The following is a 93,193-nucleotide window of genomic DNA, read 5'->3' as shown; positions in this document are numbered from 1 at the left end:
GCGTGATCCGTGGCCGAGCCGGGGGGCGAGGGAGCGGTGGCCGACGGGTTCGCCACGCCACGTGTCGCCCGGGTGCGCTCATCAGCAGGGCGGACGGGCTCCCAGCCGTCACGGCCCTGCGCGACCCCGGCGACCGGTTGTCCTTCGACACGTCGGCCACCGCGACCCCGTTGTAGTGCATCGAGCGGGCCGCGGGCCAGGCGCGCGCGGTCCGCCGCGCGGTTCGTCAGGAGCTCGTCAGGCGGGGCGCGATCGCGATGCCCGCCTTGCCGCCCGACGCAGCTGGAGGATGCGCGCGCTTCCCGGGATCGCCACGAGCAGCACTCCCGCGACGGCGGCGAACAGCAGGGCGATGCCGGTCGGGAGCGTCCCCGACCAGCTCAGGAAGTCGATCCGGGTCGACTCGCGGTTCTGCAGGATGAAGACCAGCAGCAGGACCAGCACCACCGCGGCGAGGATCGACCCGACCCACACCGCGCCCACGGCCCGGCCTGGTGGCGGGCCGGCGCTGTCGCCCGCACCGGTGGTCGTGCTGGACGGCTCTTCGGTCATGCCCGTCGTCCCTCCTCGATCGCGACGTCGGGATGCCAGATCAGCCAGCCGAACAGGACGACGAACCCGGCGACGCGCATCGCGGCGACCCATCCGCTGACGACGACGAGCCCGACCAGCAGGGCCAGCGCTTCACCGACCCCCATCCGGATGTCCCCGGCCAGGGCGCGGTCCCCCCGCGCGTGCGCCCCGGGCGCGTCCGTCCTCGACCGCCCGCTCGCGGCGCCCTGGCCGCCCGTCCCGGTGTGATCCATCGCGGTCACCTCCCGCACCGGTCCTACCCCCGCGTGGCTGACCGGACGCCGTCTTCCCGCGACCGTCAGGAGACCGTCACGTCTCCTCGGCGGGGCTCCGCTGGGAGTCCGACCTGATCGGTGGATCAATTCCCGCGCGCGCCGGCGACGTCGCCGCAGCCTGCGCGGCCGCGGGTAGGGAGCCCTCCGCCGGATCGCTTCAACGCCGACCCTCCGGGGCTCATGACAGATCTGCGGGGCGTGCCGAAACCGTCACGATGGTCCCGTGTCCGGCGTCACAAATGCGCCGCTCGCCTTGCGATCGCCTGACGAGCTCGGGACATGCCGAAATTCGCTGTTAACTTCTCGGACCATGTCTGCACCTGATGAGCGTGACCTCGTCCGTGGACGGACCGCCGGCCCGATCGGCCGATGAACCGCGACCGCGAGGACGATGCGATGACGACCATCTTCGACGAGCTCGAATCCCAGGTCCGCAGCTACTGCCGGAACTGGCCGGTCACCTTCGGAACCGCATCCGGATCCCGGCTGCACGACGTCGACGGCCGGCAGTACCTGGACTTCTTCGCCGGCGCCGGCGCGCTCAACTACGGCCACAACCCACCGGCGTTGAAAGAACCGCTGTTGGAGTACCTCGCCGGCGACGGGATCGTGCATTCCCTGGACATGTTCACCGTGGCGAAAGCGGAATTCCTGCGCACGTTCCAGGAATTCGTACTGGGCCCGCGCGGCCTGGACTACCGGGTGCAATTCCCGGGGCCCACCGGGGCGAACTCCGTCGAGGCGGCGCTGAAGCTGGCCCGCAAGGTCACCGGCCGGGAGTCGGTGATCAACTTCACCAACGCGTTCCACGGCATGACCCTCGGTGCGCTCTCCGTGACGGGCAACTCGATGAAGCGCGGCGGAGCCGGCATCCCGCTGGTGCACGCCACCCCGATGCCGTTCGACAACTACTTCCGCGGCACCGTGCCCGACTTCCTCTGGCTGGAACGCCTGCTGGCCGACGCCGGCAGCGGTCTGAACGAACCGGCGGCGGTCATCGTCGAGACGGTGCAGGGCGAGGGGGGCATCAACCCCGCGCGCGTCGAGTGGCTGCAGGCCCTCGCCGACCTCTGCGACCGGCACGAGATCGTGCTGATCGTCGACGACGTGCAGATGGGTGCCGGGCGCACCGGCCCCTTCTTCTCCTTCGAGATCGCCGGCATCACCCCGGACATCGTCTGCCTGTCCAAGTCGATCAGCGGCTACGGCCTGCCGATGGCCCTGACGCTGATCCGGCCCGATCTCGACCAGTGGGCCCCCGGCGAGCACAACGGCACCTTCCGCGGCAACAACGCCGCGTTCGTCACGGCCACCGCGGCGCTGCGGGAGTACTGGGGCGATGACGCGCTGCACCGCTCCACGCTCGCCAAGGGGGAGCGCGTCCACCAGGTGCTCGGCGCGCTGGCCGAGGCGTCACCGGCCGTGGAGCTGGTACCGAGGGGGCGCGGGCTGGCCAGGGGACTGGCCTTCGCGCAACCCGACCTCGCCACCAAGGCGTGCGCCGCGGCGTTCGAGCGCGGGCTGCTGGTGGAGTCCGCCGGGCCGGCCGACGAGGTCCTGAAGATCATGCCGCCGCTCACCGTGACCGACGACGAGCTCGACGAGGGCCTGGCGGTCGTCGCCGACGCCGTCCGCGCCGTCACCGCGGGGGTGCCCGCATGATCGTGCGCACCCTGGGGGAGATCACCGGTACCGAGCGCGACGTGCGGACCGCGAACTGGCGGAGCAAGCGGATCCTGCTCGCCGCCGACGGCCTCGGCTTCTCCCTGCACGAGACCGTGCTCGAGCCCGGGACGGTCAACGACTTCTGGTACGCCCACCACGTCGAAGCGGTGTTCGTCGTGGAGGGCGACGGCGAGCTGCTGGACAAGGACGGCGACCGGACCCACGAGCTCGGTCCCGGGTCGGTGTACGCGCTCGACGGCAACGAGCGCCACCAGCTGCGCCCCCGCACGCGGATGCGGACGGTGTGCGTCTTCACGCCCCCGGTCACCGGCAGAGAGGTGCACGACGAGCAGGGCGCCTACCCGTTGCTGACCGGGCCCACTGACGAAGGGAGCGTGCGATGAACCGCGGTGCGACAGTGCTCGACGACCGGTACCCGACGCGGCTCTCCGACCTGCCCGCGCTCCTCGAGCGCGCCGACCCCACGGTCTGGGACGACGGCAGGGTGCCCGGCCCGCTCTCCGCCGACGAGCTGGCCGCGCACGAGCGCGACGGGTTCGTCACCGTGGGCGGGCTGCTGGACCCGGCCGAGGTGACGGCGTTCTCCGCCGAGCTCCACCGGCTGGCCACCGACCCCCTCGTGCGGGCGGACGAACGCACCGTCGTCGAGAAGACCTCCAGCGAGGTCCGCTCGATCTTCGAGGTGCACCGGCTGAGCCGCGCGGTCGCCGAGCTGGTCGGCGACGAGCGGGTCGCCGGGCGGGCGCGCCAGATCCTGGGCGGTGACGTCTACGTGCACCAGAGCCGGATCAACTACAAGCCCGGCTTCGGCGGGGGCGGGTTCTACTGGCACTCCGACTTCGAGACCTGGCACGCCGAGGACGGCATGCCGGCCCCGCGGGCGGTGAGCATCTCGATCGCGTTGACGGAGAACTTCGCCCACAACGGCTGCCTGATGATCATGCCAGGCTCGCACCGGACGTTCGTGTCCTGCGTGGGGGAGACCCCGGCCGAGCACTACAAGCAGTCGCTGCGCGAGCAGGAGATCGGCACCCCCGACCGCGACAGCCTGCGGATGCTCGCCGACCGCTACGGCATCGCGATGATGACCGGCCCGGCCGGATCGGCGACGGTGTTCGACGCCAACTGCATGCACGGCTCGGCCGACAACATCACCCCCTACCCGCGGTCGAACATCTTCGTGGTGTTCAACAGCGTCGACAACGCCCTGCAGGCGCCGTTCGCCGCCGACCGGCCGCGTCCCGAGCACGTGGCGGCCCGGGAGCGGACGCCCGTCGTCGGGGGGAGCGCGTGATGAGCGGTCGGTCGTGGAGCCGCCGGGACCTGCTCCGCCGCGGTGCCCTGGCCGGCGCCGTGGTGCTGGGCGGCCCGACCGCGCTGTCGGCGTGCACAGCGGTGCCCTCCGGTGGCGGGGGTGCCGAGGGCGGGGCGGGCACCCTGGAGCGGGCGCGGGAGGCGGGCACCATCACCGTCGGCATCGCCAACGAGGCGCCCTACGGCTTCACCGACGCGCAGGGCCGGGTGACCGGCGAGTCGGTGGAGGTCGCGCGCGCGGTGCTGGGGAAGCTCGGCATCGGCCGGGTCGACGCGATCACCGTGGAGTTCGGCGAGCTGATCCCGGGCCTGACGCTGTCGCGGCAGTTCGACATGGTGACGGCCGGGATGTTCATCACCCCGCAGCGCTGCGAGGCCGCGGCCTTCTCGGCCCCGGACTACACCGCCCCGACGGCGTTCCTGGTCCCGGCAGGCAACCCCGCCGGGATCACCTCCTTCGACCAGGTGCGCGACCAGGAGCTTCGGGTCGCGGTGCTGAACGGGGCGGTCGAGCAGGGCTACGCCACCGACAGCGGCGTCCCGGCCGACCGGGTCCAGGTGCTCGGCGACCAGAACGCGCTGCTGCAGGCGGTCGCTTCCGGGCGCGTGGACTGCGCCGCGCTGACCAACATCTCGCTCAACGATGTGGTGTCCAAGAACCCCGGGGCCCCGGTCGAGGTCACCGCGGGCTTCTTCCCCGTGATCGACGGCGAGGAGATCGTCTCGGCCGGCGGGTTCGTGTTCCGCCAGGGCGAGGACGACATCCTCGACGCCTTCAACACCGAGCTGACCGCGCTGCAGCAGTCCGGCGAGTGGCTGCGGATCGTCGCCCCGTTCGGCTTCACGCAGGACAACCTGCCGGGTCCGGACGTGACCACCGCCGCGCTCTGCGCGGCCTGACCCCGAAAGATGCTCGACAGCCTGCCGCTCATCCTGTCGTTCCTCATGGCGGGCGTGCCGCCGACCGTGCTCGCCACGGTCGGCGGCATCGCGCTGACCGTGGTCCTGTCGGCCGTCGCCGGCCTGGCGCTCGTCTCCCGGCACCGCGCGGTGCGCGCGGTCAGCCGCGTCTACGTCGAGTTCTTCCGCGGCACGTCCGAGGTGGTCCAGCTGTTCTGGATCTTCTTCGTGCTCCCTGCCCTGGTGGGCTACCAGATCATCCCGCTGGGGGCGGGGATCCTGGTGCTCGGGCTGAACCACGGCGCGTACGGGGCCGAGATCGTCCGCGGCGCCGTGCGGGCCGTGCCGCGCGCGCAGCACGAGGGCGCCGTGGCGCTCAGCCTGTCGCCGTGGGACCGCATGCGGCGGGTGGTCCTCCCGCAGGCCGTGGTGGAGATGCTGCCCCCGTTCACCAACCTGTTCATCCAGCTGCTCAAGAGCACCGCGCTGCTCTCGCTGGTCGTCGTGGACGAGGTGGTGCGCCGGGGGCAGCTGCTGGTGCCGAACCTGGGGGTCGGCGAGAAGCTGACCATCTACCTGGTCGAGCTGGTGATCTACCTGGTGCTGGCGCTGCTGATCACCGCGGGGATGCGGCTGCTGGAGCGGCGGGCCGCGGCCCGGGTGGGACGCGTCCCGGCGACCGGGGTGGCGACGTGACCGGCGGGTGGGACTGGGCCTACGCGGTCGAGATCCTGCCCGCGCTGTGGCGCGGCCTGCAGGTCACGCTGCTGGCCACCCTGCTCGGGTCGCTGCTGGCCTTCGGGCTGGGGTTGGTGTTCGCGGTCGTGCAGCGCAACCGGGTAGCGGTGCTGCACCGGGTGGTGTGGGCGTTCGTCCAGTTCTGGCGGAGCACGCCGTTGCTGGTCCAGGCCTACGTGATCTACCAGGTGCTGCCCGACGTCGGCATCACCCTCGGCTCGCTGGCGGCCGGCGTGCTCGCGCTGGGCCTGCACTACGCCTGCTACACCTCCGAGGTGTACCGGGCCGGGATCGAGGCGGTGCCGCCGGGGCAGTGGGAGGCGGCCGCCGCGTTGAGCCTGCCGCGCTCACGGGTGTGGCTCGCGGTCGTCCTCCCCCAGGCGGTGCCGCGGGTGCTGCCCGCGCTGGGCAACTACGTCATCTCCATGTTCAAGGAGGTGCCGCTGCTGCTGGCGATCGGGCTGGTCGAGGTGGTGACGGTGGCCCGGCAGCTCAGCGCCGAGAGCTTCCGGCCGGTCGAGCCGCTCACCCTGGCCGGCATCCTGTTCCTGCTGATCAGCTACCCCGCTTCGGTCGTCGTGCGGAGATTGGAGCGACGCACCGGTGCCCGCTGAGCCCATGATCGTTTTCGAGGGCGTGCACAAGCGCTTCGGCGACTCCGTCGTGCTCTCGGACCTCGACCTGGCCGTCGATCCCGGCGAGCACGTCACGCTGATCGGCCCCTCCGGGTCGGGCAAGACCACCATCCTGCGGCTGCTGATGTGCCTGGAACGGGTGGACGCCGGCACGATCCGGGTGGGCGGGCGCTACTTGTCGCACATGCACCGGCGCGGTGAGCTGGTGCCCGCCGACGAGAAGCACTCCCGCGACGTGCGTCGCCGGATCGGGATGGTGTTCCAGCAGTTCAACCTCTTCCCGAACATGTCCGTGCTGGGCAACCTCATCGAGGCCCCGACACGGGTCCTCGGCCTGTCCCGGGCCGAGGCGACCGAGCGGGCGGCCGAGCTGCTGGACATGGTCGGGCTCGCGGAGAAGATCGACGAGCACCCGGCCCGGCTGTCCGGCGGGCAGCAGCAGCGGGTGGCGATCGCCCGCGCGCTGGCCATGCGCCCGGACGTCCTGCTGCTCGACGAGATCACTTCCGCGCTCGACCCGGAGCTGGTAGCCGGCGTGCTGCGGCTGCTGCGGCGGATCGGCGACACGACCGACATCACCATCCTCTGCGTCACCCACGAGATCGGCTTCGCCCGCGACTTCTCCGACCGGGTGCTGATGTTGGACGGCGGCCGGGTGATCGAGGACGGCCCCCCGGACCAACTGCTGCGCGAGCCACGGCAACCGCGCACCAAGGAGTTCCTCGCGGCGGTGCTGGAGGGCCGATGAGCGCGACCGCGCCCCCGAACCGCGCGTTCGGTCGCCGCGGATGTCGCGCCGCTGCCACCCGCGACGGCGACGACCGCACGCGGGACCCGGCCGAGCGCGGCGACGGAGGCGGGTGGCGGTCCTGGTGATCCGGGCATAGCCTCAGCGCAGGGCGCGCCGGGAAGGCTGGTCGGCACCATCTGACGGCTGCACGAGAAACGGCGATCGCGATGCCCCTCCTCCCTGATCCTGACGACCGACCCGTCGGTGCGCACTGCTCCCTCGGCCGCTCGTCGGCCCACCCGCCACCCGCCCCGCGGGTACGCCGACGCGGTTCTGGGCGATGAGCGCAGCGTCGCCCGACATCGCGGCGATGGCCGGGCCGGGCACCGGCGAGGTGGTGCTCGCCGTCGTCGTGGTGCTCGTGTCGGGCGCGGGTTCGTGGGCAGCGCTGCGCCGTCGCGGCCGCGCTCGATCCGGAGGGCGGCCGCTGCAGTCCGAGGATCGCCGCGTCGAACCGCATGTGCTGGTCCCCGTCGCCGACCGGATCGTCCGGGTACCCATCCGGGCCCTGGTGGCGCACGTTCAGGTGCGCGGCGCCACCACCAAGGACGGTGCCGTCATCGATGTCGACGCGGTCGTGCACCTGCTCGTCACCGATCCGGCGAAGGTGCTGGCCACGGCGGCCGATTGCGCCGACGCGTCGTCGGGCGCACTGGGGACCTCGCTGCGAGAGGTCCTCGGTCGGACCGACCTGGACACGGTGGTCTCCGACCGCGACCACGTCGGGGCCGATGCCCGAGCGGTCGTCGATGCGCGGATCGGCGCGTCGGCGACGGAGTGGGGAGCCCGCGTCGATCGCGTGGAGATCCAGGACGTCGTCCTCGTCGCCGGCCCGCGCCGACGAGCCGCCGGGTGGCGCTCGCCTGCCCGGGTGCTCGCTCCGGGCGGCGGGAGTCCTGCCGCGGCTCGGCTGGCCGAGGTCGCGAAGGCGTTGGAGGAGAACCCCGACGCGCTGCGACTGCAGCCGCCCGGTGCGGCCGCGGACCAGGGCGACACCGTGGTCGTGCCGCTGCGGATCGAGTTGATCCGCTCACTCGTGCGGGACGACCGCGCCGGTCGGTCCGAGCAGCGGTTCGACGCCGATCGTCGGATCGACCCGGCCTCGGCGTCCGAGGAGGACCAGCCCGGTGGACGCCGCGCCCCGAGCTGACCGCGGACCGGTCACGACGGCGCTGCGGACCCTCACGGCGGGTCCTGCGCCGTGGGCCCCGTGCCCTCGATGCCCGCGGCCGGTTCCGTGTTCCGGACCCGGTCGAGCCGTTTCATGATCGGTGTCGCGGCCACGCCGTGCAGCAGGACCGACACCACGACGACGAGGCCCGCGGTGGCCCACACCAGTTCGACGCCGTCGAAGCCGGCTTCGGCGGTGGCGTAGGCCAGGTAGTAGAACGAGCCGACACCGCGGATCCCGAAGGCGGCGATGGTGGTGCGCTCGGCCCGCGACCCGGGCCCGCCGCGCAGCGACAGCCACGCCGACAGCGGCCGCACCACCAGCACGACGGCCAGCCCGAGCAGGACCATCTGCCAGGTCAGCGGGCCCAGCAGGCCGCGAACGACCGCCCCGCCGAACAACACCAGCAGCAGCACGGTCAGCAGCCGCTCGATCTGCTCGACGAAGTCGTGCAGCACCTGGTGGTAGTCGTGGTCGCGCTCGGACGCCCGGATGGACCGCGCGCAGAGGAACACGGCGAGGAAGCCGTAGCCGCCGGCGACCTCGGTCAGGCCGTAGGCCAGGAACGTGGCCGCCAGCGCCACGAAGCCCTCGGCGTGCGAGGCCAGGTGCAGCTTCTCCGAGCGGGCCCGGAAGAACAGCGCGCCGAGCAGCCGGCCCACCAGCACCCCGCCCAGGACGCCGACCCCGAGCTTGACGAGCACGTCGGTCAGGACCCACTCGCCGAGCCACCCCGCCGGGTCGGCCCCCGCGACGGCCATGTGGATGGCGGCGTAGACGAACGGGAAGGCCAGCGCGTCGTTGAGCCCGGCCTCCGAGGTCAGCGCGAAGCGCACCTCGTCCTCGCCGTCCTCCTGCCCCCCGGGCTCGCCGACCTGGACGTCCGAGGCGAGCACCGGGTCGGTGGGTGCCAGCGCCGAGCCCAGCAGCATCGCCGCGGCCGGGGCCAGGCCGATCCACCACCAGCCGAGCAGGGCGGTGGCCGCGATCGTCAGCGGCATCGCGACCGCCAGCAGCCGCCACGTCGACGACCACGACCGCCAGCCGAGGCGGCGGTCGAGCTTGAGCCCCGCGCCCATCAGCGCGACGATGACGCCGATCTCGGTGAGGCGCTCGGCCACCTCGGGGTACTGGATCGGGTCCGGGTCGGGCAGGTCACCGATCACCGAGAACAACGCCATGCCCAGGCCGAGGAAGACGATCGGCATGGACATGGGTCGGTCGGCGAGCAGGCGGGGGAGCAACCCGGCGAGCAGGGCGCCCACCCCGACGAGGGCGTAGGTCAGATCGAGGAGGTCCACACGCTTCCGTTCCACTACCGGCGTCCCGGAGCGGGGCCGTCGACACCTCTTCTGCCCGGCGGACGGTCACGTGAACCCTCCTGGTCCGCGCAAGTCGTCCGGGATCGACGGGATCACGATGGGCAGGCCGCACGCACCGCTCGGCTCCGGGACCGCCTTCGCCTCGTCCGGCAGCGGATGGGGGCGCCGCTGGACCGGACGTGGGTCGACTGGTCCGGCGCCACCGCCGACGACATGACCGCGGGGGAGGATCCACTTCCAGGGGTGCGCCGGCGGCTCGTCTCCCGGTGATCGGACTTCGCGTGGTCGGCGCTCATGGGCGCCGCGTCGGGCCCGCCCGGCGGGCGGTCGTGTTGGCCAGCGAGCGCAGGTTCTGCGAGAGGGAGTCCAGCCCGTGCAGTTGGGCGCGCAGTGACTCGATGCGGCTGTCGGTGGCGGCGCGGTACATCCCCAGCCGCTTGAGCATGTCCTCGGTGGCCGCGGCGTCCGGCGGGGGGTCCGCGGACAGCGCGGTGATCAGTTCGACGAGCTCGCGGATCTGGTCGAGCGGGAAGTCCAGCGGCTTCATCGACTTGACCAGCAGGAGCCGCTCGACGTCCGGCTCGGTGTAGAGGCGGAAGCCACCGGGGGAGCGCTCGGACGGCGTCACGAGGCCGATCTCGTCCCAGTGCCGGAGGGTGCGCAACGACAGGCCGACCCGCGTGGCGACCGCACCGATCTGCATCACGTCGTCCACGCTCCACCTTCGCGTCATATCCGGCCCCAACCTACCGCGACGTGAGGATGAGCCCCATCTCCGAAGCGCTGCGCGTCCTGCTCGGCTGTACCGATCATCACAAGGTGGCCGACCAACCCTCCCGTATCGGTAGGGTTTCCGGCGTCGAGCCCCGTCGCGTGCGGCTCACCTCCGCCGCTCTCCGCGTCGAGGGCCCATCCGGAAAGAGATGATGATCCGTCCTGCGCTGCGCCCGCTCCGCCCGTCCCGCCCGTCGTGGTCGTCCCCGCGCGTGCTGCGCACCGAGGCCCTCGCCGGCCTGGTCGTGGCGCTGGCGCTGATCCCGGAGGCGATCGCGTTCTCGATCATCGCCGGGGTGGACCCCCGGATCGGCCTGTTCGCCTCGTTCACGATGGCGGTGACCATCGCGTTCACCGGCGGGCGGCCGGCGATGATCAGTGCGGCGACGGGGGCGATCGCGCTGGTGGTCGCGCCGCTGGCGCGCGAGCACGGCTTGGAGTACCTGCTGGTCGCGGTGGTGCTGGGCGGGCTGCTGCAGGTGCTGCTCGCGGTGGTCGGGGTGGCCCGGTTGATGCGGTTCCTGCCGCGCAGCGTGATGGTCGGCTTCGTCAACGCCCTGGCCATCCTGATCTTCCTGTCGCAGCTGCCCTACCTGGTGGACGTGTCGTGGGCGGTGTACGGGCTGCTCACCGTCGGGCTGCTGGTGCTGGTCGGACTGCCCCGGTTCACCCGGGTGGTGCCCGCGCCGCTGGTGGCGATCGTCGCGCTCACCGGCTTCACCGTGGTGGCCGGGGTAGCGGTGCCGACGGTCGGCGACCAGGGTGCGTTGCCCGACAGCCTGCCGATGCTCGCCGTCCCCGTGGTGCCGTTCACGCTGGGGACGTTCATGATCGTCGCCCCCTACGCGATCGCGATCGCCGTCGTGGGGCTGCTGGAGTCGTTGATGACCGCCAAGCTGGTCGACGACATCACCGACACCCACTCGGACAAGACCCGCGAGTCGTGGGGCCAAGGCGTGGCCAACGTCGTCACCGGGTTCTTCGGCGGCATGGGCGGCTGCGCGATGATCGGCCAGACCATGATCAACGTGAAGCACGGGGGCGCGCGCACCCGGGCATCGACGTTCCTGGCCGGGGTGTTCCTGCTGGTCCTCGTGGTCGCCCTGGGCGATGTGGTGGCGTTGATCCCGATGGCGGCGCTGGTCGCGGTCATGATCATGGTGGCGGTCGGGACGTTCGACTGGCACAGCGTGCGCCCGGCGACGCTGCGGCGGATGCCCAAGAGCGAGACCACGGTGATGGTCTCCACCGTCGCGGTCACCGTGGCCACCCACAACCTCGCCTACGGCGTCGGGGTCGGGGTGCTCGTCGCCATGGTGCTGTTCGCCCGGCGGGTGGCGCACCTGGTGGAGGTCACCGGCGTGCTCGACCCCGAGAGCACCTCGAAGGTGTACCGGGTCAGCGGGCAGCTGTTCTTCGCCTCCAGCAACGACCTGGTGTTCGCCTTCGACTACGCCCACGACCCGGCCGACGTCGTGATCGACCTGTCCGCGGCGCACGTCTGGGACGCCTCCACCGTCGCCGCTCTGGACGCGATCACCACCAAGTACGCGGCACGCGGCAGCACGGTGCGCATCGTGGGCATGAACGAGAACAGCTTGACGCGGCACACCGCGCTGGCCGGGCTCGCCTCGGCCGGGCACTGACCGGACCGTCGAGCGGCCGCCACTCCGGCGGTGACCGCTGCGGGGAAGCCGGCAGGGAGGATGTCCGACAGCATCGCCAGGGCGAGGACCTCCTCCCGGGCCCGGTCCTCGTCGGAAGCGCAGCAGTCCGGTCGGCGTGGCCACGGTGGCGTACTCGGAGGTCGAGGGGCCTCGCGTCGGTGCCCCTCTCCACGATCTCGCCGAGGATCTCGTGGCCGAGCGCCGGGTTCGCCGATACCGGTCAGCGGTAGCGCAGCAGGGCTGCGACACCGTCCTGAGCTGTGGCCGGCGTGCCGCCCGGCACGACCCGTACCGCGGCCGCGGTGCTCGCGGCGGCCCGGACCACGACGTCGGAGAGCGGGGCCGGTCGCGGATCGAGGACGCCGGTGGCCTGCAGCGCGATGGCTGTCGACCCGACCTGCGACCCGCCGGGCCCGAACCACCCGGTGCGGTCAGCGGCACGGGTAGGGTCGAGCAGCACGGTGTGCACCTGCCCGGCCCGCAGCGCGGCCAGGGTGTCCTCGGCCCCGCAGACCGCCAGGCCCTCGCTGCTCCCGCGGTGGTGCTCGGCCAGGAGGGCGGCGGTGTCGTCGACGACCGCGGCGGCGACGAGGGGCCGGGCCCGGCGCAGCGCCTCGTCGGGGCTCCCGTAGTCACCCTGGACCTCGGTGACCGCGTCGGCGACCCGGACCGGGAGGTGCTCGCGCAGGAACTGCACGGCCCGCACGTCGCCGCTGAGCACGACCAGGCGCGGCGCGGTGCGGTCGAACAACGCGGTGACCGCTTCGGACACCTCGCGCGCGTTGGACTCCCACCGGTTCTCCGCGCGCTGCTGGAACCGGCGCTGCGACCAGCCCCCCGGGGCGGACCGGGTGACGTGCAGGTCCTCACCGTCGACCTCGACGTGCTGGTCGTGCTGGTCGGGGAGGACGGCGATGAGCTCCGCTCCGAGACGGTCGGTGACGACGACGAGGTGCGGGAGGCGCTCCTGGGTCGCGGCCAGCAGCGGTGCGAGGTGCGGCAGCGGGCTGACCCTGGCGTCGTCGGTCTCCGGAGGCTCCGGCAGGTGCGCCGCGTAGCGCAACCCGTCGGCGTCCGCGACGGCGAACAGGGCGGCGCCCGCGGTGTGCGCCACCTCGACGAGGGGGTCGATCGCGGTGAGCGCGGCCTCCGGCGCTCCCTCGGTGCTCAGCCGGGTGCGCAGGGCCTTCCACCGCAGCGCTGTCCGTCGGGCGGCTCCGGGCTGCGAGCCATCGGTGATCAGGTGGGCCGTGACCACCGGTCCCTCGGATGCGAAGGCGTCCTCGGGCAGGGGGACGACCGGAGCAGGGCGGTGGGATGCGGGGGTGTTCGTCACGAGGTCTCCTCAGGATGGGTCTCACGGGGCCTTCTCCTGCGCCGCCGAACCGGACTCCCGTCGGCCGCCGCTCGTGCAGGGGGCGGTGGACCAGTGCGTGCCTGCCGGCCGGGATGACCAACGACTCGTCGAGCGCACGGACGGTCCAGTCCTGACCGCTGGTGCGCACCAGCCCGGTCTGCCCGGTCACCTGGCGCAGCACGTGCCATTCCTCGGCCTTCCGGCCGATGCCGTCGGATCAGGTGATCTGCTGCCCGGCCCGTCGCCGGATCGCCGCGTAACCGGCCGTGCCGAGGAAGAGCACGACTCCGATCACCGCCAGCCAGAACAAGCCTTCGATCAGCACGCCCACGACGGTCAGCGCGAGCCATGCGACGAGAAGGAAGATCAGCAGGGTCATCATGATGGGCGTCCTCGTCTCGGTCTCGGGAAATGGGGGGAGTGCGGCGCGCGTCCGGCGACGCGCAGCACCTGGTGCGCGTGCGCCAGCCGGGGCGGGTCGATGAAGTCGATCAATCGGCGCAGGGCGGCCGGGTCGGCGGCGAGTTCCACCCCGTCCGGGGCCGGGGCGGGGTGGCGCGCCGCTGCGGCGTCGACGCCCCTCACCACCCAGTCCAGGATCTGCGGGGCGGTGGGGACCAGGCTGAGCGGGACGGCATCCGGGCCGGCGTAGTAGCGGACCGAAGCCGGGTCCGCGGGCACCTCGGTCGACCAGCCCGTCGCCGGACCCCACTGCAGCAGCCGGCCGCTCAGGTCGGCGCGGACGCCTCCGCGTGCGAAGACCAACCGGATGTCGACCGGGTCGAGGACGCGCGTCCCGGCCGCCGCCGTCCGGGTGGGCCCGGTCAGCGCGCTGCTGGTCAGGACGAGCCCGCGCCGCGCGGCATCGGTCACGACCGCGGTGCGGTACCCGCGCACCGCGGCGACCGCGTCCACGCCCAGCGCCGCGATCAGTGCATCGCTTTTCATCCGGTGCCTTCCCCCGAAGTGAGCTCGCTGTTCCCGGGCCTCTTCGCGGCCGTGCGGACGGCCGACACGGCAGCGTGCGGCGCGCGACTCGACAGGTTCCATCCCGTGCCGAGGAACTGTGAGGGCGGTTGAGGATCCCGCGACCAGCCTGACCGCCCGAGCCGCCGACGACCATCGGGTTCAACCCCCATGTTCGGGCCGCGCGATCGGCTGCTCCTTCGCGCATCGGTGTGGTCGGCGATCGGCGGCTCGGGTGGTGGCGCGCGGACGCGGAGCGCGTTCGTGACGGGCAGCCTGCCCGGCGTCCGGGGCGGGGCCTCGGGCTCAACCCTCATCTCCCGTGCAGCCGTGCCGGGATCGGGCCGGGAGGCGGTGAAGTGGGGCGTTGCCCTCATGGACAACCCACCTCGTGGGGGGCGACCCTGACCGCATGCCCGTCGCCGTTCGGTCCCCTCCTGCCGCGGGCGGGAGCACCCGCCCGGTCCGGACAGCGGTGAGCGCGCTGTTCTGGCGGCTGTTCGTGGTCAACGGCGTGGTGTTCTCGGCCGGGGCGGCGGTGCTGGTGCTGTCGCCGGCCACGGTGTCGGCTCCGGTGGTGGTGACCGAGATCAGCGTCCTGGCCGTGGGGCTGATCGTCCTGCTGGTGGTGAGCGGGTTCCTGCTCAGGGAGAGCCTGCGTCCGTTGGACGGGCTGACCGCCCTGATGCAACGGGTGGATCTGCTGCGACCCGGACAGCGGATCGCGGTGAGCAGCGGCGGGGACTTCGCGTACGTGGTGCGCACGTTCAACGAGATGCTCGACCGGCTGGAGGCCGAGCGCGGAGTGAGCACCGCGCGGGCGCTCGCCGCGCAGGAAGGCGAGCGGCAGCGGATCGCCCGCGAACTGCACGACGAGATCGGCCAGAGCATGACCGTCGTGCTGCTCGGCCTGAAGCGCAGCGTCGACCGCGCACCCGAGGGTCTGCGCGACGAGCTCTGCGCCGTCCAGGAGATGGTCCGGAGCAGCCTCGACGAGGTCCGGCAGATCGCCCGCAGGCTCCGCCCGGGCGTCCTGGACGATCTCGGCCTGCTCAGCGCGATGAACGCGCTGGCAGGCGAGTTCGTCGAGGCGAGCGGGGTGGCGCTGGCGACGCGGCTGGACGACCGGCTGCCGGTGCTCGACGGCGACGCCGAACTCGTGCTGTACCGGATCGCGCAGGAGGGTCTGACGAACATCGCGCGGCACGCGGGCGCCGCGCACGCGGAGCTGTCCCTGACCGGCGACGGCGACCGCGTCGAACTGCGCATCCGCGATGACGGTCGCGGCATCGACGACGAGGCCGAGGGCGCCGGGATCCGGGGGATGCGCGAACGCGCGCTCCTGGTCGGCGCCGACCTGACGGTCGACCCGGCACCGTCGGGCGGCACCGAGGTCCGTCTCGTGGTACCCACCGCACGAGCACGGGAGAGGGGTGGGGATGGGACCGCCTGAGGCGCGCATCCTGCTGGCCGACGACCACGCGCTGGTGCGCCGGGGGCTGCGGCTGATCCTCGACGGCGAGCCCGACTTCACAGTGGTGGCGGAGGTCGGCGACGGCGCCGAGGCGGTCGAGGCGTGCTCGCGCGGTCGCGTCGACCTCGCTGTGCTCGACATCGCGATGCCGCGGATGACCGGCCTGCAGGCCGCCCGCGAGATCGCCCGGACCGCCCCGGCGGTGCGGATGCTGATGCTGTCGATGTACGACAACGAGCAGTACTTCGTGGAGGCGCTGAAGGTCGGCGCGGTCGGCTACGTGCTGAAGTCGGTGGCCGACCGGGACCTGGTGGAGGCCTGCCGGGCCGCGATGCGCGGCGAGCCGTTCCACTACCCGGGCACCAGCACCGCCCTGGTGCGGGACTACATCCAACGCCGGCGGCAGGGCGAGCGCCTCCCGGACACCCTCCTCACCCCGCGCGAGGAGGAGGTGGTCAAGCTGATCGCCGAGGGCCACTCCACCAAGGACATCGCCGAGACGCTGTTCATCAGCGTGAAGACCGTGGACCGGCACCGGGCCAACGCCCTGCAGAAGCTGGGCATGCACGACCGCGTCGACCTCACCAGGTTCGCGATCCGCTCCGGCCTCGTCGAACCCTGACCGCGGTCGGCGATCACCCGACCTGGTCAGTGCCGCACTCCGCTGCCATCCTCGCCGCATGCACCGTCCGATCCTCACAGCCGTCGCGGCGACCACGACGGCGGCCGTGGCCGGGAACGCGTTGATCAGCAAGGACGATCTGGCCTGGCTGCAGGGGTTGCGGCGGCCGCGGATGCAGCTGCCGCTGGCGGGGTTCGCTGCTGTCGGCATCACCTACTACGTGCTGCTCGGGTGCGTGCTCTACCGGGCCACGGATCGCCGGGACCGCACCGCGACGCGGCTGGCGCTGGTGGTGCTGGCGCTCAACGAGGTGTGGAACCTCGTGCTCTTCGGTCGCCGCAGCGTGTGGGGTGGGTTCGTCGGGATCCTGGCCTTTCTCGTGCCGCTGGTCGCGCTGCAGGTCTCGGTGTCCAGGGACCGGACGTCGAGCCTGTTGCTGGCTCCGTACACGGCGTGGGTGATCGGCTACGACGTGCCGTGGACCCTGCAGCTCTGGCGGCTCAACCGCAGCCCCCGCTGACCCGGTGCTGCGGTGAGTTCGGCGTGATCCTGGGCTCGTCGGAGTAGCTCTCCCGGGCCGTGGTCGTGGATCATCTCGCTCCCCCCGCAGTGCGGGGGCCAGCGTGTCCGTGGTCCGGGGTCAGGACCCCTGGCGGCTGGTGGGGCGGCCAGAAAGGTCCACCGGCACCCTCGGCGGCCCAGCCGCCCGCTGGCTGCGTTGCCGGCCGACCCGGGTACGCCAGGTACGACGGGCCGACCGGCGCCTCGCCAGCGGACGCCTGGATCCACCGATCTACCGGCGGACCTTCCTGGCCACCCCCCACTAGAGGATCAGGCTCGCCACCAGGGCGAGGGCGAAGCCGACCAGGCCGATCAGGGTCTCCATGACCGTCCAGGTCTTCAGGGTGGTCTTCACGTCCATCTCCAGGAACCGTCCCACCAGCCAGAACCCCGAGTCGTTCACGTGGGACAGGACCGTCGCCCCGGCCGCGATCGCGATCACCACGCACGCCACGTCGAACCGCGACAACCCCTCCGCCGCGACGACGGGCGCGATGAGGCCCGCGGTGGTGGTCAGGGCCACCGTCGCGGAGCCCTGCGCGACGCGCAGCGCGGTCGCGATGATGAACGCCGCGACGATCACCGGGAGCCCGATGGAGCTCAGGCTCTCGGCGAGCGCGTCACCGATCCCGCTCGCCCGCAGCACGCCGCCGAACGCGCCACCGGCCCCGGTGATCAGGATGATCGCGCAGACCGGGCCGAGCGAGGAGTTGACGATCTCCTCCACCTCGGACCGGCTGAACCGCTCCCGGCCCAGCACCACCATGGCCACCAGCACCGTGATGAGCAGGGCCACCGGGGTCTGCCCGAACAGCCGCAGGGCGCCCACGGTCGCCGTGTCGCCGTCGACGACGCCTGCGGTGGCCAGGGTGTTGAGGCCGGTGTTGAGCAGGATGAGCACGAGCGGCAGGAGGAGGAGCAGCAGCACGGTGCTGAACCGCGGCGGGGCCGTGCGCACACCCGCCGGCGCGCGGGTACCGGTGCGCGCCCCGCCCGTCCCGCCGTCCTCCGGGTCGTCGTCGTCGATCTCGACGACGCGCTCCTCCCTGGCGTCCCCACCGGCGAGGACATCGGGCACCGGGACGAAGGTGCGCTTGCCCACCCAGCGACTGAACAGGTACGACGCGACGTACCAGGTGGGCAGGCCGAGCACCAGCCCGACCACGAGCACCAGGCCGATGTCGGCGCCGAGGATGCCGGCCGCGCCGACCGGACCCGGGTGCGGCGGTACGAAGGCGTGCATCACGGCGAAGGCGCCCGCCGCGGGCAGCGCGTAGAGCAGCACCGAGCCGCCGAAGCTGCGGGCGACGCTGAAGATGATCGGCAGGAACACCACGAATCCGGCGTCGAAGAAGATCGGGAACCCGAACAGCAGCGACGCGATGCCGAGCGCGAGCGGGGCGCGCTTCTCGCCGAACCGCCCCACCAGGGTGTCGGCGAGCACCTGTGCGCCGCCGGTGACCTCCAGCAGCTTGCCGATCATCGCGCCCAGCCCGACCAGCAGCGCGACGCTGGCCAAGGTGGTCCCGAAGCCCTCGAGGAGGGTGTCGACGGCGTCGCCGACCGGGATCCCGGCGACGAGCGCGGTGACCAGGCTGACCAGGATCAGCGCCACGAACGCGTGCAGGCGCAGCGCCATGATCAGCACCAGCAGGACCGCGACGGCGCCTACCGCGATGAGCAGCAATGGCACCGTTCCGTACGCGGGTACTACTTCCTCCACGACGCACCTCCTCCGACGACGACGGCCAGGCCCGCACCGCTGGCGGCCGTGATGATCGTGGCGTGTGGGCGCACAACGCGCTCGTCGGAGCGCGACGCACCCGCGACTGCGACCATCGGTGGGGGTGGTGGGCGGCCCGGTCGGTCAGGCCCCGGCTCGGCACCTCCCGCGTCCACACGTCAGATCCAGCCGTGGTCCTGGGCGATCCGGTACGCCTCGGCGCGCGACCCGGCCCCGAGCTTCTGCGTGATCGTCGCGAGGTGGTTGCGGACCGTGCCGGCGGAGAGGAACAGCGTCCGGGCGATCTCGGGCACCGGGCGGTCCGCACCGGCCGCGCTCAGCACCTCCGCCTCCCGGGGCGTCAGCGGTGACGGCGGCTCGGTGAGCGCGTCCGCGGCGAGTACCGGGTCGACGTAGCGCTGACCGGCGAAGACCCGCCGCACGACGTCGGCGAGCGCGGTGCCGGGTGCGCCCTTGGCGAGGAAGCCGCGCGCTCCGGAGGCCAACGCCGTGCGCAGCACCCGCGGTCGGCCGTGCCCGGTGAGGATCACGCACGCGCACTCGGGGAGCGCCCTGCCGAGCTCGACGACGACGCCGATGCCGTCGACGACCGGCATCTGCAGGTCGAGGACGGCGACGTCCGGGCGGTGGGCCAGCGCCTGCTGGATCGCCTGGCGCCCGTCGGCGGCCCGGGCCACGACCTCGATGCCCTGTTCGCGCTCCAGCAGCGCGATCAGCGCAACGCGGATCAGCTCGTCGTCCTCGGCGACGAGCACCCGGATCGTCGGGGCGTCGGTCATCGAGCTTCCCCACCTGGTCGAAGCGGTCGTGGCCGCACCGCGCCATCTGGTGCGACATCTGGTGCGACATCTGGTGACAGCGCTACCCGCACCTCGAACCGGCCGTCACCGGTCGGCCCGTGGCTGAGCCGAGCCCCCGCCTCGCGACACCGCACGGCCAGGGCCGCGAGACCGGACCCGGACGTCGGCGCGCCGGTGCCGGAGTCGGACCCCACCCCGTCGTTGGTGATCACCAGAGTGGCCGACGGGCTGTCGTAGGTGATCGACACCTCCCGCGCGTCGGCGTGCCGGAGGAGGTTCGTCACCGCCTCCCGCACGACCGTGGCCAGCAGCCGCGATGCGGCTGGTGGCAGTCGGGCGGGGTCGACGTCGACGGTCGTGGCGATGCCGGCGGAGCGGAGGACGAGCTCGGCGGAGGAGAGTTGGGACGCGAGGTCGGCGACGGTGTCGCCGTGCACGGCCCGACGCGCCTCGGCGAGCGTGGTCGAGGCGATCGACCGGATCTCGGCGCTCTCCGCCGCCGCGCGCTGCGGCTGGGTCGTGGCCAGGCCTTCGGCCAGTTCGGCCTTCAACGCGATGATGCCGAGCCGGTGCCCGAGGACGTCGTGCAGCTCGCGGCTCACCCGCAGCCGCTCCCGGGCGACCGCCAGTTCCGCTGCGGCGTCCCGGCCCGCCTCCACTGCGCGCACCACCCCGAGCAGCCACACCAGCGACAGCTCCGCGATCCACACGACGAGGGCGCAGCCGAGCGCGATGGCCACGCCCGCGACCGCGGAGCGGCCGAACGCCACGGCGCCGGCCGCGGCCGCGCCGCCCAGGACGAGGGCGGCGACCGCGCCGGCCCGCCGGTCCGCGAGCGCGCTCGCCCCGATGGCGAAGCCGGCCAGCCACGCCCACGGCTGCTGGCCCGGTTCCGCCCACGAGTACGTCGGCAGCCACACCCCGAGGCAGGCCAGCAGGAGGAGCCCCGGCCCGACGGTCGTCGCCCGCGGCCACCTCCCCGGGTGGACGGCCGAGCGCAGCACGACGAACAGCGCGGCGCCGACCGCCGTCAGCCCGGCCAGGTAAGCGCCCAGCAAGGGCGTGGACGGCGGGCGCGTCATCCGCAGCGGGAACACGAACGCCCAGGCGAAGCCGGCCACGAGCACACCGAGCACGACCACCTGCGGGCTGATCGGGGGCCGGCGCCGGGCTGGGCTCACCACGTCGCCACCCTCCCACGTCCGCCGCACGGTCAACTCGTGACAGGTGCACGTGTCGGCTGAGCCGACCGACGCGTTCGCTGAGGACCGTGAGAACGATTCAGGACCTGAACGCCGACCGACCGGTGGGCGAGGATGGACAGCGCGCTCCCCGCCCGGCGCGCCGATGGGTGCCGTGGCGGGGGCGGGCATCCCGGACCGACCGGGCACTGATCGCCACGATGCTGGTCGTGGTGGCCATCGGGTTCGTGCTGCGGCCGCTGAAGCCGTTCCTGATCGCGTCGCACCCGGTGCTGCTGGAGTTCCTCTCCGGTGACCTGATCGCGATCGGGGCCGCCGCGGCGTTCGCCCGCATCGGCGAGGTGCCGCTGTGGCTGGTCGTCGCCGCGGGCGCCCTCGGGATGATCAAGTTCGACTGGCTCGCCTGGTGGGCCGGCCGCCAGTGGGGTGCGGGCATCATCGGGCTGCTCACGGCGAGCCCGCGGGTGCAGCGATGGGCGCGGCGGGGCCGGGAGGCCGATCCGCGGGTCATCCGGGCGGCGGTCGTGCTGGCCATGCTGCCCGGCGTGCCGACGGCCGTGGTGTTCGCCCTGGCGGGGTGGGCCGGCCTGCGGTTGACCACGTTCCTGCTGCTGGACGCGATCGGCGCGCTCGCGGTGACCGGCCTCGTCGCCGGCCTCGGCTTCGGGCTGGGCCAGCACGCCGTCGACGTCGTCCTGCTGGTCGACCGGTACGCCTCCGCGGTGAGCCTGGCCCTGATCGGCGTGGCCCTCGCGCTGCCGCTGGTCAAGCGGCTCCTCCGCCGCAGCAGGCGGCCGGGTCGGGGCGGCTCGCAGTGATCGGTCATCCGCGGGGGGTCGCCCGGTCGTTGAGGAGGTCGAGGACCGGTGCGTACATGCGGGTCTTGATGGTGGCCACGGTGGCGCCGGCCTTGCCGGCCTGGGCGGCGGCGAGGTGCAGGGCGGTGGAGCGGACGGCGTCCTCGGGGACGGCGTGGTCGACGATGCCTGCGGTGCGGGCGTCGCCGCCGCCGTAGCGGCGGGCGGTGGCCATCGCCTCGTGGGCGGTCTGCGGGGTCAGCCGGGCCTGGATGAGCGCGGACATGGCGGGGGTGAACGGGATGGCGATGTCGGCCTCGGGCAGGCACCAGTAGCCGCGGTCGACGCGCATGACCCGCAGGTCGTGGGCGAGGGAGAGCATGGCGCCCGCGGCGAAGGCGTGCCCCTGCAGCGCGGCCACGGTGATCACCGGCAGGGCCAGCGTCCGGGCGAGCAGCGCGTGCACGTCGTCGACGTAGCCCTCGTGCCGGTCGGGGTGGGTGCCCAGCCACTCGAGGTCCAGGCCGTTGGAGAAGAACTTGCCGGTGGCGGTGGTGACCAGGGCGCGGGGCCCCTCGGTGCGCTCGACCTCGTCGAGGGCGGCGTCGACCGCGGCGAGCCAGTCGGGGTGGAAGCGGTTCTCGGCGTCGCCGAGGTCGAGGACGAAGACGTCGTCGGAACGGTCGAGCGTGGGCATGGGCGTCTCCTGCGTGGTGGGTGGCCGGGTGACGTGCTCAGGGCGGCGGGCCGCAGTCCAGGACGGCGCCGACGGCGGCGGCGAGTTGGGCGCGGGTGTGCGCGCGGACCCGCCCGGTGCGGATCTCGCCGAACAGCAGCGCCGCGGGGAGGCGGACCACGCAGAGGGTGATGGCGTCGACCGCGGCGGCGTCGCCGCGGTCCCAGACGGCGATGGCCAGCTCGCGCAGGGTGGTGACGAGGGTGGTGTCGAGTGCGCGCAGGTCGTCGGCGACCGCCGGAGCGACGGCCTCGGTGAGCAGGTCGTCGCGCTGCAGGGAGACCAGCAGCTGCGCGGCGCGCAGGTCGTGGTCGGCGAGGCGGGCCGGCGCGTCGGCCGCGGCCCGCACCGCTCCGCGCGCGTCGGCGGCGGCCAGTGCGTCGTCCACAGCGGTGCGTTGCAGGGTGAGGAAGAGCCGCGCGCGGCGCAGCCATGCGGCGCCGACGACGGTCTCCAGCGAGCCGAAGGCGTGGTAGATGCTGCCGTTGGCGGCACCGGACCGCTGGGCCAGCGCGCGGATGGTCAGCTGTGCGCGGCCGCGTTCGACGAGCAGTTCCTCGGCGGCGTCCAGGACGGCATCGGGGGAGCGGACGTGCGGCCGGGGCATCGGCGACCTCCTCTGCGGCCGGGGCGGTTCTCCGTACCGTAGTAGAGCATATGCTCCACAATGCTGGGGGCATGGCGTGCGGACCAGCGCAGGCCGCCGGCCGGCCACCCCGTCACCCGGTGTCCGGGGCCACCCGGCGGGAGACGGTGCCGGTCATGAGCAGCGCCGCGGCCGCGGCGATGCCGGCGAGCACGAGGAACACGGGGGGATAGCCGCCCAGCGCGGCCGCGAGGGCGGCTCCGGCCCACGGGGCGAGGGCGGTGGCGATCGTGCTGGGGGCCGACAGCAGGCCGTTGAGCCGGCCGTAGTGCGCCGCGCCCCACCGGTCGGGGATCGCGGTGGCCTGCAGCAGGGTGAACACGCCGCGGGCGGCGCCGGCGAGCATCGCGGCGGCGATCAGCAGTGCGGTGGGGCCGGTGAGCAGGGCCAGCAACGCCGTCGCGAGCGCGGACAGGCCGAGGATCACCACGCCGCGGGCCCGCGGGCCGAGCAGGGCGTGCAGCCTGCCGTAGCCCAGCCGGCCGAGGACCTGGCCGAGCCCGCCCAGGCCCAGGGCCCACGCGGCGGTCGAGGTGGGCAGCCCGCGCTCGATGAGCAGCGGCACCTGGTTGACCACGACCGCGAACGCGCTGAACGTCCCGAGCGTGACCGCGGCGACGAGCAGGAGGAACGGTCCGCTGCGGGCGATCCGGCCCGGGTCGCGGTCGACGTCCTCGGCCGCGGCGGGCTCGGTGCGATCGGGTTCGGGCCAGTGGCCGCGCAAGCCGAACAGGTGCGCGGGGATCGTGACGGCGGCCAGCACGGCGGCGAGGACGAGGTAGGTGCCGCGCCAGCCGGCCGGCTCCAGCAGCGCGGCGGTGAGCGGGGCGAAGACCGTGCTGGCCAGGCCGCCGAGCAGGGTGAGGGTGGTGAGCGCGGTGACCCGCCGCGGGCCCCACCAGCGGGTGAGCGCGGCGAACGCCGGCGGGTACAGGGTGCCGGCCATGGCCGCCCCGGCCAGCGCCCATGCGGCGAAGAACAGCGGCAGCGTCGGGGCGAGCGCGATGCCCAGCAGGGCCGGCACGGCCAGGACTGAGCCCGCGGTCATCAGCGGTCGCGGGCCGATCCGGTCCAGCCACCGCCCGGCGGGGATGCCGACCAGCGCCGAGACGACCAGGCCGAGGGAGAACGCGGCGGTGGTGGTGGAGACGGGCCACCCGGTGTCGGCGGCGATGGTGGGGGCGAGCACCGGGAAGGCGTAGTAGCGCACGCCCCTGGGGGTGATCTGGGTGACGCACAGGACGGTGAGGACCCGGCGGAGCCCGCCGGTCGACAGACCGGCGGGCTCCGCCCCGGCTTTCGCGCGCGGCACGGGCAGGGATCCTCCTGTCCGGATCGAGGACGGTCAGCGGGCCGCCCCGACACCGATGCTGATGTCGACCGATGCCGGGGCGGCGCAGCAGCCACTCTGCTCCGGCGGCGCCGAGGACGCCGACGCGCCCGCCGGGGTGTCGTCGAAGACACCGGCGCCACCGCAGACCCCGGTCTCGGGCAGCACCAGCTCGACCCGCCCGGCGGCGTCGTGATCACCGGCGATGGCCGCGACGACCGAGCGGACCTGCTCGTAGCCGGTCAGCGCCAGGAACGTCGGCGCCCGGCCGTAGCTCTTCATCCCGACCAGGTAGAAGCCCGCCTCGGGCTGGGCGAGCTCGGTGGCGCCGTGCGGGTACACCGTGCCGCACGAGTGCACGTTCGGGTCGATCAGCGGGGCCAGTGCGCGCGGGGCCTGCAGGGTGGGGTCGAGGTCGAGGCGGATCTCCGAGAGCCAGGACAGGTCCGGGCGGAAGCCGGTGAGTGTGACGACCTCGGCGACCGGGTCGAGCCGGCGGCCGTCCAGCGAGGTCAGGACCAGGCCCTCGGCCACCTGCTCGACCGCGGCGGTGCGGAACCCGGTGACCGTGCTGATGTGCCCGGCGCGCACGGCGGCCTCGGCGCGCGTGCCGAGCGCGCCGCGGGCGGGCAGCTGGTCGGCGTCGCCGCCGCCGAAGGTGGTGCCGATCCGGCCACGGCGCAGCAGCCAGACGACGTGCGTGCCGGGCTCCTGCTCGGCGAGTCCGGCGAAGGCGACGAGCGCGGTGAGCGCGGAGTGGCCGCTGCCGGCCACGGCGATCCGCTTGCCGGCGTACCGGGCTCGCACGGCCGGGTCGTCGAGGTCGGGGACCTGGTAGGTGATGCGGGCGGCGGCGGCCTTCTCGCCGATCGCGGGCAGGCCGTCCCCGCCGAGCGGGTTCGGGGTGCTCCAGGTGCCGGAGGCGTCGACGACGGCGCGGGCGATGATCCGCTCCTCGCCGCGCGGGGTCTCGACGTGCACGGTCAGCGGCTCGGTGTCGCGCCCGGCGTCGACCACCCGGTCGCGTCCCCGTCGGGCCACCCCGACCACGCGCGCGTCGAAGCGGACCCGGTCGCCGAGGGCGTCGGCCAGCGGCTGCAGGTAGTCCTGCGCCCACTCGGCCCCGGTCGGGTAGGCGTCCGCGGCCGGGGTCCGCCAGCCGGTCGGGGCGAGCAGCTTCTCCGCGGCCGGGTCGATCAGCTCGGCCCAGCGGGAGAACAGCCGCACCTGGTGCCACTGCCGCACGTTCGCCCCGGCCACCGACCCGGCCTCCAGCACCAGCGGCGTCACCCCGCGCTCCACCAGGTGCGCGGCCGCGGCCAGTCCGGCCGGACCGGCTCCGATCACGACGACCGGCGTCTCGTTCTCGCTCACCACAACCTCCATCGACAAGCATCGATCCAACGGGAGCGGACTGTATCGACCGACATCGATTGACGCAACCATCGACGTGGGTCGATACTCACCTCATGAGCACCTCCCTGCCGCTGACCGTCCGCGATCGGGCCCAGCCGGCGCAGCTCGCGCCGCAGGACGCGGCGACCTACGCCGAGTGGTTCGCCTGCCTCGCCGAGCCGACCCGGGTGCGGCTGCTGCACGCCGTGGCCGTGGCCGGTCGGGAGGTGACGGTGGGGGAGCTGACCGAGCAGCTGGGGATCAGCCAGTCCACCTGCTCGCACCACCTGCGCAAGCTCGCCGACGTCGGTTTCGTGCGGCTGCGCAAGGAGCGCACCGCGACCATGGTCGCGGTCAACCCGGCCTGCTGCACCGGTCTGCCGCACGCCGCCGACGCGGTGATGGGGATGCTCGCTCCACGGCCGTGCTGCCCGGAGGACCTGCCCGCCGACGTCGCCGTCCGCCGGCTGGAGCCGGGGGACTGGGCTGCCGTCCGCCGGATCTACGCCGAGGGCATCGCCACCGGTGACGCGACGTTCGAGAGCGAGGTGCCCGACCGGCGGACCCTCGACCACGCCTGGCTGCCCGAGCACCGCTGGGTCGCCGAGATCGACGGGCACGTCGTCGGCTGGGCCGCCGCGAAGCCCGTCTCGACCCGCCCGGTCTACGCCGGGGTCGCGGAGACCTCCGTCTACGTCGGCGACGGCTTCCGCGGCCGCGGGGTGGGCAAGGCGCTGGTCCACCGCCAGGTCACCGCGGCCGACGACGCCGGGTTGTGGACCCTGCAGACCTCGATCTTCCCGGAGAACCGGGCCGGCATCGCGCTGCACCAGTCCGCCGGGTTCCGCACCCTCGGTCTGCGCGAGCGCATCGGCCGCCACAACGGCGCCTGGCGCGACACGGTCTTCCTGGAGCGCCGCCGCACCGACGACCTCTGACTCAGCTGACTCAGCTGCCGCTCCACCGCCCATAGCCGTACTCGCCGTTCCTCCGTGCGGAGGACCGTCTCTTCGAGGTGCTCGTGAACAGCCCTGATGCCATCGTCGTCGGCGCCGGCCAGTCCGGCCTCGCCGCAGCGCACGCCCTGCTCGCCCGCGGCCTGCAGGCGGTCGTGCTCGAAGCCGGACCCGAACCCGTGGGGTCCTGGCCGCACTACTACGACAGCCTCACCCTGTTCTCGCCCGCCCGCTACAGCTCCCTGCCGGGCCTGCCGTTCCCGGGCGACCCGCAGCGCTACCCGCACCGCGACGAGGTCGTGGAGTACCTGCGCCGCTACGCCGCCACCCTCGACGCCGACATCCGGACCGACCAGCGCGTCACCGAGGTCCGTACCGACGGCGACGGCTTCATCGTCGCCACCCCGAGCCGGTCGCTGAGCACGCCGCTGCTGATCGCGGCCAGCGGCGGCTACGGCAACCCCCACCGGCCGGACCTGCCCGGCCTCGACGCCTTCACCGGCCAGGTGCTGCACGCCGCCGACTACACCTCACCCCAGCGCTTCGCCGACCAGCACGTCGTGGTCGTCGGCGCCGGGAACTCCGCCGCCCAGATCGCCGTCGAGCTCGCCCGCCACACCCGGGTCACCCTCGCCACCCGCGCACCGGTCCGGTACGCGCCGCAACGCCCCCTCGGCCGCGACGTCCACTCCTGGTCCACCACGCTCGGCCTCGACCACCTGCCCGTCGGCCACCTGCTGCGCAGCGAACCCCGCGTCCCCGTCCTCGACGACGGCACCTACCGCACCGCCATCGACCGCGGCCGCCCACCGCGGCGGCCGCTGTTCACCGGCGTCGACGGCAACACGATCGTCTGGCCCGACGGCGACCGCGAGCACGTCGACACGATCCTGCTCGCCACCGGCTACCGCCCCGACCTCGGCTACCTCGCGCCACTCGGCGCCCTGGACGACACCGGAGCACCCCGCCACGACCGCGGCACCTCCTGCACCCACCCCGGCCTGGGCTACGTCGGGCTGGAGTGGCAGCGCAGCCTCGCCTCCGCCACCCTGCGCGGCGTCGGCCGCGATGCCGACCACGTCGTCGCCCGCATCGCCCACCAGCGCTCGGGGGTCATCGGCACACGCTGCTGCGCCGCCGCGCGCACCTGAGGCCGCCGCACGGGTCACTCGGGGCTCCCCGGCGGCATCCGCAGGTGGATGCGTTCGCCCTGCGGTCCGAGGATGTTGAGCACCTCCACCGGCCCCTCCCCGGTGCTGCCGAACCAGTGCGGCAGCCGGGTGTCGAACTCGGCGGCCTCGCCCGCGTCGAGCACCAGGTCCTGGTCGGCGACCACGAGCCGCAGCCGGCCCGACAGCACGTAGAGCCATTCGTAGCCCTCGTGCGTGCACGGATCGGGGCTGGTGCGGGTGGCCGGGACGATCGTCTTGAAGCTCTGCTGCGGCCCGGGGCGGCGGGTCAGGGGCAGGACCACGCTGCCGTCCACGCGCCGGGGCGTCGGGCGGACCCGCGGGTCGACCGCCTCCGGGCCGCCGACCAGCTCGTCGAGCGGGATGCGGTAGGCCCGCATGATCGGCAGCAGCAGCTCCAGGCTCGGTCGGCGCTGCCCGGTCTCCAGCCGCGACAGCGTGCTCGTGGAGATCCCGGTCGCCTCGGCCAGGGCCGACAGGCTCCACCTGCGCTGGGTCCGGAGCTGCTTGAGCCGGCCCCCGACGTCGGCGAGGACCCGAGCGATGTCTGCGAGCTGCGCCATCCCGCCATCCCACCCGGCGCGTCCCGGAACCGGCAACGTTCGTTGCCGTTTCCGCGGCACGGGCCCGAGCATGGCCGCGGAGGTGATCGGCATGACGACCGATGTGGACGTGACCGTGGACGGGACCGCGGAGGTGACCGGCGGAGCCGCTGGTGGGGGTGCGGGGCGGTGAGCGTCCGGGCCGCACAGCAGGCGTCGACCTCGCGGAGGCTGCCGCTCGGGGTCTACCTGCTCGCGTTCGACCTGTTCGCGATGGGCAGCGCGGAGTTCCTGCTCGCCGGGGTGCTCCCGGCGGTCGCGGACGACCTGCGGATCCCGCTGTCCACCGCCGGGGCGCTGATCTCGGCCTTCGCCGTCGGGGTCGTGGTCGGCGGCCCGCCGCTGGCCGTGCTGACGTTGCGCTGGCCGCGCCGGACCACCCTGGTGGCCGCGCAGGTCGTCTTCGCCGTGTCGATCGCGGTCGGCCTGCTGACCGACAGCTACCCGGTGCTGCTGGCCAGCCGGCTGGTCGCCGGCCTCGCCTACGCCGGGTTCTGGGCGGTCGCCGCGGTGACCGCGATCAGCCTCGTCGCCCCCGACCGGACGGCGCGGGCCTCCGGTGTGGTGGTGAGCGGGCTGAGCCTCGCCATGGTGGGCGGCGGCCCGGCCGGCGCGCTGCTCAGCCACTTCGCCGGTTGGCGTGGCGGGTTCTGGGCGGTGGTCGCGCTGACCGCGGCCGGTGCGGTCCTGACCCTCGTCGCGCTGCCCGCCACCGGCGCGGCCGGGCGACCCGACGCGCGCCGGGAGCTGCGCACCATGCGGCGCCCGCAGCTGTGGGTCGTCTACGCCGCCACCCTGCTGACCACGGCCGCCTACATGATCTCCTACAACTACCTCGCGGCCCTGCTGACCGACGTCACCGACGTCCCCGCGGTCTGGGTGCCCGCGATCCTCACGCTGTTCGGGATCGGTGCCTTCATCGGTCTGTCCGTCGGTGGCCGCGTCGCCGACGGGCGGCCGCACCTCGCCCTCCTGGCCGGGACCACCGGTATCGCGGCGACCTCGGTCCTGCTCGCGACCCTCGCCGAGCACGCGTGGGCCGTCGTCCCCCTCGTCCTGCTCCTCGGGGTCGCGGGGTTCGTGCTGAACCCGGCCCTCTACGCGCGGGTCTTCACGATCGCCTCCGCGGCGCCGACCCTGGCCGGGGCGAGCACCGTGTCGATGTTCCAGCTCGGCATCAGCCTGGTGCCCGCACTCGCCGCCCCGGCTCTCGACCACGGCGCGGGCGTCGGCGTGGTCCCGTGGATCGGCGCCGCGCTGGCCGTGGTCGCCGTACCGGTCATCCTCCTCGGCCGGCGCCCGACCAGGACCCCGTCGTCGCGGTCGGGCGCAGCTCCTGCGCCGTGACGTCCGGCGCCGGGACCGAGGAGGTGTCGTTGCGCGCGGTGAAGCGCCGCAGGCGCAGGCTGTTGGTCACCACGAACAGCGAGCTCAGCGCCATCGCCGCCCCGGCGAGCATCGGGTTGAGCAGTCCGGCGGCGGCCAGCGGCAGGGCGGCGACGTTGTAGGCGAACGCCCAGAACAGGTTGCCCTTGATCGTGGCGAGGGTGCGGCGGGCGAGTCGGATCGCGTCGACGGCGGCCAGGAGGTCGCCGCGGACAAGGGTGAGGTCGCCGGCCTGGATGGCGGCGTCGGTGCCGGTGCCCATGGCCAGGCCGAGGTCGGCCTGCGCGAGCGCGGCGGCGTCGTTGACGCCGTCGCCGATCATCGCAACGACCTTGCCCCGGGACTGCAGCCGCGTGATCACGTCGACCTTGTCCGCGGGCAGCACCTCGGCGATGACCGTGTCGGGGCCGGCGTCGATGCCGACCTCGGCCGCCACGCTCCGGGCGACCGCGGCGTTGTCGCCGGTGAGCAGCACCGGGGTGAGGCCCAGGCCGCGCAGCTGTGCGATGGCCCGCGCCGACGTGGGCTTCACGGTGTCGGCGACAGCGAGCACCGCGCGCGCCGCGCCGTCCCACGCCACCGCGATCGCGGTCCGCCCCCGCTCCTCCTCGGCGGCCTTGGCCGCGACCAGCTCGGGCGGCAGGGGCTGGCTCCACTGCTCCAGCAGCGCCGCGCGCCCGACGAGGACGGCGTGGCCGTCGACGACGCCCTGCACGCCGAGCCCTTCGACGTTGGTGAAGTCCTCGACCGCGGGCAGGTCACCCGTGCGCTCCCGGGCCGCCCGGGCGACCGCGGCCGCGATCGGGTGCTCGGAGGCGTCCTCCACCGCACCGGCCAGCCGCAGCACCTGCGCCTCGTCGACCCCGTCGGCGAGGTGCACGGCGACCACGCTCATCCGCCCGGTGGTGACGGTGCCGGTCTTGTCCAGGACGACGGTGTCGACCCGGCGCGTGGACTCCAGCACCTCGGGGCCCTTGATGAGGATCCCGAGCTGCGCGCCGCGGCCCGTGCCGACCAGCAGCGCGGTGGGCGTGGCCAGGCCGAGCGCGCACGGGCAGGCGATGATCAGCACCGCGACGGCGGCGGTGAACGCCGCCGCGGCACCCGCGCCGGCGCCCAGCCAGAACGCCAGCGTGGCCGCGGCGAGGGCGATGACGATCGGGACGAACACCCCGGAGACCCGGTCGGCGAGGCGCTGGACCTCGGCCTTGCCGTTCTGGGCGTCCTCGACCAGGCGGGCCATCTGGGCGAGCTGGGTGTCGGCGCCGACGCGGGTGGCCCGCACGACCAGCCGGCCGCCCGCGTTGACGGTGGCCCCGACGACGGGGTCGCCGACGCGGACCTCGACCGGCACCGACTCCCCGGTGAGCATCGAGGCGTCGACCGCGGAGCGGCCGTCGGTGACCACGCCGTCGGTGGCGATCTTCTCGCCCGGTCGGACGACGAACCGGTCGCCGACGGCGAGCTGCCCGGTCGGGATCCGCACCTCGCGGTCGCCGCGCAGCACGGTGACGTCCTTGGCGCCGAGTTCGAGCAGCGCCCGCAGGGCGGCGCCGGAGCGGCGCTTGGCGCGGGCCTCGAAGTAGCGCCCGGCGAGGAGGAACGTGGTCACCCCGGCGGCGACCTCGAGGTAGATGTTCGCGGCGCCGTCGCTGGGGGCGATGGTCAGCTCGAACGGGTGGGTCATGCCGGGGACGCCTGCGGTGCCGAGCAGCAGCGCCCACAGCGACCACGCGAACGCGGCGAGCACGCCCATCGACACCAGGGTGTCCATGGTCGCCGCGCCGTGGCGCAGGTTGGTCCATGCGGCGCGGTGGAACGGCCACGCCCCCCACACCACGACCGGTGCGGCCAGGGCGAGGGAGATCCACTGCCAGTAGGTGAACTGCAGCGCCGGGACCATCGCCATGGCGACGACCGGCACCGCGAGGACCGCGCTGATGACCACCCGGTCGCGCAGCGGGCGGGCCGGGTCCGGGCCGCTCTCGGCGTCGGCGGCGGATCCGGTGGGTCCCGTCGCCGGCGGGGTCGGCAGCTGTGCGGTGTAGCCGGCCGCCTCGACCTGGGCGAGCAGCACCGAAGGGTCGACCCCGTCCGGGGCCCGGACCCGCGCCTTCTCGGTGGCGTAGTTGACGGTGGCGCTGACCCCGTCGAGCTTGTTGAGCTTGCGCTCGATGCGGTTCGCGCAGGACGCGCAGGTCATGCCGCTGATGGCCAGCTCGACCTCGGTGAGTGCTCCGGTGGCCGCGGCGTCCCGCGGGGCGTTGCCCGTGGTGGTGCTCATGGTTCGAGTCCCTTCCCCGTCAGTGTCCGTGGCTCGGTGAGCCGGGCTGGTCGACGTGCGCCGGCGTCGGCTCCGCGGCCGGTGCCGGTGCGGACCCGGCGGGGCCGGTCGGCACGGTGAACTCCGCGGTGCGCACCACCCCGGCGTGCTGGAAGTCCAGGAACAGCCGGTAGGTCCCGGCGCTGGGCACCTGGGCGGCGAACTCGATCTGCGGCCCGGCGGGGGTGGCACCGTCGCCGGGTGCGCCTTCGGGGTGGACGTGCAGGTAGGCCAGGTCGCCTTCGCGCAGCGCGACCAGGTGCCCGTACGCGCCCAGGTAGGGCTGCAGGTCGGTCACCGGGACCCCGTCGCGGCTCACGGTGAGCGTGACCGGGGACGACTGCCCCGCGGTGAGGTCCCCGGTGAGCTCGACGGTGTAGCCGTCGACCTGGGCGGTGCGGCTCGCGGTGTGCGCCACCGGCTCGAACGCGCCGGGCGCGGACAGGTCGACGCCCAGGGTGGTGGCGGGTCCGCCGGTCGGCGTGAAGTCGGCGAAGGCGCGGTAGGAGCCCGCGGTGTCCACGGTGAGCGGGACGCTCCAGGTGCCGTCGGCGGCCATCTCCGGGTGGACGTGCTGGAAGCCGGTGGTGTCGCGGCGCACGACGATGAGGTGCATCCGCTTGTCGTGCTCGACGTCGAACGCGGTGACGGGCGCGCCGTCGGGTCCGGTGATGCGGAAGGCGAAGGTGTCGGTGGTTCCGGTGGCGAGCGTCGGGTCGGTGGGCGTCAGGGTGTAGCCGCCCCTGCTCGAGGCCAGTCCGCCGGGCAGGTCCGATGCGGTCTCCGCGACGGTGCCGCTGTGGCTGTCCCCGTGGCCGGCGGCCCCGGCGCCCGCGGGCGCCGCACCGGACATCGCACCGTGACCGCCGTCCGCGCTCGTGGACGCGTCGGCGGTGGCGGTGGAGAGGGGACCGACAGCGGTGCCGATGGCGTACGCCCCGGTGATGAGCAGGGCGAGCGCCGCACCGTAGGCGGAGAGCTTCGTTGCAGTGTTCATGTCACTTCCCGTCTCGGTGACGCCGGCCGGTCGGGGACCGGTCGGCGTCGGATCAGCCGGCGAGCTGGTAGCCGGCCTCCTCGACCGCGGCGCGCACCCGCGCCTGGTCGATCGGCTGGTCGGCGGTCACGGTCACGGCGCCGGTGGGCAGGTCCACCGCGACGTCGGTGACGCCGTCGATCTCGGTGATCTCCTCGGTGACCGAGGCGACGCAGTGCCCGCAGGTCATGCCGGTGACGGTGTAGGTGCTGGTCTGGCTCATCGAACTACTGCCTTCCTCGCGGTGGTGATGCGGTGTTGGTGTTGTGCTGGGGTTCAGGACTTGACCAGGCGGGCGATGGCCGCGCCGGCCTCGGCGACCTTCCGGTCGGCGACGTCGCCGCCCTCGGCGACGGCTTCGGTGACGCAGTGGCGCAGGTGCTCGTCGAGCAGGCCGAGGGCCACCGCCTCCAGGGCCTTGTTGACCGCGGAGACCTGGGTGAGCACGTCGATGCAGTACTCGTCCTCGTCGATCATCCTGGCGATGCCCCGGACCTGGCCCTCGATGCGTCGCATGCGCTTGAGGTACGCGTCCTTGTCCTCGGTGTAGCCGTTCATCTGCGTCCTCCTTCCCGGCCAATATACCCTAGGGGGGTAGGGCACGGCAGGGGCGGGCTAGGGGCTCGCCGGAACGGCGGTGCGGGGTTCGAGGCCGGCGACGAGGTTGAACGAGCCGGTGAGCTGGTTCAGCGCGACCAGCCCGACGACGTCGGCGAGGGCGCGGTCGCTCCAGCCGTGGCCGCGCAGCTCGGCCACGTCGGCGTCGGTGATCGAGGCGGGCTCGGTCAGGACGCGGACGGCGTAGGTGATCAGCGCCGCCTCGCGGGCGTCGGTGGCCGAGCCCTGCCGGGCCAGGTCGATGTCGGTGTCGGTGAGACCGGCCGCGCGACCCGCCGCGGTGTGCGCGGCGAGGCACAGGGCGCACCCGATCCACTCCTGCACGGCCAGGGAGACCTTCTCGCTGAGCGGCCGGGGCAGCGCCGAGCGCTTCATCGCGCGGGACAGGTCGAGGTACCCCTGCAGCAGTGCCGGCGAGTGGGCCATCGTGCGGACCATGGGTCCGGCATCGCCGTGGCGGTCGATGATGCCCGCCAGGAGGGTCTGCGCCGTCGACGGTGCCTGGTCGGGCTCGAGTGCGTGCAGGCGAGGCATGTCGTGTCTCCTTCGATCCCCATACGGTAGGGGGGTATAACGGCCGACTCCGGTCTACACCCCCCAGGGGTATCGACGCAACCCCCTGGCGCGGGTGCCGTGAGGTGGCGTTGCGTGCTGCGCACCGCGGCCCGGCGGTTGCACGCCTCGTCGCCCGATCCCCGACGTGCGCGGGGCGTGCTCATCCGTGGTGAGCGCGGACCCGAGATCCGGCGTCCGATTCCCGCCGGAATCCGGACGGTGGAGCTGTCACCGTGGAGGCATGACGACCACGGCCCGCGCCGCCACGTTCACCGTGCACGCCATCCCCGCCGAGGAGCTGGAGCGGGTCCGGCGCCGCGGCCGCGACGTCGCCGGGAACGAACCGACGCCCTTCGGGGCGGCCGGATCACCGCTGCGCTGCTGCCTGCGCCGGGCCACGGCGGCCGACGAGGTGGTGCTGATCTCGCACGCTCCGCTGCGCGAGCGGTCGCCGTGGCGCGAGGTGGGCCCGGTCTTCGTGCACGCGCGGGCCTGCCCGGGCTACGACGAGCGGGCCGGGCTGCCACCCGAGGTGCGCACGGGGCCCCGCGTGCTGCGCGGCTACCGGGCCGACGGCTCGCTGGACTACGACGCGATCCGCACGGTCGGCGCGGGCGAGGACATCGGCCCGGCGCTCGACGAGCTGCTCGCGGTGCCCGGGCTCCGGGAGGTGCACGTGCGGGCGGCGGTCGAGCAGTGCTTCACCTACCTGGTGCGTCCGGCCTCCGCCGTCGACGGGTGATCGGCGGCACTCGCCACGGGAGATCAGCGCTCCGGCGCGTCGGCCCGGCGCTGCCGCGTCCGTGACCGCCGCGGGAGCGGGAGCTCATGGCCGGCTCGGCGGCACCTCGCGAGCCGCCCCGGCGGGGGAGGCGCCGCCGTTCTCCGGCCAGCCCAGCAGCCGGGCCCCGACCACCGCGACCTGCATGGTGAACCGCTGGGCGGGGTCGGTGGCCTGGTATCCGGTGAGCGTGGCGATCCGGTCGAGGCGGTAGGTGACGGCCCGCGCCGAGAGGTGCAGCCGGCGCGCGGTCTCGGTGGTGACCCCGCCGGTCGCGACGTACGCCTCCAGGGTGGCGAGCAGCGGTTCCGCTCCGCCGCGGGCGCCCACGAGCGGGCCCAGCACCGCGTGCACCAGGTCGGTGATGGCCGGCTGGTCGCGCAGCAGCACCCGGTAGGTGAGCAGCTGCTCGGCGTGGATCACCGGGGCGTCCAGGCGCAGCCGCACCGCCATCGCCAGCCCGTCGCGGGCCTCCTCGTACGAGCGGGGGACGCCGTAGGCGCCCGGGTACGGCCGCCCGACGGCGACGCGCCAAGGACCCGCGCCCGTCGCCCGGCTGACTTCGGCGTGCACGAAGTCGCCGAGCCGGTCCGCCGCGGCGCCGGCGGCCGGCGGTGGGTCGGCGGGGGCGACGACGACGATCCAGCCGTCCTTGGTCGCCACCAGGACCTCCCGGTCGCCCTCCCGGTTGACCACCGCCCGCTCCAGGTCGCCGACGATCGGCTCGGTGCCGGTGAGCCGGCCGGTGGGGGCGGCCAGGGCGACCTGGTGGGGTCGGGCCATGTCCAGCCCGAAGGGTTCGGCCCGCTCGACCAGGCGGCCGACGTCGGCGTCGCCGCGCAGGAGGTCCTCGATGAACTCGCGGCGCTGGGTCTCCTCCCAGCGCACCTGCTGCCTGCGGGCCTCGGTGTAGCCCTCGGCCAGCCCGGCCACGGCGGTGTCGACCACGAAGAGGACGGCGTCGGCCGCGGCGCGGACGAGGCCGCTGTCGCGGGAGCGGACGACGGCGGGGAGCCTGCCCCACAGCAGCCGGGCCGCGGAGAGGTAGAGCTGCACGACGCTGCCCGCCGACACCCCCATCTCGGCGGCGCGCCTGCCCTGCAGCGCCACGGCGTCGAGCTCGGCGCGGTGCGGCTTGCGCCCGGTCACGGCCGCGTCGGCCAGCAGGGCGAGGTACTCGCCGAGGAGCTCGACCGGGACCCCGGCCTCGCGTCCGGCCGCGCGGGCGACCTCGGCCAGCCAGCCCGACTCGGCCACCGGTGGCCCCTGATGCGGGTTCGAGCGCTGGTCCCGTCCTTGCGCCACGGCGCCCCTTCTGGTCCGGTCGGAGCGTCGACCATGCCACGTCCACGCCGCGGGTACCCGAGCGGCACCGAGATCACGCGGAAGCCGGCTCGGGGCCGCTGCGGGTCTCCGAACTGGCCGAGTGGCAGGGCGTGGACAAGTCGACGATGACGATGCAGGTGCGCAGGCTGGAGGAGCGCGGGCTGGTCGAGCGCCGGCCGGACCCGCGCGACCGGCGGGGCGTCCTCGTGCGCGCCACTCCGCGCGGGCGCCGGGTGCGCAGCCGGATGGACGCGGCGGGTGCGGCGGTGTTCACCGACATGCTGCGCGACTGGCCCGCCGCCGACCGCGCGGCGCTCACCGACCTGCTGGAGCGGTTCGCGCGGGAACTGGGGGAGCGGGCGCTCGGCGATGCCCCGGCGACCGACGACCCGGCGCCGTGATCACCGGACGCGCCCTCTCTCGAACCACGTGACCACCCGCACGACGAGCCGCGGCAGCAGGGCGGCCAGCAGGAGCACGACCACCGGGACACCCGCGGGTCGGCTGGGTGATCGACCGCCGGATCTGCCTGCAGACTCTCCCCGGGGACGCCCGCGACCGGTAGCGCCCACCGCCCAGAGGAGGCCGGAACAGTGCAGTTCCATCTCAACGGCTACAGGCCCGGCGACCCGTTCGTCGCGGAGCCGCATCCCTCGGTCGCGCAGCGGCCGGCCGGCCTGCCGGACGAGGCCGACGTGCTGGTCGTCGGCTGCGGTCCGGCCGGTCTGGTGCTGGCCGCGCAGCTGGCGAACTTCCCCGACATCAGGACAGTGGTCGTCGACCGCAGGGACGGTCCGCTGGAGGTGGGCCAGGCCGACGGGGTCGCCTGCCGCACGGTGGAGATGTTCGAGGCGTTCGGCCTCGCCGACCGCCTCGTCGCCGAGGCGTACCAGGTCAACGAGGTCAGCTTCTGGCGGCCCGACCCGCGGGACCGGACGCGGATCATCCGGACCGGGCGCGTCCCGGACGTCGAGGACGACCTGTCGGAGATGCCGCACGTCATCGTCAACCAGGCCCGCATGCTCGCCCACCTCCTCGACCACATGCAGCGCTCGGCCGGCAGGTTGCGGCCGTTCTACGGCCTGCAGGCCGACGCCGTCGAGATCGACACGAGCGCGACGGCCGAGTACCCGGTGACCGTCACCCTCGCCCACGTCGAGGGGTCCCGGGAGACGGGGCGGACCTCGACGATCCGGGCCCGGTACGTCGTCGGCTGCGACGGGGCCCGCAGCGGCGTGCGGACCGCGATCGGCCGCGAGCTGGTCGGCGACCCGATGAACCAGTCGTGGGGCGTCATGGACGTCCTGGCGGTCACCGACTTCCCGGACGTCCGGCTCAAGTGCGCGATCCACTCCGCGAACCAGGGCAACATCCTGATCATCCCGCGCGAGGGCGGCCACCTCGTCCGGTTCTACATCGAGCTGGACAACGTCCGCGACGAGGAGCTGCGGGACCGGCGCGCCGCCACCCCGGAGAAGCTCGCCGAGGTCGCGAACCGGATCCTGCACCCGTACACGGTGCAGGTCAGGGACGTCGGGTGGTGGTCGGTCTACGAGATCGGCCAGCGGCTCTGCGACAAGTTCGACGACGTCCCGGAGGAGGAGGTGCCCACCCGCGTCCCCCGGGTGTTCATCGCCGGCGACGCCTGCCACACCCACAGCGCCAAGGCCGGCCAGGGCATGAACGTGTCCATGGCCGACACCTGGAACCTCGGCTGGAAGCTGGCGGCGGTGCTGCGCGGGCGGGCCCGGCCCGAGCTGCTGCACACCTACTCCGCGGAGCGCCGGCAGATCGCCCAGCAGCTCATCGACTTCGACCGCGAGTTCGCCGCGATGTTCAGCGCCCGGCCCGCGGAGGACGGCGACGACTCCGGCGGCGGCGTGGACCCGGCGGAGTTCCAGCGGTACTTCGTCACCCAGGGCCGCTTCACCGCCGGGGTCGCGACCCGGTACGACCCCTCGATGATCACCGCTGAGCCGGCGTTCGCGCACCTCGCGGCGGGCTTCCCGATCGGGATGCGCTTCCACTCGGCCCCGGTCGTGCGGCTGGCCGACGCCAAACCGGTCCACCTCGGCCACGTCGCCCGGGCCGACGGCGCCTGGCGCCTCTACGCCTTCGCCGACCGCGCCGACCCGACCGGCGGGGACTCCCGCCTGCGGCGGCTGTGCGAGTTCCTGGCCTCCGGGGCGTCCCCGATCGCGCGCCACACGCCGAGCGGGGACGACCCCGACTCCGTCATCGACGTCCGCGCCGTCTTCCAGCAGGGGCACCGCGACCTGGCCGTCGACCGCATGCCGGCGGTCCTGCTGCCGCGCAAGGGCCGGTTCGGCCTGGTCGACTACGAGAAGGCGTTCTGCCCCGACCCGAAGGCCGCCGACGTCTTCGACCTGCGCGGCGTCGACCGGGAGGCCGGCTGCGTGGTCGTCGTCCGCCCGGACCAGCACGTCGCGAACGTGCTCCCGCTGCACGCGCACGAGGCACTGGCCGACTTCTTCGCCGGGATCCTCCTCGACGCCGAGTAGCTCCCGCCGGGTGCGGGGCGCGATCAGCCCTCGGCCGCGGTCGCCCTGCCGCGGGCCTGCGACTCAGGTGCGCGGGTGCCGGTCGGTGGTCCGCGACGAGCCGTGCCACGCCCACCAGATCAACCCGGTCGTCACGGTGACCGCCAGCGCGCCGGCGACCGACCCGGCCAGCAGCAGCGGGACGCCCAGCAGGAACACGACCACGACGGCCGCGATGGCCGGGGCTTCGGCGGGGTGGCCCGCGCGGGGCATCCGGGTGGTGAACGTCCTGGCGAACTCCGGATCGTCGGCGGCGGTGCGGCGTTCGAGCTCGCGCAGCACCCGTCGCTCGTGATCGTTGAGCATGGGAACCTCCGTGGGATGTGACCACGACCGGACCGGGAGGGCTATCGTACCACGATACATCGTATTACGATACAACAGTGCGCGTCGACGGCCCGGTCCGAGGGAGTGATGGGATGCGGCCCATGAGCAGCGAGGCGGACGGGGCGGCGCCGCTGTCCAAGCGCGACTTCGAGGCGCTGGCCCAGTTCCGCTCCGGGATCCGGCGCTACCTGCGCTTCAGCGAGGAGACGGTGCGCCGCGACGGGCTCACGCCGCAGCAGTACCAGCTGCTGCTGGCGCTCAAGGGCTTCCCCGGCCGCGACTGGGCGACCGTGCGCGAGATCGCCGAGCGGCTCCAGCTGCGCCACCACAGCGTGGTCGAGCTGATCAACCGCGCGCAGGCCGAGGGCCTGGTCGAGCGCGGCCCGGACCCGGACGACAAGCGGTTGGTCCGGGTGCTGCTGACCGCGGTGGGCGAGCGCGTCCTGGCCCGGCTGAGCGCGCTGCACCGCGCCGAGCTGCACCGGATGCGCTCGGTGCTCACCCTGCCGCTCTGGAGCGACCCACCGGACGGGGCCGGGGGTTCCGTCGCCTAGCCCCGGCAGCGTGCTCGTCGCCGCCGTGACGCAGGCTCACCGGGAACCCGGATCGGTGCCGGTGGCGTGGCAGGTCGGGCAGAGCCGGGTGCGGGGGATGGCCCGCAGCAGCGCCGCGGGGATCGACCCGGCGCAGCCCCGGCAGCGTGTGTAGTGGCCCAGTCGCATCGCGGCGAGCGCGTCGTCGATGTCGGCCAGCGCCCGGTGCGCCCCGTCCAGGACGGCGGCGCGCACCTCGGCCAGCGCGGCGCCGCCCGGCTGGGCCGCCGCGGACGCCGGGACCGCCAGCTGCTCGATGCGGAAGCGGCGCTCGGCCCGCAGGGCGCCCCGCAGCGCGGCGAGCTCGTGCGGGTCGAACTCGTCCGGGACCGGGCGGTGGTACGACGGGAACTCGGCGGTGGCGGGCACGGCGGCCTCCTTCGGTGGGCGGGGGGTGGGTCGGGCCGGGCCGTGGCGGGGCGGGGTGTCGGAACGCGAACGCGCCGCGGCGCGCGCTCGACGCTCGGCGGCGACCACTCCGCGAACCAGGACACGTCCAGGCCTACCACGGCTCGGCAACCTGAGGCCAACTCTCCGACTTCGATTGCCGGGCGTCGGCAATCTGCGCGCCCCTGTGTTGCGGATCGCGAACCCTGCCAGGCGGGCCGGCCGGCCGCACAGTGGAGGAGAGGCGTGCAACCGGATGCCCCGGGACCGTGCACGCCGATCGGGCCGGGGCGCGAAGGGCGAGGAGTGGGGGATGCCGAGCGGACGCGGTGGCGGTGCGGGGGTGGCGGTGGTCGGCGCCGGGATGGTGGGCCTGGCCACGGCGTGGTTCCTGCAGGAACGCGGGGTCGACGTGGAGGTGCTGGAGCGGCGGCGCCGGGAGCCGGTGCCTCGTGGGGCAACGCCGGCTGGCTGGCCCCCGCGCTGACCACACCGCTGCCCGCACCGGAGGTGCTCCGCTACGGCGTGCGCGCGATGCTCGACCCGTCCTCGCCCGTGTACGTGCCGGTGGCCGCCCGCCCGGCGCTGTGGCGGTTCCTGCTCGGCTTCGCCCGGCACTGCACACCCGCCCGGTGGACCCGGGCGATGGCGGCGCTGCGGCCGCTGAACGAGCGGGCCGTCGACGCCTTCGACGAGCTCGCCGCCGGCGGGGTCGAGGCCGCCACCTCGGCCGCCGACCCGTTCCTGGCCTGCTTCCACGGCCCCGCCGGGCAGCGGTCGCTGCTCGCCGAGCTGACCGAGCTGTCCGAGCTCGGCCAGAAGATCGACTTCGAGGCCCTCGACGGCGCCGAGGCCCGCAGTCGCAACCCCGCGCTCAGCGAGCACGTCACCGCCGCCGTGGAACTGCACGACCAGCGGTTCATCGACCCGCCGGCGTTCGTCGCCGCGCTGGCGCGCGCGGTCGTCGAGCGCGGCGGGCGGCTGCAGGAGGGCTGTGAGGTCCTCGACGTGCGCGACGAGGGCGACGCCGTCCGCGTCGACACCGCGGGAGGAAGCCGCCGCTACGACGCGGTGGTGCTGGCCACGGGCGCCTGGTTGCCCGCGCTCGCCCGCCGCTTCGGCATCCGGGTCCCGGTGCAGGCCGGTCGCGGCTACAGCTTCAGCGTCGCCGCCGACTCCCCGCTCCCCGGCCCGGTCTACCTGCCCGACCAGCGGGTGGCCTGCACGCCGCTCGACGGGCGGCTGCGGATCGCCGGGATGATGGAGTTCCGCGGTCCCGACGAGCCGCTCGACCCGCGCCGCGTGCGGGCCATCGTGGAGGCGGCCCGGCCGTTCTTCACGAGCCTGGGGCTCGACGAGCGCCGCGACGAGTGGGTGGGGTCGCGCCCGTGCACCCCGGACGGGCTCCCGATCGTCGGGCCCACCCGCGCGCCGCGGGTGTTCGCCGCGGGCGGCCACGGCATGTGGGGTGTCGTGCTCGGCCCCCTCACCGGCAGCCTGACGGCCGAGGCGATCACCACCGGGCGGGTGCCCGACGAGCTGCGCCCCCTCGACCCGCTGCGCTGACGGCGCGGTTCGCGGCGGCCGGTCGACGGCCTGATCGCTGCTCTGCGCACCCCGGTCGAGCACGACGGCGTCGGCGCAGATCGTCTTCGCGAGTGGGGCGCCGTTCAGCGGCGCGGGGCGAACAGTTCGACGAGGTTGTCGTCCGGGTCGGCGATCAGGATCTGGCGGCCACCGGGGCCGCTGACCAGCTCGCTGCGGAACCGCACGCCGGCGTCGCGCAGGCGCGTGATGGTGGCGTCGAGGTCGTCGACGACCAGGTGGATGCGGTTGCGGCCGGCGGTCGCGGCGTCGGCGGGAGTGGCGCGGGCGCCCGAGCTCGCGGGCCCGGACAGCAGCAGCCGCAGCCGGCCGCGGACGACGTCGGCGAACGCGGGGGCGGCGTCGGTGTTGAGTTCGAAACCCAGGTGGGTGGTGTAGAAGTCGATGGCGGTCTGCACGTCGTCGACGATGTAGCGGACTCCGACGTACTGGTCGGTCTCGGTCACGGCGGATCCTTCTGGTGGACGGGTTCGGTCAGGACCGGCAGCAGGTGGCCGATCCGCGTGTCGATCTCGGCGGCGACGCGCTGGAACGCGGGGTACGTCGCGTCGGCGGTGCCCCCTGGCGTGGCCGGGTCGGGGACGCTCCAGTGGGCCCGTCGGGGGTGGCCGGGGAAATCCGGGCACACCTCGCGCGCGCGGTCGCACAGGGTGATGACGCGGTCGAACCGGCGACCGTCGAGCGTGTCCACGTGCCGGGGGCGCTGCGCGGAGGGGTCGACGCCGTAGGACTCGCGCAGCACCCGGATCGTGTTGGGGTGCAGGTCGGGCTTGGGCCGGCTGCCGGCGCTGGTCGCGGTCACCCGGCCGGTGGTGCGGTGGCGCAGCAGGGCTTCGGCGATCGGGGAGCGGCTGCTGTTGCCCGTGCACACGAACAGCACGGCGACGGGCCCGCCCCGGTGCCCGTGGAGGGGGGCGGCGGGCCCGGTCGGGTCGTGGCGCAACGCCGGGTGCAGGGCGGACCCGCTGTCGGCCAGTTCCCGTGCGCAGCGGTCCAGGTCCAGGTGGTAGTAGCTGTCGCGGCCGTCGGAGCTGCTGCGGGTGGCGGTGACCAGCCCGGCGTCGCGCAGGAGTCGCAGGTGGTAGGAGACCAGGTTCTGCGGCTCGTCGACCCGGGCGCTGAGCTCCCGGACGCGGTAGTCGCTGTCGGCGAGTGCGGCAAGGAGCTGCCAGCGCAGCGGATGGGCCGCGGTCCGGAGGAATGCCGGAGGACCCGTGGCGATCTGTCGTCGGAGCGACACGAGAGCACAGTACAGCCGACGAACCCAATGCATCAAGCCGGTTTGATGTATCAGCTCGAGGGAGGGCTGCGTGCTGCGGGTGCGCGTCGGGAACCGTCGAGGCAGGCGCGCCTGAGCCGGGCGCGATCGCGGCGGTGGACGTCGAACCGACAATCGTCGGCGACGGCGAGGAACTGCTTGTTGCCAATCACTGCCAATCGCTGTGCCGTCGCCTTTCGGGTGGGTTGCGAATTCGCCCGGAATTGGGGAGGGTGGCGAAAGCGGTCCGGCGGGACGGGGAAGAAATGGTCGAGCGGCGCGATCCGGACCATGGTGAGGCCCACGGTCACGGGCATCCGACCGGGGTCCGCGGTCTGCTGGGGTCGATCTTCGCACCGCACAGCCACGACCCCGCGGACTCGCTCGACCCGGCGCTGGAGGCCGACACCGCGGGGATCAGGGCGCTGAAGGTCAGCCTGCTGGTGCTGCTGGTCACCGGGGCGCTGCAGGCGGTCGTCGTCGCGCTCACCGGATCGGTGGCGCTGCTCGCCGACACCATCCACAACTTCTCCGACGCGCTGACGGCCGTCCCGCTGTGGATCGCGTTCGTCCTCGGGCGCCGCTCGCCGACCCGTCGCTACACCTACGGCTTCGGGCGGGCGGAGGACCTCGCCGGTGTCGTGATCGTCGCGATGATCGCGCTGTCCGCGGTCGTGGCGGGGTACGAGTCGATCCGACGGCTGCTCGACCCGCAACCGGTCGGCGACGTCGGCGCGCTGATCGTGGCCGGGCTCGTCGGGTTCGCCGGCAACGAGCTGGTGGCGGTCTACCGCATCCGCGTCGGGCGCCGGATCGGCTCCGCCGCGCTGGTCGCCGACGGCCTGCACGCCCGCACCGACGGCTTCACCTCGCTCGCCGTGGTGGTCGGCGGGCTCGGGGTGCTGGTGGGGTTCCCGCTCGCCGACCCGATCGTCGGTCTGCTGATCACGGTCGCGATCCTGGTGGTCCTGCGCAGCGCCGCCCGCGACATCTACCGCCGCCTCATGGACGCCGTCGACCCCGCGCTGGTCGACCGGGCCGAGGCGACCCTGCTCCGGGTGCCGGGCGTGCAGGGGATCGAGGCGGTGCGGCTGCGCTGGATCGGCCACCGGGTCCGCGCGGAGGTCGGCATCGTCGTCGACGGTGGGCTGAGCCTGGTCGGTGCGCACGCGATCGCGGCCGAGGCGCACCACCGGTTGCTGCACGGGGTGCCCCGGTTGGTCGAGGCCACGGTGCACACGAGCCCGTCGGGACCCGAGGGGCGCGCGCACCACGACGCGCTGGCCCACCACACCAGCTCCGGCTGATGGGTTCCCCCTTCACCGGCCGGCGGCTCGCCGGTCGGCCGTGCTCGGTGGCGATCGCCCCGGTCGGGCCACCGACGCCGGCCGGCCGCACGGGCCTGCGAGCACCTGTGGGCCGGCCGGCGACGGGCCGTCCTACGACGACTTCTCGATGTCCCTGAGGAACTCGTGGCAGCGGGCGGCCCGCTCGGAGTCCTGCGCCATGACCGAGCGGAAGAAGTCGGCGATGTCGGTGCGGCCTACGTTCTCCGCGTCGCGGACGTACTGGCCGTAGTCGTGGCCGGCCTTCAACGAGTGGTACTGGACCGAGATCAGGTCGAAGGTCACGTCGTCGAATCCGGTTTCGCCGGTGGCCATGCTGGTCTCCTCACGTCGATCCGTCACTTCGGTGCCCGGGTACCCATCGGATCCGCGCCGACGCGGCGGTGGACGCATGACATCGCGAACGGTGGGATAACCCCGTCCCGACGGAGCGGCACCGCGACCACCGCACCCGCGGGTCGAGCGGCCACCCGATCACGTGGGCGCGGGAGGGGACGACGGTGCTGCGGATGCGGTTGGTGATGGTGGGCGTGGACGCGGTGTCCGGCCGGCCCGTCCTGCTCTTCGAGGAGGTCGGCGGGGCGGCCCGCCTGCTGCGGATGGAGGTCGGGCCGGTCCGGGCGCGGGCGATCGAGGCGGCGTGGCGCGGCGAACGGGTGGAACCGGCGACCCTCGGCCTCCTGGGGCTGCTGCGGGCCGCGGTGGGCCACCGCCCGGTGCGCGTGGTGATCGGTGCCGGCGCCGCCGGCCGCTGGGCCGCCACGGTGCTGCTCGACGGCGGCGGGCAGGTGCTGACCGACCCACCCGACGCCGTGCTGCTCGCACTCGCCGACCGCGTTCCGATCATGGCCGAGGACGACCTGCTCAGCCCGGCCGGAACGGGCGCGGCGGGGCTCGCGCCCGAGCCGACACCGGCGCAGCGGGAGCAGCTGCACCGGTTCCGCCGCTTCCTCGCCGACGTCGTGCCGGACGACTTCAGGGTCTGACCCACCCGCGGCCCGGGGAGTTCGAGCGAGTGGGATCGCACCGATTGAGCGCGGCCGGGTGGGTACCCGCAGGACCATGAGCCACGATTCGCCGCTGCCCATCCCGGAGTTCGACCACCTGCCCGTCGGCAGCGTGGCGCACCGGATCCGGACGCTCGACGCGGACGGCCTGTCGACCCTGCTCGATCACGAGCGCGAGCACGGCGACCGGGTCGCCGTCGTCCAGCTGCTCGAACAGCGGCTGGCCGCGCTGCGGTCCGGCGAGGCCGAGCCGTCCGGTGGCGACCCGGCCGGGGCGCAGCCCGAGCACGCTCCGCCGCCGGCCGGTATGCCGGCCGGTGATCCGGGCGGGAAGACCGACAACAACCAGCCGCTGCGGCACGGGGTCGCGGGCCAGACCCCGAACCGCCAGGTCCGCGCCCGCTGAGCGGGAGCGGCGTCGCCCACCCGTGCTGCGGACCATGGGTGGGCTGACGCCGGTCCCCGACCCGGCGGGGACGGTGGAGGGGGCGACGCCGCGGGGGCGGCGTCGCCCGGGCAGCCGCGTCGACGGCGGCGGGAACGCCGGACGCGGCGGGTCTCGGGGAGCGGCTGGGGTGTCCGGGTCGGACGCCGGTCGCCTCTCGGCGCACCCGTGGGTGGCAGGAGGTGAGGCCCGGGGACTCGGATCGCCCGGCTCGGACAGCCGGTACAACCGCGCTTCCCGGGTGTTCATTCCCGGGCCCGCTGCGCCATCCTCGCCGCCGAGGAGCCTGCGGAGCCTCGCTGCCGCTCAGGCCTCGTGGTCGCGGTGGCGGCGCAGCGCGGCGGCGGCCGAGTCGCCGTCGGGCTCCTGGGCGATCCCGGCGAGCATCTGCTCGACCTTCTCGTCGGGCTGCAGCGGGGCCAGCAGCGGGGTGTCGCGGTCGACGACGGCCTCGACGAGGAAGGGACGGTCGGCGGAGAGCGCCCGGCGCCACACCTCCTCGATCTGCCCGGCGGACTCGATCCGGGCGGCGGCCAGCCCGAGCAGCTCGGCGTAGCCGGCGTAGGGGAAGTCGGGGACCTCCTGCGAGGTCGGGTAGCGGGGGTCGCCCTCCATCTCCCGCTGCTCCCAGGAGACCTCGGACAGGTCGCGGTTGTGCAGCACGAGCACGGCGAAGCGGGGGTCCTTCCAGCTGCGCCAGTGCCGGGCGACGGTGACCAGTTCCAGCAGGCCGTTCATCTGCATGGCGCCGTCGCCGGCCAGCACCACGACCGGGCGGTCGGGGTGGGCGAGCTTCGCGGCGAGCGCGGTGGGCATGGCGCAGCCCATGGACGCGAGCGTGCCCGAGACGTGGCCACGCACGCCGGGGGGCAGCCGCAGGAACCGGGCGTACCAGTAGGTGCACGAGCCGACGTCGACGCTGACGGTGCTGTCGTCGGGCAGCACCGCCGACAGCGCGTGCACGACCTGCTGCGGGTTGAGCTGCCCGTTCCCGGGCTGCTCCGCCGCGCGCTGCTCGCGGATGTCGTGCCAGCGGCGCACGGCCCGCTCGACCCGGTCGCGCCAGCCGGGGTCGGCCGGGGCGGCGTCGTGCGCGGCGAGCCGGTCGCGCAGCGCGGCCAGGGTGTCGCGGGCGTCGCCGGTCAGGCCGACCTCGACCGGGGTCTTGGTGCCGATGTTGCGGGCGGCGATGTCGACCTGGACGGTGCGGGCCTGCCCGGGAGCCGGGTAGAACTCCGTCCACGGGTCGTTGCTGCCGACGACGAGCAGCGTGTCGCAGCCGCGCATCAGCTCGGCGGACGCGGTGGTGCCGAGGTGGCCCATCACGCCGCAGTGGTAGGGCAGGGACTCGTCGAGCACCGGCTTGCCCAGCAGCGACGCGGTCACCCCGGCGCCGAGCCGCTCGGCCAGCGCCACCAGCTCCGCTTCCGCCCCGTAGGCGCCCTGACCGACCAGGATCGCCGGGCGGGAGCCGGCCGTGAGCACCTCCACGGCGCGGTCGAGGTCGGCCGCCCTCGGGACCACGTGCGGGCGGGACATCGCCGTGCTGGTCGCCACGACGCCGTGGGCGTGCGGGGTCTGCTCGGGCAGCTTGGCCTTCTGCACGTCGTGGGGCACGATCACGCAGGTGGGGCTGGAGGTGTCCAGCGCGGTGCGGAAGGCGTTGTCGAGCACCAGGGGCAGCTGCTCGGGGGACAGCACGGTCTGCAGGTACTGGCCGCAGACGTCCTTGAACAGCGTGTGCAGGTCGACCTCCTGCAGGTAGCCGCTGCCCAGCGCGGTGCTCACGACCTGGCCGACGATCGCGACGACGGGCTTGCGGTCGAGCTTGGCGTCGTAGAGCCCGGCGAGCAGGTGGATCGCCCCCGGGCCCTGGGTGGACAGGCAGACGCCCACCTCGCCGGTGACCTTGGCGTGGCCCGCGGCCATGAACGCCGTCATCTCCTCGTGCCGGGCGGTGACCAGCTCGGGGTCGCCGCCCGCCCGGTGCAACGCCGCCAGCAGCGGGTCGATCCCGTCGCCCGCGTAGCCGAAGACCCGACGCACCCCCCAGTCGCGCAACCGCGCGACGACGCCGTCGGCGACCAGGTCCGGCCCGTCGTTCACGCGCCCGCCCCGCTCACCACGACCGGGCGCCGGCCGACCGTTCCCGTGCGGACCACTGCGATCATGTCGGGCTCCCTCCGGAAGGACGTGCCCGCTGGTGGTACCCCCGACCGGGGCGGCCACTCATGCATGAGCCGGTCCGCCGGTGCCGGAGTCCCTGCCCCGGTGGGGGCTGGTCGGGTTGGGGACATGGGCCGCGGTGGTGCGGCCGACGTCCCCAGATCCATGATCACCGGGTGCTGATCTCCGGCGTCCGCGCCCGGGAGCGGTGCCCGACCGCACCGGGTCGGACCGGCCGGGTCCGGTCGGTCCGACCCCGGGGCGGACACGGGATCGGGGACGGGCGGGCCGCGGCGGAGTCGGACCTCGCGCCGCGGTGGCCTGCTCAGTGCCGGCGGGCGGGAAGGCCGCGACCGAGCAGCACGCCCAGCCCGATCATCCCGATGGCCAGCACCAGGTGCAGCCAGTTGTCGGCCGTGTTGACCGGCACGAAGTTGGCGGCGCTGTCGTGGTCGATCAGCAGGCCGTAGATCCAGAGCACGGCGTAGACGGCGCCGCCCCAGATCAGGAAGTTCTTGGCGCCGGTGGCCGTGCGCGCCAGCGCGAGCCCGGCCACGCCGAACGCGGCGTGGACCAGGTTGTGCAGGATGGACACGGCGAACACGCCCAGCAGCAGGGCACCGGACCCGTGCCCGGCGAAGGACAGCTGGTCGTAATTGGTGGTGATGCCGGGGATGAAGCCGAGGATGCCGACGAGCAGGAAGACCGCGGCGACGACGATGGCGGCCAGCTGGACGGGGTGGCGCCCGGTCCGGGTGGTCGAACCGGGGTCGCCGGTGGGGTTGGAGGTCATGACTGTTCCTTCCGTGGGTGCCGGTGGCCGGGGTGGTCATCGGCGTGGTGTCAGCAGTACCCACGGGCGGCGCTCGTAGTCGGCTGAACCGTTTGAACGGGGTGCACCTGGCCAGTCCGCGGACCACCCGTCCCGCGGGGCGCCGGGGGGCGACCGGAGCCGGTCCGGCAGGGCCGACGCGACGATGCCGTCCGGCATCTCCGAGCACCTGTCGTTCTTCGACCGCTTCGCCTCGACCGCGAGCGGCTTCGTCTCGCGGGCCTGGTTCTTCCTGCTGTGCGTGCTCCTGGTGCTGCTGTGGGCGGCGCGTCAGGCCTGGTGCTGGGTCGTGCCGTCCATGCCGGCGCGCAGGCGCGCGAGCGTGGTGGTGAGCAGGCGGGAGACGTGCATCTGGGAGATGCCGAGCTGGTCGGCGATCTGGCTCTGGGTCTGGTTGCCGAAGAAGCGCAGCAGGAGGATGCGCCGGTCGCGGTCGGGCAGCGCGTCCAGCAGCGGACCGAGTGCTTCGCGGTCCTCCATGAGGTCGAGGTCGGGGTCGGGGGCGCCGAGCGCGCCGGCGTAGCGCTGGTTCTCCGCGGCGGTCTCGTCGCCGGGGAAGGGTTCGTCGAGGGAGGCGAGCTGGGTGCGGGAGTTGGCCTCGAGGGCTTCGATGACCGCGGCCAGGTCGATGTCGAGGTACCGGGAGACGTCGCTGGGTCGGGGGGCGGTCCCGTGTCGGCGGCTGAGCTCGTCGGTGGCGTGGTGGACGGCGCTCTGCAGCTGCCGGATGCGGCGGGGGATGCGGATGGTGGAGGTGCGGTCGCGGTAGTGGCGCTGGATCTCGCCGGTGATGGTGGGGACGGCGAAGGCGAGGAAGTCGTGGCCGCGGTCGACGTCGAAGCGGTCCACGGCGTTGATCAGGCCGATGGTGGCGACCTGCTCGAGGTCGTCGAGGTTCTCGCCGCGGGTGCGGTGGCGGCGGGCGATGTGGTGGGCGACGGGCAGGTAGCCGGTGATGAGTTCGGTGCGCAGTGCGCGCCGGCGGGGGTGGTCGGCGGGCAGGTGCTTGCGCTCGGTGAACAGGGGCGCCAGGTGGTCGTACTCGGCGACCACCGGGGGATCGGCCGGCGGATCGCCGGCTGCCGGCTGGGCTTCTGATGGGGTTCGTCCGTCGACCCGGACGCCGTCGGTCTCGATCACGAGGGCGTTCCAGCCGCCGATGAGCGCGACGAGGTCGTCGAGGGCGGGGCCGGGTTGGACGCGCAGGTCGATGCTGTGGGCCAGGGCGGTGCGCACGGTGTCGGCGATGGTCTGGGTGCCGCCGCAGTCGATGAAGGTCACGTCGCGGAGGTCGATGACCAGGGCGGGCGACCCGGTGCCGAGTGCCCTGCCGAGCGCTGCGTCGAGCGCGTCGGTGAGGTGCGACCTGGTCGCCAGGTCGACCTCGCCGCTCGCCCGGAGCGTCGTGCGGCCGCCGGCGTGCGTCCGCACGTCGATCCGCAGCATCCCGGGAGCTGCGGGCCGGTCCTGGCGGGACGGTGCGGCGGACGCTGGAGGCATGGGGGCGACTTCCCGGTCGAGGCGGCGAAGCGCTGTCCAGCGGGCTTCGTCAGCACGTGGCAAGGCGGTCGACGTTCGGCTTCCCGGTCCGAGCAGCGCGCAAACCGCCCGCCACCGCCGTGCGCCATCGGCCGCTAGGCTCGTCCGCGACGGCGGTGGGGCTCGCCGACGACCGCTCCGGGACGGGCACCCCTCCGGCCCGGCGCCAACAGTCCCTACCTCGACGAGAGGTGGGTGAGTCGTGTCCGGTGCCGAGGAGCGGCCCGAGATCGTCGATCCCGATGACGACCCGGGCGACGCGGCCGAGCGCCCGGAGGCGGGCGGCCCCGGGCGCGGGCCGGTGCCGGTGCTGGTGGCGGTCGCGGTGGGCGGGGTGGTCGGCGCGGAGGCCCGCTACGGGCTGTCACTGGCCCTCCCGCACGCCCCCGGGGCGTGGCCGTGGTCGACGCTGCTGGTCAACGCGTCGGGCTGCGTGCTGATCGGCGTGCTCATGGTGCTGGTCACCGAGCGGGTGCGGGTGCACCCGCTGACCCGCCCGCTGCTGGGGGTCGGGGTGCTCGGCGGCTACACGACGTTCTCCAGCTACGCGGTGGACGTGGTCGGGCTGGTCGGCGCGGGACGGGTCGTGCCGGCCGCGGGCTACGCGGTGGCCACGCCGCTGCTGGCCCTGCTCGCCGTGGCGGTCGGGGTGTGGCTGACCCGGCGCGCGACCGCCCGGTGGTCGGCGGGGGAGCGGCGATGACGGTGCTGTGGGTGGCGATCGGGGCCGCGGTGGGGGCGCCGTTGCGGTACCTGGTCGACCGGGCCGTGCGGGGCAGGCTCCGCGGCGGGTTCCCGTGGGGCACCTTCACGGTGAACGTGGTCGCGTCGTTCGTGCTGGGCCTGGTCACCGCCCTGGCGGTCGACCCCGCGCAGGCCGCGGTGCTCGGGGTGGGCTTCTGCGGGGCGCTGAGCACCTACAGCACGTTCGGCTACGAGACGTTCGCGCTGCTGGAGGGCCGCGCCGTGGGCACGGCCGTGGCGAACCTGGTCGGCAGCGTGGTCGCCGGGCTCTCCGCGGTCACCGCCGGCTACCTGGTCGGGCTCGCGCTGCCCTGGTGAAGGGACTCGGCGTCCCCGCTCGTCGTCGGCCCCGCACCTGCCCGCCCCGGGGCGGGGCGGCGCTCAGGCGGGAACGCCACCGTCGGCCGCCGCGGCGACCGCGCGCAGTTCGGAGACCGCCGCCTCCGCGGAGGCGGTGAACCGCAGCGGTGGCATGTCCAGCCGCGCGGCCAGGACCGGGAGCCACGGCGGCGCCCCGATGACGACGAGCGGCTTGCCGAGGTGGGTCGTGCGTTCGGCGAGCTCGACGAGATCGCGCACCGCGACGGCGCCGACGAACACGCCCGTCAGGTCCATGAGCACCGCCTCCGCCGGCCCGGAGGCGACGTCGAGCAGCTGGTCCCGCGCCGCGGCCCGGGTGGACAGGTCGATGTCGACGCGCGCGGTCAGCAGCACCGCGTGGCGGCCGGGGATGGGCGCGTCGGGGATGCGCGTGAGGCCGAACACCGGGCCGGACGCACTGTCGTGGGACACCCGTTCCCCCTTCTCGTTGGCCGCCACCGCGGACGCGCGGTGCTGGCCCGACTGGTCGCGGGGGGCAGAGCGAACGGCCGGAAGCTGGTTGGTACCCATGTCTCGGTCGGTGCAACGGTCGGGGCAGCGGATCACCCGCGTGGGTGATCCCCGTCTGATCTCCGTCAGGTCGCGGACGGGCGCGGTGCGCACCGGGCGTCGCGCGGCGCCACCGCATCCGCGGCCACCGAGTGGGGGCCACCGTACGGGGTACGACAGGCGCGACAGCAGCTGTGGCGGGCGGAAGGGCGGCGGCGGTCCGCCCCGAGCCGCGCCGACCGTGATCGGAGCCGTGCATGCCCATCGACGACGTCGCCTTCTCCGTGAGCTTGATGGCTCTGCTGGCCAGGGTGGACCTCCCGACGCGGGCCGACGGGCAGGACGTGCAGGCGCGGCTCGACGAGGTGCTCTCCGCGGCCACCGGCGTCCTCGGCGTGGACAGCGTCGGGCTGATGATGCTCGACGAGGACGACGTCCTGCGGGTGGTGGGCGTGACCGATGACGCCGCGGGCGTGCTGGAGGCGGCGCAGCAGCGGTTGGACGTCGGACCGGGCATCGACTGCGTGCGCGACGGGGCCGTCGTCGCCGTCGACGACCTGGCCGGCAGCGAGCGGTACGCCCCGGTGTGGGAGTGCCTGCGGGGCCCGTCGAACGGGCAGCCGCGCGGCGGCGGCGCAGCGCGGGCGGTGCTGTCCGTTCCCGTGCGGGTGCGGGGCGAGACCGTCGGTACGCTCAACGCGCTGCACCGCACCCCGCAACGGTGGGACGACGCCCAGGTGCGCGCCGTCGAGGCATATGGTGCCGTCATCGCGATCCTGCTCCGGTTGGAGGCCGCCGCCCGGACCGACGGGAGTGTGCCGAACCGGCCCCGGCCGATCGAGGAGGACTGACGTTGCCCAACATCGATCCGCAGAACCTGGCGGCCAGCCTGCGCCGGCTGGGCGTCGCCGACGGCCACGACGACATCACCGGGGCGATCGACCGCGCGGTCACCGCGTGCGTGGACCTGTTCGGGGTCGACGGCAGCGGGCTGATGATCGCCGACGACCAGAACACGCTGCGCTACCTGGTCTCCAGCGACGGCCCCGGGCGGGTGCTGGAGGAGGTCCAGTCCGAGACCGGCCAGGGCCCCTGCGTCGACACCTTCGTCCACGGCGCCCCGGTGCGGACCGAGGACATGACCCGCGAGGAGCGGTGGCCGCGCAGCCGGGAGACCATCGTCGAGCACGGCGTGCGCGCCGTGATGGGGGTGCCGGTGCGCCTGGGCGGGGTGACGGTCGGGTCGCTGGACGTCTACCGCGACCACCCGCACGCCTGGGACGAGTCGGAGCAGGACGCGCTGGTCCGCTACAGCGCGGTGGTCGAGGCGGCGCTGCGGGCCGCCCTGGCCGGGCACAACGCCACCGAGCTCGCCGGTCAGCTCCAGTACGCCCTGGACAACCGGGTCCTGATCGAGCGCGCCGTCGGCTTCCTCATGGGGCGGGGCGGGATGGACGCGGTCAGCGCCTTCGAGGTCCTGCGCTCGGCGGCGCGCAGCCGGCGGAGCAAGGTCGCCCAGGTCGCCCAGGAGGTCCTGGAGACCGGGAGACCGCCGACGCGCCAGGGGTGAGGGCCCCGCTCGGCACGCGCGGGGGTCCCCGTGGCATCCCGCCGACACGGCGGGATCCGGAGGTCCGATCGCCGTCCCGACCGGGTCCACAGTGGTGGAGCCGACGAGGCGAGGTAGCACGTGAGCGGCGTCAGCCCGCCGTGGACAGCAGGGCCCACACGGTCTTGCCGTCGTCGTGGGTGGTGCCGCCCAGGCGCAGGGCGATGGTCGCGACGGCGTGCAGGCCGCGTCCCCTGCCGACGCCGACGGCCCGCGGCCGTGGGCGCGGCGACGGCCCGGGCAGGTGGTCGCGGACCTCGATCCACAGCCCCTGCTCGTCGAGCCGCAGGCCCACCTCGCACGGCGTGCCCGCGTGCTCCACGGCGTTGGTGACCAGTTCGGTGACCACCAGCCGGGCGCCGCCGGCGATGTCGTCGACGGCCCAGTCGTGGCAGGCCGCGGTGGTGAACTCGCGGGCGGCGCGGGGTGAGGTGGGCTCCGGGGGCAGGTGCAGGTGGCGGCTGACCGTGTCGGGGCGGGTCAGCAGCCGCTGCCGGGCCGCGGCCCGGTCGGCGACCAGCGGGACGGTCCGGGTGATCCGCCGGCGGTGCAGCTCGGTGGCCATCCGCGGCTCGGCGGCGTAGAGCACCAGGTGCGCGGCGGGCCAGCCGCCCGCGGTGGCCAACGCGGTGCTGAAGACGCCCGCAGCGGGCTCCCAGGCCAGCCGGAAGCCGGACAGGTCGACCAGCAGCCGGCGGTGGGAGGCCAACAGCTTGGCCAGTACCCGGCGGACGTCGGGGGCCGTGCCCAGGCGCAGCTCGCCGGCCAGGTGCACCTCGGCGCGGTCCGGGTCCACCTCGAGGCCCGCCACGACGGCGCTGATCAGCACAGGTGCACCTCCACTGCACACCATAAGGACCCGTGGGCAGGCGAGCGGTCGTCGGCGGTCGGTCGTCACATCGCAGCGGTGGGCGGGTACCCGTCGGTCCGGGCTCCATGCGCCCGACGGCGACACCGGGCGCGGGCGTGGACGGTCGTTCGACCGCGCCGCGCCGGCCTGCGCGCTGCGGCGGAGCCGGGCAGGGGGTACGAATCAGGCATGGACGAGTCCGAGGGCCTCCGCGCCAGGGCCGCGGCGAACCTGGACCGCGGTCGCCGGCTGGCGGCGCAGGTGTCCGACATCGCCGGCCACGTCGCGGACACCGAGGAGCAGATCGCCGAGCAGCGCGACCGGATGGCGGAGGAGCGGGCCGCGGAGGATCCCGGCCGCGCCGAGCGGCTGCGGGCGCAGGCCGCGGACGCGCGCTCCTTCGCCGAGCACGAACGGGCTGAGCACCGCCGCTGGGCGCAGCCGCCGAGCGGGACCGGTCCGCCCGCACCCGGCACCGGGGTGCCCGCACCGCCGGAGCAGCGGGACGAGGACGCGCCCGCCGGGTGACGCGCCCGGTGCTCGACGGGGGGCGGTGGTGCGCGGCCGCGATCGCCGCTCCGTCGAGTCCGCGGTCAGGTGGTGAGGGTGGCCCAGGACGGCGTGGGGACGGTGAACAGCTCGGCCCGCCCCGGTGCCATCGCCGGCGTGACCAGGGCCGGGGCGCTGCGGTGCAGCGGCAGGACGAAGCCGGCGCAGCCGGGCTGCCCGACAGCGAGTTCGAGCGGTCCGAGTTCCAGCGCACCGCGGGCTGACCGGCGGGGACGGGCTCAGCTCGACCGCCGTGCCGCCGCCCCTTCCAGGCCGGCGCGCAGCCGCGCGAGGATGGAGCCGAGCAGCCGGGAGACGTGCATCTGGGAGATGCCGAGCTCGTCGGCGATCTGGCTCTGGGTCTGGTTGCCGTAGAAGCGCCGCAGCAGGATCTGCCGGTCGCGCTCGGTCAGGGCGGCGATCAGCGGGGCGAGCGACTCGCGGTCCTCGACGAGGTCGAGGTCGGAGTCGTCGACCTGGAGCGCCGCGGCGAAGCGGGTGTTCTCGGGGGCGGCCTCGTCGCCGGGGAACGGCTCGTCGAGCGAGGACACGTGGGCCCGGGGTCCGGCCTCGAGCGCGTCGAGGACGTCGCCGAGGTCGATGCCGAGGTGGCGGGCGATGTCGCTGGGGCGCGGTGCGCGTCCGCCCTGCCTGCGGAGCTCCTCGACCGCGAGGTGCACGGCGGACTGCAGCTGCCGGATCCGGCGGGGGATGCGGATGGTGGAGGTGCGGTCGCGGTAGTGCCGCTGCACCTCGCCGTTGATGGTGGGGACGGCGTAGGCGAGGAAGTCGACGCCGCGCTGCACGTCGAACCGGTCGACCGCGTTGATCAGCCCGAGGGTGGCGACCTGTTCGAGGTCGTCGGGGTTCTCGCCGCGGGCGCGGTGGCGGCGGGCGATGTGCCGGGCGATCGGGAGGTAGCCGAGGATGAGCTCGTCGCGCAGCGCGGCCCGCCGCGGATCCGCCGGCCGCAGCCCGTCGCGCTCGACGAACAGCGGTGGCAGGTGGTCGTACTCGGTGCCGCGCTGCACGTCGGCTCGGGAAGGACCGGGCTCCGCCGCGGCGGGCGGCAGCACCGCGGTCGCGTCCGGACCGCCGATCGCGACCCACCCGCCGAGCAGCGCGAGGAGGTCCCGCACGGCGGGGCCCGGGAGCACGCGGAGGTCGACGCCCCGGGCCGCGGCGCCGTGGGCGGTCGCGCTGACGAGGTCGGCGCCGCCGCAGTCGACGAACGACACCTGCCGCAGGTCGACCACCATGCGGGCCTGCTGCTCCCGGTCGCCGCGCCCGGTGGGGGTGGAGACGGCGGACAACGCCGTGCCGAGCGCGTCGGCGAGCCGGCCCCTGGTCGCCAGGTCGACGTCGCCGCGCACCCGGACGCTGGCGACGGGGCCCTCCGCGTCGCGGCCCGTGCGGACGTCGATCCCGAGGAGCTCGTCGGGGTGCTCAGCCGGATCCGGAGCTCGGCGGTACGTGTCCGGGGCGGGCGAAGGGGACATGACCGGTGACTCCCTATTGAGCGCGAAGCGGTGCGGCAAGGGGTCAGGGCCGCCGGGCCCACCACGCTAGGTACTCCGGGGCGATGCGGCAAGTGACGTCACCCACCGGGTACGGCGCCGTTACCGCGCCCCGACGGTCACGGGGTCCCGGCGGGGACGGCGTCGCGCCAGGAGTGCTCCGGGGAGTACCCCAGGACGCGGCGGGCCTTCGCGATGCTCAGCAGCGTCTCGTGCTCGCCGAGCTCGCCGCGGACCTCCACGTCCGGGAAGACCTCGGCCATCAGCGACGCGCTGGAGCGCCGCATCACGGTGTCGGCGTTGGCGATGACGAACACGTCGGCGCCGGTCGCGTCGAGCTGGAGGGCCTTGCGCACCGCCTGCGCGCCGTCGCGCGCGTCGATGTAGCCCCACAGGTTCCACTTGCGGGCGTGCGGATCGGTGTCGAAGGCCGGGAAGCGCTGGTACTCGTGCGGCAGCATCACGTTGGAGAACCGCAGCCCGATGATCTTCGTGCGCGGGTCCCAGCGGCAGAACTGCACCGCCATCTCCTCGCCGAGGGCCTTCGACAGGGAGTAGCTGGAGTTCGGGCGCGGGTGGTAGGCCTCGTCGACCGGGGCGTAGGGCGGCGGCTCGTCGAAGGGCAGCCCGAGCACGGTCTCGCTGGAGGCCCAGACGATGTTGCGGACGCCGGCGGCCCGCGCGGCCGCGAAGGCCGAGTACGTGCTGAGCACGTTGTTCTCGAACGTGGCGGCGTCGGTGGCCAACCCCGGGGCGGGGACCGCGCCGAGGTGCACGAGTGCGTCGACGCCGCGGCGGTGGTGCTCGTCGACGCCGAGCAGCGCCTCCAGCACCTGGCCGTGGTCGGCGAGGTCGATCCGGAGGAACCGGCTGCCCCCGGGCCGGTCGGCGGGCGGCTCCCGGTCGAGGTTGGTGACGGTGTGGCCGTGGGCGACCAGGTCGGCCACCACCACCCGCCCGAGCTTGCCGGAGCCCCCGGTCACCGCGATGCGCACGACCCCACCCTGCCCGCCGGGCGGCGCGACCGCACGATCAGGAGCGCGGTGGCGCCGCGCTCGCCGAGGCGGCTGAGTGCGTCGCCGTGTCGGGGCTTAGCCTCGACCGCGTGGAAATCGACGCCGCCCGCGACCGCTTCACCGCCGCCTCCCGGGCCGCGCAGGACCAGCTCCTCGACGTCCTGAACGCCCAGCGCGACGGCCACCCGGACGCCGTCCGGGCCGCGGTCGTCGACCTCGTCGAGGCCCAGCGCGCCACCGTCGAGGCGCACCAGCAGCTCGTCGACGCCGCCGGCCGGTACGAGATCGACCCCGAGGTGCGGGCCCGCCTCGAGGCCGAGCACGCGCAGCTGCGCCACCACCTCGCCGCCACCGAGCACGAGCTCGACCGGCTCACGGTCCGGCCGGGTCACGCCCCCGACCCGGCGCCCCAGGTCATCGACCTGAGCATCCCGCTGGTCGCCTCGGCAGACGACATGGCCCTGGTGGCCGACCGCCTGCAGCGCGCGGCGCACATCGCCGACCGGGCGGGCGCTCCGCTGCTCGTCGGGCCGCTGCTCGACGTCGCCCACCTGCTCCGCCGGGTCGCCGACGAGGGCGGCACCGAACCGAGCACCCACGCCGCGGCGGACCTGGCCGCCGCGCTGCTGGGCTACCAGGACCACCTGCCGATGCCCTGACCCGTCGCGGTCACGGCGTCGCGGGCTGCTGGGCGAGCCCGGCCAGGGCGAGGGCCCGGGCGGCGGGCCCGGTGGTGTCGTGGTCGAGGGTCAGGCTGCGCCGGGACGCGCGGGCGCGAGCGAGGAGTTCGAGGACCAGCCCGATGCCGGCGCTGGGCAGGTAGGTGGTGGCGCGCAGGTCGAGCACGAGCGGGGTGCGCGGGTCGGCGGTGTCGATGTGGTGCAGCAGCTGCTCGCGCAGGGCGTCGATGCCGGCCAGGTCGATGCCGTCGTGCACGGCGAGCCGCAGGTGGCCGGGTTCGCGGTGGACGCGCAGCGTCGCGGGCCGGGACCCGTGGTCGGGCGCGGGTGTCGCCGCGACCGGTTCGGCGGGGTCGTGCGGCGGCGGGTCGAGGGTGAAGGCGACCGCGGTGCCGGGGCCCGGGCCGGCGTGGTCGATGGTGACGTCGCGCCCGAGCGCGCGGATGACCTCGACGCCGCGGCCCCGGTAGCCGCGGTCCGCGGGCGGGGGGCGCCACCGGCCGTGGTCGGTGACGGTGGCCCGGACCGCGCGGTCGGTGCCGAGCTGCAGGGTGTAGTCGACGGTGCCGGCCGCGCCGTCGGGGTAGGCGTGCTCCACGGCGTTGGCGAGGGCCTCGCCGAGGGCCAGTTGCAGGTCCTCGACGTGGTCGGGGTGCAGCCCCGACGCGCCGGCCCACCGGTCGACGTCGCGGCGGATCCCGGTGAGCTCGTCGGCCCGGGCCTCGTGGCGGGCGCGCAGGGCGGGCGGGAGGTGGCGGGCGGCGACGAGGGCGATGTCGTCGTGGCCGAGCCCGTGCGGGACGAGCTCCCCGAGCAGCGTCGTGGCGAGTTGCTCGGGGTCGACGCGGTGCAGCGGGCGGGCGGTGTCGGCGAGGCGGGTGATGCCGTCGTCGATGACCTCGCCGCGGCGTTCGACGAGCCCGTCGGTGTAGAGCAGGACCGTGTCGCCCGCGGCGAAGTCCCGCGTCGCTGACCGGTAGAGCCCACCCGGGGCCCCGCTCGGGAAGGCGCCCAGCAGCGGGCCGGTGGTGCCGAGGACGGCGGTCGTGCCGTCGTGGCCGAGCAGCAGCGGGGGCGGGTGCCCGGCGCCCGCCCAGCGGATCCGCCCGGCCTCGGTGTCGATGACCACGCAGACCGCGGTCGACCCGCGGGCTCCGGGCACCCGCGCGGTGTAGTCGTTGAGCCGGGTGAGGGCGACCGCGGGGTCGGCGTCGGGTCCGAGCATGGTCAGGATGGCCGCCAGGCCCGCCCGCAGCTGCCCCATCACCGCCGCGGCCGGCGCGCCCTGCCCGACGACGTCGCCGACGACCACCGCGACCCGGTGCCGGTCCAGGGCCAGGATGTCGTACCAGTCGCCGCCGGCCTGCACCCCGGCGACGCCGGGCAGGTAGCGGGTGGCCAGCGCGAGGTCGTCGAGCTTGGGCGGGGCGGTGGGCAGCAGGCTGCGCTGCAGGGTGTCGGCGAGCTGGGCGCGGGCGTCGGCGAGCGCGGCCCGTTCGAAGGCCTGCGCGGCCTGCGCGGCCAGGGTGACGGCGAAGCTGCGTTCGTCGGCGGGGAACTCGCGCGGCGTGGGGAACGCGAGGGCGAGCACGCCGATCGTGCGGTCGGCGTGGCGCAGCGGCAGGGCGGCCGCGGCGAGGACCGGGTCGCCGTCGACGGCGACGCCGTCGGGGTGGTGCGGGCGCAGCTGCGCGGGACCGCCGACCCAGACCGGCCGCCCGGTGCGGGCCGCCTCGGCGGTGACGGTGCGGTCGTCGAGGTTCAGGACGGCGTAGCGCCCCGCGGGCTGCGCGGGCGGGCCCTCGTGGTGGACCAGTTCGAGCCGGGTCGGGTTCTCCGCCTGCGGCACGTAGATCCCGATCCCGGAGGCGTCCATGCCGTCGCGGACGGCGGCAGCCAGTGCGGCGGCGGCCTGGGGCACGGTGGCCGCGGCGGCGAGCGCGGTGGCGGCGGTGTTGAGCCGGTGCTCGCGCTCGGCCACCCGCTCCGCCCCCAGCGCGACCGCGATCCGGCGGGCCAGCTCGTCGGCGAGCTCGACGTCGAGCCGGTCGAACCGCCCGGTCGGCCCGTCGGTTGCCGCCTCAGCGGCGCCGTGGCGGGGCAGCGGGCGGGGGCGGGGGTGGTCGCCGGGGCAGGCGACGATCAGCAGCCCCGCCAGCCGTCCCTGGACCGTGAGTGGCGCGACGACGGCCGCGGACGGGCCGGGGTGCGCCCGGACGTCGTGGTCGTCGCCGAGCACTTCGCGCAGCACCGCGGGCGGGACCGGATCGAGCACGACGGCCCGACCCCGGCGGTAGGCGTCGAGCAGCGACGCCGGGACGCGGTAGGGCGCCGTCGCCGTCATCGCCGCGGCGAGCTCGGGCCGGTCGGGGTGCGACGCGGCGATCGGGTGCAGGAACCCGTCCGGGCCGACCCTGGCGATCACGACGATGTCGTCGAGCACGGGTGCGGCCAGGTCGACGACGTCCCGCAGCCGCTCCCGCATCCCGCCTGCCGCGCCGACCGGGGCGCTGAGCAGCTGCCCGGCGTCGGACAGGAGGCGGTCGCGCTGGGCGGCGCGGTGAGCGGCGGTGACGTCCCGGGCGAGGCCGATGACCATCGGCGGCGCGTCGGGCCGCTCGGGGTCGGGGACGGTGGCGGCGGAGGTCTCGACCCACAGCCGGTGGCCGTCGCGGTGGCGCATCGCGAGCAGGTGCCTGCCCCGCCCGGTGGCCTGCACCTCGGCCAGCGACGCGGCGATCCGCGCGTGGCCCTCCGGGTCGGTGTCCCGGTCGGGCCACCACGGGTGCGGCGCCGGGTAGGGCAGCCCGTCGTGGCCGTAGCCGAGCAGTTCGGCGAAGCCGTCGTTGACCTGCACGACCCGCCCGGCGCCGTCGACGACGAACAGGCCGTCCTGCAGGGCGCTCAGCAGCGCCCCGCGCCAGGCCGCCTCCCGCCGCCGCAACCGGCTCAGCGCCAGCGCCGAGCGGACCCGGGCGAGCAGCTCGGCGGCGCTGAACGGCTTGACCAGGTAGTCGTCCGCCCCCGCGGCCAGCCCCTCCACCACGGCGTCCTGCCCGGCCCTGGCCGAGAGCACGATCACCGGGACGCCGGCGGTGGCCTGTTCCGCGCGCAGCGCGGCCACCAGGGCGAAGCCGTCGAGGTCGGGCATCATCACATCGGTGATCACCAGGTCCGGCGGGTGCGTGCGGGCCGCGGCCAGCGCGGCCGCCCCGTCGGTCACGACCTGCAGGGCGTAGGTGTCGGAGAGCAGCCGCGACAGGTACTCGCGCATGTCGGCGTTGTCGTCGGCGATGAGCAGCCGGGCGGGGGGTGCCGCCCGCCCGTCCGCCTGCTCGGCAGGCTCGGCCGGCGCGGTGGACGGCTCCATCCAGCGCAGCGCCTCGGCGACGAACGACTCGGTGACCGAGGAGCCTGAGGCGGGGGATGACGGGGCGTCTTCGGAGAGCTGGTCGGCGGGCAGGTGCGCGCTGCCCAGCGGGATCCGGACGGTGAACGTGGTGCCCACCCCGACCCGGGAGGTCGCGGTGACCGTGCCGCCGTGCAGCCCGACCAGGTCGCGCACCAGCGCCAGGCCGATGCCCGAGCCCTCGGCCGAGCGCCCGCGGGCCCCGCGGACCTGGTGGAACCGGTCGAACAGCAGCTCCAGCTCGTCGGCGGGCACGCCGATGCCGGTGTCGGAGACCTCCAGCGCCACCGCCGTGCCGATGCGGTGCAGGCGCACGCCGATCGCGCCGGCGAAGGTGAACTTGACCGCGTTCGACAGCAGGTTGGAGACGATCTTCTCCCAGGAGTCGCGGTCGACCCACACCGGTTCGCCCGGCTCGTCGATCCGCACCTCCAGCTCCAGGCCGGCGCGCTCGACCGCCGCGCGGAACATCCCGGCCAGCTCCGCGGTGACCGCGGCGAGCTCGGTCGGCACGAACCGGGCCCGCATCCGCCCGGCCTGCAGCCGGGAGAAGTCCAGCAGCGTGTTGACCAGCCGGCCCATCCGCAGCCCGTTGCGGTGGGCGACCTCCAGCTCCGCGCGCCACCGCTCCGGGTCGACGTGCTCGGCGGCGCGCAGCTGCTCGATCGGCCCCATGATCAGGGTGAGCGGGGTGCGGAACTCGTGGCTGACCCCGGTGAAGAACTCGGTCTTGGCCCGGTCCAGCTCGGCCAGGGCCTCCGCGCGGCGCCGCTCGGCCTCGTAGGCGCTCGCGGACACCAGCGCCGAGCTGATCTGCCCGGCCAGCAGCTCGACGAAGCCGCGGTAGCGCTCGTCGAAGGCGCGGAACGGGTTGAGCCCCACCACCAGGAAGCCCCGGGGCCGGGCCTCACCCGGGGCGCCGACCAGCGGGGTGAGCACCGCCACGGACGGCGGCCGCGACCACGCCCCCGCCGGCAGGTCGGCGAACCGCGCGGCCAGGTCCTCGACGACCTCGGTGCGGCCGGCGCGCACCCCCTGCACCGGCCAGCCGCGAGCACCGCCACGCGCGTCGATCGTGGTCGGGGCGGCGGCGGCGCCCGCGTCGACCCCGCTCGTGCAGGCCAGCTCCGCGCCGCCGTCGTCGTCGAACAGGTAGGTGAGGCTGAACGGCACGTCGTGGCGGTTGGCCGCCAGCCGCTCGCGCACCGCGGCGAGCACCTCGGCCTCGGTGTGCGCCGGGGCCAGCGCCGCGGCCAGGTCGTGGAGCGTGGCCATCCGCCGCTCGGACAGCACCCGGTCGGTGTTCTCGGTGACCACGCACAACATGCCGGCCACCCGGCCGTCGTCGGCCAGCGGGCTGTAGGAGAACGTGTGGTAGGTCTCCTCGGGGTAGCCGGCGCGCTCCAGGAACAGCAGCAGGTCCTCGTCCCAGGTGGCCCGCCCGGTGGTCAGCACCGACTCGATGCGCGGACCGATGTCGTCCCAGATCTCAGCCCACACCTCGCGCGCCGGGCGCCCCAGGGCCCAGGGGTGCTTCGCGCGCAGGGTGCCCCGCCAGTACGCGTCGTTGTAGAACATCGTCAGCTGCGGGCCCCACGCCATCCACATGGAGAACCGCGAGGTCAACAGGATGCGCACCGCCGCGGACAAGCCCGCGGGCCAGTCCCGGCGCGGCCCCAGCGGGGTGGCCGCCCAGTCCAGCTCGGCGACCCGGCGCGCCAGCTCGCCGGCCCCGTCCGGGTGCTCGACCGGCTCGACGCCCGCGCCCCGGTCGGCGGGGTCAGCCACGACCCTGCTCCGACGGGTCGGCCGCGGGACGGCGCCGGGACGCCGCGTGGCAGTGCATCCTCGGCTCCTCAGCGTGGTCGGTCCGCGGCGGACGCCCGGTCCGAGGTCGGGGACCGGGCGAGAACGATCACCACGGCCGAGCGCGACCAGACTACGGCCTCGCTGGATGGGCGGCGACCGAACGGCGGACCGCCCGCCCGCGCCCGGGGCCCGGGGGGTGGCGACCCCGCCGGACGTGCAACGCTCGGCGTGCTCGGGTACTCGGTGGGGCGGCAGCCGGGGTGGACCCGCGTCCGGGCCCCGGGAGTCGCCACGGGACCGGGCGGGCCGGGCGCGGTGCCCGTCCGTCCGGGTCGGGGCATGCTCTCAGCTGCGGAGAAGGGGCCGTCAGAGGTGGTCGAAGGCGTCGCGCACACCTTGCTGGTGAACCAGCGCAACCACCCGCCCGGAGGGCAGGGTGACCCGGTCGCGGCGTGGGTCGGCGACGCGGTGCGGCGCCGGCAGAAGATCGTCTACGAGCTCGAGCCCGCGGAGAGCCGCGACCAGGTGCTGGCCGCGCTCGTCCGCGGGGCAGCGGACCAGCAGGTGGAGGTGCTCGAGCCGGCCGCCGTCCAGGCGGAGTCGGCGGGCACGGCCGAGGGCCTCGCGCGGATGCACCGCTCGCGCGTCGACGAGGCGCACGACCAGGGGTGGTCCGGCCTGTCGGTGGTCACCGGGTCGGCGGTGCTGGCCGCGGTGGCCGACGGCGCGGACACCGCGGTGCTGCACGAGCACGGGGTGCGCCGGGTGGCCGTGGACGCCGGGATGTCGGCGCTGTGCCGCTACCGGCCGGACCGGCAACCCGAGCTCGCCGACGAGATGATGTCCGGGCACTTCGACGACGTCGACGACCAGATCTGGGGCGCCCGGGTCCGCGCCGGCGCGCTGCACCTGCGCGGTGAGATCGACTTCAGCAACTCCGAGCGCGTCTTCCACGTCCTGCGCGGGGCCCTCGACGCGGGTGTGCGCGTCGTGGACCTGTCCGAGCTGCAGTTCTGCGCGGCGGGCGGGGTGCACGCCCTGCACCGCGCGGCCGACTCACTGCCCGCGGGCGAGACCCTGGTCCTGGCCAACGCGGACCCGATGCTGCGGCAGGTCTTCTCGGTCCTGGACCTGTCCGACGGCCCGTCCATCGAGCTGCGCGGCGACGGTCGATGGCCTGCGCCGGTACCCGGCGCCGATGCGACCCCGCCCCGGTCCACGACCACGCGGTGGCCTTCTACGACTCCGAGGACACCCTGCAGCAGGTGGCCGGCAGGTACCTGCGTGAGGGCCTGTCGCTCGGGGAGCGGCTGTTCGCGGTGGTCTCACCCGGTACCCGGGACCTGCTGCGGGCCGCCCTCGGCAGCGACGCCGCCGGGCAGGTCGACTGGGCCACCGACATCTCCTTCCGCGATCTCGGTGCGGTGTCCCACGGCTACCGGCGGCTGTTCCGCGAGCGGCGGGAGGCCGGTACGACCGTGCGACTCATCTCGGAGTACCACGACGACGTCCACGGCACCCCGAACGTCGACCGGGTCGAGTCCTGGGTGCGCCTGGACGCCGCGGGCAACGAGGTGCTTTCCCCGTTCGGGCACCGGTGGGCCTGCCTCTACGACGTCCGCACCCTCCCCGGACCGCTACTGGACCGGGTGCGGCGGGTGCACCCGGCGATGCTGCGCGCCGACGGGCCGGCCGTGGGCAACCCCGACTACCTGGAGCCCGCGGACTACCTCGCCGCCCACCCGGAACGGCTGCCACCGGTCCCCGGCGACACCGGTGTCGACCTCGTCCTGCACACGGCCGAGCAGCTGCGCGACCTGCGGCGCGCCCTGCGGGACTGGATCGCCCGGCTCCCGGTCCGCGCCCGGGGCGTCGACCCGTCCCACGGCGGAGCCGTCCTCCTGGCGGTGGGCGAGGCGGCGACGAACGCGCTGCAGCACGGCCACCCCCCGGTGCGGATCAGGGCCTGGGCCGTCGACGACGGCGTGCGCGTGCGCGTCGACGGCCGCAGCGACGGCGCCATCCCGGCGACGGCGGGCTACTGGGCCGACGGCAGCACGGGTATCGGGCTGCTGCTGGTGCGCGGGATCGCCGACACCGTCCGCGTCGTGACCGAGGACGGCGTCGCCGGCGTGGGACTGGAGTTCCGGCCGGGCAGCTGAGCGGCGACGGTGGCGTGCGATCAGGGCCCCGGCTGTGCGACCCTGGCGCCGTCGGAGGCACTCCGCGCCCGTCAGGCCCCGTGGCGAGCCGTCTTTGATTCGCCGCTACCACGCAGCCCGGTCGTCCCGGAGCTGCCAGACGGGATATGTCGCGTGTCCGACCACATCTCCCCCGGCAGCGCGTCCGGATCCGCCCCGGGCGCCCCGACACCCGACGTGACCGAGGCGAGCTCAGCGGTCGCCGAGCTGCAGCAGCTGCTGCTGACCACCGAGGACATCACCGCGTTCCTCGACCAGCTCGCCGCTCTCACGGTCAAGGTGCTGCCCGGTGAGGTGTCGTGCGGGATCACCCTGCGCCGCGATCGCGGCGCGACCACGGTGGCCAGCAGCGACAGCCGGGCCGGCCAGGTCGACGAGGTCCAGTACGGCCACGACGAGGGTCCCTGCCTGCGCTCCGTCGCCACCGGGCAGGTGGTGCTGGTCGAGGACCTCGCCGACGACGGCCGGTGGGGCGGCTACCGGGTCCCGGCGCTGGGCCACGGGGTCCGGTCGTCGCTGTCGCTGCCCCTGCGCGCCGACAGCGCGGTGATCGGAGCGCTCAACCTCTACGCGGGCGTGCCGCGGGCGTTCGGGCCCGCCGAGCAGCTCGTGGCCCGCCGCTTCGCCGACGAGGCCTCCCGGGCGCTGGAGCTGGCGGTGCGCATGTCCGAGCGCAGTGAGATGTCGGCGCACCTGCGGGCCGCGCTGGCCTCCCGCGCGGTGATCGACCAGGCGCTGGGCATCATCATGGGGCAGCACCGCTGCACCGCCGACGAGGCGTTCGACCTGCTGCGCGGCATCTCGCAGAACCGCAACGTCAAGCTCCGCGACGTCGCCGTCGAGATCGTCACCGCGGTCGGCGGGCAGCCCCCCACCGACCGGCCCCGCTTCTCCTGACCGACCGCGCCGGGGGAGTCCCGGGCCGGCGGTGTCGGCGCCGTCTCACACGTGCGGGTGCTGCCAAGCCGGCGCGAGTTGGCTAACCTTTGACGCGGTCCCGCAGGGCGGCCGTGTCGTGCTGGCCGCTGCCCTGGGAGTCCCCGTGCCGGAGCTGATGATCCGAATCCACCCCGCGACCTCACCCGCGACCTCGCCCGCGCCCACGGTGGCGGCGGTGTCCGGTGAGGTCGACCGGTGCAGCGCGCCGGAACTCGTCCAGCAACTCGACGGGATGCTCGCCGCCGGGCTGGTGCTGGACGTGTCGGGGGTCGAGTTCCTCGACATCGGGGGCCTGCGGGCGCTGCTGGCGCTGGACGGCCGGCTCCGGCGCACGGGCCACCGGCTCGTGCTCGCCGCCGTGCCCTGGCCGGTGCGCCTGCTCCTCGACCACGTCGACCTGCGCGACCCCTTCAGCACGTCCCCGACCGTCGAGCAGGCGATCGCCCGGGTCTCGGCGGGCGGCTCGTGCCACTCGGGCGCCTGACCGGCGCCTGACCGGAGGCGCCGCCCCACCGCTCAGGTGAGGGCGGCCCGCTGCTCGGCGGTGAGCGGCCGGGGCGCGGCCGGCGCGACGCCGTTGGTCTGCTCGGGCTCCGGCTCGGGATCCGGCGCCTCCGAGCGCGCGGGCTCGGGCTGCGCGGGCTCGCCGGATCGGCCCGGCTCGGCCGGGGGTGTCGTGCGTTCCAGGAAGCGCAGCAGCTCCACGGGGAACGGGAGCACGAGGGTGGAGTTCTTCTCCGCGGCGACCTCGACGACGGTCTGCAGCAGTCGCAGCTGCAGGGCGGCGGGGTGTTCGGACATGACCTCGGCGGCGCGGGCCATCGTCGTGGAGGCCTGCAGCTCGCCGTCGGCGGTGATCACGCGGGACCGGCGCTCGCGTTCGGCCTCGGCCTGGCGCGACATCGACCGCTTCATCGACTCGGGGAGCGCGACGTCCTTGATCTCGACGCGGTCGATGTGCACCCCCCAGCCGACCGCCGGGTTGTCGATCATCAGTTCCAGGCCCTGGTTGAGCTGCTCGCGGTTGGACAGCAGGTCGTCGAGGTCGCTCTTGCCGATGATCGAGCGCAGCGAGGCCTGGGCGACCTGCAGGATCGCCGAGGAGTAGTCCTGCACGTCGACGGCGACGCGCACCGGGTCGATCACCCGGTAGTAGAGGACCGCGTCGACGCGGACGGTGACGTTGTCGCGGGTGATGCCGTCCTGGGCGGGGACCGGCTGGGTGATGATCTGCATGTTCACCTTGCGCAGCCGGTCGACGACCGGGACGAGCAGCGCGAGCCCGGGGCCGCGGGTCTCGGGCAGGACCCGGCCGAAGCGGAACACCACCCCCCGTTCGTACTGGTTGACGATCCGCACACCCGTCGCGAGCAGCAGCACGGCCACGGCCACGGCGAGCACGGCCAGGGTGATCAGCATGTCGTCCTCCGTCTCCCGCCCCGGAACCGCCGGGGCGTCCGGTTCACCCCCGCGGGTGCCGGTCGGTGGGTGTCGTCGAGCGGTGCCGCGCTGCCGCGGTGGGCAGCGCCGGGCGGCGGCCCGGATGGGCGCGCGTGGGCTGGTGGGCGACCGTGCGCCGGCCCCGTCGACCAGCAGCAGCGCCGTCCACGCCGGCACGACCTCGGGGTCCTCGGTGGCGGACCGGCGCTCGAGGTCGCGCGGCACCCCGCCGCTCGTGCTCGTTGGGCATGGAGCCCTCCGTGGACGTGTCGACCACTGCCGGACCTCGCCGGTCTATCGTAACACGATATGTCCGGGATGGAGCCGGGTCGATGGCCGGGCCGGGTCCGCCAGATGTTCGAGCCGTCCGGGGGGAGGTCGGCGGGCGGCCGTGGCGATCCGCCGGTGCCGGCGGCGTCGGGGCAGGCGAGCCCGAGGTGTACGCGGTCATCGACAGTGACCCGTAGGCGTAGCCGTCGACGAGCACGTCGGTGTCCCCCGCGGGGGAGGCGGCCGCGAGGCCGGCCAGGTACAAGGCCGGGGTGAGTGGTCGGGGGTCGGGACGGCGTCGCGGAAGTCCCGGTGCCCGTCCAGCGTCGCGATCTCCGTGGGGTCGGTCGGCATGCGCGCCGTGGTCTCCTCGTCGAAGCGGCGCGCCCAGTCGTAGCCGTCGTCGGTGAGCTTCCAGTCCATGCCGCGCAGGTTGTGCACGACGTAGCCGGCGGCGACGACGAGCACGCCGCGCCGACGCAGCGGCGCCGGCCTGCGACCGAGTTCGAGGGGTGGTCGAAGCCCTTGTCCGCGTTGATCGGGGCCACCTCGCGGACGGGCTCGCGCCCGACGGTGACGGCTCACGCCGTCGGGGCGGGTCGGCTCCCGGTCGGGCCGGCGTCGATCGACCAGCGCCGGTGCGGCTGCACGGCGTCCAGGACGATCATGACCGGGCTGGTCCGGCGGACGACCAGCCGCAGCGGGTGGCCGCCGCAGGCCATGAGCCGGTCGGCGTGCTCGATGCAGTGCATCCCGGCCGCGGAGAAGAACGTGACGCCGTTCAGGTCGAGCTCGATCGGGCCGCCGAACGCCGCGGCGCACTCGATCGCGGCGACGAACGCGTCGCGCGTGCTGATGTCGACCGCACCGCTGATCCGGACGACGGTCGTGCGTCGATCGATCGCGCAGGCGATCGAGACGTCGAAGAGCATCAGCACCTTCCCGGTCGGCGTTCGGCGCGGTGTCGGGGAGCCGCCCGCCGTGGAGATCGCGGCGGCTCCGGAGCCCGCTCGACCATGATGGGGCCGTTGCGCCTGCTCGGCGAGTCGTCGGGTGGTCCGCCGCGCTGGCCGAGCGCGGCCTGACCACCTCCGCGAACTCGGGGCCGCCGCACCCTCCCCGCCCCCACCACCGACGCCACGGCGCCCTCGCCCGAATGGGGCCGGCCCAACGCGCCACTCGCTCGCCCGGCGGGACGAGAGTCGCGCTCGCTCCACCGGACGCAACGAGAGTCGCGCTCGCGCCCCGGGCGAGGCGGCGCGCACCGCCGCGAGCCGGGCGAGCCCCCGGTGGGCGCGCAGCGCCCACTCCCCACCCACTTCGCACCCCCTGCTGGAGCTGAGGTCCTCACCGGAGGCGCCCTAGACAGGAACGTCAGCCGGCGGCGCGCCCAGCCCCGGGCCCGGCTCAGAGACGCGGAAAGGCGGCGCCTGCGCGGCGGGCGACCTCTGAACGAGCAGGGGTCCGGCCCCTGCCGTCACGTCGACACACCCAGGGTTGCCGCCCGGAACCCCCGCACACCTGGCACGCACGGGCTGCGGCTGGTCGGGGAGGGGTTGCGGGGACCGGTCGCGAGCGGTTCAGCCGGCCAGTGGGGGCTCCGCGGCGAAGCGGGCCCACACCGTCTTGCCGTCGGGGTGCGGGGTGCAGCCCCAGTCGGTCGCCAGGCCGTCGACGATGTGCAGGCCGAGGCCGCCCTGCAGCCGCGTGCAGGGCTCGTCCAGGATCGGGAGCTCCGAGGAGTAGTCCCGCACGCGGCACTGCAGCGCGGTGTCGTCGAGGACCACGTCGACGTGCAGCGGTGTCCCGGCGTGTTCGACGGCGTTGGTGACCAGCTCGCTCACCACCTGGACCGCTTCCGGGGCGGTGGCGCCGGGGTAGGCCCACAGCGCCAGCCGGATCTCCAGGAACCGGCGGGCCCGCTGCACCGACTCCGGCTCGGGCGGCAGCGCCTGCCGGGCCCGCACCTGGGCCGGGCGCCGGTCGCAGGCCCTGCGGGCGCCCGCGGAGGAACCGGCGACGGCGACCGAGCGGGACACCCCGGAGAGGTGCAGCGCGCGGAGCACCGCCCGGTCGGTGCCGCGGACCGCCAGCTTCGCCACCGGCCAGCCGCCCGCGTCCAGCAGCGCCGTCGTGAGGACGTCCAGCGCCGCGGGCTGCTCGACGGTGAGCCCGCCGACGTCGATCGTGACGCAGTCGGCGTCGCGCAGCAGCCGGTCCAGCACCGCGCCCACCGCCGCGCAGTCGGCCACGCACAGCCGACCGGTCAGCCACATCGTCGCGTCGCCCGCGTGCTCGACGGCGATCGAGATGCCGGCCGGGATGCCGCCGGGGTCGTGCACCGGGCCCGCCACTCGTCCTCCAGTCCGAACACCTGGGTCGTGCCTGGGAGGTAACCGGACTCCCCGGCGGCAAACCCGGTGGCGCGCGGCGATGCGGGGCTGATCAGCGGTAGAGGTCGGCGTACCGGTCCCGCAGCCGGTACTTGAGGATCTTGCCGCCCACGGTGTCGGGCAGGGCGTCGGTGAAGACGACCGCCTTGGGCGTCTCGTGGCCGCCGAGCCGGGCGCGGCAGTGCGCGATCACGTCCTCGGCGGTCGGCGAGCTGCCCTCGCACGGCACGACGACGGCGGTCACCGCCTCGCCCCAGCGCTCGTGCGGCAGCCCGACCACCGCGGCGCGCAGCACGTCGGGGTGCTCGTGCAGCACGGCCTCCACGCGCAGGCTGCTGACGTTCTCCCCGCCGGTCTTCACGATGTCCTTGTACCGGTCGACCATGATCCGCAGGCCGGCTCCGTCGGCGCCGGTGTCGACGACCGCGCTGTCGCCGGAGTGGAACCAGCCGCCGCGGAAGGCCTCGCGGGTGGCCTCGACGTCGCGGTAGTAGCCGGCGGTCATCACGGGGGAGCGGTAGACGGCCTCGCCCGGCCGCCCGTCGCGAACCGGTGCGCCGTCCTCGTCGACGACGTCGGAGGCCAGCAGTCCGCTGGGCAGCCCGACGTAGTTGACGGCCGGGGCGCTGCGGGCGTGCACGTCGGGCCAGCGCGTGGGCCAGAACCGGTGGCAGGCGATGGCCTCGGTCTGGCCGAAGATCCCGAGCGTGACGAACCCGGGTGCGCAGCGCCGCTCCAGCCGCTCGATCAGCGCGGGGGCCAGCGCGCCCCAGCCGTAGACGAGCGTGGTCAGGGCGGACACGTCCAGCTCGGGGTGGGCGTCGAGCTCGTCGGCGAGCGCGGCGACGAACTGCGGTGAGCCCGCCCACAGCGCCGTGGCGCCCGGGGTGGCCGCGGCGACCGGACCGGGTGCGGGGCGCCTGCCCAGCGTCAGGGTGCCGCCGGCCAGGAAGGTGCCGAACGGGAAGATCTCGTCGCCGACGTGGTAGATCATCGGCAGGAAGGTGGTCAGCCGCAGGTCGCTCTCGTGGCGCAGCCCGCGCGTGAGCGACAGCGCGAAGTTGAGCCCGGCCAGGTGCGCGTAGCTGTGCGAGAGCATCACGCCCTTGGGCATGGCGGTGGTGCCCGAGGTGAACAGCAGCTGCCAGATGTCGTCGCCGTGGACCTCGACGTCGGGCTCGGTCGCCGCACGGCCCTCCAGGAGGTCGGCGAAGGCGGGGCTGCCGGCGACGGGGCCGCCGCCGATGGTCACCGTGGCGCCGACGGCCAGCCCGGCGGCCGCGAAGACCGCCCCGACCCGCGGCCACAGCTCGGCGTCGACCAGCGCGAACCGCGGCTCGGTGCGCCCGATGAGGTGCTCGAGCACGTCCGGGGCCAGGCCCGGGTTCAGCGGCACCGCCACCATCCCCGCCTTCGCCACCCCGATCTTGGCCAGGAACGCCTCCACCGAGTTCTCGCAGAGCAGCAGCACCCGGTCGCCGGGGACGAGGCCGGCGTCGGCCAGTGCGTGGGCGAACCGGTTGGCCACGTCGTCGGCCTGCCGGTAGGTGACCGCGGCGAAGCGCTCGTCGCCGCAGGCGCCGTCCGCGGCGGCGATGGCCACCTGGTCGGGGCGGCTCCAGGTGAGGCGCTCGAAGACGTCGCCGACGGAGGTCCGCTCCCAGCGGTGCACCGCCCGCCGCCCGCGCAGGGTTTCGACGTCGATCGCCGCGGCGTCCGGGAGGTCGGTGCCGTGCGGGATGTGCGGTAGGCCCGCCGTCTGCCCAGTCATGTGCCAGCCCCTTCGCCGCCGGTGAGCGGGCCCCAGCATGCGTGAGCGGGGTCACCGGGGCAAGGGTCGAGTCACTCCCGGTTCACATCGGCGGTCGGCTCTACGCCGAGGCAGGCGTGGGTCATCGCGTCGAGCAGCCCGGTCAGCCGGTCGGCGGGCAGCCCGCTGCGGAAGAACAGGGTGGACTGGATCGCGCCGATCGCCGCGTGCACGGCCAGGCGCAGCTCCCCGTCGGCCAGGTCGCGGCGCAGCGGGGCCAGCACGTGCACCCAGTCCTCCAGGTAGTGCCGCTGCAGCCTGCGCAGCCGCCTGCGGTCGTCCGCGGGCAGGTTGTGGATCTCCCGGTGGTAGACCGCGAGCACGCTGCGGTCCTCGATCGCGACCCGGATGTGGTCGCGGACCAGGGCGGACAGCGCGCTGCGGTCGTCGGGCGACTCGGCGACGATGCGTGTCGCACCGTCCTGCAGCCGGGCCATGACCCGGTCGAGCAGCGCCACCAGGATGGCGTCCTTGCTGTCGAAGTGCCGGTAGATCCCGGAGCCGACGATCCCCGCCTCGGCGCCGATGTCGGCCATCCCGACGGTGTGGAAGCCGCGCCGCGCGGCCAGCTCGGCGGCCGCGGTGAGGATGCGCTCGCGCCGGCCCGGATCGCGGCGGCGGGCTCCGGCGGGCGCGGGGGAACCGGTCGCGGGCGGCATCTGGCCATCATGGCAGGCGCCGGGGTAGCGTGCGAGAACTAGTGAACTCGGAATCACAATCGGGAGCACAACGGCGGACGGGGGTCGGCGTGGACTTCGTCGAGAGCGACGAGCACCGGGACCTGCGGGCCGCCGTGGGCGCCGTGGCGGCCCCCTTCGGCGGCGCCTACTACGTCGAACACGCCCGCGAGGGCCGGGAGTGCACCGAGCTGTGGCACGCCCTCGGCGACGCCGGGTTCATCGGCGTCAACATCCCGGAGGAGCACGGCGGGGGCGGCGGCGGGCTGGTCGAGCTGGCGATCGTCTGCGAGGAGATCGCGGCCCGCGGGGCGCCGATCCTGCTGCTGCTGGTCACCGCGGCCATCTCGGCCGAGATCCTGGTCGAGTACGGCACCGACGAGCAGCGAGAGCAGTGGCTGCCCGGGCTGGCGAGCGGGCGGCAGAAGGTGGTCTTCGCGATCACCGAGCCGGACGCGGGCTCCAACACCCGCCGGCTGGCCACGACCGCCCGCCGCGAGGGTGCCGAGTGGGTCGTCAACGGCGAGAAGTACTACATCTCCGGCGTCGACGGCGCCGACGCGCTGCTGCTGGTCGCCCGCACCGGCCGCGACGACGCGGGCACCGCGCGGCTGTCGCTGTTCCTGGTGCCCACCGACGCCCCGGGGCTGACGACGACCCGGCTGCCGGTCGACGTGATGCTGCCCGAGGCCCAGTTCACGCTGCACTTCGACGGCGTCCGGCTGCCCGCCGAGGCGCTGGTCGGCACCGAGGGCCAGGGCTTCCGGCAGGTCTTCCACGGGCTCAACCCGGAGCGGATCACCGGGGCCGCGCTGGGCGTCGGGATCGCCCGCTACGCCCTGGGACGCGCCGCCCGCTACGCGAACGAGCGCCGGGTCTGGGACCGGCCCATCGGCGCCCACCAGGGCGTGGCCCACCCGCTGGCCCATGCGAAGATCGAGACCGAGCTGGCCGCGCTGATGGCGCGCAAGGCGGCGTGGCTGCACGACAACGGGCTGCCGGCGGGCGAGGCGTCGAACATCGCCAAGTACGCCGCCGCCGAGGCGGCGCTGGCCGCGCTGGACGCGGCCGTGCAGGCGCACGGCGGCAACGGCGTGTCCCAGGAGTTCGGACTGCTGCCGTACTGGGGACTGGCCAGGCTGCTGCGGATCGCGCCGGTCAACCGGGAGATGATCCTGAACTACGTGGCCCAGCACAGCCTGGGCCTGCCGCGGTCGTACTGAGCCGGGGGAGAGGCGCTGATGCCGGTACTGAAGTCCCTGCTCGACACCTCGTCGCAGGCGTACGCGAGCAACCGCGCGGCCCAGCTGGCCGCGCTCGACCAGCTCGACGAGCAGTTGGCGAAGGCCGTCGCCGGCGGCGGGGAGCGCTACGCGCAGCGCCACCGCGAGCGCGGCAAGCTCCCGGTGCGCGAGCGGCTGGAGCTGCTGCTCGACCCGGACAGCCCGTTCCTCGAGCTGTCCGCGCTGGCCGCGTGGGGCACCGAGTTCACGGTCGGGGCCTCCGTCCTCACCGGCATCGGCGTCGTGTCCGGGGTGGAGTGCGTGGTCATCGGGCACGACCCGACCGTGCGCGGCGGGGCGATGAACCCGTTCTCGCTGCGCAAGACGCTGCGCGCGCTGGAGATCGCCCGCACCAACCGGCTCCCGGTGATCAACCTGGTCGAGTCCGGCGGCGCCGACCTGCCCACCCAGGCCGACCTGTTCGTGCCGGCCGGCCGGATCTTCCACGAGCTCACCGAGCTGTCCTCGCTGGCCATCCCCACCGTCGCCCTGGTGTTCGGCAACTCCACCGCGGGCGGGGCGTACGTGCCCGGCATGTGCGACTACGCCGTGCTGGTCGACCGCCGGGCCAAGGTGTTCCTCGGCGGGCCGCCGCTGGTCAAGATGGCCACCGGCGAGGAGTCCGACGACGAGTCGCTGGGCGGGGCGGAGATGCACTCGCGGGTCTCGGGCCTGTCGGACTACTTCGCCGCCGACGAGCGCGACGCCATCCGGCTCGGCCGCGCGATCATGGCCCGGACCAACTGGCGCAAGCTCGGTCCGGCGCCCGCGCCCGACCCCGAGCCGCCGCGCTACGACCCCGACGAGATCCTCGGGCTCGTCCCGCCCGACCCCAAGGTCCCCTTCGACCCGCGCGAGGTGCTGGCCCGCACCGTCGACGGCTCCGACTTCGACGAGTACAAGCCGCTCTACGGCACCTCGCTGGTCACCGGGTGGGCGAGCGTGCACGGCTATCCGGTGGGGGTGCTGGCCAACCACCGCGGGGTGCTGTTCAGCGAGGAGGCCAAGAAGGCCACCGAGTTCATCCTGCTGGCCAACCAGACCGACACCCCGCTGGTCTTCCTGCAGAACACCACCGGCTACATGGTCGGCAAGGACTACGAGCAGGGCGGGATCGTCAAGGACGGCGCCAAGATGATCAACGCGGTGACCAACAGCGCGGTCCCGCACCTGACGATCAACATGGCCTCGTCGTTCGGGGCGGGCAACTACGGCATGTCCGGGCGCGCCTTCGACCCGCGGCTGATGTTCGCCTGGCCCGGGGCCAAGCTCGCGGTGATGGGCGCGGCGCAGCTGGCCGGGGTCATGTCGATCGTGGGCCGGGCCTCGGCGACGGCCCAGGGCAGGCCCTTCGACGAGGACGCCGACCGGGCCCGCACCGCGGCGATCGAGGCGCAGATCGAGGCCGAGTCGCACGCCTTCTTCGTCACCGCGCGCCTCTACGACGACGGCATCGTCGACCCGCGCGACACCCGCACCGTCCTCGGGATGTCCCTGTCCGCCGTCCACTCGCAGCGCGTCGCCGGCCGGCGCGGCTTCGGCGTCTTCCGGATGTGAGGCGGACGTGATCGCGAAACTGCTGGTCGCCAACCGCGGCGAGATCGCCGCGCGGATCATGCGCACCGCGCACGCGCTGGGCATCGCCACCGTCGCCGTGCACTCCGACCCCGACGCCGACGCCGCGTTCGTCCGGCTCGCCGACGAGGCGGTGCGGCTGCCCGGCGCCGCCCCGGCCGACACCTACCTGCGGGCCGACCTGCTGGTCGAGGCGGCCCGGGCCACCGGAGCCGACGCCGTGCACCCCGGCTACGGCTTCCTGTCGGAGAACGCCGGGTTCGCCCGGGCCTGCGCCGCGGCCGGGCTGGTCTTCGTCGGGCCCTCCCCGGACGCGATCGCCGCGATGGGCTCCAAGCTGGAGGCCAAGGCGCTGATGGAGAAGGCCGGCGTGCCGGTGCTGCCCGGCGCCACGGTCGGGGACGGTGCCGATCTGGCCGCCATCGCCGCCGACATCGGGTTCCCGGTGCTGGTCAAGGCGGCCTACGGCGGCGGCGGGCGGGGTATGCGGGTGGTGCACGACCCCGCCGAGCTGGCCGACGCCGTCGAGGGCGCGCGGCGCGAGGCCGCGTCGGCGTTCGGTGACGGGACGGTGTTCCTGGAGCGGTTCGTGGTCGACCCGCGCCACGTCGAGGTGCAGATCGTCGGCGACGCCCACGGCGAGGTCGTGCACCTGTTCGAGCGCGAGTGCTCGATCCAGCGGCGCTACCAGAAGATCGTCGAGGAGAGCCCGTCGCCCGCCGTCGACGACGCCCTGCGCGCCGAGCTCGGCGCGGCCGCGGTGGCCGCGGGGAAGGCGATCGGCTACAGCGGCGCGGGGACCGTGGAGTTCGTGCTCGACCAGGACGGGAGGTTCTTCTTCCTGGAGGTCAACACCCGGCTGCAGGTCGAGCACCCGGTCACCGAGCTGGTCACCGGGCTCGACCTGGTGGCGCTGCAGCTGCGGGTGGCCGAGGGCGCCCCGCTGCCCCCGGAGGTGACCGGGGCCCGGATCGACGGGCACGCGATCGAGGTGCGGCTCTACGCCGAGGACGTGCCGGCCGGGTTCCTCCCGGCCACCGGCACCCTGCACCGCTTCCGGGTGCCCGAGCAGCCCGGCGTCCGGCTGGACACCGGCGTCGAGGACGGGTCGGTGGTCGGACCGCACTACGACCCGATGCTGGCCAAGGTCATCGCGCACGGACGCACCCGGACCGAGGCGGCCCGCGCGCTCGCCCGGGCGCTGGTCCGCGCCGAGATCCACGGCGTGACGACCAACCGCGACCTGCTGGTCGGCGTCCTGGGCGAGCCGGAGTTCCTGGCCGGGAGCACCGACACCGGCTACCTGACCCGGCACGACCCGACCGCGCTGGGCGCGGCCACCGCCGACCCCCGGGTGCACGCCGCGGCCGCCGCGCTCGCCGCCCAGGCGGGCAACCGGGCCGCGGCGCCGGTGCTGGCCGGTGTCCCGTCGGGCTGGCGCAACGTCGGCGGCACCCCGCAGCGGGTCGCCTACGCGCTCGGCGAGCGCACCCTGCAGGTCGCCTACGCGTTCCGCCGCGGCGGGCCGGAGGTCGCCGTCGACGGCGAGCCGCTGCCGGTCCGCCTGCTCAGCGCCGCGCCGGACGCCGTCGCGCTGGAGGTCGACGGCGTGCGGCGGACCTACTCGGTGCACCGCGTGCCCGGCTGGTCCTTCGTCGACGGCCCGGACGGCTCGACGGCGCTGGCCGAGGTGCCGCGCTTCGCCGACCCGAACGCCGTCGCGCACGCCGGCTCGCTGCTCGCCCCGATGCCCGGGGGCGTCGTGCGGGTGCTGGCCGCCGAGGGCGATGCGGTCGCCGCCGGGCAGGCGCTGGTGGTGCTGGAGGCGATGAAGATGGAGCACACGGTCGTCGCCCCGGTCGACGGCGTCGTCTCCGGGATCGCGGTCGCGGCGGGCGACCAGGTGGACACCGGCCAGGTGCTCGCCGTCGTGGGTGGACCGGGCGAGGAGGACGCATGAACATCGCCACGCTGCTGCGCCGCGCGGCGGCCGACCACGCCGGTCGGGTCGCCCTGCGCCTGGACGACACCGAGATCCGGTACGGCGAGTTCGCCGAGCGGGGCGGGCGGTTCGCGGCCCACCTCATGGCGAGCGGCGTCGCGCCGGGGGAGCGGGTCGGGTTCTTCCTGCCCAACTGCCTGGAGTACCTGGTCGGGCTGCTCGGCACCTGGCAGGCCGGTGCGGTCGGCGTCCCGCTGAACCACCTGTTTCCCGACGCCCCGCTGCGGCACGCGATCACGGACTCGGGGGTGACCCGGCTCGTCGCCCCGCCCGGCGACGTCAAGCGGCTGGAGGCGCTGCTCGACGGGGCCGGCCCGGAGATCCTGACCAGCGGGTCGGACGGCGGCTTCGCCGCCGCGCTCGCCGCGCACGAGCCGGTGCACGACGTCGTCCCGCGGCTCGACGGGGACGACGCCCTGATCATGTACACCTCGGGCTCCACCGGCGTGCCCAAGGGCGTGCGGCAGACCCACCGCAACACCACCGCCGAGGCCGACGGCGTCATCGACCTCTACGAGCTCACCGCGGACGACCACGTGCTCAACTGCATGCCGCTGTTCCACGTCGGCGGCCTGCAGCTGGCGAGCCTGCCACTGCTGCTGCGCGGCGGGCAGATCACCTTCATGCCCCGCTGGGACGTCGGGCGCTGGGTGGAGCTGGCCCAGCAGCTGCGCCCGACCTTCGGCGGGCTGATCTCCACGATGATGATCGACGTCGGCAACCGCACCGCGGAGCAGCCGGTGCTGCTCGACTCGTTCCGCATCTGCATGTTCGGCGGCTCGCGCACCCCCACCGCGGCCATCGAGCGGCTGGCCGCCGGCACCGGCATCCAGGGCGTGGAGATCTACGGGCAGACCGAGCAGAGCGGGCTCGTGGTGAGCTACGCACCCGGCGACCCGCGCCGGCCGGACTCCATGGGCAAGCCGATGGAGCAGGTGGTGCGCACCCGGCTCGTGCCGGTGGACGGGAGCCCCGACCTGGAGCCCGGCGACGAGGGCGTCGGCGAGCTGTGGGTGCGGGGCGACGCGGTGACCCCGGGCTACTGGGGCCTGCAAGCCCCGGAGAAGTGGTCGGAGGGCTGGTTCCGCACCGGCGACCTGATGTCCCGTGACGCCGACGGCTACCTCTACTACGTCGACCGGATCGACGACATGATCGTCACAGGTGGGGAGAACGTGTTCCCGCAGATGGTCGAGGAGCACCTGGCCGACCACCCCGACCTGGCCGAGGTCGCGGTCATCGGCACCGCGCACGAGCGGTGGGTCGAGCAGGTCACGGCGGTGGTCGTGGCCCGGCGCCCGGACCTGACCGCGGAGGAGGTCGCGCGGTGGTGCGCGACCAACCCCGACCTGCGCGGCATGCACAGGCCGCGGCGCATCGAGATCGTCGACGCGCTGCCGCGCACCGGCAGCGGCAAGCTGAACCGCCCCGAGCTGCGGAAGCGGTTCCCGTGAGCGTCACCTACGAGGTGGTCGAGCGGGTCGCCTGGCTGACCATCGACCGGCCGCAGGCCCGCAACGCGCTGAGCAAGGACGTGCGCGAAGGGCTGTGGGAGGGCGCGCGCCGGTTCGTCGCCGACGACTCGGCCGCCGTCCTGGTCCTCACCGGCGCGGGCGACAAGGCGTTCTGCGCAGGCGGCGACCTCAAGGAGATGGCCGAGACCGCGCTGGAGGTCCCGCCGCCGGACTTCCTGCCGCAGTTCGGCCGCAACATCTCCGTCGACAAGCCGACGATCGCCGCGGTCAACGGGGTGGCCTACGCCGGCGGGTTCCTGCTGGCCCAGCAGTGCGACCTGGTGGTCGCCGCCGAGCACGCCCGGTTCGCGGTCAGTGAGGTCAAGGTGGGCCGCGGGTCGCCGTGGGCGGCCCCGCTGTCCTGGTTGGTGCCGCCGCGGGTGGCCCTGCAGATCCTGCTGACCGGCGACCCCGTCGACGCGCACCGGGCCCGCGAGGTGGGCCTGGTCAACGAGGTCGTGCCGGCCGCGGAGCTGCGCCGGCGGGCGCAGGCGCTGGCCGAGCGGATCGCGGCGAACGCGCCGCTGTCGGTGCGGGCCGCGAAGCGCACGGCGTACCTGTCGGCGCACCACCCGCTGCCGGAGGCCTACGACCGGGCCGAGGAGATCTGGGCGCCGGTCTACCGCTCGGCCGACGCGCAGGAGGGCCCGGCCGCCTTCCGCGACAAGCGGGCCCCGGTCTGGGAGGGGAGGTAGCCGTGCCGGTCTCGATGGCGGCGCTGGCCGACGACCTGGCGGCCGAGTCCGCGCAGCTGCGCGGACTGCTCACCGGCCTGGACGACGCGGGCTGGCGGCGCGCCACCCCGGCCGAGGGCTGGACGATCGCCGACCAGGTCTCGCACCTGGCCCACTTCGACGACGTCGCCGTGCGGTCCGCGGTGGAGCCCGACGCCTTCCGCGCCGAGCTGGCCCGGATCGAGGCCGAGGGCGGGGTCGACCCGGACGCGGTCGCCGCCCGCTACCGCGACCTGCCCGGCGCCGAGCTGCTGGCCTGGTTCGACCGCTCGCGGGCCCGGCTGGTCGAGACGTTCCGCGGCCTGGAGCCGGGGCTGCGGGTGCCGTGGTTCGGGCCGGCGATGAGCGCGGCGTCCTCGCTCACCGCGCGGATCATGGAGACCTGGGCGCACGGCCAGGACGTCGCCGACGCGCTGGGCGCCGTGCGCGAGCCCACCGCTCGGCTGCGGCACGTCGCGCACATCGGGGTCGGCGCCCGGGCCTTCAGCTACGCCGCCAACGGACGCGCGATGCCCGACGCTCCGGTGCGCGTCGAGCTGGCCGCCCCGGACGGGTCGACGTGGAGCTGGGGGCCGCCCGGGGCGCCCGACCGGATCACCGGCCCCGCGCTCGACTTCGCGCTGCTGATCACCCAGCGCCGCCACCGCGACGACCTGGCCCTGGCGGTCACCGGCCCGGCGGCCGCCGAGTGGGCCGAGATCGGGCAGGCGTTCGCCGGGGCGCCGGGGCGGGGCAGGCGCCCCGGCCAGTTCGCGGGACGGGCGCGATGAGCGAGCTTGCGAGCGAATCATCCAGTACAGCGCCGACCGAGCGTCAGCGAGGGAGAGCGATGAGCGAGCTTGCGAGCGGATCATCCAGTACAGCGCCCGCGCAGCGCCGACCGAGCGTCAGCGAGGGAGCGGTGAGCACCCGTGCGATCCGGATCGGCAACTGCTCGGGGTTCTACGGCGACCGGATCGAGGCCGCCCGGGAGATGGTCGACGGCGGCGACATCGACGTCCTGTGCGGCGACTACCTGGCCGAGCTCACGATGCTCATCCTGGCCAAGGCGCAGGCCAAGGACCCCTCGGCCGGGTACGCCCGGACCTTCCTGACCCAGGTCGAGGCGGTGCTGGGCAGCTGCCTGGAGCGCGGGATCCGGATCGTGGCCAACGCCGGTGGGCTCAACCCGGCCGGGCTGGCCGCGGCCGTCCGCGACGTGGCCGCGACGCTCGGGCTGGACGCCCGGGTCGCCCACGTGGAGGGCGACGACCTGCGCGGTTCGCTGGCCGCGATCACCCCGCCGGTCCGGGGCGAACCGGTCTCGGCGAACGCCTACCTGGGCGGGTGGGGGATCGCCGAGGCGCTCGCCGCCGGGGCCGATGTGGTGGTGACCGGCCGCGTCACCGACGCCTCGCTCGTCGTCGGGCCGGCGGCGTGGTGGCACGGCTGGGGCCGCACCGACTGGGACGCCCTGGCCGGCGCCGTCGTCGCGGGGCACGTCATCGAGTGCGGGCCGCAGGCCACCGGCGGCAACTACGCCTTCCTCGACGAGATCACCGACCGCCGCTACCCGGGCTTCCCGATCGCCGAGGTCGCCGCGGACGGCTCGTCGGTGATCACCAAGCACCCCGGGACCGGTGGGCTGGTCTCGGTCGGCACCGTCACCGCGCAGCTGCTCTACGAGATCGGCGACCCCGCGTACCTGGGGCCCGACTGCACGACGCACTTCGACACCATCCGCCTCGCCCAGCAGGACGAGCACCGGGTGGCGGTCTCCGGGGTGCGCGGCAGCGCTCCGCCGCCCACGCTCAAGGTCGCGCTCAACGACGCGGGCGGCTACCGCAACACCATGACCCTGGTGCTCACCGGGCTCGACATCGAGGCCAAGGCCGCGCACGCGCAGGCCCTGCTGTTCGACGTGCTCGGCGGGCGCGACCGGTTCGCCGAGGTCGACGTCCGGCTGCTGCGCTTCGACACCCCCGACGCCCCGACCAACGACCGCGCCACCGCCCACCTGCGGATCACCGTCAAGGACCCCGACCCGCGCAAGGTCGGTCGGGCGTTCTCCAACGCCACGATGGAGCTGGCCCTGGGCGGCTACGCCGGCTTCCACACCACCACCCCGCCCACGGCCGAGTCGGCGTACGGGGTCTACCGGCCCGCGGCCGTGCCCCGCTCGGCGGTGGCGCACGCGGTGGTCCTGCCCGACGGGCAGCGCCGGAGCGTCGACGACCCGCCCGTCGCGGAGCCGGCCGCCCCCGAACCGGCCCTCGAACCGAGCCCCGCCGCGACCGGGCCGACCCGCCGGGTGCCGCTGGGCACCGTCTGCGGTGCGCGCTCGGGCGACAAGGGCGGCGACGCCAACATCGGCGTGTGGGCCCGCTCCGACGCCGGGTACGCGTGGCTGCGGGGCTTCCTGACCGCGCAGCGGGTCCGGGAGCTGCTCGGGCCCGAGGCGGCCGAGCTGGAGATCGAGGTCCACCCGCTGCCCAACCTGCGCGCCGTCAACGTCGTCGTGCACGGCATCCTCGGGGCGGGCGTCGCCTCGTCCACCCGCCCCGACCCGCAGGCCAAGGGCCTGGGGGAGTACCTGCGCAGCCGCCTCGTCGACGTGCCGCTCGACGTCGACTGAGGGACGTGCCTCAGACCCGCCCCGACGCGGCCAGCAGGCGCGCGATGCGGGTGTGCACGGCGAAGCTCGTGTTCATCCGGCGGTCGGCGTGGAAGTTGAGCACGACGTGCGCGTCGAGCTCGCGGTAGTGGAAGACGTGGGTCGCCCAGAAGCCGAGGTGCCCGACGGGTTCTGCGAGCCCGCGCAGCAGCAGGGGGACGAACTCGCCGAACCGCAGGGTCATCGTGCCCGCGCCGTAGTGGATGCCGCGGCGGAAGCGGTGGCGCGGGCGCGCCAGGTGCTCGACGTGCTCTGGCGAGATGAGCCTGCCGCCGTGCAGCGCCCGCTGGAACCGCACGAAGTCGTCCGGCGGGGCGACGACGTTGCCGCCCGCCCAGTCCAGGCTCACGCTGTGCGCGCGGCTGAGCTCGTCGCGGCCGATCCAGAACGGCGCGACGTCCAGCTCCGCGAGGTCGTCCGGGATGAGGGTCGCGTCGTAGGGCGTGGAGCTGCGCTCCATGCCGGACGGGTCGAAGACGTGCGCGCGCAGCAGTTCGGCGAAGGGCCCGCCAGCGGCCTCCTCGGCGATGCGCCCGAGCAGGACGTAGTTGGTGTCGGAGTAGTGGAACCGCTCGCCGGGGCGGCCGACCGGGGGCAGCCCGCGGGCCTCGTCCAGCAGGCCGGCGGGGGTCCAGCGGCGGTCGCGGTGGACGCTCGCCGCGTGCGCCGACGCGTCGGTCCGGTGGCCCCGCGGCGGCTCGAAGAAGTCGGGCAGCCCGCTCGTCTGGGTCAGCAGGTGGTCGACTGTCACGTCCCGGCCGACGTCGACGCCGGCGACCGCGGGCAGGTCGGCCACGTCGGCGGCGGGCAGGAGGGCGCCGATGGGGGAGTCGAAGCGGAAGCGACCCCGCTCGACGAGCGTCGCGATGAGCGTCGCCGTCATCAGCTTGCCCGAGCTGGCCGCGTGGAACGGCCGCGACCGGTCGCCGAACTCGAACTCCCAGTGCGGGGTCCGGACGAGCACCTGCGGTGGCGGCAGGGAGGGGTGCTTGCGGGCGATCCGTTCGAGCGCGGACCGCAGGCGCGTGATCGCGCGCCGGTGTGCCGTGGTGGTGCCTTCGTCGATGCGTGTCATGGAGCCCTCGTCGTCGCGTTGACATATCTCATAGAGATGTCTACTAGACATCTCTATGAGATACAACGTGCGCTAGGCTCCGCCCGTGGCCCACGTGATCCTCGGTCTGCTCCTGATCGCCCCGCAGAGCCTCTACGGCCTGGTCAAGGCGTTCGAGACGGGCGTCTCGCTCTTCTACAGCGCCAGCTCGGGCAGCATCAAGCGCGCCCTGGACGGCCTGCTCGCCCAGGGGCTCATCGAGGCGGCCAGCATCGAGCCCGGGGCGCGCGGCAAGAAGGTGTACCGCGTGACCGACGCGGGTCGTGCCGAGTTCGGCTCGTGGATGACGGGCGACCCGACCGGATCGGACCTGGAGGCCGCCGCGCTGCCCCGGCTGTTCTTCCTCGGCCTGCTCGAACCCGCCGACCGGGCCCCCGTCCTGCGCCGCATCACCGCGCGCATCGAGTCCGACCTCGACGGGCTCGTCGCCCTGTCCCGCAGGCTCGACTCCGTCGACGTCCCCGATGAGCACCGCGACGTCGCGACGCACCAGTTCGCGACCCTGGACTACGGCATCGCGTCACACCGGTTCGCCCTCGCCTGGTTCCGGGACCACCTCGCCCGCGAGGACCAGCGGGAACGGCGCTGACTGCGCTGCCGGCGAACTGCCGCGACCGCCGGTCACGCTCCGTGGCATGGTGGGTGCCGTGGCAGCCGAGGTACCGACGATCTACGAGTGGGCAGGCGGCCGGGCGGCGTTCGAGCGCTGGCTGGGCCGCTTCTACGACCTGGTGGAGGTCGACGACCTGCTCGCCCCGGTGTTCGGCGGGGTGGTGACCGTGCAGCACCGCACCGACGTGGTCACCTGGTGGTGCGAGGTCATGGGGGGTCCCGCGGAGTACACCCGCTCCCTCGGCGGCTACGAGCACATGCTCGGCAAGCACCGCGGGCTGCACATCGCCCCCGAGCAGCGGTTGCGGTTCGTCACATTGCTGTCGCAGGCCGCCGACGACGTCGACCTGCCCGCCGACCCGGAGTTCCGGGCCGCGCTCATGGGCTACGCCGAGTGGGGCACGCGGCTGGCCGTGCACAACTCCTCCGACGCGCCCGACGTCGCCGAGCACGCCCCGGTCCCGCGGTGGGGTTGGGGCGTCGCGCCGCCGTACCAGCCCTAGGGCTCGATCACAGGCGCCGGCAGCAGCGGACCACCCACCAGCCGCCGAGGGCGATCGCGACCACGCCCTCCTCGAAGGCGCCGACCGACGCGAAGATGACGCCGACCGCGACGATCAGCGACGCCGCGAGCAGCTGGAGGACCAGGCCGACCGTCACCCCTCCACCATGCCCGCCCGTCGCCCGGTCGCGCTCGCCGGCGGCGGTGGGCGGTCCTGGCCGGCGGCACCGGCGGCGGGCGGGGCCGCGCACGGCCCGATCGTCGCGGTGATGGCGTCGTGGTCCGAGCCGGGCAGCGCGAACCGGCGCGCCGCGTCGCCGCACCAGCCCGGCCCGACCAGGAGGTGGTCGATGCGCAGCAGGAACGCCCGCCACGTCGTCACCGACGTCGGCCCGGTCCACCCGTCGCGCACGGCGTCGGTGAGCCCGGCGTCGTCGAGCAGCAGCCGGTAGCCGCGGCCCCGGTCGGTCGAGTTGAGGTCGCCGGCCACCACGACCGGACCGGGCTCGCGGGCGGCCCGCGCCGCGACCGTCTCGACCAGCTCGTGGTGCTCGGCGAGGGTGGCCTGGTAGGCGCCGCGCGCGGTCCACCACGGACGCGGCACGTGCAGGGCGTAGAGCACGAACGGAGTCGGCGCGTCGACCGCGACCACCATGCCCGGCAGCTCCGGGCCGGGTTCCTCCAGCAGCCGCAGCGGGAAGCGGCTGTACACGCCCAGCGTCGCGTCCCCCCAGGTGAACTCGCTGTGCGGGTAGGCGGCGGCGAAGTCCTCGTCGAGGTAGCCGTTGTTCTCCACGACGACGAGCACGTCGGGGGCGGCCTCCAGCAGCGCGGGCACCGCGGTGGCCTGGCCGCTCACGTTGGCCGACGCCACGCTCACCCCCGCGCCGGCGGCCACCGGACCCGCGTCGGCGGGTGTCCAGGGCGCGAGCACCGCGATCGTCCCGGCCAGCAGTGCGGACACCGCCGGGAGCACCCCCCGGCGGCGCCCGACGACGAGGGTGGCCGCGGCGACCAGCCCCACCAGCACCGGCAGCACGATCGCCAGCACGTCGCCGACCAACCCCAGCCAGTCGCGCAGCGGGAACCAGGCCCACGGCAGGGCCGCCAGGAGCGCGGCGCGCGCCAGCGCGACGGCACTCGGGCGCCGGCGCGGCACGGGAGTGGGGGCGCGCCGTTCAGCCAACGGTGGTGGCCGGGTCGGGGGCCGTCCCGGTGCCGCGGTCGGGCGCGCCGATCGCGGGTTCGCCTTGCACTATCCGGCCCCTCCCGCCGCAGTCCGGACATGATCGTAGCGGTGCGCCCGGACCGGGCTCGACGAGATCGCCGCATCGGGGCCGGAGGCTCGACCCGCTGCTCAGGCCGGGTGCCCGGGCCGGGTGCTCGTCCGGCGGACGAGGCGCCACGGCGGACTGGCCCGCGTCGGTGCGGAGCCCGGTTCGACGACGGAGCGGGCGCAGAGCTCGCCCTGCTCGCGCAGGGACTGGGCGATGGTCGTCAGGCCGGCCGCGGCCGCGGCCGGGCCGTCGTCCCAGCCGGTGACGGCCAGCTCCGACGGCACGGCGATCCCCAACCGGTCGGCGGCGCGCAGGACGCCGAGGGCGAGCTCGTCGCTCATCGCCGCGACGGCGTCCACCCCGGAGCCCTCGCCCAGGAGGCGCAGCGCGGCGGCCTCGGCCTCGGCGCGGTCGGTCCTGGCCAGGACCACCACTGGCACGCGGCCCCACTCCAGGCCGAGGCCCGCGGCCGCCTCCGCGTAGCCCCGGAGGCGGTGGCGGGTGACGCTGAAGGGCGCCGAGTCCGGGTCGACCCCCTGCCGGACCGCCGGGCGCCGGGCCCGGTCGAGCGGGAACGACAGCACGGCGGGTGCCCGCGCGCCGGTGAAGGCGGCCGTGCCCACCGCCATGGCCGCGGCGCGGTCGTCGATGGCCACGAGGCCGAGGCCCGAGCGGGCCGGTCCGCCGTGCACGACGGCGGGCAGCCCTCGCCGGAGCACCGCGTCGAGGACCGGGTCGTGGTCGACGGTGGTCCACAGCACCACGGCGTCCACGGCCGCCTCCCGGACCCGGGCGGCGTCCTGGGGCCCGCCGGTGACCGGGATCAGGGTCAGGCCGAGCTCGTGCTCGACGCAGACGGTGGAGATGCCGGCCAGGAACTGCGTGGCCTGCGGGTCGTCGAAGGCGTACGTCAGGTGCTCGCCGAGCACGACGCCCAGTGTCGCGGTGCGCCCGCGGCGCAGCGAGCGCGCGCCGGGGTGGGGGCCGGGGTACCCGAGGCGCTCGGCGGCCTCCAGCACCCGGCGCCGGGTGGCCTCGGCGACCCGCTCCGGCCGGCCGAAGGTGTAGGAGACGGTCATGGCCGAGACGCCGGCCTCCCGCGCGACGTCGGGCATCGTCACGCGACGGCGTCCTGGCATGCGGACACCTTAGCTGTGTAACGTTACAATCGGTCCATGGCACCCCACCGGCCCGACCGTGGCTGACCTGCCGGCGACGGAGTTCCGTCGCGACCGGCTCACCTGGACCGCCTACGCGATGCTGTCCTGGTTCGCCTACCTGCAGGCGGCGCCGGGGCTGGTCATCGCGCACCTGCGCACCGAGCTCGACCTGAGCTACTCGGCGGGCGGCCTGCACGTGGCGGCGTTCGCCGCCGGGAGCATGGTCGCGGGCGCGATCAGCGCGCGGCTCGAACGCGCGCTCGGGCGGCGCACCCTGTTCTGGGCGGCGGCCGCGCTGCTGGGCGCGGGCACGATCGGCCTGACCGCCGGGCGCGCCGTCGAGCTCACCGCCTGCTCGGTGCTGGTCATGGGCGTCGGCGGCGGCCTGCTCCTGGCCACCATCCAGGCCGCGCTCGCCGACCACCACGGCGAGCGCCGCGCGGTCGCCCTGGCCGAGGCCAACGTGGCGGCGAGCGTCGCCTACCTCGTGCTCATCGGCACCCTGTCGCTGACCGCGGCCCTGCACGCCGGCTGGCGGGCGGCGCTGCTGGCCTCGCTCGCGATCCCGGCACTCGCCTGGTGGACCAACCGGCGGCTGGCGATCGACGCCCCGCCACCGTCGCGCACGGCCCAGGGCCGCCTCCCGGGCGCGTTCTGGATCGCCGCCGTGATGCTCTCCTGCATGACCGCGGCCGAGTGGTGCATCACCGGCTGGGGCGCGACCTACGTCGAGGAGGCCGCCCACGTCTCGACCGACACCGCGGTCGCGCTGATGGCCGGCTACTTCGGGGGAGTGGTGGCCGGGCGCCTGCTCGGTAGCAGGCTGGCGCGCCGGCACGACCCGGCACCGCTGCTCGCGCTCGCGCTCGCCGTGGCCACCGCGGGCTTCGCGGTCCTGTGGCCCTCGACGGGACCAGCGCAGGCGCTGATCGGCCTGTCGTTGTTGGGCATCGGCCTGGGCAACCTGTTCCCGCTGGGCATGTCCGTCGCGGTCGGGCTGGCCCCCGGCCGAGCCGTGCTGGCGAGCGGCCGGGTGGTCGGCATGACGTCGTTCGCGGTCCTGCTCGCACCCCTCACAGTCGGCACGCTCGCCGACGCGACGTCGCTGACGGCGGCACTGTGGGTCGTGCCGGTCTTCCTCGCACTCGCCGCGGTGGCGCTCGGCGTCGTCCACCGGACCCGACCCTGAGCACGCCACCGCACCGTGCGAGCCGTCCGGGACGGGCCGTCGGCTGTCGGACAAGGCATCCGGCGCGGGAAGGATCGCGCACAACGTGGCCGTCCCGTCCTGGTCCGGGTTGACCGCGACCCGCCGCTCCCGACGGGCCTGCTCGTGCCGTTCCGCAGCACCATCTCGATCCACGGCAAGAACCGCCCGGGCCGGCGCCGCCCGCAACTTCCCGGCGGTCTACCCCGGCGCCTGCTCCAGGACTCGATCCTGCACGGGTCGCGGTCTCGGCGGGCAGGTTGGCGGTGGCGTCGAGGACCGCGCGAACCTTCGCCGCATCAAGACGCCCGTCCCGCCACGCCTGTCGCGTCGCCGACAATTCGCCGTCCAACCGTTGAGCTTGGGCGAGCCGTATCGCCGCCGTCCCCGGCGACAACCGCAACGCCAACCCGATCTCATCGGCCGCGTACGGACTCGACCCCCGGAATCCGGGGCGGGTCGTCGGCGCGCGAACTCGGCCAACAACTCCGCCTGCCGCGCCGAAGCCCACGCCACCATCCGATCGAACCCGACGATCGCCTCGACCAGTTCACCGCCGCCTGCTCGACCCCTCGCAGAAGGAACCGGGTAGTCATGGGCAAGCCGACCCGTACCGCAGGCGCGCCGGCGCCGAGGAACGGAAGCGGCGCGGCAGCACGAATCCCACGGCTCAAGCCGATGAGCCGACAACCCGCCCCCGCGACCCCCGACCGCCATCAGCAGCGCAGAAGCAGCTCAGTACCCGAAGCCGTCCGCGCGAGAGCCGTCCCGAGCGTCCAACCCGAGCATCGCCAACAACATGGTGCAGTCCTCGACGTCGACCGCGTGCCCGGCGACGGTGCGCACCGCCCCGGTCCGCTCGCCCGCGTTGTGCTCCTCCTCGGCGACCCGCGCCCTGGCCGACCCGCCGGCGTGGTCCGGGACGCCGTCGCAGTTGCGGAAGAACCGGCTGACGATCCCGCTGCCGGTGGGCGCGGCCGCCGCGGCGAGGGTGGCCTCGGCGTCCTCGCGCGGGGTGGCGACCGGGATGACGAGCAGCGTGGTGACCCGCCCGCTCGCCGCGCCGATCAGGCTGATGCTGTCGAGGGCCTGGGTCGGGGAGGGGACCAGCCGGACGAGCCGCCCGCGCACGCCCATCCGAGGGGCGGCCACCGGCCAGGTCGCGGTGTTGTAGACGACCTGCTCGATCCCGTCGAGGCGGTCCCAGAGCTCGGGGAGCATCGTGTGCAGCTGACCGCTCAGGTCCCATGAGCGGGGCCACCACGCTCCGTGCACGGGTCCGGGTGGGGCACCCGCCGGACGCATCCGCAGGCGGGGACGGCCCCCGTACGGGGCAGTGGTGGACTGGTCTGGGCCGAGTGTCATGCCCGCGCTCCCGTCTCCGGTCGCCGGGGCGACCAGGGGATCTGCCGCGAACTACGCCGGCGGACCGCCGACGGTGGGGGGCTCCCGGCTATGCATGACGCTACACCCAGGGGGTCTCCACTATCGGGTTCGCATCCGGGCGAGCACGGCTGGGGCCGGTCAGCGGCTCGCCAGGCGGCTGTTTCGGGGTGCTCGGCTGCCTGGTCCGGCGGGGTCGGGCGGTCTTCGCAGAGGCGGCGTGGTCCTCGCAGGGGTTACGGCAGCTGCGAAGACCATGCGGACCCTGCGACGTGGCTGGGCCTACGCCGTCCCGTCGACGACGTGCACCGGGCCGGGGACCGACACTGCCGCGATGTCCCCGCGGCGCCAGCGCGGCTGGGCCCGCACGCGCGCGGTGACCCGGAGGCCGCCGGGCAGCTCGACCCGGACCCGCTGCGCGGGCCCGACGAACTCGACGGCGTGCACGGCGCCGGTGGGCACCCCGGGCACGGGCGGGCCCAGTCGGACCTGCTCGGGCCGCACCACCGCGGTCACGTCGGCCGGGGGCCCCGCCGCGCAGGGCAGCGCGCCGAGCGCGGTGCGGACCACGGCGCCGTCGCGGCGACCGGGCAGCAGGCTCGCCTCGCCGACGAACCCGGCCAGCCACGCGGTCGCGGGCCGGGCGTACAGCTCGCGCGGCTCGGCCACCTGGGCCACCCGGCCGGCGTGCAGCACGGCGACCCGGTCGCCGACCGAGAGCGCCTCGTCCTGGTCGTGGGTGATCAGCACGGCGGTGCTGCCGGTCGCCAGCAGGACGTCGGCCACCTGGGCCCGCACGTCGGCGCGCAACCCGGCGTCCAGCCCGGCGAAGGGCTCGTCGAGCAGCACGACCCGCGGCTGCGGCGCCAGCGCCCGGGCCACGGCGATCCGCTGGCGCTGCCCGCCGGACAGCTCGTGCGGCATCCGGTCCTGGGCCCCGGCCATGTCGACCAGCGCGAGGAGCTCCGCGACCCGGGCCCGGCGGGTGGCCCGGGTGGCCCGGTGCAGCCCGAACGCGACGTTGGCCGCCACGTCGAGGTGGCCGAACAGCGCGCCCTCCTGGGGCACCAGCCCCACCCGCCTGCGCTCCGGGCGGACCCCGGCCAGGTCGTGGCCCCCGAGCACGACCCGGCCCGCGGTGGGCCGGTGCAGGCCCGCGACCGTGCGCAGCAGCGTCGTCTTCCCGCTCCCGCTGGCGCCCAGCACGCAGACGAACTCGGCATCGGCGACGGCGAGGTCGACCCCGCGCAGCACCGGTTCGCCGCCGTAGCCGGCCACCAGGTCGTGCAGTTCCAGCGTCACCGGCCGGCCCCGGGGTCGCGGGCCAGCAACGCCGCGGGCACGCACGCCATCAGCACCAGCAGCAGGGCCGCGGGGGCCGCGGCACCGTAGGCGCCCAGCGCGGTCTGCCGCCACAGCTCGGTGGCCAGCGTGTCCACCCCGGTCGGGCGCAGCATCAGGGTGGCGGGCAGTTCCTTCATCGCCGTCACCATGACCAGCAGGCCGCCGGCGGCGATGCCCGGCCAGGCCTGCCGGGCGGTGACCACCAACCAGGTCCGGGCCGCGCCGCGGCCCAGCGTGCGGGCCACCTCCTCGACCGCGGGCGGCACCCGCTCCACCGCGGCCCTGCTCGCCCCGATCGCCTTGGGCAGGAACAGCACCGCGTAGGCCAGCACCAGCACGGCCGCGCTCTGGTAGAGCGCGGGCACCGCGGCCAGCGAGAAGAACACCAGCGACAGCCCGACCACGATGCCGGGCAGGCCGTGCCCGAGGTAGGCCGTCGACTCCAGCGCGGCGACCAGCCGACCGTGGTGGCGCGCGGCGAGCACCGCGACCGGGGCGGCCAGCGCGACGGCCAGCACCGCCCCGCCCAACCCGAGGGCCAGCGTGCTGCCCGCGGCGCGCAGCAGGTCGGGCACGTCGACGCCGCCGCGGGTGCCCTGGACGAGCCGGCCGGCCAGCACGGCCAGCGGGAAGGCCAGCGACGCGGCGGCCACCGCGGCCAGGCCGAGCACGGCCGCCGCCGTCGCGCCCCGCCCGAGCACGACCTGCGGCACCGCCCGCACCGCGACGCCGGTCCGCCCGCGCACCCACCGGCGCCGGGCCCACCGCTCCGCGCCGACCAGCGCCAGCGTGAGCGCCACCAGCACCAGCGCCAGCACGGCCGCGGCGGACCGGTCGAAGGTGCCCTCGTAGGCGGCCCGGATCGCCCAGGTGAACACGTCGTAGCGGAGCAGGGCGACCGCCCCGAAGTCCGACAGGGTGTAGAGCGCGACCAGCAGGGTGCCGGCCAGCGCGGCGGGCAGCACCTGCGGCAGGGTCACCGCGCGGAAGGTGGCGACCGGTCCGCGCCCGAGCGTGCGCGCCACGTCCTCCTGGCCGGCGTCGGCCATCCGGAACGCGGCCGCCGCGGGCAGCGTCACGTACGGGGTGCAGGCCAGCACCAGCACCGCGGTCAGCGGCAGCAGCCCGTTCGTCCCCGGCCAGGTCGCCACGACCGCGAAGGCCAGCAGGTAGGACGGCACGGCCAGCGGAAGCGCCGCGAGCACCCACCACAGCCGGGGCGCGGGCAGCCGGACCCTGGTCAGCAGCCAGCCGGTCGCGGTGCCCAGCACCAGGCTCCCCGCGGCGACCAGCAGCACGAGGACCAGCGAGTTGGCCGCCAGCAGCCAGGTGCGCTCGCGGCCCAGCACCGCCGCGACCCGGTCGCCCGCCCCGGCCACCCGCACCACCAGGTAGCCCAGGGGGAGCGCGGCGACCAACGCCGCGGCGCCCGCCGCGACGAGCAGGGCGGGCGCCGGACGGCGGTGCGCGGAGGTCAGACCAGCCCCACTTCGGTGAGCAGCGCGACGGTCTGCTCCAGCGAGGCCAGGTCGGACAGGTCGAGGTCGGGACCGTCGAGCTGCTCCAGCGTCGGCACGCCCGCGGGCCCGGGCACGCCGGCCACCAGCGGGTACTCGGCGGTCTCGGTGGCGAAGTAGGTCTGGGCCTGCGCACCGACCAGGAACTCCACCAGCTCCCGGGCCTCCGCCGAGTCCGCGGCCCCGGTGAGGACGCCGGCGCCGGTCACGTTGACCAGG

At 74.8% G+C, this 93,193-nt stretch carries 90 protein-coding genes and 2 pseudogenes (1 of these 92 only partly in view); 44 read left to right on the top strand and 48 right to left on the bottom strand.

Annotated elements, in window-relative coordinates; genetic code table 11:
* Window positions 1-237: 237 nt before the first annotated feature.
* On the bottom strand, window positions 238-552 hold the full coding sequence (locus KDL28_RS06400; RefSeq protein ID WP_252436275.1) for a LapA family protein: 315 nt from the start codon (window positions 550-552) through the stop codon (window positions 238-240).
* Window positions 549-806, bottom strand: a complete 258-nt coding sequence (locus tag KDL28_RS06395) for a hypothetical protein (RefSeq protein ID WP_252436274.1) — start codon at window positions 804-806, stop codon at window positions 549-551. The genes KDL28_RS06400 and KDL28_RS06395 overlap by 4 nt, the downstream gene beginning before the upstream one ends.
* A gap of 438 nt (window positions 807-1,244) precedes the next feature.
* Between KDL28_RS06395 and ectB the strand changes: the two genes are divergently transcribed.
* The 8 genes from ectB to KDL28_RS06355 all read left to right on the top strand — a co-directional run bounded on the left by ectB (window position 1,245) and on the right by KDL28_RS06355 (window position 8,061).
* Window positions 1,245-2,510 carry a diaminobutyrate--2-oxoglutarate transaminase gene (gene ectB, locus KDL28_RS06390; protein ID WP_252436273.1) on the top strand — a complete coding sequence of 422 codons (1,266 nt, stop codon included), beginning with the start codon at window positions 1,245-1,247 and terminating at the stop codon, window positions 2,508-2,510.
* On the top strand, window positions 2,507-2,917 hold the full coding sequence (locus KDL28_RS06385) for an ectoine synthase (RefSeq protein ID WP_252436272.1): 411 nt from the start codon (window positions 2,507-2,509) through the stop codon (window positions 2,915-2,917). Before ectB ends, KDL28_RS06385 begins: the two co-directional genes overlap by 4 nt.
* The gene (gene thpD / locus KDL28_RS06380; protein ID WP_252436271.1) at window positions 2,914-3,828 is read left to right on the top strand and encodes an ectoine hydroxylase; all 915 of its coding nucleotides are present in this window, start codon (window positions 2,914-2,916) and stop codon (window positions 3,826-3,828) included. The genes KDL28_RS06385 and thpD overlap by 4 nt, the downstream gene beginning before the upstream one ends.
* On the top strand, window positions 3,828-4,748 hold the full coding sequence (ehuB, locus tag KDL28_RS06375) for an ectoine/hydroxyectoine ABC transporter substrate-binding protein EhuB (RefSeq protein ID WP_252436270.1): 921 nt from the start codon (window positions 3,828-3,830) through the stop codon (window positions 4,746-4,748). Before thpD ends, ehuB begins: the two co-directional genes overlap by 1 nt.
* Window positions 4,749-4,757: 9 nt before the next feature.
* The gene (gene ehuC, locus KDL28_RS06370) at window positions 4,758-5,444 is read left to right on the top strand and encodes an ectoine/hydroxyectoine ABC transporter permease subunit EhuC (RefSeq protein ID WP_252436269.1); all 687 of its coding nucleotides are present in this window, start codon (window positions 4,758-4,760) and stop codon (window positions 5,442-5,444) included.
* On the top strand, window positions 5,441-6,100 hold the full coding sequence (gene ehuD, locus KDL28_RS06365; protein WP_252436268.1) for an ectoine/hydroxyectoine ABC transporter permease subunit EhuD: 660 nt from the start codon (window positions 5,441-5,443) through the stop codon (window positions 6,098-6,100). The genes ehuC and ehuD overlap by 4 nt, the downstream gene beginning before the upstream one ends.
* A 4-nt stretch (window positions 6,101-6,104) precedes the next feature.
* Window positions 6,105-6,869, top strand: a complete 765-nt coding sequence (gene ehuA / locus KDL28_RS06360) for an ectoine/hydroxyectoine ABC transporter ATP-binding protein EhuA (RefSeq protein ID WP_252436267.1) — start codon at window positions 6,105-6,107, stop codon at window positions 6,867-6,869.
* Window positions 6,870-7,191: 322 nt separating this feature from the next.
* A complete protein-coding gene (locus tag KDL28_RS06355; RefSeq protein WP_252436266.1) occupies window positions 7,192-8,061 on the top strand; it encodes an SPFH domain-containing protein in 870 nt (289 codons plus the stop codon).
* Between the two features lie 32 nt (window positions 8,062-8,093).
* Here the strand turns inward: KDL28_RS06355 and KDL28_RS06350 are convergent, their stop codons facing one another.
* The gene (locus KDL28_RS06350) at window positions 8,094-9,383 is read right to left on the bottom strand and encodes a cation:proton antiporter (RefSeq protein WP_252436265.1); all 1,290 of its coding nucleotides are present in this window, start codon (window positions 9,381-9,383) and stop codon (window positions 8,094-8,096) included.
* A gap of 313 nt (window positions 9,384-9,696) precedes the next feature.
* Window positions 9,697-10,119, bottom strand: a complete 423-nt coding sequence (locus tag KDL28_RS06345; protein ID WP_308215931.1) for a MerR family transcriptional regulator — start codon at window positions 10,117-10,119, stop codon at window positions 9,697-9,699.
* Between the two features lie 211 nt (window positions 10,120-10,330).
* Here KDL28_RS06345 and KDL28_RS06340 point away from each other — a divergent pair, with 211 nt between their 5' ends.
* Window positions 10,331-11,824 carry a SulP family inorganic anion transporter gene (locus KDL28_RS06340; protein ID WP_372496900.1) on the top strand — a complete coding sequence of 498 codons (1,494 nt, stop codon included), beginning with the start codon at window positions 10,331-10,333 and terminating at the stop codon, window positions 11,822-11,824.
* 241 nt (window positions 11,825-12,065) lie between these two features.
* On the opposite strand, the gene KDL28_RS06335 is transcribed toward KDL28_RS06340, so the two are convergent.
* From KDL28_RS06335 to KDL28_RS06325, 3 genes are all read right to left on the bottom strand, one after another.
* Window positions 12,066-13,181: a baeRF2 domain-containing protein gene (locus KDL28_RS06335; protein WP_252436263.1), complete on the bottom strand. Its 1,116-nt coding sequence runs from the start codon at window positions 13,179-13,181 to the stop codon at window positions 12,066-12,068.
* Window positions 13,182-13,419: 238 nt separating this feature from the next.
* On the bottom strand, window positions 13,420-13,584 hold the full coding sequence (locus KDL28_RS06330) for a hypothetical protein (RefSeq protein ID WP_252436262.1): 165 nt from the start codon (window positions 13,582-13,584) through the stop codon (window positions 13,420-13,422).
* Window positions 13,581-14,150, bottom strand: a complete 570-nt coding sequence (locus KDL28_RS06325; RefSeq protein WP_252436261.1) for a hypothetical protein — start codon at window positions 14,148-14,150, stop codon at window positions 13,581-13,583. Before KDL28_RS06325 ends, KDL28_RS06330 begins: the two co-directional genes overlap by 4 nt.
* Before the next feature lie 430 nt (window positions 14,151-14,580).
* Here KDL28_RS06325 and KDL28_RS06320 point away from each other — a divergent pair, with 430 nt between their 5' ends.
* From KDL28_RS06320 to KDL28_RS06310, 3 genes are read left to right on the top strand one after another with little or no spacing between them, the layout of a single operon-like run.
* The gene (locus KDL28_RS06320) at window positions 14,581-15,621 is read left to right on the top strand and encodes a HAMP domain-containing sensor histidine kinase (RefSeq protein WP_252436260.1); all 1,041 of its coding nucleotides are present in this window, start codon (window positions 14,581-14,583) and stop codon (window positions 15,619-15,621) included.
* A complete protein-coding gene (locus tag KDL28_RS06315) occupies window positions 15,608-16,264 on the top strand; it encodes a response regulator (protein ID WP_252436259.1) in 657 nt (218 codons plus the stop codon). The genes KDL28_RS06320 and KDL28_RS06315 overlap by 14 nt, the downstream gene beginning before the upstream one ends.
* Window positions 16,265-16,322: 58 nt before the next feature.
* A complete protein-coding gene (locus tag KDL28_RS06310) occupies window positions 16,323-16,784 on the top strand; it encodes a TspO/MBR family protein (RefSeq protein WP_252436258.1) in 462 nt (153 codons plus the stop codon).
* Between the two features lie 303 nt (window positions 16,785-17,087).
* On the opposite strand, the gene KDL28_RS06305 is transcribed toward KDL28_RS06310, so the two are convergent.
* The 3 genes from KDL28_RS06305 to KDL28_RS06295 all read right to left on the bottom strand — a co-directional run bounded on the left by KDL28_RS06305 (window position 17,088) and on the right by KDL28_RS06295 (window position 20,553).
* The gene (locus KDL28_RS06305; protein ID WP_372496898.1) at window positions 17,088-18,548 is read right to left on the bottom strand and encodes a GntP family permease; all 1,461 of its coding nucleotides are present in this window, start codon (window positions 18,546-18,548) and stop codon (window positions 17,088-17,090) included.
* A gap of 179 nt (window positions 18,549-18,727) precedes the next feature.
* Window positions 18,728-19,348 (bottom strand): response regulator transcription factor, encoded by a 621-nt coding sequence (locus KDL28_RS06300; RefSeq protein ID WP_252436257.1) that lies wholly within the window; start codon window positions 19,346-19,348, stop codon window positions 18,728-18,730.
* Window positions 19,345-20,553, bottom strand: coding sequence for a sensor histidine kinase (locus KDL28_RS06295; protein ID WP_252436256.1), 1,209 nt, complete (start codon window positions 20,551-20,553; stop codon window positions 19,345-19,347). The genes KDL28_RS06300 and KDL28_RS06295 overlap by 4 nt, the downstream gene beginning before the upstream one ends.
* 86 nt (window positions 20,554-20,639) lie before the next feature.
* On the opposite strand from KDL28_RS06295, the gene KDL28_RS06290 reads away from it, so the two are divergent.
* Window positions 20,640-21,389: a DedA family protein gene (locus KDL28_RS06290; RefSeq protein ID WP_252436255.1), complete on the top strand. Its 750-nt coding sequence runs from the start codon at window positions 20,640-20,642 to the stop codon at window positions 21,387-21,389.
* Between the two features lie 4 nt (window positions 21,390-21,393).
* Here the strand turns inward: KDL28_RS06290 and KDL28_RS06285 are convergent, their stop codons facing one another.
* From KDL28_RS06285 to KDL28_RS06270, 4 genes are all read right to left on the bottom strand, one after another.
* Window positions 21,394-22,065: an enoyl-CoA hydratase-related protein gene (locus tag KDL28_RS06285; protein WP_252436254.1), complete on the bottom strand. Its 672-nt coding sequence runs from the start codon at window positions 22,063-22,065 to the stop codon at window positions 21,394-21,396.
* A 37-nt stretch (window positions 22,066-22,102) separates the two neighbouring features.
* Window positions 22,103-22,711: a helix-turn-helix domain-containing protein gene (locus KDL28_RS06280; RefSeq protein ID WP_252436253.1), complete on the bottom strand. Its 609-nt coding sequence runs from the start codon at window positions 22,709-22,711 to the stop codon at window positions 22,103-22,105.
* A 112-nt stretch (window positions 22,712-22,823) separates the two neighbouring features.
* A complete protein-coding gene (locus tag KDL28_RS06275; RefSeq protein ID WP_252436252.1) occupies window positions 22,824-24,062 on the bottom strand; it encodes an MFS transporter in 1,239 nt (412 codons plus the stop codon).
* A gap of 33 nt (window positions 24,063-24,095) precedes the next feature.
* Window positions 24,096-25,454: an NAD(P)-binding domain-containing protein gene (locus KDL28_RS06270; RefSeq protein ID WP_252436251.1), complete on the bottom strand. Its 1,359-nt coding sequence runs from the start codon at window positions 25,452-25,454 to the stop codon at window positions 24,096-24,098.
* A gap of 95 nt (window positions 25,455-25,549) precedes the next feature.
* On the opposite strand from KDL28_RS06270, the gene KDL28_RS06265 reads away from it, so the two are divergent.
* Both KDL28_RS06265 and KDL28_RS06260 read left to right on the top strand, forming a co-directional pair.
* Window positions 25,550-26,413: a helix-turn-helix domain-containing GNAT family N-acetyltransferase gene (locus KDL28_RS06265; protein ID WP_252436250.1), complete on the top strand. Its 864-nt coding sequence runs from the start codon at window positions 25,550-25,552 to the stop codon at window positions 26,411-26,413.
* 83 nt (window positions 26,414-26,496) lie between these two features.
* Window positions 26,497-27,582 (top strand): flavin-containing monooxygenase, encoded by a 1,086-nt coding sequence (locus tag KDL28_RS06260; RefSeq protein WP_252436249.1) that lies wholly within the window; start codon window positions 26,497-26,499, stop codon window positions 27,580-27,582.
* 14 nt (window positions 27,583-27,596) lie between these two features.
* Here KDL28_RS06260 and KDL28_RS06255 read toward each other — a convergent pair whose 3' ends face one another.
* On the bottom strand, window positions 27,597-28,184 hold the full coding sequence (locus tag KDL28_RS06255) for a helix-turn-helix domain-containing protein (protein WP_252436248.1): 588 nt from the start codon (window positions 28,182-28,184) through the stop codon (window positions 27,597-27,599).
* A gap of 168 nt (window positions 28,185-28,352) precedes the next feature.
* Here KDL28_RS06255 and KDL28_RS06250 point away from each other — a divergent pair, with 168 nt between their 5' ends.
* Window positions 28,353-29,570, top strand: coding sequence for an MFS transporter (locus tag KDL28_RS06250; RefSeq protein WP_443698368.1), 1,218 nt, complete (start codon window positions 28,353-28,355; stop codon window positions 29,568-29,570).
* On the opposite strand, the gene KDL28_RS06245 is transcribed toward KDL28_RS06250, so the two are convergent.
* The 5 genes from KDL28_RS06245 to KDL28_RS06225 are packed head-to-tail and all read right to left on the bottom strand — an operon-like array spanning window position 29,503 to window position 34,120.
* Window positions 29,503-31,893, bottom strand: coding sequence for a heavy metal translocating P-type ATPase (locus tag KDL28_RS06245; RefSeq protein WP_252436247.1), 2,391 nt, complete (start codon window positions 31,891-31,893; stop codon window positions 29,503-29,505). The genes KDL28_RS06250 and KDL28_RS06245 overlap by 68 nt on opposite strands.
* Before the next feature lie 19 nt (window positions 31,894-31,912).
* Window positions 31,913-32,929: a DUF8832 domain-containing protein gene (locus KDL28_RS06240; RefSeq protein WP_252436246.1), complete on the bottom strand. Its 1,017-nt coding sequence runs from the start codon at window positions 32,927-32,929 to the stop codon at window positions 31,913-31,915.
* Window positions 32,930-32,981: 52 nt separating this feature from the next.
* Window positions 32,982-33,191: a heavy-metal-associated domain-containing protein gene (locus tag KDL28_RS06235; protein WP_252436245.1), complete on the bottom strand. Its 210-nt coding sequence runs from the start codon at window positions 33,189-33,191 to the stop codon at window positions 32,982-32,984.
* A 53-nt stretch (window positions 33,192-33,244) separates the two neighbouring features.
* Window positions 33,245-33,526, bottom strand: coding sequence for a metal-sensitive transcriptional regulator (locus KDL28_RS06230; protein ID WP_252436244.1), 282 nt, complete (start codon window positions 33,524-33,526; stop codon window positions 33,245-33,247).
* A gap of 57 nt (window positions 33,527-33,583) precedes the next feature.
* The gene (locus tag KDL28_RS06225) at window positions 33,584-34,120 is read right to left on the bottom strand and encodes a carboxymuconolactone decarboxylase family protein (RefSeq protein WP_252436243.1); all 537 of its coding nucleotides are present in this window, start codon (window positions 34,118-34,120) and stop codon (window positions 33,584-33,586) included.
* A 262-nt stretch (window positions 34,121-34,382) separates the two neighbouring features.
* Between KDL28_RS06225 and KDL28_RS06220 the strand changes: the two genes are divergently transcribed.
* The gene (locus KDL28_RS06220) at window positions 34,383-34,883 is read left to right on the top strand and encodes a DUF1203 domain-containing protein (protein ID WP_252436242.1); all 501 of its coding nucleotides are present in this window, start codon (window positions 34,383-34,385) and stop codon (window positions 34,881-34,883) included.
* An 84-nt stretch (window positions 34,884-34,967) separates the two neighbouring features.
* Here KDL28_RS06220 and KDL28_RS06215 read toward each other — a convergent pair whose 3' ends face one another.
* Complete coding sequence (locus tag KDL28_RS06215) at window positions 34,968-36,179, bottom strand: PucR family transcriptional regulator (RefSeq protein ID WP_252436241.1); 1,212 nt, start codon at window positions 36,177-36,179, stop codon at window positions 34,968-34,970.
* 2 nt (window positions 36,180-36,181) lie between these two features.
* Here KDL28_RS06215 and KDL28_RS41070 point away from each other — a divergent pair, with 2 nt between their 5' ends.
* Complete coding sequence (locus KDL28_RS41070) at window positions 36,182-36,649, top strand: MarR family winged helix-turn-helix transcriptional regulator (protein WP_308215929.1); 468 nt, start codon at window positions 36,182-36,184, stop codon at window positions 36,647-36,649.
* A 192-nt stretch (window positions 36,650-36,841) separates the two neighbouring features.
* On the top strand, window positions 36,842-38,770 hold the full coding sequence (locus KDL28_RS06205) for an FAD-binding monooxygenase (RefSeq protein ID WP_252436240.1): 1,929 nt from the start codon (window positions 36,842-36,844) through the stop codon (window positions 38,768-38,770).
* Between the two features lie 63 nt (window positions 38,771-38,833).
* Here KDL28_RS06205 and KDL28_RS06200 read toward each other — a convergent pair whose 3' ends face one another.
* Entirely contained in the window at window positions 38,834-39,115 is a 282-nt protein-coding gene (locus KDL28_RS06200; RefSeq protein WP_252436239.1) for a DUF3040 domain-containing protein, read from the bottom strand.
* A 122-nt stretch (window positions 39,116-39,237) separates the two neighbouring features.
* On the opposite strand from KDL28_RS06200, the gene KDL28_RS06195 reads away from it, so the two are divergent.
* Window positions 39,238-39,690: a MarR family winged helix-turn-helix transcriptional regulator gene (locus tag KDL28_RS06195; RefSeq protein WP_252436238.1), complete on the top strand. Its 453-nt coding sequence runs from the start codon at window positions 39,238-39,240 to the stop codon at window positions 39,688-39,690.
* A gap of 36 nt (window positions 39,691-39,726) precedes the next feature.
* Here the strand turns inward: KDL28_RS06195 and KDL28_RS06190 are convergent, their stop codons facing one another.
* Window positions 39,727-40,098, bottom strand: coding sequence for a TraR/DksA family transcriptional regulator (locus KDL28_RS06190; RefSeq protein ID WP_252436237.1), 372 nt, complete (start codon window positions 40,096-40,098; stop codon window positions 39,727-39,729).
* On the opposite strand from KDL28_RS06190, the pseudogene KDL28_RS06185 reads away from it, so the two are divergent.
* A pseudogene (locus KDL28_RS06185) lies at window positions 39,986-41,682 on the top strand (NAD(P)/FAD-dependent oxidoreductase). The gene KDL28_RS06190 and the pseudogene KDL28_RS06185 overlap by 113 nt on opposite strands.
* A gap of 104 nt (window positions 41,683-41,786) precedes the next feature.
* Here the strand turns inward: KDL28_RS06185 and KDL28_RS06180 are convergent.
* Entirely contained in the window at window positions 41,787-42,167 is a 381-nt protein-coding gene (locus KDL28_RS06180; protein ID WP_252436236.1) for a VOC family protein, read from the bottom strand.
* On the bottom strand, window positions 42,164-42,943 hold the full coding sequence (locus KDL28_RS06175) for an arsenate reductase/protein-tyrosine-phosphatase family protein (protein WP_252436286.1): 780 nt from the start codon (window positions 42,941-42,943) through the stop codon (window positions 42,164-42,166). The genes KDL28_RS06180 and KDL28_RS06175 overlap by 4 nt, the downstream gene beginning before the upstream one ends.
* Window positions 42,944-43,245: 302 nt before the next feature.
* Here KDL28_RS06175 and KDL28_RS06170 point away from each other — a divergent pair, with 302 nt between their 5' ends.
* A complete protein-coding gene (locus KDL28_RS06170; RefSeq protein ID WP_252436235.1) occupies window positions 43,246-44,286 on the top strand; it encodes a cation diffusion facilitator family transporter in 1,041 nt (346 codons plus the stop codon).
* 132 nt (window positions 44,287-44,418) lie between these two features.
* Here KDL28_RS06170 and KDL28_RS06165 read toward each other — a convergent pair whose 3' ends face one another.
* The gene (locus KDL28_RS06165; RefSeq protein WP_252436234.1) at window positions 44,419-44,640 is read right to left on the bottom strand and encodes an acyl carrier protein; all 222 of its coding nucleotides are present in this window, start codon (window positions 44,638-44,640) and stop codon (window positions 44,419-44,421) included.
* Window positions 44,641-44,834: 194 nt separating this feature from the next.
* Here KDL28_RS06165 and KDL28_RS06160 point away from each other — a divergent pair, with 194 nt between their 5' ends.
* On the top strand, window positions 44,835-45,311 hold the full coding sequence (locus tag KDL28_RS06160; RefSeq protein ID WP_252436233.1) for a bifunctional nuclease domain-containing protein: 477 nt from the start codon (window positions 44,835-44,837) through the stop codon (window positions 45,309-45,311).
* A gap of 76 nt (window positions 45,312-45,387) precedes the next feature.
* Window positions 45,388-45,738: a DUF8129 domain-containing protein gene (locus tag KDL28_RS06155; protein ID WP_252436232.1), complete on the top strand. Its 351-nt coding sequence runs from the start codon at window positions 45,388-45,390 to the stop codon at window positions 45,736-45,738.
* Between the two features lie 345 nt (window positions 45,739-46,083).
* On the opposite strand, the gene KDL28_RS06150 is transcribed toward KDL28_RS06155, so the two are convergent.
* The 3 genes from KDL28_RS06150 to KDL28_RS06140 form a co-directional block, all read right to left on the bottom strand.
* Window positions 46,084-47,883: a thiamine pyrophosphate-requiring protein gene (locus KDL28_RS06150; RefSeq protein ID WP_252436231.1), complete on the bottom strand. Its 1,800-nt coding sequence runs from the start codon at window positions 47,881-47,883 to the stop codon at window positions 46,084-46,086.
* A gap of 385 nt (window positions 47,884-48,268) precedes the next feature.
* Entirely contained in the window at window positions 48,269-48,736 is a 468-nt protein-coding gene (locus KDL28_RS06145; protein ID WP_252436230.1) for a DUF4383 domain-containing protein, read from the bottom strand.
* 309 nt (window positions 48,737-49,045) lie between these two features.
* The gene (locus KDL28_RS06140; protein ID WP_252436229.1) at window positions 49,046-50,275 is read right to left on the bottom strand and encodes a SigB/SigF/SigG family RNA polymerase sigma factor; all 1,230 of its coding nucleotides are present in this window, start codon (window positions 50,273-50,275) and stop codon (window positions 49,046-49,048) included.
* A gap of 241 nt (window positions 50,276-50,516) precedes the next feature.
* On the opposite strand from KDL28_RS06140, the gene crcB (KDL28_RS06135) reads away from it, so the two are divergent.
* Both crcB (KDL28_RS06135) and crcB (KDL28_RS06130) read left to right on the top strand, forming a co-directional pair.
* Window positions 50,517-51,017 carry a fluoride efflux transporter CrcB gene (crcB, locus tag KDL28_RS06135; protein WP_308215928.1) on the top strand — a complete coding sequence of 167 codons (501 nt, stop codon included), beginning with the start codon at window positions 50,517-50,519 and terminating at the stop codon, window positions 51,015-51,017.
* Window positions 51,014-51,376, top strand: a complete 363-nt coding sequence (gene crcB, locus KDL28_RS06130) for a fluoride efflux transporter CrcB (protein WP_252436228.1) — start codon at window positions 51,014-51,016, stop codon at window positions 51,374-51,376. Before crcB (KDL28_RS06135) ends, crcB (KDL28_RS06130) begins: the two co-directional genes overlap by 4 nt.
* A 63-nt stretch (window positions 51,377-51,439) precedes the next feature.
* Here crcB (KDL28_RS06130) and KDL28_RS06125 read toward each other — a convergent pair whose 3' ends face one another.
* A complete protein-coding gene (locus KDL28_RS06125; RefSeq protein WP_252436227.1) occupies window positions 51,440-51,850 on the bottom strand; it encodes an STAS domain-containing protein in 411 nt (136 codons plus the stop codon).
* 335 nt (window positions 51,851-52,185) lie between these two features.
* Here KDL28_RS06125 and KDL28_RS06120 point away from each other — a divergent pair, with 335 nt between their 5' ends.
* Both KDL28_RS06120 and KDL28_RS06115 read left to right on the top strand, forming a co-directional pair.
* Window positions 52,186-52,779, top strand: a complete 594-nt coding sequence (locus tag KDL28_RS06120) for a GAF domain-containing protein (RefSeq protein ID WP_252436226.1) — start codon at window positions 52,186-52,188, stop codon at window positions 52,777-52,779.
* Window positions 52,780-52,781: 2 nt separating this feature from the next.
* The gene (locus KDL28_RS06115; RefSeq protein ID WP_252436225.1) at window positions 52,782-53,498 is read left to right on the top strand and encodes a GAF and ANTAR domain-containing protein; all 717 of its coding nucleotides are present in this window, start codon (window positions 52,782-52,784) and stop codon (window positions 53,496-53,498) included.
* A 130-nt stretch (window positions 53,499-53,628) separates the two neighbouring features.
* Here KDL28_RS06115 and KDL28_RS06110 read toward each other — a convergent pair whose 3' ends face one another.
* Window positions 53,629-54,366: an ATP-binding protein gene (locus KDL28_RS06110; RefSeq protein WP_252436224.1), complete on the bottom strand. Its 738-nt coding sequence runs from the start codon at window positions 54,364-54,366 to the stop codon at window positions 53,629-53,631.
* A 210-nt stretch (window positions 54,367-54,576) separates the two neighbouring features.
* Here KDL28_RS06110 and KDL28_RS06105 point away from each other — a divergent pair, with 210 nt between their 5' ends.
* A complete protein-coding gene (locus tag KDL28_RS06105) occupies window positions 54,577-54,915 on the top strand; it encodes a hypothetical protein (RefSeq protein ID WP_252436223.1) in 339 nt (112 codons plus the stop codon).
* A gap of 260 nt (window positions 54,916-55,175) precedes the next feature.
* On the opposite strand, the gene KDL28_RS06100 is transcribed toward KDL28_RS06105, so the two are convergent.
* Both KDL28_RS06100 and KDL28_RS06095 read right to left on the bottom strand, forming a co-directional pair.
* Window positions 55,176-56,435: a SigB/SigF/SigG family RNA polymerase sigma factor gene (locus tag KDL28_RS06100; RefSeq protein ID WP_252436222.1), complete on the bottom strand. Its 1,260-nt coding sequence runs from the start codon at window positions 56,433-56,435 to the stop codon at window positions 55,176-55,178.
* A 137-nt stretch (window positions 56,436-56,572) separates the two neighbouring features.
* Entirely contained in the window at window positions 56,573-57,448 is an 876-nt protein-coding gene (locus KDL28_RS06095) for an NAD-dependent epimerase/dehydratase family protein (protein ID WP_252436221.1), read from the bottom strand.
* Between the two features lie 110 nt (window positions 57,449-57,558).
* On the opposite strand from KDL28_RS06095, the gene KDL28_RS06090 reads away from it, so the two are divergent.
* The gene (locus tag KDL28_RS06090; RefSeq protein WP_252436220.1) at window positions 57,559-58,128 is read left to right on the top strand and encodes a hypothetical protein; all 570 of its coding nucleotides are present in this window, start codon (window positions 57,559-57,561) and stop codon (window positions 58,126-58,128) included.
* A gap of 10 nt (window positions 58,129-58,138) precedes the next feature.
* Here the strand turns inward: KDL28_RS06090 and KDL28_RS06085 are convergent, their stop codons facing one another.
* Window positions 58,139-63,346 (bottom strand): SpoIIE family protein phosphatase, encoded by a 5,208-nt coding sequence (locus KDL28_RS06085; protein ID WP_252436219.1) that lies wholly within the window; start codon window positions 63,344-63,346, stop codon window positions 58,139-58,141.
* Between the two features lie 360 nt (window positions 63,347-63,706).
* Here KDL28_RS06085 and KDL28_RS42055 point away from each other — a divergent pair.
* The 4 genes and pseudogenes from KDL28_RS42055 to KDL28_RS06065 all read left to right on the top strand — a co-directional run.
* Window positions 63,707-64,450, top strand: a pseudogene (locus KDL28_RS42055) (MEDS domain-containing protein); the annotation flags it as partial.
* Between the two features lie 146 nt (window positions 64,451-64,596).
* Window positions 64,597-65,529 carry an MEDS domain-containing protein gene (locus KDL28_RS06075; protein WP_252436217.1) on the top strand — a complete coding sequence of 311 codons (933 nt, stop codon included), beginning with the start codon at window positions 64,597-64,599 and terminating at the stop codon, window positions 65,527-65,529.
* Window positions 65,530-65,682: 153 nt separating this feature from the next.
* Window positions 65,683-66,465 carry a GAF and ANTAR domain-containing protein gene (locus tag KDL28_RS06070; RefSeq protein ID WP_252436216.1) on the top strand — a complete coding sequence of 261 codons (783 nt, stop codon included), beginning with the start codon at window positions 65,683-65,685 and terminating at the stop codon, window positions 66,463-66,465.
* 217 nt (window positions 66,466-66,682) lie between these two features.
* The gene (locus tag KDL28_RS06065) at window positions 66,683-66,991 is read left to right on the top strand and encodes an STAS domain-containing protein (protein WP_252436215.1); all 309 of its coding nucleotides are present in this window, start codon (window positions 66,683-66,685) and stop codon (window positions 66,989-66,991) included.
* A gap of 32 nt (window positions 66,992-67,023) precedes the next feature.
* Here the strand turns inward: KDL28_RS06065 and KDL28_RS06060 are convergent, their stop codons facing one another.
* The 5 genes from KDL28_RS06060 to KDL28_RS06040 all read right to left on the bottom strand — a co-directional run bounded on the left by KDL28_RS06060 (window position 67,024) and on the right by KDL28_RS06040 (window position 73,079).
* The gene (locus tag KDL28_RS06060) at window positions 67,024-67,926 is read right to left on the bottom strand and encodes a slipin family protein (protein WP_252436284.1); all 903 of its coding nucleotides are present in this window, start codon (window positions 67,924-67,926) and stop codon (window positions 67,024-67,026) included.
* A gap of 872 nt (window positions 67,927-68,798) precedes the next feature.
* Window positions 68,799-69,149: an STAS domain-containing protein gene (locus tag KDL28_RS06055; RefSeq protein ID WP_252436214.1), complete on the bottom strand. Its 351-nt coding sequence runs from the start codon at window positions 69,147-69,149 to the stop codon at window positions 68,799-68,801.
* Window positions 69,150-69,797: 648 nt separating this feature from the next.
* Window positions 69,798-70,571 carry an ATP-binding protein gene (locus KDL28_RS06050; protein WP_252436213.1) on the bottom strand — a complete coding sequence of 258 codons (774 nt, stop codon included), beginning with the start codon at window positions 70,569-70,571 and terminating at the stop codon, window positions 69,798-69,800.
* A 91-nt stretch (window positions 70,572-70,662) separates the two neighbouring features.
* Window positions 70,663-72,381 carry an AMP-binding protein gene (locus KDL28_RS06045; RefSeq protein WP_252436212.1) on the bottom strand — a complete coding sequence of 573 codons (1,719 nt, stop codon included), beginning with the start codon at window positions 72,379-72,381 and terminating at the stop codon, window positions 70,663-70,665.
* A gap of 71 nt (window positions 72,382-72,452) precedes the next feature.
* Window positions 72,453-73,079 (bottom strand): TetR/AcrR family transcriptional regulator, encoded by a 627-nt coding sequence (locus KDL28_RS06040; RefSeq protein WP_252436211.1) that lies wholly within the window; start codon window positions 73,077-73,079, stop codon window positions 72,453-72,455.
* An 89-nt stretch (window positions 73,080-73,168) separates the two neighbouring features.
* Here KDL28_RS06040 and KDL28_RS06035 point away from each other — a divergent pair, with 89 nt between their 5' ends.
* From KDL28_RS06035 to KDL28_RS06005, 7 genes are all read left to right on the top strand, one after another.
* A complete protein-coding gene (locus tag KDL28_RS06035) occupies window positions 73,169-74,320 on the top strand; it encodes an acyl-CoA dehydrogenase family protein (protein ID WP_252436210.1) in 1,152 nt (383 codons plus the stop codon).
* Between the two features lie 18 nt (window positions 74,321-74,338).
* Window positions 74,339-75,937 (top strand): acyl-CoA carboxylase subunit beta, encoded by a 1,599-nt coding sequence (locus tag KDL28_RS06030; protein WP_252436209.1) that lies wholly within the window; start codon window positions 74,339-74,341, stop codon window positions 75,935-75,937.
* 7 nt (window positions 75,938-75,944) lie between these two features.
* The gene (locus KDL28_RS06025; RefSeq protein WP_308215927.1) at window positions 75,945-77,915 is read left to right on the top strand and encodes an acetyl/propionyl/methylcrotonyl-CoA carboxylase subunit alpha; all 1,971 of its coding nucleotides are present in this window, start codon (window positions 75,945-75,947) and stop codon (window positions 77,913-77,915) included.
* On the top strand, window positions 77,912-79,411 hold the full coding sequence (locus KDL28_RS06020) for a class I adenylate-forming enzyme family protein (RefSeq protein ID WP_252436208.1): 1,500 nt from the start codon (window positions 77,912-77,914) through the stop codon (window positions 79,409-79,411). The genes KDL28_RS06025 and KDL28_RS06020 overlap by 4 nt, the downstream gene beginning before the upstream one ends.
* Window positions 79,408-80,166 (top strand): enoyl-CoA hydratase/isomerase family protein, encoded by a 759-nt coding sequence (locus KDL28_RS06015; RefSeq protein WP_252436207.1) that lies wholly within the window; start codon window positions 79,408-79,410, stop codon window positions 80,164-80,166. The genes KDL28_RS06020 and KDL28_RS06015 overlap by 4 nt, the downstream gene beginning before the upstream one ends.
* Window positions 80,167-80,168: 2 nt before the next feature.
* Window positions 80,169-80,975: a TIGR03084 family metal-binding protein gene (locus KDL28_RS06010; RefSeq protein ID WP_252436206.1), complete on the top strand. Its 807-nt coding sequence runs from the start codon at window positions 80,169-80,171 to the stop codon at window positions 80,973-80,975.
* Window positions 80,976-81,106: 131 nt separating this feature from the next.
* Window positions 81,107-82,819 carry an acyclic terpene utilization AtuA family protein gene (locus KDL28_RS06005; protein WP_252436205.1) on the top strand — a complete coding sequence of 571 codons (1,713 nt, stop codon included), beginning with the start codon at window positions 81,107-81,109 and terminating at the stop codon, window positions 82,817-82,819.
* Window positions 82,820-82,829: 10 nt separating this feature from the next.
* Here the strand turns inward: KDL28_RS06005 and KDL28_RS06000 are convergent, their stop codons facing one another.
* Window positions 82,830-83,933: a serine hydrolase domain-containing protein gene (locus KDL28_RS06000; RefSeq protein WP_252436204.1), complete on the bottom strand. Its 1,104-nt coding sequence runs from the start codon at window positions 83,931-83,933 to the stop codon at window positions 82,830-82,832.
* Window positions 83,934-84,018: 85 nt separating this feature from the next.
* Here KDL28_RS06000 and KDL28_RS05995 point away from each other — a divergent pair, with 85 nt between their 5' ends.
* Window positions 84,019-84,561, top strand: coding sequence for a PadR family transcriptional regulator (locus KDL28_RS05995; RefSeq protein WP_252436203.1), 543 nt, complete (start codon window positions 84,019-84,021; stop codon window positions 84,559-84,561).
* A 58-nt stretch (window positions 84,562-84,619) separates the two neighbouring features.
* Entirely contained in the window at window positions 84,620-85,087 is a 468-nt protein-coding gene (locus KDL28_RS05990; protein WP_252436202.1) for a group II truncated hemoglobin, read from the top strand.
* Window positions 85,088-85,094: 7 nt separating this feature from the next.
* Here the strand turns inward: KDL28_RS05990 and KDL28_RS05985 are convergent, their stop codons facing one another.
* From KDL28_RS05985 to KDL28_RS05975, 3 genes are all read right to left on the bottom strand, one after another.
* Complete coding sequence (locus tag KDL28_RS05985; RefSeq protein WP_252436201.1) at window positions 85,095-85,244, bottom strand: hypothetical protein; 150 nt, start codon at window positions 85,242-85,244, stop codon at window positions 85,095-85,097.
* Window positions 85,241-86,245, bottom strand: a complete 1,005-nt coding sequence (locus KDL28_RS05980) for an endonuclease/exonuclease/phosphatase family protein (RefSeq protein ID WP_252436200.1) — start codon at window positions 86,243-86,245, stop codon at window positions 85,241-85,243. Before KDL28_RS05980 ends, KDL28_RS05985 begins: the two co-directional genes overlap by 4 nt.
* Before the next feature lie 198 nt (window positions 86,246-86,443).
* Window positions 86,444-87,502: a LacI family DNA-binding transcriptional regulator gene (locus KDL28_RS05975; RefSeq protein WP_252436199.1), complete on the bottom strand. Its 1,059-nt coding sequence runs from the start codon at window positions 87,500-87,502 to the stop codon at window positions 86,444-86,446.
* Window positions 87,503-87,560: 58 nt separating this feature from the next.
* Here KDL28_RS05975 and KDL28_RS05970 point away from each other — a divergent pair, with 58 nt between their 5' ends.
* Complete coding sequence (locus KDL28_RS05970) at window positions 87,561-88,712, top strand: MFS transporter (protein WP_252436198.1); 1,152 nt, start codon at window positions 87,561-87,563, stop codon at window positions 88,710-88,712.
* Here the strand turns inward: KDL28_RS05970 and KDL28_RS42050 are convergent.
* From KDL28_RS42050 to KDL28_RS05950, 5 genes are all read right to left on the bottom strand, one after another.
* A complete protein-coding gene (locus tag KDL28_RS42050) occupies window positions 88,597-89,241 on the bottom strand; it encodes a DUF222 domain-containing protein (protein WP_372496894.1) in 645 nt (214 codons plus the stop codon). The two genes, KDL28_RS05970 and KDL28_RS42050, sit on opposite strands and share 116 nt — an antisense overlap.
* A gap of 224 nt (window positions 89,242-89,465) precedes the next feature.
* Window positions 89,466-90,035: a DUF5994 family protein gene (locus KDL28_RS05965; protein WP_252436282.1), complete on the bottom strand. Its 570-nt coding sequence runs from the start codon at window positions 90,033-90,035 to the stop codon at window positions 89,466-89,468.
* A 360-nt stretch (window positions 90,036-90,395) separates the two neighbouring features.
* Complete coding sequence (locus tag KDL28_RS05960) at window positions 90,396-91,415, bottom strand: ABC transporter ATP-binding protein (RefSeq protein ID WP_252436197.1); 1,020 nt, start codon at window positions 91,413-91,415, stop codon at window positions 90,396-90,398.
* Window positions 91,412-92,875 (bottom strand): ABC transporter permease, encoded by a 1,464-nt coding sequence (locus tag KDL28_RS05955; protein WP_252436196.1) that lies wholly within the window; start codon window positions 92,873-92,875, stop codon window positions 91,412-91,414. The genes KDL28_RS05960 and KDL28_RS05955 overlap by 4 nt, the downstream gene beginning before the upstream one ends.
* Window positions 92,876-92,931: 56 nt before the next feature.
* Window positions 92,932-93,193, bottom strand: the final stretch of a protein-coding gene (locus KDL28_RS05950) for an iron ABC transporter substrate-binding protein (RefSeq protein WP_252436195.1). It continues 788 nt past the right edge of the window; 262 of the gene's 1,050 nt are visible here — the last part of the coding sequence; its start codon lies beyond the right edge, outside the window — the gene reads right to left on this strand; its stop codon occupies window positions 92,932-92,934.

This window comes from Pseudonocardia humida, assembly GCF_023898865.1.
GTDB lineage: Bacteria > Actinomycetota > Actinomycetes > Mycobacteriales > Pseudonocardiaceae > Pseudonocardia > Pseudonocardia humida.
The sequence above is the reverse complement of the archived record's forward strand: the minus strand, read 5'-3'. Positions and strand labels throughout refer to the sequence as shown.

Bases quoted from the DNA above. Each gene is read 5' to 3' on its own strand.
- KDL28_RS06400 (WP_252436275.1), bottom strand. From the start codon at position 552: ATGACCGAAGAGCCGTCCAGCACGACCACCGGTGCGGGCGACAGCGCC.
- KDL28_RS06395 (WP_252436274.1), bottom strand. From the start codon at position 806: ATGGATCACACCGGGACGGGCGGCCAGGGCGCCGCGAGCGGGCGGTCG.
- ectB (WP_252436273.1), top strand. From the start codon at position 1,245: ATGACGACCATCTTCGACGAGCTCGAATCCCAGGTCCGCAGCTACTGC.
- KDL28_RS06385 (WP_252436272.1), top strand. From the start codon at position 2,507: ATGATCGTGCGCACCCTGGGGGAGATCACCGGTACCGAGCGCGACGTG.
- thpD (WP_252436271.1), top strand. From the start codon at position 2,914: ATGAACCGCGGTGCGACAGTGCTCGACGACCGGTACCCGACGCGGCTC.
- ehuB (WP_252436270.1), top strand. From the start codon at position 3,828: ATGAGCGGTCGGTCGTGGAGCCGCCGGGACCTGCTCCGCCGCGGTGCC.
- ehuC (WP_252436269.1), top strand. From the start codon at position 4,758: ATGCTCGACAGCCTGCCGCTCATCCTGTCGTTCCTCATGGCGGGCGTG.
- ehuA (WP_252436267.1), top strand. From the start codon at position 6,105: ATGATCGTTTTCGAGGGCGTGCACAAGCGCTTCGGCGACTCCGTCGTG.
- KDL28_RS06355 (WP_252436266.1), top strand. From the start codon at position 7,192: ATGAGCGCAGCGTCGCCCGACATCGCGGCGATGGCCGGGCCGGGCACC.
- KDL28_RS06340 (WP_372496900.1), top strand. From the start codon at position 10,331: ATGATCCGTCCTGCGCTGCGCCCGCTCCGCCCGTCCCGCCCGTCGTGG.
- KDL28_RS06330 (WP_252436262.1), bottom strand. From the start codon at position 13,584: ATGATGACCCTGCTGATCTTCCTTCTCGTCGCATGGCTCGCGCTGACC.
- KDL28_RS06325 (WP_252436261.1), bottom strand. From the start codon at position 14,150: ATGAAAAGCGATGCACTGATCGCGGCGCTGGGCGTGGACGCGGTCGCC.
- KDL28_RS06320 (WP_252436260.1), top strand. From the start codon at position 14,581: ATGCCCGTCGCCGTTCGGTCCCCTCCTGCCGCGGGCGGGAGCACCCGC.
- KDL28_RS06315 (WP_252436259.1), top strand. From the start codon at position 15,608: ATGGGACCGCCTGAGGCGCGCATCCTGCTGGCCGACGACCACGCGCTG.
- KDL28_RS06310 (WP_252436258.1), top strand. From the start codon at position 16,323: ATGCACCGTCCGATCCTCACAGCCGTCGCGGCGACCACGACGGCGGCC.
- KDL28_RS06300 (WP_252436257.1), bottom strand. From the start codon at position 19,348: ATGACCGACGCCCCGACGATCCGGGTGCTCGTCGCCGAGGACGACGAG.
- KDL28_RS06285 (WP_252436254.1), bottom strand. From the start codon at position 22,065: ATGCCCACGCTCGACCGTTCCGACGACGTCTTCGTCCTCGACCTCGGC.
- KDL28_RS06280 (WP_252436253.1), bottom strand. From the start codon at position 22,711: ATGCCCCGGCCGCACGTCCGCTCCCCCGATGCCGTCCTGGACGCCGCC.
- KDL28_RS06265 (WP_252436250.1), top strand. From the start codon at position 25,550: ATGAGCACCTCCCTGCCGCTGACCGTCCGCGATCGGGCCCAGCCGGCG.
- KDL28_RS06255 (WP_252436248.1), bottom strand. From the start codon at position 28,184: ATGGCGCAGCTCGCAGACATCGCTCGGGTCCTCGCCGACGTCGGGGGC.
- KDL28_RS06245 (WP_252436247.1), bottom strand. From the start codon at position 31,893: ATGAGCACCACCACGGGCAACGCCCCGCGGGACGCCGCGGCCACCGGA.
- KDL28_RS06240 (WP_252436246.1), bottom strand. From the start codon at position 32,929: ATGAACACTGCAACGAAGCTCTCCGCCTACGGTGCGGCGCTCGCCCTG.
- KDL28_RS06235 (WP_252436245.1), bottom strand. From the start codon at position 33,191: ATGAGCCAGACCAGCACCTACACCGTCACCGGCATGACCTGCGGGCAC.
- KDL28_RS06230 (WP_252436244.1), bottom strand. From the start codon at position 33,526: ATGAACGGCTACACCGAGGACAAGGACGCGTACCTCAAGCGCATGCGA.
- KDL28_RS06225 (WP_252436243.1), bottom strand. From the start codon at position 34,120: ATGCCTCGCCTGCACGCACTCGAGCCCGACCAGGCACCGTCGACGGCG.
- KDL28_RS06220 (WP_252436242.1), top strand. From the start codon at position 34,383: ATGACGACCACGGCCCGCGCCGCCACGTTCACCGTGCACGCCATCCCC.
- KDL28_RS06200 (WP_252436239.1), bottom strand. From the start codon at position 39,115: ATGCTCAACGATCACGAGCGACGGGTGCTGCGCGAGCTCGAACGCCGC.
- KDL28_RS06195 (WP_252436238.1), top strand. From the start codon at position 39,238: ATGAGCAGCGAGGCGGACGGGGCGGCGCCGCTGTCCAAGCGCGACTTC.
- KDL28_RS06170 (WP_252436235.1), top strand. From the start codon at position 43,246: ATGGTCGAGCGGCGCGATCCGGACCATGGTGAGGCCCACGGTCACGGG.
- KDL28_RS06165 (WP_252436234.1), bottom strand. From the start codon at position 44,640: ATGGCCACCGGCGAAACCGGATTCGACGACGTGACCTTCGACCTGATC.
- KDL28_RS06160 (WP_252436233.1), top strand. From the start codon at position 44,835: ATGCGGTTGGTGATGGTGGGCGTGGACGCGGTGTCCGGCCGGCCCGTC.
- KDL28_RS06155 (WP_252436232.1), top strand. From the start codon at position 45,388: ATGAGCCACGATTCGCCGCTGCCCATCCCGGAGTTCGACCACCTGCCC.
- KDL28_RS06145 (WP_252436230.1), bottom strand. From the start codon at position 48,736: ATGACCTCCAACCCCACCGGCGACCCCGGTTCGACCACCCGGACCGGG.
- KDL28_RS06140 (WP_252436229.1), bottom strand. From the start codon at position 50,275: ATGCCTCCAGCGTCCGCCGCACCGTCCCGCCAGGACCGGCCCGCAGCT.
- crcB (WP_252436228.1), top strand. From the start codon at position 51,014: ATGACGGTGCTGTGGGTGGCGATCGGGGCCGCGGTGGGGGCGCCGTTG.
- KDL28_RS06120 (WP_252436226.1), top strand. From the start codon at position 52,186: ATGCCCATCGACGACGTCGCCTTCTCCGTGAGCTTGATGGCTCTGCTG.
- KDL28_RS06105 (WP_252436223.1), top strand. From the start codon at position 54,577: ATGGACGAGTCCGAGGGCCTCCGCGCCAGGGCCGCGGCGAACCTGGAC.
- KDL28_RS06100 (WP_252436222.1), bottom strand. From the start codon at position 56,435: ATGTCCCCTTCGCCCGCCCCGGACACGTACCGCCGAGCTCCGGATCCG.
- KDL28_RS06060 (WP_252436284.1), bottom strand. From the start codon at position 67,926: ATGCTGATCACCCTGGCCGTGCTCGCCGTGGCCGTGGCCGTGCTGCTG.
- KDL28_RS06055 (WP_252436214.1), bottom strand. From the start codon at position 69,149: ATGCTCTTCGACGTCTCGATCGCCTGCGCGATCGATCGACGCACGACC.
- KDL28_RS06045 (WP_252436212.1), bottom strand. From the start codon at position 72,381: ATGACTGGGCAGACGGCGGGCCTACCGCACATCCCGCACGGCACCGAC.
- KDL28_RS06040 (WP_252436211.1), bottom strand. From the start codon at position 73,079: ATGCCGCCCGCGACCGGTTCCCCCGCGCCCGCCGGAGCCCGCCGCCGC.
- KDL28_RS06030 (WP_252436209.1), top strand. From the start codon at position 74,339: ATGCCGGTACTGAAGTCCCTGCTCGACACCTCGTCGCAGGCGTACGCG.
- KDL28_RS06020 (WP_252436208.1), top strand. From the start codon at position 77,912: ATGAACATCGCCACGCTGCTGCGCCGCGCGGCGGCCGACCACGCCGGT.
- KDL28_RS06000 (WP_252436204.1), bottom strand. From the start codon at position 83,933: ATGACACGCATCGACGAAGGCACCACCACGGCACACCGGCGCGCGATC.
- KDL28_RS05975 (WP_252436199.1), bottom strand. From the start codon at position 87,502: ATGCCAGGACGCCGTCGCGTGACGATGCCCGACGTCGCGCGGGAGGCC.
- KDL28_RS05965 (WP_252436282.1), bottom strand. From the start codon at position 90,035: ATGCGTCCGGCGGGTGCCCCACCCGGACCCGTGCACGGAGCGTGGTGG.